Source organism: Reyranella sp., assembly GCF_030651995.1.
Taxonomy (GTDB): Bacteria; Pseudomonadota; Alphaproteobacteria; order Reyranellales; family Reyranellaceae; genus Reyranella.
The window spans coordinates 1-111,344 of the sequence record NZ_JAUSBN010000052.1 but is presented as its reverse complement, the minus strand read 5'-3'; the positions used below and the strand labels follow the sequence as shown (position 1 = coordinate 111,344).

110 protein-coding genes and 1 pseudogene (1 of these 111 running past the window's edge) are annotated in these 111,344 nt (G+C 66.6%); 49 read left to right on the top strand and 62 right to left on the bottom strand.

Translation table 11 applies throughout. The annotated features are described in order from the left end of the window. Positions 1-902, bottom strand: partial view of a hypothetical protein gene (locus Q7V45_RS15910; protein ID WP_304853798.1) — the 5' portion only. The gene continues 343 nt to the left of window position 1, outside the view; only the first 902 of its 1,245 coding nucleotides appear in the window; it begins with the start codon at positions 900-902; the stop codon falls past the left edge of the window. A 226-nt stretch (positions 903-1,128) separates the two neighbouring features. On the opposite strand from Q7V45_RS15910, the gene Q7V45_RS15905 reads away from it, so the two are divergent. Then, positions 1,129-2,712, top strand: a complete 1,584-nt coding sequence (locus tag Q7V45_RS15905) for a peptide chain release factor 3 (protein WP_370692610.1) — start codon at positions 1,129-1,131, stop codon at positions 2,710-2,712. A 116-nt stretch (positions 2,713-2,828) separates the two neighbouring features. On the opposite strand, the gene Q7V45_RS15900 is transcribed toward Q7V45_RS15905, so the two are convergent. After that, on the bottom strand, positions 2,829-3,665 hold the full coding sequence (locus Q7V45_RS15900) for an amidohydrolase (protein WP_304853796.1): 837 nt from the start codon (positions 3,663-3,665) through the stop codon (positions 2,829-2,831). Positions 3,666-3,981: 316 nt separating this feature from the next. After that, on the bottom strand, positions 3,982-5,217 hold the full coding sequence (locus tag Q7V45_RS15895) for a CaiB/BaiF CoA-transferase family protein (RefSeq protein WP_304853794.1): 1,236 nt from the start codon (positions 5,215-5,217) through the stop codon (positions 3,982-3,984). A gap of 113 nt (positions 5,218-5,330) precedes the next feature. Here Q7V45_RS15895 and Q7V45_RS15890 point away from each other — a divergent pair, with 113 nt between their 5' ends. Then, the gene (locus Q7V45_RS15890; protein ID WP_304853793.1) at positions 5,331-5,681 is read left to right on the top strand and encodes a RidA family protein; all 351 of its coding nucleotides are present in this window, start codon (positions 5,331-5,333) and stop codon (positions 5,679-5,681) included. A gap of 50 nt (positions 5,682-5,731) precedes the next feature. After that, positions 5,732-6,079 carry a RidA family protein gene (locus Q7V45_RS15885; protein WP_304853791.1) on the top strand — a complete coding sequence of 116 codons (348 nt, stop codon included), beginning with the start codon at positions 5,732-5,734 and terminating at the stop codon, positions 6,077-6,079. 145 nt (positions 6,080-6,224) lie between these two features. Here the strand turns inward: Q7V45_RS15885 and Q7V45_RS15880 are convergent, their stop codons facing one another. Then, positions 6,225-6,521: a GIY-YIG nuclease family protein gene (locus tag Q7V45_RS15880; protein ID WP_304853790.1), complete on the bottom strand. Its 297-nt coding sequence runs from the start codon at positions 6,519-6,521 to the stop codon at positions 6,225-6,227. Between the two features lie 115 nt (positions 6,522-6,636). Next, positions 6,637-8,040, bottom strand: a complete 1,404-nt coding sequence (locus tag Q7V45_RS15875) for an FAD-binding oxidoreductase (protein ID WP_304853789.1) — start codon at positions 8,038-8,040, stop codon at positions 6,637-6,639. Between the two features lie 70 nt (positions 8,041-8,110). Here Q7V45_RS15875 and Q7V45_RS15870 point away from each other — a divergent pair, with 70 nt between their 5' ends. From Q7V45_RS15870 to Q7V45_RS15850, 5 genes are all read left to right on the top strand, one after another. Next, complete coding sequence (locus Q7V45_RS15870; protein ID WP_304853787.1) at positions 8,111-9,361, top strand: thiolase family protein; 1,251 nt, start codon at positions 8,111-8,113, stop codon at positions 9,359-9,361. Positions 9,362-9,407: 46 nt separating this feature from the next. Beyond that, positions 9,408-9,704 (top strand): type II toxin-antitoxin system HigB family toxin, encoded by a 297-nt coding sequence (locus Q7V45_RS15865; RefSeq protein WP_304853786.1) that lies wholly within the window; start codon positions 9,408-9,410, stop codon positions 9,702-9,704. 9 nt (positions 9,705-9,713) lie between these two features. Continuing rightward, positions 9,714-10,106 (top strand): type II toxin-antitoxin system HigA family antitoxin, encoded by a 393-nt coding sequence (locus tag Q7V45_RS15860; protein ID WP_304853785.1) that lies wholly within the window; start codon positions 9,714-9,716, stop codon positions 10,104-10,106. Positions 10,107-10,142: 36 nt separating this feature from the next. Continuing rightward, positions 10,143-11,039, top strand: a complete 897-nt coding sequence (locus Q7V45_RS15855; protein WP_216960009.1) for an SDR family NAD(P)-dependent oxidoreductase — start codon at positions 10,143-10,145, stop codon at positions 11,037-11,039. 116 nt (positions 11,040-11,155) lie between these two features. Next, positions 11,156-12,238 (top strand): adenylate/guanylate cyclase domain-containing protein, encoded by a 1,083-nt coding sequence (locus Q7V45_RS15850; protein WP_304853784.1) that lies wholly within the window; start codon positions 11,156-11,158, stop codon positions 12,236-12,238. A 104-nt stretch (positions 12,239-12,342) separates the two neighbouring features. On the opposite strand, the gene Q7V45_RS15845 is transcribed toward Q7V45_RS15850, so the two are convergent. Then, a complete protein-coding gene (locus Q7V45_RS15845) occupies positions 12,343-12,789 on the bottom strand; it encodes a flavodoxin domain-containing protein (RefSeq protein ID WP_304853783.1) in 447 nt (148 codons plus the stop codon). Positions 12,790-12,870: 81 nt separating this feature from the next. Here Q7V45_RS15845 and paaG (Q7V45_RS15840) point away from each other — a divergent pair, with 81 nt between their 5' ends. Genes paaG (Q7V45_RS15840) through Q7V45_RS15830 form a run of 3 tightly spaced genes read left to right on the top strand, consistent with a single transcriptional unit; the run spans position 12,871 to position 15,443 of the window. Continuing rightward, positions 12,871-13,677, top strand: a complete 807-nt coding sequence (gene paaG / locus Q7V45_RS15840) for a 2-(1,2-epoxy-1,2-dihydrophenyl)acetyl-CoA isomerase PaaG (protein ID WP_304853782.1) — start codon at positions 12,871-12,873, stop codon at positions 13,675-13,677. Positions 13,678-13,688: 11 nt separating this feature from the next. After that, positions 13,689-14,477, top strand: coding sequence for a 2-(1,2-epoxy-1,2-dihydrophenyl)acetyl-CoA isomerase PaaG (paaG, locus tag Q7V45_RS15835; protein ID WP_304853781.1), 789 nt, complete (start codon positions 13,689-13,691; stop codon positions 14,475-14,477). 33 nt (positions 14,478-14,510) lie between these two features. Continuing rightward, complete coding sequence (locus tag Q7V45_RS15830) at positions 14,511-15,443, top strand: SMP-30/gluconolactonase/LRE family protein (RefSeq protein ID WP_304853779.1); 933 nt, start codon at positions 14,511-14,513, stop codon at positions 15,441-15,443. A 5-nt stretch (positions 15,444-15,448) separates the two neighbouring features. Here the strand turns inward: Q7V45_RS15830 and Q7V45_RS15825 are convergent, their stop codons facing one another. The 4 genes from Q7V45_RS15825 to Q7V45_RS15810 form a co-directional block, all read right to left on the bottom strand. Further along, a complete protein-coding gene (locus tag Q7V45_RS15825; protein WP_304853777.1) occupies positions 15,449-16,846 on the bottom strand; it encodes a DUF2235 domain-containing protein in 1,398 nt (465 codons plus the stop codon). Positions 16,847-16,960: 114 nt separating this feature from the next. Next, complete coding sequence (locus Q7V45_RS15820; RefSeq protein ID WP_304853776.1) at positions 16,961-18,352, bottom strand: malonyl-CoA decarboxylase domain-containing protein; 1,392 nt, start codon at positions 18,350-18,352, stop codon at positions 16,961-16,963. A 72-nt stretch (positions 18,353-18,424) separates the two neighbouring features. Then, positions 18,425-19,063, bottom strand: coding sequence for a DNA-3-methyladenine glycosylase (locus tag Q7V45_RS15815; RefSeq protein WP_304853775.1), 639 nt, complete (start codon positions 19,061-19,063; stop codon positions 18,425-18,427). Continuing rightward, on the bottom strand, positions 19,060-19,611 hold the full coding sequence (locus tag Q7V45_RS15810) for a methylated-DNA--[protein]-cysteine S-methyltransferase (RefSeq protein WP_304853773.1): 552 nt from the start codon (positions 19,609-19,611) through the stop codon (positions 19,060-19,062). The genes Q7V45_RS15815 and Q7V45_RS15810 overlap by 4 nt, the downstream gene beginning before the upstream one ends. A 70-nt stretch (positions 19,612-19,681) precedes the next feature. Between Q7V45_RS15810 and Q7V45_RS15805 the strand changes: the two genes are divergently transcribed. The 5 genes from Q7V45_RS15805 (at position 19,682) to pcaF (ending at position 23,674) form a co-directional block, all read left to right on the top strand. Next, the gene (locus tag Q7V45_RS15805; RefSeq protein ID WP_304853772.1) at positions 19,682-19,999 is read left to right on the top strand and encodes a type II toxin-antitoxin system Phd/YefM family antitoxin; all 318 of its coding nucleotides are present in this window, start codon (positions 19,682-19,684) and stop codon (positions 19,997-19,999) included. Beyond that, entirely contained in the window at positions 19,996-20,382 is a 387-nt protein-coding gene (locus tag Q7V45_RS15800; protein ID WP_304853771.1) for a PIN domain-containing protein, read from the top strand. The genes Q7V45_RS15805 and Q7V45_RS15800 overlap by 4 nt, the downstream gene beginning before the upstream one ends. A 79-nt stretch (positions 20,383-20,461) precedes the next feature. Further along, on the top strand, positions 20,462-21,691 hold the full coding sequence (locus tag Q7V45_RS15795; RefSeq protein ID WP_304853835.1) for a DUF3419 family protein: 1,230 nt from the start codon (positions 20,462-20,464) through the stop codon (positions 21,689-21,691). Beyond that, positions 21,688-22,344, top strand: coding sequence for a class I SAM-dependent methyltransferase (locus Q7V45_RS15790; RefSeq protein ID WP_370692609.1), 657 nt, complete (start codon positions 21,688-21,690; stop codon positions 22,342-22,344). Before Q7V45_RS15795 ends, Q7V45_RS15790 begins: the two co-directional genes overlap by 4 nt. Before the next feature lie 127 nt (positions 22,345-22,471). Next, positions 22,472-23,674, top strand: coding sequence for a 3-oxoadipyl-CoA thiolase (pcaF, locus tag Q7V45_RS15785; RefSeq protein ID WP_304853770.1), 1,203 nt, complete (start codon positions 22,472-22,474; stop codon positions 23,672-23,674). 135 nt (positions 23,675-23,809) lie between these two features. On the opposite strand, the gene pncA is transcribed toward pcaF, so the two are convergent. From pncA to Q7V45_RS15760, 5 genes are read right to left on the bottom strand one after another with little or no spacing between them, the layout of a single operon-like run. Beyond that, complete coding sequence (gene pncA, locus Q7V45_RS15780; RefSeq protein WP_304853768.1) at positions 23,810-24,418, bottom strand: bifunctional nicotinamidase/pyrazinamidase; 609 nt, start codon at positions 24,416-24,418, stop codon at positions 23,810-23,812. 12 nt (positions 24,419-24,430) lie between these two features. Then, entirely contained in the window at positions 24,431-25,555 is a 1,125-nt protein-coding gene (gene tgt / locus Q7V45_RS15775) for a tRNA guanosine(34) transglycosylase Tgt (RefSeq protein ID WP_304853767.1), read from the bottom strand. Then, the gene (gene queA / locus Q7V45_RS15770; RefSeq protein ID WP_304853766.1) at positions 25,552-26,595 is read right to left on the bottom strand and encodes a tRNA preQ1(34) S-adenosylmethionine ribosyltransferase-isomerase QueA; all 1,044 of its coding nucleotides are present in this window, start codon (positions 26,593-26,595) and stop codon (positions 25,552-25,554) included. The genes tgt and queA overlap by 4 nt, the downstream gene beginning before the upstream one ends. Positions 26,596-26,616: 21 nt before the next feature. Then, the gene (locus Q7V45_RS15765; protein ID WP_304853764.1) at positions 26,617-27,744 is read right to left on the bottom strand and encodes an MBL fold metallo-hydrolase; all 1,128 of its coding nucleotides are present in this window, start codon (positions 27,742-27,744) and stop codon (positions 26,617-26,619) included. A gap of 51 nt (positions 27,745-27,795) precedes the next feature. Next, positions 27,796-27,996 (bottom strand): phosphoribosylglycinamide synthetase C domain-containing protein, encoded by a 201-nt coding sequence (locus tag Q7V45_RS15760; RefSeq protein ID WP_304853842.1) that lies wholly within the window; start codon positions 27,994-27,996, stop codon positions 27,796-27,798. Between the two features lie 412 nt (positions 27,997-28,408). Here Q7V45_RS15760 and Q7V45_RS15755 point away from each other — a divergent pair, with 412 nt between their 5' ends. After that, entirely contained in the window at positions 28,409-28,573 is a 165-nt protein-coding gene (locus Q7V45_RS15755) for a hypothetical protein (protein ID WP_304853762.1), read from the top strand. A gap of 113 nt (positions 28,574-28,686) precedes the next feature. Here the strand turns inward: Q7V45_RS15755 and purD are convergent, their stop codons facing one another. Continuing rightward, entirely contained in the window at positions 28,687-29,961 is a 1,275-nt protein-coding gene (purD, locus tag Q7V45_RS15750; RefSeq protein ID WP_304853760.1) for a phosphoribosylamine--glycine ligase, read from the bottom strand. Positions 29,962-30,017: 56 nt separating this feature from the next. Here purD and xseA point away from each other — a divergent pair, with 56 nt between their 5' ends. Then, positions 30,018-31,541, top strand: coding sequence for an exodeoxyribonuclease VII large subunit (xseA, locus tag Q7V45_RS15745; protein ID WP_304853759.1), 1,524 nt, complete (start codon positions 30,018-30,020; stop codon positions 31,539-31,541). Positions 31,542-31,666: 125 nt separating this feature from the next. Continuing rightward, the gene (locus Q7V45_RS15740; protein WP_304853757.1) at positions 31,667-32,398 is read left to right on the top strand and encodes a ribonuclease activity regulator RraA; all 732 of its coding nucleotides are present in this window, start codon (positions 31,667-31,669) and stop codon (positions 32,396-32,398) included. Positions 32,399-32,546: 148 nt separating this feature from the next. Here Q7V45_RS15740 and Q7V45_RS15735 read toward each other — a convergent pair whose 3' ends face one another. The 3 genes from Q7V45_RS15735 to Q7V45_RS15725 all read right to left on the bottom strand — a co-directional run bounded on the left by Q7V45_RS15735 (position 32,547) and on the right by Q7V45_RS15725 (position 34,764). Continuing rightward, a complete protein-coding gene (locus Q7V45_RS15735) occupies positions 32,547-32,807 on the bottom strand; it encodes a hypothetical protein (RefSeq protein ID WP_304853755.1) in 261 nt (86 codons plus the stop codon). Positions 32,808-32,895: 88 nt separating this feature from the next. Then, entirely contained in the window at positions 32,896-33,948 is a 1,053-nt protein-coding gene (locus Q7V45_RS15730) for a glycosyltransferase family 1 protein (protein WP_304853754.1), read from the bottom strand. Between the two features lie 3 nt (positions 33,949-33,951). Continuing rightward, positions 33,952-34,764: a UDP-2,3-diacylglucosamine diphosphatase gene (locus Q7V45_RS15725; RefSeq protein WP_304853753.1), complete on the bottom strand. Its 813-nt coding sequence runs from the start codon at positions 34,762-34,764 to the stop codon at positions 33,952-33,954. A gap of 124 nt (positions 34,765-34,888) precedes the next feature. Between Q7V45_RS15725 and Q7V45_RS15720 the strand changes: the two genes are divergently transcribed. Next, positions 34,889-35,824 carry a diacylglycerol kinase family protein gene (locus tag Q7V45_RS15720; protein ID WP_304853752.1) on the top strand — a complete coding sequence of 312 codons (936 nt, stop codon included), beginning with the start codon at positions 34,889-34,891 and terminating at the stop codon, positions 35,822-35,824. A gap of 13 nt (positions 35,825-35,837) precedes the next feature. Here the strand turns inward: Q7V45_RS15720 and Q7V45_RS15715 are convergent, their stop codons facing one another. The 7 genes from Q7V45_RS15715 to Q7V45_RS15685 all read right to left on the bottom strand — a co-directional run bounded on the left by Q7V45_RS15715 (position 35,838) and on the right by Q7V45_RS15685 (position 42,326). Continuing rightward, entirely contained in the window at positions 35,838-36,122 is a 285-nt protein-coding gene (locus Q7V45_RS15715; RefSeq protein ID WP_304853751.1) for a hypothetical protein, read from the bottom strand. Beyond that, positions 36,119-36,832 (bottom strand): hypothetical protein, encoded by a 714-nt coding sequence (locus tag Q7V45_RS15710; RefSeq protein ID WP_304853750.1) that lies wholly within the window; start codon positions 36,830-36,832, stop codon positions 36,119-36,121. The genes Q7V45_RS15715 and Q7V45_RS15710 overlap by 4 nt, the downstream gene beginning before the upstream one ends. Before the next feature lie 12 nt (positions 36,833-36,844). Beyond that, positions 36,845-38,056, bottom strand: coding sequence for a lytic murein transglycosylase (locus tag Q7V45_RS15705; protein ID WP_304853749.1), 1,212 nt, complete (start codon positions 38,054-38,056; stop codon positions 36,845-36,847). A 22-nt stretch (positions 38,057-38,078) separates the two neighbouring features. Then, positions 38,079-39,671: a TldD/PmbA family protein gene (locus Q7V45_RS15700; RefSeq protein WP_304853748.1), complete on the bottom strand. Its 1,593-nt coding sequence runs from the start codon at positions 39,669-39,671 to the stop codon at positions 38,079-38,081. Between the two features lie 16 nt (positions 39,672-39,687). Beyond that, positions 39,688-39,906, bottom strand: coding sequence for a hypothetical protein (locus tag Q7V45_RS15695; RefSeq protein ID WP_304853747.1), 219 nt, complete (start codon positions 39,904-39,906; stop codon positions 39,688-39,690). A 136-nt stretch (positions 39,907-40,042) separates the two neighbouring features. Further along, positions 40,043-41,761, bottom strand: coding sequence for a 2-isopropylmalate synthase (gene leuA / locus Q7V45_RS15690; RefSeq protein ID WP_304853746.1), 1,719 nt, complete (start codon positions 41,759-41,761; stop codon positions 40,043-40,045). Between the two features lie 256 nt (positions 41,762-42,017). Next, on the bottom strand, positions 42,018-42,326 hold the full coding sequence (locus Q7V45_RS15685) for a hypothetical protein (RefSeq protein ID WP_304853745.1): 309 nt from the start codon (positions 42,324-42,326) through the stop codon (positions 42,018-42,020). A 122-nt stretch (positions 42,327-42,448) separates the two neighbouring features. On the opposite strand from Q7V45_RS15685, the gene Q7V45_RS15680 reads away from it, so the two are divergent. From Q7V45_RS15680 to Q7V45_RS15670, 3 genes are all read left to right on the top strand, one after another. Continuing rightward, positions 42,449-43,642 carry a CaiB/BaiF CoA-transferase family protein gene (locus tag Q7V45_RS15680; RefSeq protein WP_304853744.1) on the top strand — a complete coding sequence of 398 codons (1,194 nt, stop codon included), beginning with the start codon at positions 42,449-42,451 and terminating at the stop codon, positions 43,640-43,642. A gap of 155 nt (positions 43,643-43,797) precedes the next feature. Continuing rightward, the gene (locus tag Q7V45_RS15675) at positions 43,798-44,790 is read left to right on the top strand and encodes a tripartite tricarboxylate transporter substrate binding protein (RefSeq protein ID WP_304853742.1); all 993 of its coding nucleotides are present in this window, start codon (positions 43,798-43,800) and stop codon (positions 44,788-44,790) included. Positions 44,791-44,975: 185 nt separating this feature from the next. Continuing rightward, the gene (locus Q7V45_RS15670) at positions 44,976-45,677 is read left to right on the top strand and encodes a hypothetical protein (RefSeq protein ID WP_304853740.1); all 702 of its coding nucleotides are present in this window, start codon (positions 44,976-44,978) and stop codon (positions 45,675-45,677) included. Between the two features lie 60 nt (positions 45,678-45,737). Here Q7V45_RS15670 and Q7V45_RS15665 read toward each other — a convergent pair whose 3' ends face one another. Together Q7V45_RS15665 and Q7V45_RS15660 are read right to left on the bottom strand one after the other, a co-directional pair. Continuing rightward, positions 45,738-46,160, bottom strand: a complete 423-nt coding sequence (locus Q7V45_RS15665; protein ID WP_304853738.1) for a DUF2852 domain-containing protein — start codon at positions 46,158-46,160, stop codon at positions 45,738-45,740. A gap of 96 nt (positions 46,161-46,256) precedes the next feature. Next, positions 46,257-46,895 (bottom strand): TetR/AcrR family transcriptional regulator, encoded by a 639-nt coding sequence (locus Q7V45_RS15660; protein ID WP_304853737.1) that lies wholly within the window; start codon positions 46,893-46,895, stop codon positions 46,257-46,259. 123 nt (positions 46,896-47,018) lie between these two features. Between Q7V45_RS15660 and Q7V45_RS15655 the strand changes: the two genes are divergently transcribed. After that, entirely contained in the window at positions 47,019-48,005 is a 987-nt protein-coding gene (locus tag Q7V45_RS15655) for an endonuclease/exonuclease/phosphatase family protein (RefSeq protein WP_304853736.1), read from the top strand. Positions 48,006-48,008: 3 nt separating this feature from the next. Here the strand turns inward: Q7V45_RS15655 and Q7V45_RS15650 are convergent, their stop codons facing one another. Both Q7V45_RS15650 and Q7V45_RS15645 read right to left on the bottom strand, forming a co-directional pair. Continuing rightward, positions 48,009-49,430 (bottom strand): MATE family efflux transporter, encoded by a 1,422-nt coding sequence (locus tag Q7V45_RS15650; protein ID WP_304853735.1) that lies wholly within the window; start codon positions 49,428-49,430, stop codon positions 48,009-48,011. A 225-nt stretch (positions 49,431-49,655) separates the two neighbouring features. Continuing rightward, the gene (locus Q7V45_RS15645) at positions 49,656-51,173 is read right to left on the bottom strand and encodes a UbiD family decarboxylase (RefSeq protein ID WP_304853733.1); all 1,518 of its coding nucleotides are present in this window, start codon (positions 51,171-51,173) and stop codon (positions 49,656-49,658) included. Between the two features lie 30 nt (positions 51,174-51,203). Here Q7V45_RS15645 and Q7V45_RS15640 point away from each other — a divergent pair, with 30 nt between their 5' ends. Continuing rightward, positions 51,204-51,926, top strand: a complete 723-nt coding sequence (locus Q7V45_RS15640) for a hypothetical protein (protein WP_304853731.1) — start codon at positions 51,204-51,206, stop codon at positions 51,924-51,926. Positions 51,927-52,042: 116 nt separating this feature from the next. Here the strand turns inward: Q7V45_RS15640 and Q7V45_RS15635 are convergent, their stop codons facing one another. The 5 genes from Q7V45_RS15635 to Q7V45_RS15615 are packed head-to-tail and all read right to left on the bottom strand — an operon-like array spanning position 52,043 to position 55,918. Then, entirely contained in the window at positions 52,043-52,702 is a 660-nt protein-coding gene (locus Q7V45_RS15635; protein WP_304853730.1) for a glutathione S-transferase family protein, read from the bottom strand. A 16-nt stretch (positions 52,703-52,718) separates the two neighbouring features. Continuing rightward, positions 52,719-53,603: a CoA ester lyase gene (locus Q7V45_RS15630; RefSeq protein ID WP_304853728.1), complete on the bottom strand. Its 885-nt coding sequence runs from the start codon at positions 53,601-53,603 to the stop codon at positions 52,719-52,721. 20 nt (positions 53,604-53,623) lie between these two features. Beyond that, entirely contained in the window at positions 53,624-54,079 is a 456-nt protein-coding gene (locus tag Q7V45_RS15625) for a CreA family protein (protein ID WP_304853726.1), read from the bottom strand. Between the two features lies 1 nt (position 54,080). Then, positions 54,081-54,986, bottom strand: coding sequence for a DMT family transporter (locus Q7V45_RS15620; RefSeq protein ID WP_304853724.1), 906 nt, complete (start codon positions 54,984-54,986; stop codon positions 54,081-54,083). 41 nt (positions 54,987-55,027) lie between these two features. Beyond that, entirely contained in the window at positions 55,028-55,918 is an 891-nt protein-coding gene (locus Q7V45_RS15615; RefSeq protein ID WP_304853831.1) for a LysR family transcriptional regulator, read from the bottom strand. 95 nt (positions 55,919-56,013) lie between these two features. Here Q7V45_RS15615 and Q7V45_RS15610 point away from each other — a divergent pair, with 95 nt between their 5' ends. Both Q7V45_RS15610 and wrbA read left to right on the top strand, forming a co-directional pair. Next, positions 56,014-56,898, top strand: coding sequence for a pirin family protein (locus tag Q7V45_RS15610; RefSeq protein ID WP_304853723.1), 885 nt, complete (start codon positions 56,014-56,016; stop codon positions 56,896-56,898). 44 nt (positions 56,899-56,942) lie between these two features. Beyond that, positions 56,943-57,542 (top strand): NAD(P)H:quinone oxidoreductase, encoded by a 600-nt coding sequence (gene wrbA, locus Q7V45_RS15605; protein WP_304853722.1) that lies wholly within the window; start codon positions 56,943-56,945, stop codon positions 57,540-57,542. Here the strand turns inward: wrbA and Q7V45_RS15600 are convergent, their stop codons facing one another. Further along, a complete protein-coding gene (locus tag Q7V45_RS15600; RefSeq protein WP_304853829.1) occupies positions 57,543-59,192 on the bottom strand; it encodes an MFS transporter in 1,650 nt (549 codons plus the stop codon). Between Q7V45_RS15600 and Q7V45_RS15595 the strand changes: the two genes are divergently transcribed. After that, positions 59,191-59,919, top strand: coding sequence for a haloacid dehalogenase type II (locus Q7V45_RS15595; RefSeq protein WP_304853721.1), 729 nt, complete (start codon positions 59,191-59,193; stop codon positions 59,917-59,919). The genes Q7V45_RS15600 and Q7V45_RS15595 overlap by 2 nt on opposite strands. A gap of 4 nt (positions 59,920-59,923) precedes the next feature. Here the strand turns inward: Q7V45_RS15595 and Q7V45_RS15590 are convergent, their stop codons facing one another. The 5 genes from Q7V45_RS15590 to Q7V45_RS15570 form a co-directional block, all read right to left on the bottom strand. Beyond that, the gene (locus tag Q7V45_RS15590; protein ID WP_304853719.1) at positions 59,924-60,970 is read right to left on the bottom strand and encodes an MBL fold metallo-hydrolase; all 1,047 of its coding nucleotides are present in this window, start codon (positions 60,968-60,970) and stop codon (positions 59,924-59,926) included. 18 nt (positions 60,971-60,988) lie between these two features. Further along, on the bottom strand, positions 60,989-61,480 hold the full coding sequence (locus Q7V45_RS15585; protein ID WP_304853827.1) for a GNAT family N-acetyltransferase: 492 nt from the start codon (positions 61,478-61,480) through the stop codon (positions 60,989-60,991). Then, positions 61,477-62,619, bottom strand: coding sequence for an alpha/beta fold hydrolase (locus Q7V45_RS15580; RefSeq protein WP_304853718.1), 1,143 nt, complete (start codon positions 62,617-62,619; stop codon positions 61,477-61,479). The genes Q7V45_RS15585 and Q7V45_RS15580 overlap by 4 nt, the downstream gene beginning before the upstream one ends. Positions 62,620-62,707: 88 nt before the next feature. Continuing rightward, the gene (locus tag Q7V45_RS15575; RefSeq protein WP_304853716.1) at positions 62,708-62,977 is read right to left on the bottom strand and encodes a hypothetical protein; all 270 of its coding nucleotides are present in this window, start codon (positions 62,975-62,977) and stop codon (positions 62,708-62,710) included. A gap of 62 nt (positions 62,978-63,039) precedes the next feature. Then, entirely contained in the window at positions 63,040-63,423 is a 384-nt protein-coding gene (locus Q7V45_RS15570) for a hypothetical protein (RefSeq protein ID WP_304853715.1), read from the bottom strand. Positions 63,424-63,701: 278 nt separating this feature from the next. On the opposite strand from Q7V45_RS15570, the gene Q7V45_RS15565 reads away from it, so the two are divergent. Beyond that, entirely contained in the window at positions 63,702-64,031 is a 330-nt protein-coding gene (locus tag Q7V45_RS15565; protein WP_304853714.1) for a hypothetical protein, read from the top strand. Here Q7V45_RS15565 and Q7V45_RS15560 read toward each other — a convergent pair. Further along, entirely contained in the window at positions 64,018-64,800 is a 783-nt protein-coding gene (locus Q7V45_RS15560) for a Crp/Fnr family transcriptional regulator (protein WP_304853713.1), read from the bottom strand. The genes Q7V45_RS15565 and Q7V45_RS15560 overlap by 14 nt on opposite strands. A 108-nt stretch (positions 64,801-64,908) precedes the next feature. Between Q7V45_RS15560 and Q7V45_RS15555 the strand changes: the two genes are divergently transcribed. Together Q7V45_RS15555 and Q7V45_RS15550 are read left to right on the top strand one after the other, a co-directional pair. Then, positions 64,909-65,988, top strand: coding sequence for a linear amide C-N hydrolase (locus tag Q7V45_RS15555; protein ID WP_304853712.1), 1,080 nt, complete (start codon positions 64,909-64,911; stop codon positions 65,986-65,988). Between the two features lie 235 nt (positions 65,989-66,223). After that, complete coding sequence (locus Q7V45_RS15550) at positions 66,224-66,358, top strand: hypothetical protein (RefSeq protein WP_304853711.1); 135 nt, start codon at positions 66,224-66,226, stop codon at positions 66,356-66,358. Here the strand turns inward: Q7V45_RS15550 and Q7V45_RS15545 are convergent. The 4 genes from Q7V45_RS15545 to Q7V45_RS15530 all read right to left on the bottom strand — a co-directional run bounded on the left by Q7V45_RS15545 (position 66,352) and on the right by Q7V45_RS15530 (position 70,150). Further along, the gene (locus Q7V45_RS15545; protein WP_304853710.1) at positions 66,352-67,518 is read right to left on the bottom strand and encodes an acyl-CoA dehydrogenase family protein; all 1,167 of its coding nucleotides are present in this window, start codon (positions 67,516-67,518) and stop codon (positions 66,352-66,354) included. The two genes, Q7V45_RS15550 and Q7V45_RS15545, sit on opposite strands and share 7 nt — an antisense overlap. Positions 67,519-67,532: 14 nt before the next feature. After that, positions 67,533-68,327 (bottom strand): 3-oxoadipate enol-lactonase, encoded by a 795-nt coding sequence (gene pcaD / locus Q7V45_RS15540; RefSeq protein WP_304853709.1) that lies wholly within the window; start codon positions 68,325-68,327, stop codon positions 67,533-67,535. A gap of 129 nt (positions 68,328-68,456) precedes the next feature. Then, positions 68,457-69,227, bottom strand: coding sequence for an SDR family oxidoreductase (locus Q7V45_RS15535; protein ID WP_304853707.1), 771 nt, complete (start codon positions 69,225-69,227; stop codon positions 68,457-68,459). After that, positions 69,224-70,150: a DMT family transporter gene (locus Q7V45_RS15530; protein WP_304853706.1), complete on the bottom strand. Its 927-nt coding sequence runs from the start codon at positions 70,148-70,150 to the stop codon at positions 69,224-69,226. Before Q7V45_RS15530 ends, Q7V45_RS15535 begins: the two co-directional genes overlap by 4 nt. 173 nt (positions 70,151-70,323) lie before the next feature. Between Q7V45_RS15530 and Q7V45_RS15525 the strand changes: the two genes are divergently transcribed. Both Q7V45_RS15525 and Q7V45_RS15520 read left to right on the top strand, forming a co-directional pair. Continuing rightward, entirely contained in the window at positions 70,324-72,261 is a 1,938-nt protein-coding gene (locus Q7V45_RS15525) for a primary-amine oxidase (protein WP_304853705.1), read from the top strand. Between the two features lie 25 nt (positions 72,262-72,286). Beyond that, positions 72,287-72,895, top strand: a complete 609-nt coding sequence (locus Q7V45_RS15520) for a VOC family protein (protein WP_304853704.1) — start codon at positions 72,287-72,289, stop codon at positions 72,893-72,895. A 12-nt stretch (positions 72,896-72,907) separates the two neighbouring features. Here the strand turns inward: Q7V45_RS15520 and Q7V45_RS15515 are convergent, their stop codons facing one another. The 3 genes from Q7V45_RS15515 to oxlT form a co-directional block, all read right to left on the bottom strand. Further along, complete coding sequence (locus Q7V45_RS15515; protein WP_304853703.1) at positions 72,908-73,276, bottom strand: YidH family protein; 369 nt, start codon at positions 73,274-73,276, stop codon at positions 72,908-72,910. A 202-nt stretch (positions 73,277-73,478) separates the two neighbouring features. Beyond that, a complete protein-coding gene (locus Q7V45_RS15510; RefSeq protein WP_304853702.1) occupies positions 73,479-74,702 on the bottom strand; it encodes an acyl-CoA dehydrogenase family protein in 1,224 nt (407 codons plus the stop codon). Positions 74,703-74,806: 104 nt separating this feature from the next. Next, positions 74,807-76,075 carry an oxalate/formate MFS antiporter gene (gene oxlT / locus Q7V45_RS15505; RefSeq protein ID WP_304853701.1) on the bottom strand — a complete coding sequence of 423 codons (1,269 nt, stop codon included), beginning with the start codon at positions 76,073-76,075 and terminating at the stop codon, positions 74,807-74,809. A gap of 42 nt (positions 76,076-76,117) precedes the next feature. On the opposite strand from oxlT, the gene Q7V45_RS15500 reads away from it, so the two are divergent. Next, the gene (locus Q7V45_RS15500; protein WP_370692612.1) at positions 76,118-78,022 is read left to right on the top strand and encodes an AMP-binding protein; all 1,905 of its coding nucleotides are present in this window, start codon (positions 76,118-76,120) and stop codon (positions 78,020-78,022) included. A gap of 55 nt (positions 78,023-78,077) precedes the next feature. Here Q7V45_RS15500 and Q7V45_RS15495 read toward each other — a convergent pair whose 3' ends face one another. Next, entirely contained in the window at positions 78,078-79,595 is a 1,518-nt protein-coding gene (locus Q7V45_RS15495; RefSeq protein ID WP_304853697.1) for a hypothetical protein, read from the bottom strand. Between the two features lie 60 nt (positions 79,596-79,655). Here Q7V45_RS15495 and ppc point away from each other — a divergent pair, with 60 nt between their 5' ends. The 3 genes from ppc (at position 79,656) to Q7V45_RS15480 (ending at position 84,518) form a co-directional block, all read left to right on the top strand. Further along, positions 79,656-82,430 carry a phosphoenolpyruvate carboxylase gene (gene ppc, locus Q7V45_RS15490; RefSeq protein ID WP_304853695.1) on the top strand — a complete coding sequence of 925 codons (2,775 nt, stop codon included), beginning with the start codon at positions 79,656-79,658 and terminating at the stop codon, positions 82,428-82,430. A 64-nt stretch (positions 82,431-82,494) separates the two neighbouring features. Beyond that, a complete protein-coding gene (locus Q7V45_RS15485) occupies positions 82,495-83,373 on the top strand; it encodes an SDR family NAD(P)-dependent oxidoreductase (protein ID WP_304853693.1) in 879 nt (292 codons plus the stop codon). Then, on the top strand, positions 83,370-84,518 hold the full coding sequence (locus Q7V45_RS15480) for a DSD1 family PLP-dependent enzyme (RefSeq protein WP_304853692.1): 1,149 nt from the start codon (positions 83,370-83,372) through the stop codon (positions 84,516-84,518). Before Q7V45_RS15485 ends, Q7V45_RS15480 begins: the two co-directional genes overlap by 4 nt. 49 nt (positions 84,519-84,567) lie before the next feature. On the opposite strand, the gene Q7V45_RS15475 is transcribed toward Q7V45_RS15480, so the two are convergent. Next, positions 84,568-85,773, bottom strand: a complete 1,206-nt coding sequence (locus tag Q7V45_RS15475) for an MFS transporter (RefSeq protein ID WP_304853691.1) — start codon at positions 85,771-85,773, stop codon at positions 84,568-84,570. After that, the gene (locus Q7V45_RS15470; RefSeq protein WP_304853689.1) at positions 85,773-86,900 is read right to left on the bottom strand and encodes a CaiB/BaiF CoA-transferase family protein; all 1,128 of its coding nucleotides are present in this window, start codon (positions 86,898-86,900) and stop codon (positions 85,773-85,775) included. The genes Q7V45_RS15475 and Q7V45_RS15470 overlap by 1 nt, the downstream gene beginning before the upstream one ends. Before the next feature lie 143 nt (positions 86,901-87,043). Between Q7V45_RS15470 and Q7V45_RS15465 the strand changes: the two genes are divergently transcribed. Next, positions 87,044-88,255 carry a CaiB/BaiF CoA-transferase family protein gene (locus tag Q7V45_RS15465; RefSeq protein WP_304853688.1) on the top strand — a complete coding sequence of 404 codons (1,212 nt, stop codon included), beginning with the start codon at positions 87,044-87,046 and terminating at the stop codon, positions 88,253-88,255. Here Q7V45_RS15465 and Q7V45_RS15460 read toward each other — a convergent pair. Then, positions 88,252-88,722, bottom strand: coding sequence for a DUF2867 domain-containing protein (locus tag Q7V45_RS15460; protein WP_304853687.1), 471 nt, complete (start codon positions 88,720-88,722; stop codon positions 88,252-88,254). The two genes, Q7V45_RS15465 and Q7V45_RS15460, sit on opposite strands and share 4 nt — an antisense overlap. Positions 88,723-88,843: 121 nt before the next feature. Further along, positions 88,844-89,530 carry an OmpW family protein gene (locus tag Q7V45_RS15455; RefSeq protein ID WP_370692608.1) on the bottom strand — a complete coding sequence of 229 codons (687 nt, stop codon included), beginning with the start codon at positions 89,528-89,530 and terminating at the stop codon, positions 88,844-88,846. Between the two features lie 224 nt (positions 89,531-89,754). On the opposite strand from Q7V45_RS15455, the gene Q7V45_RS15450 reads away from it, so the two are divergent. The 5 genes from Q7V45_RS15450 to Q7V45_RS15430 all read left to right on the top strand — a co-directional run bounded on the left by Q7V45_RS15450 (position 89,755) and on the right by Q7V45_RS15430 (position 95,440). After that, positions 89,755-90,951, top strand: coding sequence for an acyl-CoA dehydrogenase family protein (locus Q7V45_RS15450; RefSeq protein ID WP_304853683.1), 1,197 nt, complete (start codon positions 89,755-89,757; stop codon positions 90,949-90,951). 112 nt (positions 90,952-91,063) lie between these two features. Then, the gene (locus Q7V45_RS15445) at positions 91,064-92,260 is read left to right on the top strand and encodes an acyl-CoA dehydrogenase family protein (RefSeq protein WP_304853681.1); all 1,197 of its coding nucleotides are present in this window, start codon (positions 91,064-91,066) and stop codon (positions 92,258-92,260) included. Positions 92,261-92,300: 40 nt separating this feature from the next. After that, positions 92,301-93,443, top strand: coding sequence for an acyl-CoA dehydrogenase family protein (locus Q7V45_RS15440; RefSeq protein ID WP_304853679.1), 1,143 nt, complete (start codon positions 92,301-92,303; stop codon positions 93,441-93,443). 148 nt (positions 93,444-93,591) lie between these two features. Then, a complete protein-coding gene (locus tag Q7V45_RS15435) occupies positions 93,592-94,551 on the top strand; it encodes an AEC family transporter (RefSeq protein ID WP_304853678.1) in 960 nt (319 codons plus the stop codon). A gap of 22 nt (positions 94,552-94,573) precedes the next feature. Further along, complete coding sequence (locus Q7V45_RS15430) at positions 94,574-95,440, top strand: TauD/TfdA family dioxygenase (protein ID WP_304853676.1); 867 nt, start codon at positions 94,574-94,576, stop codon at positions 95,438-95,440. Positions 95,441-95,447: 7 nt separating this feature from the next. Here the strand turns inward: Q7V45_RS15430 and Q7V45_RS15425 are convergent, their stop codons facing one another. The 7 genes and pseudogenes from Q7V45_RS15425 to Q7V45_RS15395 form a co-directional block, all read right to left on the bottom strand. Continuing rightward, a complete protein-coding gene (locus Q7V45_RS15425) occupies positions 95,448-95,960 on the bottom strand; it encodes a DUF992 domain-containing protein (RefSeq protein ID WP_304853674.1) in 513 nt (170 codons plus the stop codon). A gap of 66 nt (positions 95,961-96,026) precedes the next feature. Further along, complete coding sequence (locus Q7V45_RS15420) at positions 96,027-96,893, bottom strand: phytanoyl-CoA dioxygenase family protein (RefSeq protein ID WP_304853672.1); 867 nt, start codon at positions 96,891-96,893, stop codon at positions 96,027-96,029. Between the two features lie 104 nt (positions 96,894-96,997). Continuing rightward, complete coding sequence (locus Q7V45_RS15415; RefSeq protein ID WP_304853670.1) at positions 96,998-97,519, bottom strand: hypothetical protein; 522 nt, start codon at positions 97,517-97,519, stop codon at positions 96,998-97,000. Positions 97,520-97,570: 51 nt separating this feature from the next. After that, complete coding sequence (locus tag Q7V45_RS15410) at positions 97,571-98,293, bottom strand: sulfite exporter TauE/SafE family protein (RefSeq protein ID WP_304853826.1); 723 nt, start codon at positions 98,291-98,293, stop codon at positions 97,571-97,573. 72 nt (positions 98,294-98,365) lie between these two features. Next, a pseudogene (gene metH / locus Q7V45_RS15405) lies at positions 98,366-102,072 on the bottom strand (methionine synthase). After that, a complete protein-coding gene (gene metF, locus Q7V45_RS15400; RefSeq protein WP_304853825.1) occupies positions 102,069-102,956 on the bottom strand; it encodes a methylenetetrahydrofolate reductase [NAD(P)H] in 888 nt (295 codons plus the stop codon). The pseudogene metH and the gene metF overlap by 4 nt, the downstream one beginning before the upstream one ends. A 29-nt stretch (positions 102,957-102,985) precedes the next feature. Continuing rightward, positions 102,986-103,966 (bottom strand): metalloregulator ArsR/SmtB family transcription factor, encoded by a 981-nt coding sequence (locus Q7V45_RS15395; RefSeq protein WP_304853668.1) that lies wholly within the window; start codon positions 103,964-103,966, stop codon positions 102,986-102,988. A gap of 242 nt (positions 103,967-104,208) precedes the next feature. On the opposite strand from Q7V45_RS15395, the gene Q7V45_RS15390 reads away from it, so the two are divergent. The 5 genes from Q7V45_RS15390 to Q7V45_RS15370 all read left to right on the top strand — a co-directional run bounded on the left by Q7V45_RS15390 (position 104,209) and on the right by Q7V45_RS15370 (position 108,245). Then, positions 104,209-105,003 carry a VacJ family lipoprotein gene (locus Q7V45_RS15390; RefSeq protein ID WP_304853666.1) on the top strand — a complete coding sequence of 265 codons (795 nt, stop codon included), beginning with the start codon at positions 104,209-104,211 and terminating at the stop codon, positions 105,001-105,003. An 81-nt stretch (positions 105,004-105,084) separates the two neighbouring features. Beyond that, the gene (locus tag Q7V45_RS15385; RefSeq protein WP_304853665.1) at positions 105,085-105,675 is read left to right on the top strand and encodes a phospholipid-binding protein MlaC; all 591 of its coding nucleotides are present in this window, start codon (positions 105,085-105,087) and stop codon (positions 105,673-105,675) included. Between the two features lie 111 nt (positions 105,676-105,786). Then, on the top strand, positions 105,787-106,596 hold the full coding sequence (cysE, locus tag Q7V45_RS15380; protein WP_304853663.1) for a serine O-acetyltransferase: 810 nt from the start codon (positions 105,787-105,789) through the stop codon (positions 106,594-106,596). 75 nt (positions 106,597-106,671) lie between these two features. Continuing rightward, positions 106,672-107,496: a sugar phosphate isomerase/epimerase gene (locus tag Q7V45_RS15375; RefSeq protein ID WP_304853661.1), complete on the top strand. Its 825-nt coding sequence runs from the start codon at positions 106,672-106,674 to the stop codon at positions 107,494-107,496. Positions 107,497-107,555: 59 nt separating this feature from the next. Then, positions 107,556-108,245 (top strand): hypothetical protein, encoded by a 690-nt coding sequence (locus Q7V45_RS15370; protein WP_304853659.1) that lies wholly within the window; start codon positions 107,556-107,558, stop codon positions 108,243-108,245. A gap of 79 nt (positions 108,246-108,324) precedes the next feature. On the opposite strand, the gene Q7V45_RS15365 is transcribed toward Q7V45_RS15370, so the two are convergent. After that, the gene (locus Q7V45_RS15365; protein WP_304853657.1) at positions 108,325-109,437 is read right to left on the bottom strand and encodes an FAD-binding oxidoreductase; all 1,113 of its coding nucleotides are present in this window, start codon (positions 109,435-109,437) and stop codon (positions 108,325-108,327) included. Between the two features lie 71 nt (positions 109,438-109,508). On the opposite strand from Q7V45_RS15365, the gene Q7V45_RS15360 reads away from it, so the two are divergent. Beyond that, positions 109,509-111,161, top strand: a complete 1,653-nt coding sequence (locus Q7V45_RS15360) for a tetratricopeptide repeat protein (protein ID WP_304853656.1) — start codon at positions 109,509-109,511, stop codon at positions 111,159-111,161. The last annotated feature ends 183 nt before the right edge of the window (positions 111,162-111,344 follow it).

Here is a 111,344-nt window from a genome sequence, read left to right as displayed (position 1 = left end):
GCCTTCGCAGGCTCCGGCGGCTTGACATCGGCGGGGTCGAACCATGTCGCGGCGCGGTCGAAGGCGGCGACGAGGGCGGCGGCCTCGGTCGGGTCGACGAGAGTCTCGAAGCCGTGGAGGATGTTGTTGCGGATGCGGCGCAGCGTATCGAGCTGGCGCAGGCGGTCCTTCGAGAGGTTGAAGCGCGGTTCCTCGAACAGGCTTTCGAGCGGGACGGTCCGGTCGCCTTCCATGTCGGCGTGGCGCTTGACCTCGCGTTCGAAGTTCACGGCGGCGTTCAGCACGGCCTGGTAGGGCATCTTGAGGTCGAGCAGCTGCTTCGGCGCCAGCGCTTCCACGGGGGTCCGCTTGGTGGGGGCGTGGGCGAGGTTGCGGAAGAGCGGGCGCTGGCCGTCTTCCGGCTTTTCCGGCTCGGGTTCGGGCAGCGCGCCTTGCTCCTTCAGCTCCTCGATGCCGACCCGGATGCTGACGAAGTCGTTGGCGGGCTTCGGGGCGGGCTTCGCCGCAGGCTCAGGGACGAGCGCTGGGACGGGAACAGGAGGAGCCGGCTCCTCGACCGGCTTGGCGACGGGCTCGACGACGGGCTCGACGACGGGCTCGACGAGGGGCTCGACCGTCGGCGCGGCGATGAGCGCGGGCGCGGGCTCCGGTTCCTTCTCGGGCGCTTTCTCAGGCGGACGCAGCTTGAGCGGCTCCGGCGCCGGGGCGCTGACCGCCGCCGGCGCGGGCTGATCGCTCCGGGCGGTCCGCGCGGCGCGCAGCACCAGGCCCTGCGCGGCCAGGATGCAGAAGAACGCCACGCCGCCCGCCGTCACCCCGTCGAGCGGCATCTGCTTGGCCTGGGCCACGAGCGTCCCGTAGGCCGCGCCGCCGGCCAGCGGCAGCACCAGCTCTTTCAGCACGCGTAGCGCGATTGGCGTCCTGCCAGCCTTACTCTTGTCCATCGACCCCAATCCATTCGCTCCGGCCCACGCGCGGCCGGTAAAAGCCGGCGCCCTACTAACAAACCTCGGCAGTGCGACCAAGCGCCAGGGCAAGCGGAGGGCGGGGGAGAAGCGTCCCCCGCCCGAGTTGACGCCAACGGACCTGTCCGCTACCCCCACGCCACCCCCGAAGGACCCCCAAAAAGTGCCCGATTCCGCCGCTCTTCCCGCTTCCGACGCCCGTCTGGCCGGCCATCCCGCCGGGCTCAGGCGCACGTTTGCGATCATCTCGCATCCCGACGCCGGCAAGACGACGCTGACGGAGAAGCTGCTGCTGTTCGGCGGCGCCATCCATGTCGCCGGTGCCGTAAAGGCGCGCGGCGAGGCGCGGCGGGCGCGTTCGGACTGGATGAAGATCGAGCAGCAGCGCGGCATCTCGGTCACCACCTCGGTGATGCATTTCGAGTATGGCGGCGCCGTCTTCAACCTGCTCGACACGCCTGGCCATGAAGACTTCAGCGAGGACACCTACCGCACGCTGACCGCCGTCGATTCGGCGGTGATGGTGATCGACGCCGCCAAGGGCATCGAGGCGCGCACCCGCAAGCTGTTCGAGATCTGCCGCCTGCGCGACGTGCCGATCATCACCTTCATCAACAAGATGGATCGCGAGTCCAAGGACCCGATCGAGCTGCTGGACGAGGTCGCCTCGACCCTGGCGCTCGACGTCTCGCCGATGACCTGGCCGACCGGCTCGGGCCAGAACTTCAAGGGCACCTACGATCTCAACAACAACCGCATGCTGGTGTTCGACAACACCGACAGGAGCCGCATCGGCGAGGTGATCGAGAACTACACGATCGCCGATCCCAACTTCGCCGAAGAGGTCGAGCTGGTGCGCGCGGGCTATCCCGCCTTCGATCTCGAAAGCTATCGCGCCGGCCACCTGTCGCCGGTGTTCTTCGGCTCGGCCTACAACAATTTCGGCGTGAAGGAACTGCTCGACGCGATCGCCGCCTGGGCGCCGCCGCCGCGGCCGCAGCCCGCCGAGCCGCGGCCGATCGAGCCGACCGAGCCCAAGGTCTCGGGCTTCGTGTTCAAGGTCCAGGCCAACATGGATCCCAACCACCGCGACCGCATCGCCTTCCTGCGCCTGTGCAGCGGCAAGTTCCGCCGCGGCATGAAGCTCACGCAGATGGGCACGGGCAAGATCCTGTCGGTCAACTCGCCGATCCTGTTCTTCGCCCGCGAGCGCGAGATCGTCGACGAGGCGTGGCCCGGCGACATCATCGGCATTCCCAACCACGGGGTGCTGCGGGTCGGCGACACGCTGACCGAGGGCGAGACGCTGAAGATCGTCGGCATCCCCAACTTCGCGCCGGAAATCCTGCGCCGCGTGCGGCTGGAAGATCCGATGAAGTCCAAGCAGCTGCGGCGCGCACTGGAGGATCTGGCGGAAGAGGGCGTGACGCAGGTGTTCCGCCGGGTCATCGGCGGCGACCATATCGTGGGCGTCGTCGGCGAGCTGCAGCTCGACGTGCTCAAGACCCGCGTCGAGGCCGAGTACAACGTCCTTATCGATCTCGAGCCCGCGCCCTTCGAGACCGCGCGCTGGATCTCGGCCGAGACCAAGGCCGACCTGGAAGAGTTCATGTCCGCCAATCGCGGCGGCATGTCCGAGGACCGCGACGGCTCCCCGGTGTTCCTCGCGCGCAACGCCTGGGAGCTGGGCTACATCGCCGAGAAGAGCCCCAAGGTGAAGTTCTCGGATATCAGGGAGCGATCCTGATCTCTTCTCATGTTCCTCTCCACCGCTAGGGGGAGAGGCTAGGTGAGGGGGTTACAGGTGGTGCGCGACCCCCTCACCCAACCTCTTCCCCGATCGGGGGAGAGGAGTCCGAGTGTCTAGGAAGGCGACCAGCCGTAGGCCTTGGCGCAGGCGCCGCCCATCAGCATGGCGCGTTCGCTGTCGCTGAGCGTCTTGGTCTCCAGGAACGGCTTCACCGCGTTCTCGTAGTTCACGACGGCAAACGCGCGGGTCCAGTCGGTGCCCCAGAGGCAGCGCTCGAAGCCCCAGGCATCGAAGATGCGCTTCAGCGGATCCCAGATGTCGGGGAACGGATAGGGCTGCTTCGAGAGCGTGCAGGCGCCGCTGATCTTGATCACGGCGTTGGGGCGCTTCGCGAGGTCGAGGATCTTCGGCAGGTCGGCCCACGGCTCGGCGGGGGCGGGCGGGACGCGCGGCTGCAGCAGGCCGAGATGGTCGACGATGAAGCGCGTCTCGGGATGGCGGTCGATGATCTGCATGCCCTCGTCGACCCTGCCCCAGAACAGGAAGTTGAGCGGCAGATCGTATCGGACCGCGGCCCGGCAGATGCGGTCGAGGCCGGGATGGTCGGCGGCGCGCTTCTCCTCCTCGCGCAGGAAGATGCGGATGCCGACCGCGCCCGGCGTCTCCTTCCACTTGGCGATCACGTCGGCCACGTTCTCGTCATCGGGATCGACGGGCTTCACGATGGCTATGCGGGTGGGATGCCGGCGGGCCACGTCCTCGGCGTAGCTGGCGTCATAGCGGTACGTCGCGAAGGGCGAGATCATGATCGCGCCGTCGACGCCGACCGCGTCCATCGCCTCGACCATCTCGTCCCCGGTCACGTGCGCGGGCCAGTTCGGCACGGTGGCCCACGGCCGCTGCGGCGTGTTGGCCTCGTAGGCGTGGACCTGGGAATCGATGATCGGCATGGGTGTTTCCTCTTTCTCTTTTCATGTTCCTCTCCCCCGCTAGGGCTATCGTATTCACACATCTCGACGGATGCCTCGCGCGAGTGAAAGAGGCGGTCACAAAATCTGAATCTTTTCAATGCTTCTGGCGCTAGTGATGGCCCCAGTTGTGTCGGCGAGGCCGACACGCAAGTCATTGATACAGAATCATTTTTTGAGATGTGTGAATCCGATAGCCCGCTAGGGGGAGAGGCTAGGTGAGGGGGCGAGTCGAGGCGTTCATGCGCGACCCCCTCACCCAACCTCTCCCCCTAGCGGGGGAGAGGAGTCTGAAATCCTACTTCTTCTTCCGTTCTGTCACAGGCACGGTGACTTCGTTGGCGCGCAGCTGCAGCAGCTCGTCCGCCTTCAATCCAAGCAATTCGCCCAGCACCGCATCGGTATGCTGCCCCAGGGTCGGCGCCGGGCGCTTGATCTCCGACTTGCCGCCGGTATGCAGCCGGATGGGCGAGATCGGCACGCGGGTCTTGCCGCGGCGCGGGTGCTCGACATCGACCCAGAAGCCGCGGGCCTCGAGATGCGGGTCGTAGGCGACCTCGCGCGCGGTCTTCACCGGGGCGCACGGGACCCGCGCTTCGTTGAGCGCGGCCAGCACTTCTTCCTTGGTCTTGGGCAGGGTCCAGGCACCGACCATGTCGTCGATCGTTGCCATGTTCTTCGCGCGGCCCGGCGTCGTCATGAACTCGGGATTGGTCAGCAGGTCCTCGCGGCCCAGCATCTCGCACATCGACGTCCAGTGCCGGTCCGCCGAGGTGAAGATCGCGACATAGCCGTCGCGGCAGCGATAGGTGTTGTAGGGCGCCATGGCGAGCGCCGGGTGCCGGTTGCCGGTGCGGTCGGGCACGTTCTTGTCGCCGTCCATCACCGCGCCCAGCGCCGAGGCGATCGAGATCGCGCCGGCCTCGTGCATGGCGACTTCGACGCGCTGGCCTTTCCCGGTGCGTTCACGTTGCACCAGCGCGCCCAAAATGCCGGCGCAGAGATGGATGCCGGCCAGGAAGTCGCACACCGCGGCGCCGGCCTTGGTCGGCGGCCCGTCGGCGTCGCCCGTCGCATTGGTGATGCCGCTCATCGCCTGGATGGTGACGTCCATCGCGGCGAGGTCGCGATAGGGCCCGTCGAGGCCGAAGCCCGAACTGCCGCCATAGACGAGGCGCGGGTTGAGCTTGCTCAGCACGTCGTAGCCCAGACCCAGCCGGTCCATGACGCCGGCGGCGAAGTTCTCGATCAGCACGTCGGCCTTGGCGACCAGCTCGAGGAAGATCTCCTTGCCGCGCGGCTGCTTGAAATCGAGGACCACCGACTCCTTGTTGGAGTTCAGCATGACCAGCGGATAGGGCTCGACCTCGCGCTTGCGGCGGCGCACCACGTCGCCCTCCGGCGGCTCGATCTTGAGCACGCGCGCGCCCATGAAGGCGAGCTGCAGGCCGCAATAGGGGCCGTTGTAGATCTGCCCCAGATCGAGGACGAGCATCCCGTCGAGCGGCCGTCGAATCTGGGGTTGGATGGTCATGGCGTTTTCTCCGATAGGCGTACCGGACTGTAACGCGAACCGGCGGCGCGGGCAGGGCCGAGTGCAGGCCCGGTCCGTTGTGCGAGCGGAAAAGGCGCTTTAGGGTCGCCGCCATGAGCACCATCACGCGAATCGACGTCGGCCCGCGCATGAGCGAGGCCGTCATCCTGGGCAACCGCATCCATTGCTCGGGCATGATCCCCGAGGATACGAGCCTCGACATCACCGGCCAGGTCCGGCAGGCGCTGGCCGAGATCGACTCCCTGCTGGCCAGGGGCGGCAGCGACAAGTCGAAGATCCTGACGGCCACGATCTGGCTGAGCGATATCTCCGATTTTGCCGCCATGAATGAAGTTTGGGACGCCTGGGTCGCGCCCGGCCACGCGCCCGCCCGGGCCACCGTCGAGGCGCGGCTGAACGACCCGGACATGAAGGTCGAAATCATGGTCGTCGCGGCGATCTAGCCTCTGCTAAGGTCCCGCCCGCTTTTGAAGTTTCTTCGAGGAGAGAGAATATGAGCATCAAGCGCATCAACGCCGGCGCCCGCATGAGCAGCGCCGTGGTCCATGGCGACACCGTCTATCTCGCCGGCCTCACCGCCGACGACGCCAAGGCCGACGTCAAGGGCCAGACCAAGCAGATCCTCGACAAGGTCGACAAGTTCCTGGCCGAGGCCGGCACCGACAAGTCGAAGGTCCTCTCGGCCAACATCTGGCTGACCGACATTTCGACCTGGAGCCAGATGAACGAGGTGTGGGACGCCTGGGTCTCCCCCGGCAACACCCCGGCCCGCGCGACCGTCGAAGCCAAGCTCGCCGCTCCCGGCCTCAAGGTCGAGATCATGATCCAGGCCGCCAAGTAGGGCGTGTCTGCTGCACTGAAAAGGGCCGGCCTCGCCGGCCCTTTTTTTGTTTGCGCAGCCTTCTGACCTACAGTGGGTCCAACAAAATCCTCATCCTGAGGAGGCCGCGCAGCGGCCGTCTCGAAGGATGGGCAACAGGCGTGATTTAGGTGCGCCTCTTGGCCAGCATCTGGATCGAGCCGAAGTCACCCCGGATGAGCGCCTCCTTCTTGGCGCGGGGCCAGCCTTTCACTTGGCGCTCGACCGCAATGGCATCAGTGATCTTCTGGAAATGCTCGGACCAGACGGGCGTCACCGGCAAACGCTTTGCGGTGTAAACGCCACAGATACCATTGTTGTGTTCAGAAAGGCGACGTTCCAGACCTAGGCGTGCTGACCCGACATAGTAGCTGTCATCGGCACATCTCACCATGTAGACGCCGGCGCCGGACTCCTCGGACATTCAGGCGTTCTGTCCTGTTGCCCATCCTTCGAGACGGCCGCTGCGCGGCCTCCTCAGGATGAGGTCGTGTGGGTTGGAGGCACCCGTCCGAAAGTGCGCGTTGCGCCCCTGAACTCTAGTTGATCGGACCCATGATCTTGCCCGGGTTCATGATGTTGTCCGGGTCGATCGCCTTCTTGATGGCGCGCATCAGCGACATCGCCTCGCCGTGCTCCTGGTAGAGGTACTTGATCTTGCCGATGCCGACGCCGTGCTCGCCGGTGCAGGTGCCGCCGAGGTTCTGGGCGCGGGCGATCATGCGGTCGTTGAGACCCTCGGCCCGCGGCAGGTAGGTCGGGTCGTTCGGATCGACCATCATGGTGAGATGGAAGTTGCCGTCGCCGACATGGCCGACGATCGGGGCGTAGAGGCCGTTGGCCTGGATGTCCTTCTGGGTCTCCAGGATGCATTCGGCGAGCTTGCTGATCGGCACGCAGACATCGGTCGCCCACATTCCCCAGCCCGGCTTGTAGGCCTTGGCGGCCCACGCCGCGTCGTGGCGGGCCTGCCACATCTTGCTGCGTTCCTCGGCCTGGTTGGTCCAGGCGAAGTCGCCGCCGCCATGCTCGGCGGCGATGGCCTGCACCATCTCGGCCTGTTCTTTGGTGCCGGCCTCGGTGCCGTGGAACTCCAGCAGCAGCAGGTTCTTCTGCGGCAGCGTGAGCTTGGAATACTGGTTCACCGTGTCGACGGTGTAGGTGTCCATCAGCTCGATGCGCGCCACCGGGATGCCGGACTGGATGGTCTGGATCACCGTGTTGACCGCGCCCTCGAGGTCGTCGAAGGCGCAGGTCGCGGCGACCATGGATTCGGGCGTGCCGTAGAGACGGAGCGTGATCTCGGTGATGACGCCCAGGGTGCCCTCGGAGCCCACGAACAGCTTCACCAGGTCGTAGCCTGCGCTCGACTTCCGCGAGCGGCGGCCGAGCTGCATGATCCGGCCGTCGGGCGTCACGACCTGCAGCGAGAGCACGTTCTCGCGCATCGTGCCGTAGCGCACCGCGTTGGTGCCGGAGGCGCGGGTGCTGGTCATGCCGCCGATCGAGGCGTCGGCGCCGGGATCGATCGGGAAGAACAGGCCGGTCGCGCGCAGGTATTCGTTGAGCTGCTTGCGGGTGACGCCGGGCTGCACGACCACGTCGAGGTCGGCCTCGTTGACCTGCAGGATCTTGTTCATCCGGCTGACGTCGAGCGAGATGCCGCCGTTGGGGGCGCTGATATGGCCCTCCAGCGAGGTGCCGGTGCCGAACGGGATGATCGGGGTCTTGTGGCGGGCACAGAGCTGGACGATCTGCTGCACTTCCTCGGTCGATTCGGCAAAGACCACGGCGTCGGGCAGGTGCGCTTCGTGATACGAAATGTCCTTGCCGTGCTGCTCGCGCACGGCGTGCGCGGTGCTGACCCGGTCGCCGAACAGCGCCTTCAGCTCGGCGATCGTGGCATCGACGTTGAGGGGGCGCGCCTGGGCCGCTGCAGCCATGTTCGTTCTCCTAGCGTAAGCCGTTTGGATACGCTCAAATGGGGGCAAAGCCAACCTGAGGAACCGCCCCATGCGCGACGTCTATGTGATCGGCGCCTACACCACCGTCTTCAAGAAGCACCCCGGCCTGAGCTTCGGCGACCTGGCCCGGGAGGCCTATCTGGGCACCCTGGCCGATGCCGGCATGGACAAGGGCACGGACATCGAAACCGGCTGGCTGGGCAATTGCGGCATGGGCTTCTGGGGCCAGAACTCGATCCGCGGCCAGGCGCTGTTCCAGCCGCTGGTCGAGGAGGGGCTGTTTCCCGAGCGGGTGCCGATGTTCAACGTCGAGAATGCCTGCGCCACCGCCTCGACCGCCTTCATGGGCGCCTGGAAGGACGTGCTGGCCGGCACCCACGAACTCACCTTCTGCCTGGGCGTCGAGAAGCTGTTCAGCCCGGAGGCACCCGAGCGCACGGCCGGCCTGTTCAACCAGGGCTACATCACCAGCCAGCACGACCGGCTGGTCGAGGAGATGAACCGGGTGGGCAAGATGGTCGGCTCCGAGTTCAAGCCGGGCGATGACCGCACCATCTTCATGGATACCTACGCCATGCAGGCCAAGTGGCACATGTGGAAGTACGGCACGACCCAGGCCCAGATCGCGGCCGGTGCTGCCAAGAACCATAATTACGGCGCGCTCAACGAGAAGGCGCAGTACCGCTTCCAGATGACGCCACAGTCGGTGCTGGAGGACCGGCCGGTGTCCTTCCCGCTGACCCGCGCCATGTGCGCGCCGATCGGCGACGGCGCGGCCGCCGCCTTGTTGTGCTCGGCGGAGTATCTCGCGAAGCAGCCCAGGCACGTGCAGGACCGCGCCGTGAAGATCGCCGGCGTCGGCTTCTCGGGCGGCATGTACCGCAACCTCGACGCGCCCGGCCTGACGCGCGCGGCCGCCGACAAGGCCTACCGGATGGCCGGGCTGGGGCCGGAGGACATCGACGTCGCCGAGGTCCATGACGCCACCAGCTTCTGCGAGATCTACCAGTGCGAGATGCTGCGCTTCTGCCCCGAGGGCGAGGGCGGCAAGTTCGTCGAATCGGGCGCCACCGGCCCCGGCGGCAAGCTGCCGGTCAACACGTCGGGCGGCCTGGTCTCCAAGGGCCATCCGGTGGGCGCCACCGGCCTGTCGATGCTGGCCGAACTCGCCACGCAGCTGCGCGGCGAGGCCGGCGCCCGCCAGGTGGAAGGTGCCAAGGTCGCGCTCGCCGAGAATGGCGGCGGCGTGATCGGCATGGAAGAGGCCGTGGCCTCGGTGGTGATTCTGCAGAAGGCCTAAGCCGTTCTCTGTTGTTCACAATATGAGAACATGTTAGCGTCATGTCGTGCAGGTGATTGCCAAGCGCGTCTTGCGTGAATTCTGGTTGCGACACCCTGCTGCGGAGGTGCCGCTCAAGCTGTGGTATGCACGTGCGATAAGAGCGAGATGGAAGCGGCCGAGTGATCTGCGTGACCAGTTCGGCGCCACTGTGGATTTCGTCGCGGGCAACCGGGCAATTTTTGACATTGGAGGCAACAAGTACCGCTTGGTTGTGAAGATCGACTACCAGGTTCAATTGGTACTGGTCCGTTTCGTTGGTCTGCATGCCGCCTATGATCGCATTGACGCAAGGACTGTTTGAGGACGTCTCATGCTCGTAAAGCCTGTTCGCACGAGGGCCGATCACCAGCGCGCACTGGCTGAGATCGAACGCCTCATCGGCGCCCGGCGCGGCTCGGCGCAAGCCGATCGCCTCGAAGTATTGGTTGCTCTGGTCTCGATGTACGAGGCCACTCATGATGCTATCGATCTGCCTGATCCAATCGAGGCCATCGAGACGCATATGAGTGAGCGCGGTCTGGGCCAGGCCGATTTCGCGAGATTGGTGGGTTCACGGTCGCTCGCTTCGGCGATTCTCAATCGTAAGCGAGCGATGTCGCTGGCCGTGATCAGGAAGCTGGCGAGCGAATGGGACATTCCCACGGACATTCTGGTCCAGCCGTATCGGCTCGATGGCGAACGCGGGCGACGGGCAGCCGCTTAGCACTCTGGCAAGAACGACCTTAGGAGAGACACTGAAATGACAATCCGCTTCGACAATCGAGTCGCCATCGTCACCGGCGCGGGCAACGGGCTCGGCCGCGCGCACGCGCTCCTGCTGGCCAGCCGCGGCGCCAAGGTGGTCGTTAACGATCCGGGCGGCGCGGTCGACGGCAAGGGTGGCGGTCACGCCGCGGCCGACAAGGTCGTCGACGAGATCAAGGCGGCGGGCGGCCAGGCCGTCGCCAACTACGATTCCGTCGCCGAGGCCGCGACCGCCGCCAACATCGTGAAGACCGCCGTCGATGCCTTTGGCACGGTCGACATCGTGGTCAACAATGCCGGCGTCCTGCGCGACAAGACCTTCCACAACATGACGACCGAGGATTTCGAGTTCGTGGTGAAGGTCCACTTCCTCGGCACCGCCTATGTGACCCATGCCGCCTGGCCGATCCTGCGCGCCAAGGCCTATGGCCGCATCGTCGTGACCTCCTCGAACTCGGGCATCTACGGCACCTTCGGCCAGTCCAACTATGGCGGCGCCAAGCTCGCCGTCGTGGGCTTCATGAACGCGCTCAGGCTCGAGGGCCAGAAGTACAACATCATGATGAACGCGCTGGCGCCGATCGCCGCCACGCGCATGACCGAAAGCCTGATGACGCCCGAGGCGCTGGCCAAGCTCAGGCCCGAGTTCGTCTCGCCGATGGTCGCCTTCCTGTGCAGCGAGCAGTGCCAGCGTACCGGCGACATCTGGAGCGCCGGCGCCGGCACCTTCGCGCGCATCGAGTATCGCGAGGCCGAGGGGCTCAGGATCGACGGTCGCGCGCCGACCATCGAGGACGTGGCCGACAATATCGAGAAGATCGCCGACGTCTCGGCCAGCCGGGTCTTCCGCACCTCGGGCGAGGAAGTCGCCGCCGTCGTGAGCGGCTCCTGAGCAGCGAGGCGTCTCCTTTTACCGCGCCGGCAGCGGATCGGCTGCTGCCGGTCGAGAAATGGTTGATCCGGGAAGGCCGGCTGGTCCGGAGACCGGACGCCTTCCTCGAGCAGCTCATGAATCGCGTGCTCGAGGCCGGCATCCCGGTCTGGCGCACGTATATCGGCCTGCAACTCGTCCACCCGCAGCTCCAGGCGATGGGCTTCCTGTGGCGGCGCGGCGAGCGGGCCGAGACGATCACCCGGGCCTACGGCGTTCAGTTCACCCCGGCCTATATCGGCAGCCCCCTGCAGGAGGTGCGGGAAGGGGGCACCCCGGTCCGCTACCGGCTCGACGGCCTGACCGAGCGGCACCATCACGTTCTGCACGAGGTCAAGGACGGCGGCGGCGCCGATTACTTCTCGCTGCCGATGCGCGTACGCCGCGACGGGCCGCTGCCGGTCGTGGCCTTCGCGACCGATCGTAAGGACGGCTTCAGCGACGCCGACATCGACGACCTGACGCGCCTGGTCGACATGATGGGCGCGGTGACCGAGATGTACATCGAGGAGAGCGTCGCCCAGACCGTCGCCCAGACCTATCTCGGCCGCCAGGTCGGCGAGCGCATCCTGCGCGGCATGATCCGCCGCGGCGACGGCGAGGAGATCCGGGCGGTGCTCTGGTTCTCGGACCTGCGCGACTTCACTGGCCTCAACGAGCGCCTGCCTCCCGACCAGGTGCTCGAACTGCTGAACAACTACTTCCAGTTGGTGGGCGATGCGCTCGCCAAACATGGCGGCGAGATCCTGAAGTTCATCGGCGACGGCGTGATGGCCTATTTTCCGGCCGAGGATGCGCTGTTCATGCCGATGGTGACAGCGGCCGCGCTCGACGCCGCGCGCAAGTTGATCGCCGATGCCGAAGCCGCCAACGAGGCGCGCGCCACGGCCGGCGCCGAGCCGATCAAGTTCGGCATCGGGCTCCACGTCGGGACGGTCACCTTCGGCAATATCGGCACCGAGGACCGGCTCGACTTCACCGTCATCGGCTCCGCGGTCAACCGCGCCTCGCGGCTCCAGGGCCTCACCAAGGCCCTCGGCGTCCGCGTCTGCGCCTCCGCCGAATTCAACCAGGACTGCCCGCGCCCGATGAAATCCCTGGGCAAGCACCGCCTGCGCGGTGTCCGCGAGCCGGTCGAGATCTTCACGCTGCCGGACTGAGCCAAAGGTCCTTCGCTGCGCTCAGGATGACAACATTTTCGGAGTTGGCGCACCGCGTCGACCCAACAACATTGTCATCCTGAGCGCAGCGAAGGACCTTTCCTTCAGACCTTCGTCTTCCAGCCCTCGATCCAGGTCAGCGCTTCCTCGTCGGGCAGGGGCTGCTCGGAGGCGTCGATTTCGAGCCGGTCGCCGACCTTCCGGGCGCCGCACCGCTCCAGCGCCTGGTCGACCTTCTTGCCGCCGCCGCAGAACGTGTCCTGGTAGGTCATGTCGCCCAGCGCGATGACGCCGTAGCGATGGCCCGACAGGTCGGGCTTGTCGCGCTCCAGTGTCTCCACCAGCGGCAGGATGTTGGTCGGGATGTCGCCCGAGCCGTGGGTCGCGCAGACCGCGAGGAGCACGTCGTGCGCCTCCAGGTCGGCGGCGGTCGCGGCCTTGTCGGTGACGTCGACGGCGTGTCCGGCACTCGCCAGCACGGGTTGCAGCGCGTCGGCCACCATCTGGGCATTGCCCGACTCGGTGCCGACAAGAATGAGGATTGAGGCCATACTCCCGGATAAGGGACCGAGTGCCGCGATGCGACGCGACCGGATGGCGCGGCCGATTCGGCCATGCCAGTCTTGCGGCCCATGACTGAAACACGAGAAACGCCCGTTCTGTCCGCCCTCGAGGGCGGCGTGCTGACCCTGACGCTCAACCGCCCGCAGCGGCTGAACGCCATGAGCCATCAACTGATCGAAACCATGAACGCCGAGCTGAAGCGCGCCCGCGACGACGATGCCGTGCGCGCCGTGCTGCTGACCGGCACCGGCCGCGGCTTCTGCGCCGGCGCCGACCTCGCCGGCGGCGGTCCCGGCGATGCGGGGGCCTCGGGCCCGCGCGACGTCGGCGCGGCCATGGACCGAATCTTCAATCCGATGATCCGGGCCATGCGCGATCTCCCGAAGCCCATCGTGGCGGCCGTGAACGGTGTGGCGGCCGGCGGTGGCGCCAACTTGGCGCTGGCCTGCGATATCGTGATCGCCGCGCGCTCGGCCCGTTTCGACCAGGCCTTCGTGCGCATCTCGCTGATCCCCGACCTGGGCGGCACCTGGTTCCTGCCGCACACGGTGGGCGATGCCCGGGCCCGCGCGCTCGCGATGCTCGGCACCTCCGTCCCGGCCGAGGAGGCCGCGCGCATGGGCATGGTCTGGCAGGTCGTCGACGATGCCGCCCTGATGGACGAGGCCGGCAAGATCGCCAGGAAGCTCGCCACCGGCCCGACCCGCTCCTATGCGGCGATCAAGGGCGCGATCAACGCGGCCGCCACCAACACGCTTGACCAGCAGCTCGACCTCGAACGCGACCACCAGCGCGAGCTCGGCAAGAGCGAGGATTTCAAGGAGGGCGTTGCGGCCTTCCTCGCCAAGCGCGCCCCCCATTTCACCGGACGTTGAGAGACGAAAGAATGACCTACGAGAAGATCCAGATCGCCAAGGAAGACGGCCTCGCCACCCTGACCCTGAACGCGCCGGACCGGCTGAATGCCGTGTCGCGCAAGATGATCGGCGAGCTGAAGCAGTGCTGGGAGGAGCTCGCGGCCGACGCCTCTGTGCGCGCCGTGCTGCTGACCGGCGCGGGTCGCGGCTTCTGCGCCGGCGCCGACCTCGCCGATCCCGACCGCGCAAAGGGCAACACCTCGGACTCGGGCGAGGCGCTCGACAAGTTCTTCAATCCCGTGATCCGCCTGATGCGCAGCGTCCCCAAGCCGATCGTGGCGGCGGTGAACGGCCCGGCGGCCGGCGTCGGCATGAGCTTCGCGCTCGCCTCCGACATCGCCGTGGCGGGCAAGTCGGCGTCCTTCCTGCAGGCCTTCGCCCGCATCGGCCTGCTGCCCGACGGCGGCAGCACCTGGTTCCTGCCGCGTCTGGTGGGCGAGCAGCGGGCGCGGGCGCTGGCGATGCTGGCGCCGCAGATCAGCGCCCAGCAGGCCAAGGACTGGGGCCTGATCTGGGACGTGGTCGAGGATGCCGATCTCATGAAGACGGCAGGCGACCTCGCGCGCCGCCTCGCGGACGGGCCGACGATGTCGCTCGCCCGCATCAAGGAGGCGATGAACCGCGCCAGCGGCAACACGCTGTCGCAGCAGCTCGACGTCGAGCGCGACTTCCAGCGCGAGCTGGGCAAGAGCGAGGACTTCAAGGAGGGCGTCGCGGCCTTCCTCGCCAAGCGCAAGCCCGCCTTCAAGGGCAAGTAGGACTACAAGAATACGATCACGGGAGAGACCACCATGACGACGCCGTTCAAGGAGATCACTTCGGGCCTCAGGTTCCCCGAGGGTCCGGTGGCCATGCCGGACGGTTCGGTCATCCTGGTCGAGATCGCGCGCGAGACGCTCACCCGCGTCACGCCCGACGGCAAGCAGCACATCATTGCCAAGCTTGGCGGCGGCCCCAACGGCGCGGCGATGGGCCCTGGCGGCAAGATCTACGTGACCAACAATGGCGGCTTCAACTGGGTCGAGCGGTCCGACGGCCGCCTCTTCCCGGGCACGGCGCCGGCCTCGTACAAAGGCGGCTCGATCCAGGTGGTCGACCCGGAGACCGGCAAGTTCGAGACGCTGTACGACAGCTGCGACGGCCGCAAGCTGAACGGCCCGAACGATCTCGTGTTCGACGATGCCGGCGGCTTCTGGTTCACCGACCTCGGCAAGACGCGCGAGTACGACAGCGATCGTGGCGCCGTCTACTACGCCAGGGCCGACGGCTCGAAGATCGAGCAAAAAGTGTTCCCGCTGGAGCGCCCCAACGGCTGCGGCCTCTCGCCTGACGGCAAGACGCTTTATGTCGTGGAGACCCCGACCGCGCGCCTCTGGGCCTTCGATCTGTCGTCGCCCGGCACGATCAAGGACGCCAACGGCCCCTATCGCGGCGAAAAGGGCCGGGTGGTGGCGGGCCTCGGCGGCTACCAGATGTTCGATTCGCTGGCCGTCGATTCGGCCGGCCACATCTGCGTCGCGACCCTGATCACCGGCGCCGTCTCCGACATCTCGCCCGACGGAAAGTCGGTGACGCAGCACAAGTTCCCCGACCCGATGGTCACCAACGTCTGCTTCGGCGGACCGGACCTGCGCACCGCCTACGCCACGCTGTCGATGACCGGCAAGCTGGTCAGCTTCGAATGGCCGCGTCCGGGGCTGAAGCTCGAGTATCTGAACAAGTAGGGCCGCTACTTCATTCGGTCCACGGCCGCCTGGACGATCGTCCGGGCGGCGGTCCGGTGCTCCGGATCCGTTGGCAGGAATTCCTCGCCGTCCCAGTTCACGATTCGGATCTGGTAGTGCATGTCGTCCGGTGCTTCTTCGACAGGCTCGCGGTAGGTGGCCCGTATGACGGGAAGCGCCGAGATCAGGTTCCGGGGCAGGTAACGAGCACGGGAAACCTGCTTGCCCGTGCGGGTCTCGATGGTCTCGCCAAGGCGCTGGAGGGACGAAATATGAACCTTCTCCCACATGGGAACGGCGTGGCGATCATAGCAGCCGTTGTAGTGGAAACGGGGCAGATCGCGGATCGGGTAGTTGCCGATCGACCGTAATGTGAGAGGCATGAGGCGGTAGAAGCGGAGACGGCTTTCGTGCTGCGCCGCCGTCGCCCAGCCTGGTTCGATGAGTTTCCATTTCTTTGGATCCGCCGGAAATCTGGGAAACTTCTTCGTCACCCGCTTCAGCATCCAGTCGAGCGTCACGTCGTCGAGGGATCGGGGATTGTCGCGCCGCCGATCGGCTTCGGGAATGTAGCTTCCGCCGACATCGGCATGGACGCCGGGAAACCATACCTGCTCCGTACGGCTGAGGTAGCGCTTGAATTTCGGGCGCCGCCAGACGGTCGCCTCGAAAGGCTGCCGGTGCTCATCGATCGCAACGGCGTGAAGATTGAGCTCCGTGATCGATGACAGGTCGACATCGTGGAACTGATACTTGTCGCGATTGAAGAGTTTGAACCTGTGAAGCGGGACGCCGAGGGCTCCCACGGTATCGAAGACGCCGACGCACGAGATGCGGAACTTATCGCGATCATGGACGTAGGGGGTAAGTGCCGCATGCACGCCCGGCAGGCGTTCATTTGGTGGTGTTCGATAGTAGGCCCAGGCCAACGCTTCGTTGGTCTTCGTACAGTCCTGGCAGCGCAGCAACCCGGCGGCGCCGATGAATCCCACGAGGGACCTGGCCGTGTAGGCGCCGCGCGAAAACCCGAATACGAAAACTTCGCAGCCGGGCTCGTAGTGGAAGGACAGGAAACGGTAGGCATTCCTGATTTTCTGCGGCATGCCCGACCCGAAGATGCCGCCCTTCAGCCGGTCCTGCCACGACGTGCCGATGCCGCGCTCGTAGAACACGATATTGATGGTGCCGTCGACATCGTCGATCGAGCTGGTGATCTTCGTTGGATCCTGAGGACGGACGTCGCCAGTGTCCTTCCTGTCGCGCAAGGTTTCGGCGATTATCCGCTGCAGCCTGACGACGTTCGTGTCCGAGTTGCCGAAATCCCGGTCGTTCCACGTGCCATCGAGCAGCAGGATGATGCGCTTTTTCCCGGACGCGGGCGCGCCTGCAGGCATGTCCGTCATCGACATTCGCCGTCCCCCTACGGTGAAGAGGGAACTAAACCATCAATTGCATGGTGTGGCCATGTCGCGCGCTCATGCACGGCCGCATATCACCGCGGAAGCTGGCTCACGGGCTCAACTTTTCGCCTGCCCCCGCACCTCGCGGCTGGCGACGACCTTGCCGGCGGCATAGGCCTCGTGGTTGGCGTCGACGTCGGAGAGCTTGTAGCGGTAATTCACCATCATGCCGTAGGACTGCTTGAACCCATTGGCGCTGGTGTCGCCCAGCCAGTTGAGCCGCTCGACGACGGCGCCGTTGCCGAGGTGAAAATGCGCCACCCGGTCGAGCGCGCGGCCCTTGTCGGTGGCGGTGAGATAGACGGCGGCGAGCCGCGTCAGGATCGGGCGCAGCGCCTTGTCGATGGCGGGCACCTCCCACCAGATCGGGCGCGCCAGGAGCTTGAGGACGGCCGCCGCGCCGTGTGCGTCGTCGATGACCGGCCCCAGCGAGGCGATCTCGTTCTGGGTCAGCGCGCCGTCGCCCTCGGTCTTGAACCGGTGCTCGACATGCTGGCGCAGGCCGGGAATCGGCGACAGGGTCGCGAAGTCCTTGATGTTGGGCAGGTCGCGCGACAGCTGGTCGGCGACGCGCTTGATCAGGAAGTTGCCGAAGCTGATGCCCGCCAGCCCCTGCTGGCAGTTCGAGATCGAATAGAAAATCGCGGTGTTGGCGTGCTTGGGATCGTGCGTCTCGTCGCGCGCGTCGAGCAGGCGTTGCACGTTGCCCGCCATGCCGTCGACCAGCGCCACCTCGACGAAGATCAGCGGCTCGTCGGGCATGCGCGGATGGAAGAAGGCGAAGCAGCGGCGGTCCGAATCGAGCCGGTTCTTGAGGTCGCGCCAGGAACGGATGGCGTGCACGGCCTCGTAGGTCACCAGTTTTTCCAGCAGCGAGGCGGGCGAGGCCCAGTCGATGCGCACCAGATCGAGGAAGGCCACGTCGAACCAGGCCCCCAGCAGCGAGCGCAAATCCTCGCTCAGCGCCTTGGCCGCGGCGTCGCTGCGACCCAACGCCAGCAACTCGGCGCGCAGGTCGACCACGAACTTCACACCCTGCGGCACGCCGACGAACTCGCGCAGCAGCCGCACAGCCGGCGGCTCCAGTTCGCGACGCAACGCCCGGGCGGGCTCCTTGCCGGCGCGCCAATGGTCGACCGTCTTCATCGCGGCCTCGCGCGGCAGGCCGTAGTCGCGCGCCAGGGTCATCAGGAACTTCTTGCGACCCGCGGGCGAGAGCGACAGGTAGGCCTGCCCCAGTTCGGCGGCCCGGCCGCGACGCGCCGTCTCGCCGCCCTTGCCTTCGAGGCAGGCGTCGATTCGGCTTTTCAGGCGCGGGATGTCGTCGTCGGGAAGATCGGGCCGGAGCGGCGCGCCCACCGCCTCGCGGGCGCCGCGGGCGGTGTCGACGAAAGCAGTGCGAAGTCGTTCGAGGGTACGGTCGACGGTATTGGAGAACAGCAGGGCCATGTGCCGATTATGTCATAGCAAACGTGTCACTCCAGTGGCGTCAGATGAACGAGGCTTCACCTCGCCGCGCTGTTATGAAGAAGGCAGGTCCAGCACGCGCCACAGATACCAGCTCGCCACCGTGCGATAGGGCCGCCATTTCTCACCGGCTTTCTCCAGCGCTTGCGGTGAGGGCAACGCGCGCTTCCTGAACGCCTTGGCGTAGGCCTTGCGCAGACTGTAGTCGTCGAGCGGCAGCACGTCGGGGCGGCCGAGGCGGAACATCAGGAACATCTCGGCGCTCCAGCGGCCGATGCCGCGGACCGTCACCAGGCGCTCGATCAGTTCGGCGTCGGGGATCGCCAGCGCCTCGTCGAGCGTCGGCAGTTCGCCGCCCTCGACACGGCGTGCCAGGTCCTGCACCGCCAGCACCTTGGCGTGCGACAGACCGCAGCCGCGCAAGGCGTCGTCCGGTGTCTTCAGGATGTGACGCGGCGTGAAGCCATCGGGCGCGTCGGGATAGAGCGCCTCCACCCTGCCGTAGATGGTGGCGGCCGCCTTGTTCGAGAGCTGCTGGTAGACGATGGCCTCGGCCAGCGAGCCGAACAGACTGCGCGAGACCTTGAGCTGCATGCGGAAGGGGCCGACCGTGTCGATGATCGCGGCCAGCGTAGGATCGGCGGCCCTGAGATGCGCGATGGCTTTCGCCGGCTTGAACGTGAAACGGTTCATCGAGCTGCAAAGAGAGGCCCCGCGCCGACCTCGGCCGCGCCCTCGATTTCCAGCATGCGCCGCTTGGTCGAGACGCCGCCATTGGCCGAGAAGCCGCCCATCCTCCCGTCGGCACCCAGCACGCGATGGCAGGGCACGATGATGGCCACCGGGTTCTTGCCCAGCGCCTGGCCGACCTCGCGCGATTCGTGCGGCACGCCGAGACGCCGCGCGATCTCGCCATAGGTCATGGTGCGGCCGGGCGGAATGGTGCGCGCCACCTCGTAAACCCTGCGGTGGAACTCGGGCGCGGCTTCGAGGTCGAGCGGGATGTCGGCGAGATCGACGGCATCGCCTGCCAGGAGTGACTGCACGCGATCGAGCGCGCGCTGCACGCCGGCCGGCACCGAGCTCGCTTCGACGGCATCGGGCCAGCGACGTTTGACGCGGGCGCGCGTCGCCGCCGGGTTCGCCTCGGGAAGCTGAAGCCCGGCGATGCCGCGACCGCTCCAGGCGACGGCGCAGGTGCCGATCGGCGTGTCGAACAGGGCGAAATCGCGGGCGCTCATGGGCTCGACCTTTCCCTCTAACCGGTCAACCCGTCAAGTTAGCGGTTCGGCCCAGCGGTGGATTGAATGGGTGGCTACGAGTAGCTACCTTGTTGGCATGCGCATCGTCGGCATCAAGGACCTGAAGAACCAGCTCAGCGAATATGTGCGGGCGGCGGCGGCCGGCGAGACCGTTCTCGTCACCGACCGCAACCGGGTCGTTGCCGAACTCGTACCGCCGGCCTCCGGGCGAAGTGCGTCTCCGGGCGATGCCTTGCTGGCGGACGCCGTGCGGCAAGGCTGGATCGCACCGCCACCGCTCGCCGCAAGCGGCGTGCCACCCCGTCGTCCCGTGGCGCCCTTCGACGATATCCTGGCCGAGCTGCGCGAGGATCGCGACGCCCGTTGATCTATCTCGATACATCGGTCGCCCTGGCCCACATGCTCGCGGAAGATCGTGCGCCGCCGGAGGCCCTTTGGCGGCAGTCGCTCGTGTCGAGCCGGTTGCTGGAACACGAGATGTGGACCCGCTTGCATGCGCGCGGTCTTGGTCTCTCCCATGGCGAGGAAGCGCGGGCGCTGCTCGGGCGCGTTACCCTGATCGAGCTTGCACCTCCGATCCTGGCGCGCGCGCTCGACCCCTTTCCCGTTCCCGTCCGTACGCTCGATGCGCTTCATCTCGCGTCGATCGAGTTTCTGCGGTCGCGCGGTCAGACCGTCGACCTGGCGACGTACGATGACCGCCTTGCTCTGGCGGCGCGCGCCTTGGGTGTCTCTCTCCTTCCTCTGTAAGCTTCGGCGACCGTCATCAAACTGGCACCGACCGCGTCTAGCGTCAGGGACTCGATTTAGAGCCGGAGTTGTTGGGTTGATCCATCCGCGGGCAGAAAGCCATTCGCTCCTGAAGCAGGCGGTGCGCCGCCACAAGGTTCTGTCCCGTGAAGGGATGCTGGAGAAGCTGTTCGAGCGGCTGTTCCGCGGTCTGGTCTACGCCCAGATCTGGGAAGATCCGGAGATCGACCTGGAGGCGATGGCGCTGACGCCGGACTGCCACGTCGTGGCGATCGCGTCGGGCGGCTGCAACATCCTGTCCTATCTCACCGCCGATCCCGCGCGCATCACCGCCGTCGACCTCAGCCGCGCGCATGTTGCGCTCAACCGGCTGAAGCTCACGGCGGCGCAGAGACTGCCCTCCTGGTCGGATTACTATCGCTTCTTCGGCGCCGCCGACTCGGGTGCCAATCCGCGCGTCTACGACCGCGAGATCGCGCCTCATCTCGATACCGAGAGCCGCGCCTACTGGGAAGGCCGCAGCCTGCACCGGGGCGGCCGGCGCCGTATCTCGATCTTCGCCCAGAACGCCTATCGCCACGGCGTGCTCGGCCGCTTCATCGGCGCGGCGCACATTGCCGCGCGGGCCTACGGCGTCGACTTCCGCAAGCTCCTCGCGGCGCGGACGATCGAGGAGCAGCAGCGCTTCTTCGATACGGTGCTGGCGCCGCTGTTCGACAAGCCGGCCGTGCGCTGGGCGACGTCGAACCGCCTGTCGCTCTACGGCCTCGGCATCCCCCCGGCGCAGTACGAGGCGCTGGCCGGCGGCCGCGACATGGGCTCGGTGCTGCGCGACCGCGTCGAGCGGCTGGCCTGCGGTTTCAGCCTCGAAGACAATTACTTCGCCTGGCAGGCCTTCGGCCGCGGCTATGCGCGTAACGCCAGTGGGCCCTTGCCGCCCTATCTCAGGCAGGAGAATTTCCCCGCGGTGAAGCACGGCGCCGGGAAGGTCGAGGTGATGAACCGCTCGGTGACGGATTATCTTGCGGCCTGTCCCGCCGGCTCGCGCGACCGCTACGTGCTGCTCGACGCCCAGGACTGGATGACCGACGCGCAGCTCAATGCGCTGTGGGCCGAGATCACGCGCACGGCGCGGCCGGGCGCCCGCGTGATCTTCCGCACCGCCGCCGAGCCCTCGCTGCTGCCCGGTCGCGTCGCGTCCGCGCTGCTCGACCAGTGGCACTATGAGGCAGAGGCGTCGCGCGCCTTCACCGCACGCGACCGGTCGGCCATCTATGGCGGCTTCCATCTCTATGTGCTGAAGCCGTGAGCACGACACTCGCCAATGCCGGTCTGATGGACCGGATCTATCGCCGTCAGCGCCACGTTTACGATCTCAGCCGCAAATACTACCTGCTGGGCCGTGACCGGTTGATCGACGGCCTCGCGCCGCCGCCCGGCGGTCGCGTGCTGGAGATCGGATGTGGCACGGCGCGCAACCTGATCGCGGTTGCCCATCGTCATTCCGACACACCGCTGTTCGGCATCGACCTGTCGCTGGAAATGCTCGACACGGCGCGCCGCCGCGTCGACCGGGAAGGGCTGGGTGGCCGCATTCGCCTCGCCCATGCCGATGCCACGCGCTTCGACCCGGCCCTGTTGTTCGGTGTGCCGGGATTCTCGCGCATCTTCTTCTCCTACACGCTGTCGATGATCCCCGAGTGGGAGGAGGCGCTGGCCCAGTCGGTCGTGTGGCTGCAGCCCGGCGGTGAGCTGCATCTCGTCGACTTTGGCGGCCAGGAGCGGCTGCCGCGCTGGTTCCGCGGCGGCCTGCGCCAGTGGCTGGCGCTGTTCCACGTGATCCCGCGCGACGCGCTGGAGGCCGCCCTGACGCGGCTGCCCGGCGACATCGAGGTCCGGCGCTTCGAACGGCCGCATCTCGGCTACGCCCAATACGCCGTCTGTCGTCGCTCTGCCCGCTAAGGAAGGCCGCGCTCGCTCTTCCAGGGCATGGCGCCCCTGTCCCAGGGGCATCGCGGGGGCCATTGGCAACCGCACGCGTCGGGTGCTAACCCCTCAGCAACGATTGCCTTAGTCGGGAGTACCCAAGATGACCGAAGCCTTCATTTGCGATGCGATTCGCACCCCTGTCGGCCGCTACAATGGCGGCCTCGGCGGCATGCGCGTCGATGACCTTGCGGCCCATCCGATCAAGGCGCTGATGCAGCGCAACGCCAGCGTCGACTGGGGCTCGGTCGACGACGTCATCTATGGCTGCGTGAACCAGGCCGGCGAGGACAATCGCAACGTCGCCCGCATGGCCGGGCTGCTCGCGGGCCTGCCGGTCGAGGTGGCCGGCGCCACCGTCAACCGCCTCTGCGGTTCCGGCCTCGAAGCCGCGGGCCATGCCGCCCGTGCCGTGAAGCTCGGCGAGGCCGACCTGATGATCGCCGGCGGCGTCGAAGGCATGACCCGCTCGCCCTACGTGATGGGCAAGCCCGAAAGCGCCTTCGACCGCTCGATGAAGCTCGAGGACACGGTGCTGGGCTGGCGGTTCGTCAATCCGCGCATGAAGGCGGCCTATGGCGTCGACCCGATGGGCCAGACCGCCGAGAACGTCGCCACCGAGCACCAGATCAGCCGCACCGACCAGGACGCCTTCGCCTATCGCAGCCAGCGCCGCTGCAGGGCCGCGCAGGAGCGCGGCTTCTTCGAGAAGGAGATCGTCAAGGTCTGCGTGAAGAGGGGCAAGACCGAGGTGATCGTGGAGAAGGACGAGCACCCGCGCGGCGACACCACGATGGAGACCCTGTCCAAGCTCGCCGCCGCGTTCCGCGACGGCGGCTCGGTGACGGCCGGCAACTCCTCGGGCCTGAACGACGGCGCCTGCGCCATGATCATCGCCTCGGAAGCCGCCGCCCGCGCCAACGGCCTGACACCGCGGGCCCGTATCCTGGGCACGGTCTCGGCCGGCGTGCCGCCGCGGGTCATGGGCATCGGCCCGGTGCCGGCGACGCAGAAGCTGCTGGCCAAGCTCGGCATGACCATCGCCGATTTCGACACGATCGAGCTCAACGAGGCCTTCGCCGCCCAGGCGCTGGCCGTGCTGCGCCAGCTGGGCCTCGCCGACGATGCCGAGCACGTGAACCCGAACGGCGGCGCGATCGCGCTCGGCCATCCGCTGGGCGCCTCGGGCGGCCGCCTGATGATCACCGCGCTCAACCAGCTCGAGGCCACCGGCGGCAAGCGCGCCCTCGCCACCATGTGCATCGGCGTCGGCCAGGGCATCGCGCTCGCGCTGGAGCGTGTTTAGGTCGAGCTGTACCCACGTCTCATTCAGACTCCTCTCCCCCGATAGGGGGAGAGGCTGGGTGAGGGGGCGACGCACCGCCCGTAACCCCCTCACCTAACCTCTCCCCCTACCGGGGGAGAGGAATATGAAAAAGCGCTACGCAGTAGCGTTCAGATTGATCCCGGCGCGGCGCATGTCGCTCATCATGCGCTTGCGGCTGTCGTCGAGGTCGATGGCGGCCGTCGCCTCGACCACCACGGCCACGTCGAAGCCCGCCTGACGCGCGTCGATGGCCGACCAGGCGACGCAGTAGTCGAGCGCCAGGCCGCAGAAGATCAGCTTCGTGAAACCGCGCGCCTTCAGGTAGCCGTCGAGGCCGGTGCGCGTCATGCGGTCGTTCTCGCGGAACGCGGAATAGGAATCGATGCCGGTGTGGAAGCCCTTGCGCACGATCATCTGCGCCTTGGTGACCTCCAGGTCGGGATGGAACGCGGCCCCCGGCGTGCCCTGCACGCAATGGTCCGGCCACAGGACCTGCGGCCCGTAGGGGAACTGCACCGTGGTGAACGGCTCCGCGTCCTGCCACGCGCTCGCGAACGAGGCATGGCCCGGCGGATGCCAGTCCTGAGTCAGCACGACATGGTCGTGGCGCGCGATCAGGCGATTGACCAGCGGGACGATGGCGTGGGCGCCGGCCACGGCCAATGCACCGGCCTCGCAGAAATCGTTCTGCACGTCGACGACGATCAGGGCCTCGTTCGGCATCGGTGCGCTCCGCTACATGGGTGGGATGTCGCCCAGCGCCTGGTCGCGCTCGAACGAGGCGATCCAGGAGTCCAGGCTCTTGCTCTCGATGGCGCCGCGCAGCCCGCGCATCACGTCCTGATAGTAGTGGAGATTGTGCCAGGTGAGCAGCATCGCGCCCAGGATCTCGTCGGCGCGGATCAGGTGATGCAGATAGGCGCGGCTGTGATGCCGGCAGGCAGGGCAGCCGCAGTGCTCGTCGATCGGACGCGGATCGTCGCGATGGCGGGCGTTGCGCATGTTGAGCTCACCGCGGCGCGTGAAGGCCTGCGCCGTGCGGCCTGCGCGCGTCGGCATCACGCAGTCGAACATGTCGATGCCGCGCTTCACCGCGCCGACGATGTCGCCGGGACGGCCGACGCCCATCAGGTAGCGCGGCCGGTCGGCGGGCAGCATCGGCACCGTGTAGTCGAGCGTGCCGAACATGAGTTCCTGGCCTTCGCCCACGGCGAGGCCGCCGACCGCGTAGCCGTCAAAGCCGATGTCGATCAGCGCCTTCGCACTCTCCTCGCGCAACGCCGGGAAGGTGCTGCCCTGGACGATGCCGAACAGGCCGTAGCCCGGGCGATCGACGAAGGCCCTGCGGCCGCGCTCGGCCCACTTCATGGAGAGCCGCATCGAGAAGGCGGCTTCCGGCTCCTCGACCGGCCAGCTGGTGCATTCGTCGAACGACATGGTGATGTCGGCGTCGAGCAGGCGCTGGATGCCGATCGAGCTTTCGGGCGTCAGGCGATGCTGCGAACCGTCTTTGGGCGAGCGGAAGGTGACGCCGTCGGGGTCGAGCTTGCGCAGCTCCTTGAGCGACATCACCTGGAAGCCGCCCGAATCGGTCAGGATCGGGCCCGGCCAGTTCATGAACTTGTGCAGGCCGCCAAGTGCTGCGACGCGTTCGGCGCCCGGCCGCAGCATCAGGTGGAAGGTGTTGCCCAGCACGATCTCCGCGCCGGTCTCGGCGACGGATTGCGGCAGCATCGCCTTCACCGTACCCGCGGTGCCGACCGGCATGAAGGCCGGCGTCTCGATGGTTCCGTGCGCGGTCGATATCCGGCCGCGGCGGGCGGCGCCGTCGCTGCCCAGCAGCTCGTAGGAAAGGCTCATCGGCGCAACAGACAACAATCGCCGTAGGAATAGAAGCGGTATCGCTCGCGCACGGCGTGCTCGTAGGCCTGTTTCATGCGCTCCAGCCCGGCGAAGGCGGAGACCAGCATGAACAGGGTCGAGCGGGGCAGGTGGAAGTTGGTCAGCAGCAGGTCGACCGCGCGGAACTTGAAGCCCGGCGTGATGAAGATGTCGGTCTCGCCGCTCCACGGCTTGAGGGCGCCGTCATGCTCGCGTGCCACGGTTTCGAGCAGGCGCAGCGAGGTCGTGCCGATCGAGACGATGCGGCCGCCCAGGATGCGCGTCGCCTCGACGGCGCGCGCCGTCGCCTCCGAAACCTCGCCCCATTCGGCGTGCATCGTATGCGCGTCGGTGTCGTCCACCCGTACCGGCTGGAAGGTGCCCGCGCCGACATGCAGGGTGACGCCCGCCGTGGTGATGCCGCTGTCGGCGAGGGCGGCCATCAGCTCGGGCGTGAAATGCAGCCCGGCGGTGGGGGCGGCGACGGAGCCGTCGTGCCTGGCAAACAGCGTCTGGTAATCCTTGCGGTCCTGCGCGTCGGCGGTGCCGCCGCGAATGTAGGGTGGCAGAGGTACCGTACCTTCCTGCTCGAGGGCCGTGAGAAAGGCGTGACCCTCCTGGTCGAAGGCCAGCACCAGCGAGCCGTCCTCTTCCTTGGACTCGACGCGGGCGCGAAGCCCCGGGAAGGCCAGCGCATCGCCCGGCCGCAGCCGCTTTCCCGGGCGGGCGAAGGCGCGCCAGCGCCGGTTACCGAGATCGCGGATCAGCAGCGCCTCGACCGCCACGTCCTGGCGGATGCCCTGGCCCGGCCGCACGCCCTTCAGGCGCGCGGGGATGACCCTGGTGTCGTTGAAGACGAGCAGGTCGCCGCGCCGCAGCAGGCCGGGCAGCGACCGCACGGTGCGGTCGTGCAGGGTCTCGCCCGTGACGTCGAGCAGGCGCGCGGAGTCGCGCGGGGAGACAGGCCGCTGGGCGATCAGTTCGTCCGGCAGCGCGAAATCGAAAAGGTCGACGCGCATCGTTTGGGAATCTGGCCTTGGTCAGGTCTGGCCGATGTCCATGACCACGCCGTCCGAATCGTCGGCCGGGGGCAGGGTATTCAGATCGGCCAGCGCCACGAAGCGGTGCACGCCGTCGACCACGACGCGCTTCACCCGCGCGCGTGTCTCCAGGCAATGGAGGTGCGCCAGCGTCTCACCGAAGGCGAAGACGATCTGGTTGTTGTCGAGATGGCGGGGGAAGAGGACCGGCACCATGTCCCAGCCGGTCGCGCCCTCTGGACCCCGGGCGGCGATCGCCCGCTCCATGTCGTTCAGCCGGGCGTCGTGATGGGCGACGAGCTGGTCGAGCCGGGTATGCAGGCCGATGAAGGGGAAGCCGTGGCTCGGCAGGACCAGCGCGTCGGCCGGCAGGCGGCGGAAGCGCGAGAAGCCATCGAGGAACCAGGTCAGCGCGTCTGCCAGCGGCTCGTTGGGCCACACGCCGACATTGGTGCTGATCTTGGGCAGCACCTGGTCGCCCGCGATCATCACGTTGAGTTCGGGACACCAGAGCGAGGCATGTTCGGGCGCATGCCCGCGGCCCACGATGACGTCCCAGCGATGACCGCCGATGGTGATGGGATGCGCATGGATCATGCGCCGGTAGGCGGTCGGCAGCGGCACCACGCCCTTGGCGTAGCCGCCCTTGTGGCGATGGAAGTTGGCGATGCGATCGGCCGGCACGCCGTTGCGCGTGACGTGCTCCGCGCGCGTCTCCTCATTCTCGACGAAGTCGTTGCGCGCGGCCTGTGCGCTCATGTACTCGCCCAGCGTCATGTAGAGCGGCGCGTTCCACCGCTCGCACAGCCAGCCCGCGAGGCCGATATGGTCTGGGTGGAGGTGCGTGCCGATCACGCGCACGACTGGTTTGCCCCCCAGCTTCTCGGCGAAGATCTTCTCCCAGAGCGTTCGCGTGTCCTGCGAATTGATGCCGGTGTCGACGATCGTCCAGCCATCCTTCTCCTCGATCAGCCACAGGTTGATGTGGTTGAGCTGGAACGGCAGCGGCATGCGCAGCCAGTGGATGCCGGGGGCGACGTTCTTGATGTCGCCGGGTTCCGGCACGTCACCGCAGGGAAAGCGAAGCTGGGCCAGCAGGCGCTGGGACTCGGAGAGGGCGTCAGGCATGGCGGGAAACTAGAGGATTCTCCGGCCCCCGTCTCCGGGGGAGGGCGCATGTCAGCTTTTCAGGCTCATGCTCCCTTCCGGCCAGACGATCGGGTCGATCGCGCGGTAGGCGCGGGCTCGGGGTTCCTTGACGGTGGACGCCATGGCGCTGACATCCAGGACCCGGCCGCCATTGGCGAGGATGGTGCCCTCCGGGCCGGCGTTGGTGCCGGTGTGACGCGTCAGGCTGTCATGAGCTCCGGCAAGAAACACGGGAGAGGTGTGCCTTGATGACGAGAATCGGCGCAATCACCAGCCGTGGAATTCTCGGCTCAGTGAGATCAGCAGCCAATCCGGGCAATTACCCTTCCGCACGGCACTCAGAACTGCCCTCGGTGGTCGCGAAGCCTCCCATGCCGCCAGGAATCGGGGTTCTTCCGGGGAATGTCGGATCAAAGGTCGACTTCGGTGTCGTGTCGATCGGCGACAAGCAGCGGAAGCCATATCCGCGATCATCCTTCCCGCTGACACGGCAGAATGATAGCTTTGACCTTATGGGTTCATCCAGAAAATGCCGGTTCTGGAAGGCTTCGTGGCCTGCCGGTCGACCAGCACGGCGCGCGCCGCCGCGAGCCCGACATCCAGCCCAACATCCAGCCCAAGGGGGCAAGCGGGGTAGCAGAGCATGAAGGCAGCGTTTCCTATCATCGTGCTCGTGCTCGCCGCCTTGGCCGGTTCGACCGGCTGCGACGGCATTCCCAAGGACAGCCGATACCAAGGCTATGGTCGTGGCAGTGGCGAAATGCAGACCGGGCTGCCGGCAACGCCTTACGATCCCAACGCCCGCTGAAATCCCCTGGCGCAAGGGGGTGCCGCCCCCTCGGCGGGTCCCATTCGCCCGTCGCCGGCATGGCCGCGACCAGGGCCTGCAGCAGCTTCAGCCGGTCGATCTTGCATGAAAGGTCAGCCTTTGAGCGCCCGCCAGGCAATGTCCTTGCGGTAGAAGCCCTCGGGCCAGTCGATCAGGTCGACGGCGCGGTAGGCGCGGGCGCGGGCTTCCTCGACGGTGGGGGCCATGGCGCTGACGTTCAGGACGCGGCCGCCATTGGCCAGGATTTTCCCGTCCGGGCCGGCCTTGGTGCCGGCGTGGAAGATCTGCACACCCTCGACCCTGGCGGCCTCGGCCAGGCCACGGATCTCGCTGCCCTTTGGGTAGGAGTCGGGATAGCCCTTGGTCGCCATGATCACTGTGACGGCGGCGTCGGGCGACCAGCGCAGGTCGAGATGCTTCAGCCCGCCTTCGGCGCTGGCCAGCAGCGCCGGCACGAGGTCGGATTTCAGCCGCATCATCAGGACCTGGGTCTCGGGATCGCCGAAGCGGCAATTGTACTCGACCAGCCGCGGGCCCTTGGCGTCGATCATCAGGCCGGCATAGAGCACGCCCCTGAACGGCGTGCCGGCCCGGGCGAGCGCGCGCACGGTCGGCAGCACGATCTCGTCCATCGTGCGCTGCTGCATGGCGGCGTCGAAGATCGGGGCGGGTGAGTAGGCGCCCATGCCGCCGGTGTTGGGGCCCGTGTCGCCGTCGAAGGCGCGCTTGTGGTCCTGCGCGCCGACCAGCGGCAGCACATGCTCGCCGTCTGTGAGGGCGAAGAAGCTCGCTTCCTCGCCCTGCATGAACTCCTCGATCACCACCGAGGCGCCGGCGGCGCCGAAGCGGTTGCCCGAGAGCATGTCGCGCACCGCCTCGATCGCCTGCTCGACCGTCTCGGCGATGATCACGCCCTTGCCGGCGGCAAGACCGTCGGCCTTGATTACGATGGGCAGGCCCTGGGCCCGGAGATAGGCCTCGGCCGGCCCGACCTCGGTGAAGCGCTCATAGGCGGCGGTCGGGATGTTGTTGGCGCGGCAGAGTTCCTTGGTGAAGCTCTTCGAGCCCTCGATGCGGGCGGCGGCCTTCGACGGGCCCCAGGCCTTGATGCCGGCCTCGGCGAAGGCGTCGGCCATGCCGGCCACCAGCGGCGCGTCGGGGGCGATCACCACGAAATCGATCTTCAGCCGCTGCGCCAGCGCCACCTGGCCGGGAATGTCCTCGGCTCCGACATCGACGCATTCGGCGACCTGCGCGATGCCGGCATTGCCCGGCGCGCAGTAGAGCTTCGTGCACAGCGGAGAGGCCGAAATCGCCCAGCACAGGGCATGTTCGCGGCCGCCGCCGCCCACCACGAGGATTCGCATGGCGAGGCTTTGACCACAGTTTGCGCCGTCGGCACAAGCGGCTAGGTTCGGCCGGCATGGATGACCTCGACGCCCCCGCCGCTCCCAGTAACGTCCCGGAATTCTCGGTTTCCGAGCTGTCGTTCGCGCTGAAGCGCGAGATCGAGACGGCCTTCCCCCGCGTGCGTGTGCGCGGCGAGATCAGCCAGCCCTCGTTCCCGCGCTCGGGTCACTGCTACTTCCGCCTCAAGGACGAGAACGCCGTGATCGACGGCGTCTGCTGGAAGGGCACGATCCCGCGGCTCGGGATCAAGATCGAGGAGGGGCTGGAGGTCATCGCCACCGGCAAGCTCACCACCTATGCCGGCTCCTCGCGCTACCAGATCATCGTCGACCGGCTGGAACTGGCCGGCGAAGGCGCGCTGCTGAAGCTGCTGGAGGACCGTCGCAAGAAGCTGCAGGCCGAGGGCCTGTTCGATGCGGACCGCAAGCGCCCGCTGCCCTACCTGCCGCAGGTGGTGGGCGTCGTGACCTCGCCGTCGGGCGCCGTCATCCGCGACATCCTGCATCGCCTCAGCGACCGTTTCCCCTGTCACGTGCTGGTCTGGCCGGTCGCGGTCCAGGGCGAGAAGGCGGCGGGCGAGGTGGCCCGTGCCATCGCCGGCTTCAACCAGCTCCCGGAGGACGGACCGGTGCCGCGTCCCGACGTGCTGATCGTGGCGCGCGGCGGCGGCTCGCTGGAGGACCTGTGGGCCTTCAACGAGGAGATCGTGGTGCGTGCCGCTGCGGACTCGGCAATCCCGCTGATCTCCGCCGTCGGCCACGAGACCGACACGACCCTGATCGACTTCGCCTCGGACCGCCGCGCGCCCACGCCGACCGCCGCCGCCGAGATGGCGGTGCCGGTGCGCGCCGACCTGATGACCGAGACGCTCGACTACGCCAAGCGGCTGGTCGGCGGCATGACGCGCCTGCTGCGCGAGCGGTCGATGGAACTGGCCGGCCTCGCGCGCGGCCTCGGCGATCCGCGCCGCCTGATCGAGGAGCGCCAGCAGCGGATCGACGTGAGCGGCGAGCGGCTGGCGCTCGCCGCGCGCCAGCTCGTCGAACGTCGAGTGCATCAGCTCTCGGCCGCGCGCCTGGTGAGCCCGCAGGCGGTGATCGCCGCCAAGGAACAGGCGCTGGTCGCCGAGGGCCGCGCGCTGACCCGCGCCGTCGACCGCTTCAAGAGCGATGCGTTGCAGAAATACGCCCGCGCCTTCGACCGGCTCGACCAGCTGGGCGAGCGTCTAAAGCGCCACGGCAACGACCTGTTGCTGAACGGCCATCGCCAGGTCGACCAGGCCGCCAAGCTGCTGGAGAGCTACTCCTTCCACTCCGTCCTCAATCGCGGCTTCGCCCTTGTGCGAGACCAGGACGGCCAGCCCGTCCTCGCCGCCGCCGGCACCAGCACCGGCCAGACGATCAGCATCGAATTCAACGACGGCCGCGTCGGCGCGAGAATCACCGATGGCTCGGGCGTCGCGAAGCCGGTTGCGCCGCCGCCCGTCTCACCGCGTCGTCGCGACGACGGCACCGGCAATCAAGGGTCGTTGCTCTGACGCACGAGCCTTGATGAAATGAAAATTGTCATCCCGAGCGTAGCGAGGGACCCTTAAGGTCAAAGCAAAGGTCCCTCGGCTTCGCCTCGGGATGACAATAATGGTGTTGCGAGGAGATAGCGCCAATGACCAGCGAACCGTTGTCGGCCGAGACGATCCGGAACTTCCTGTATGCGAGCACGGCGACCGTCTCGATGCAGATGCTGAAGCGGGGCTTCCGCAATGTCGCGGTGAACGGGGTGAAGCCGCTCAATCCGGTGGCGGCGCGGATCGTGGGACCGGCCTACACGCTGCGCTACATTCCGAGCCGCGAGGACATCGACAAGGCGCCCAGTCCCAGCGATCCGCCGAACGCGCAGCGCACCGCGATCGAGGAATCGCCCGCGGGCTCGGTGCTGGTGATCGGCACCGAGGGCAATACGCGCTCCGGCACCCTGGGCGACATCCTGGCGCTGCGCCTCAAGGTGCGCGGCCTCGCGGGTGTGCTGAGCGACGGGGCGATGCGCGATTCGCCGGTGATCGGCAAGTTCGACTTCCCCGTCTACTGCTCGGCCGCCGCCGCGCCGCCCAGCATGGCCAACCTGCGGCCCGTCGAGGTGCAGGTGCCGCTGGGGATCTGCGGCGTCCCTGTCTATCCCGGCGACGTCATCGTGGCCGACGAGGACGGCGCCATCGTCGTGCCCCGGCATCTCGCCGATGAGGTCGCCCGCGATTCATTCGAGCAGGAGCGGCTGGAGAAGTTCGTCGCGATCCGGGTGGGGCAGGGCCATCCGATCGCCGGCACCTATCCGCCGAACGACGAGACGAAGAAGCTCTATCAGGCGTGGATCAAGGCCGGTGAACCCGCAGGCGGGTGAGGCGGTGAACGACGGAATCCGCACATGGCGATCGTCGCTTTCACCCCTTGGGAAGTTCGACGATTCCTGACCCTGCTCTCCGGGATGGGCCGTCGTAGAAGTGGTTGATGTCGCTCGGCCCGCTCTCTTTCGGATGGGCGCAATAGGATCAGCCGCCACCCTTCTCGCAGACGAAAGCCTTGAAGGTGATGATGTCGCTGGGGACACCCCTCTTCTTGCAGTAGTCCTCGAACTCCTGCGGCGTCACCGGCACCATCTTGATGGTGTGACGACGGCTCCGCCAATCGGACATGCGACTCATCTCCTTCAGATGCCAGTCGGCATAGGAGCTGAGCGGATAGTGCTTCACGGTGCGCTGCAGCACCTCGTGGTCGGATGCGGTCACCTTGGCGAAGTACTGGATAGCCATGCCGGTCTGCCTTCAGGAATACGGACGCCGCATCTACTCTCCATCCGGGGTGGGCCGCAACCCACAATGAGAGAGGCCGGACCGTCGCTCAGGGCGCGGCGGCGTCAGGCAGAACGCGATTGCGAAGCGGCTGCCAGTGGCTGCGCGGAATGACCTGCAGCGCCTCCACGAACTGCCGCGCACAGCGTTCCCAGGTGAAGGTTTCCGCATGCCGACGGCAATCCTCGGGATCACGCGACACCGCGGCGAGGCAGGCCTTGCGAAGGTCGTCGTCGAGGGCTCCAACTTTCGGATCGGTCACGACGTCGAGCGGTCCGGGCACGGGATATCCCGCAACCGGCACGCCGGACGCGAGTGCCTCGACCATCACCAGACCGAACGTGTCGGTGACGCTCGGGAAGACGAAGCAGTCTGCCTGTGCATAGCGATACGAGAGCTCGCCGGGGTCGACCGAGCCGAAGAAGTGCGCGTTGGTGTAGCGGCGCTGCAGCGACTTCAGTTGTGGACCACCACCCACGACCCACTTGGTGCCGGGGAGGTCGAGGTCGAGGAAGGCCTTGATGTTCTTCTCGATGGCGACGCGCCCTGTATAGAGCCAGATCGGTCGCGGTTCCTTGAACTGCTCGCGCGGCTGGGGCTTGAACGCGGCGATGTCGACGCCGCGCGACCACGGCACGAGATTCCTGAAGCCGCGCTCGCTGAGTTCGTCGCGGATCGCCGGAGACACGACCAGCACTGCGGCCGACGGAGCGTGGAAGCGGCGCACCAAGGCGTAGCTCCATGAGAGCGGCACCCGGATGCGGGCTCGGACATATTCGGGGAAGCGCGTGTGGTAGGCGGTGGTGAAGGGAATGCCGCGGCGCCGGCAGAAGCCACGGGCCGCCCAGCCGAGCGGACCCTCGGTGACGAGATGGATGGCATCGGGCGCGAACAGGTTCAGCATGTGGCTGAGCCGCGAGGACGGGAACAGCGACAGCCTGATCTCGGGATAGGTCGGGCAGGGCAGGGTACGGAACCGGTCGGGACCGAAAACCTCGACCTCGTGGCCTTCGGCGCGAAGGAGGCGCGCGACCGTCTCGAGCGTGCGGACGACACCGTTGATCTGGGGCCGCCAGGCGTCGGTAACGATGGCAATGCGCAAGGGCTACTCCGCCGCCAGTTGAACGTGAGACAAGGGAAGCCGTGACGTGCGACGGGCCACCTCGTCCGCCCAGTGGATGATGCGCAGGCGGCCGTCGAAATCCTCGACGAGCGCCGTGCAGCTTTCGACCCAGTCGCCGTCGTTGCAGTAGAGGACGCCGTCGATCATGCGCATCTCGGCATGATGGATGTGGCCGCACACGACGCCATCGACGCCGCGCTGGCGGGCCTCGCTGGCCACCGCATTCTCGTAGTCGTTGATGAACTGCACGGCGTTCTTGACCCGGTGCTTCAGGTAGGCCGAGAGCGACCAGTAGGGCAGGCCGAGCTTGCGGCGGCCCCAGTTGAAGGTGGTGTTGAGGCGCAGCGCCGCGGCATAGGCCCAGTCGCCGAGGATGGCGAGCCAGCGGGCATAGCGCACGATGCCGTCGAACTGGTCACCGTGAATCACCAGCAGCTTCTTGCCGTCCGGTGTTTCGTGGATGACCTCGTCCTCGACTCGCACGTCGCCGAAGGTAAGCTGGCAGTACTGCCGCGCCGCCTCGTCGTGGTTGCCGGGGATGTAGACGACGTTGGTGCCCTTGCGGGCCTTGCGCATGATCTTCTGCACGACGTCGTTGTGAGCCTGGGGCCAGTACCACCACCGCTTCAGCCGCCAGCCGTCGACGATGTCGCCCACCAGATAGAGATGCTCGCTCTCGTTGCGCCTCAGGAAGTCGAGCAGCAACTCGGCCTGGCAGCCGCGCGTGCCGAGATGGATGTCGGACAGGAAGATCGCCCTGTGGCGGGCCGGCTTGTTGCGGTCGTGAAGTGTCATGGGAAAGGCACGGTCATGTGGATAATGGTCGACCGACACAAAATATGTTGTGCACGATTGCAGGGTACGCATGGGATTGTGTATGGGAGCCGTTGCGTGGAGGTGTATCGGTTGTGACTGTTCGATGACATTCGCCTCGACCGCCGGACCGGCGAAATCGGTTCTCCTCATTTTCAATCCGACGGCCGGCCGGCGACGGCGTGGCCTGGTCGATGCCGTCGTGCGCGGTGTGCGCGCCCAGGGCTGGACGGTCGATCTCGTGGAGACGGCGGCGGCGGGCGATGCCCGCCGCCATGCCGAAGAGTGCGATGCCGGACGCTACGGCGTGATTGCGGTTGCCGGCGGTGACGGCACGATCAACGAGGTGGTGAACGGCCTCGCTGCCCGCGCCGCCACGGCACCGCCGCTCGCTCTCGTGCCGCTGGGGACCGCCAACGTGCTGGCGCACGAGCTGGGGCTGGGTTTGACGGCCGCGGCGCTCGCCGAGGCGATCACTGCCGGACGCGAAGTGCTGATGCGTCCGGGCCAGGCCAGTGGAGCCGGGCGTCCGCGCTGCTTCTCCCTGATGGCCGGCGCCGGCTTCGACGCCAAGGTGGTGGCGGGCGTGAGCTCAGGCCTGAAGCGCCGCTGGGGCAAGATCGCCTATGTCTGGCGCTCGCTGGTCGAGGCAAGGCGCTACCGGCCGGTGCGCTATGGCGTGGAGATCGACGGCGTGGACTACGAGGCCGCGTCGGTGATCGTGACGCACGCCCGTCACTATGCCGGCCCCTATGTCGTGGCGCCGGAAGCCTCGCTCGACGCACCGCTGCTGCATGTCTGCCTGTTCGAGCGCTGGGGCTGGATGCACGCGCTGCGCTTCGGCGCGGCCCTCGTGCTGGGCGCGCTGCCGCGGACGCCTGGCTACCGCGTCGTTGCCGGGGGCGAGGTCAGGATCTCCGTCCTGAACGATGCCGGCGAACGGCGACGCCAGCCGGTCCAGATCGATGGCGACGATGCCCTTACGTTGCCCGTATCGATCGGCCTCTCGACCGCGGCCGTGCGCCTGCTGCGGCCGCAATAGGCTCCGGGCCCGCCTATATCCGGGGGGCGTAAAGGGCGGCGACATCCTCGGATGACAGGCCGAAGATCTGGGCAATCCGCTCGATCTCTTCTGTCGGCAGGCTCACGAAGTTCGAGTTTGCCTCGAGATCGGAGAGCATCAGCTCTTCCATGGGAATGAACTTGATCGGACGTCTTGCCCGAGGAGACTTGGGTCTGCTGCGGTCGGCAGGCGCGATCTCCGTCGCCCGGGCGCGTTTAGGGGCGACGTAAGCTGCCGTCACAAAGTCGCCAACAGTGGGAGCAGACTTCTTCGTCATGGAACCACCCCTATTCGCTTCAGGTATATAAGCACCGATGGGCCGTCGGAAAAGTCGAGTTCTCCTTTCCATTCGGTTCCCATCAACAGGTGCTTGCCGAGTGTCGTGTCGCGGACGGGGATGGCGCTGCCCGCGAGGGCCCGCAGCGCCAGCCGATCCGGCGAGGCAACCAGCTTCTGGACGGCGTCGAGTTCCGCGGGCTTCAGCTCGGACGCTATGGCGAGCAGCTTCCGTCGAAGCACCCCCGCCAAACGCGCCCATTGGCCAGCGGTTTCGGGCACGAAGCCATAGATGGCCCAGACATAGCCGCCATGGCTCAGGCTGGCGACGAGGCTGATCCGCGTGATGCCGCAGTCGCGCAGCACGAGCAGAAGGTTCTGCAGGATATGCTTGAAGGCGCCGGTGCGCTGCGTCGCCGGCGTCAACACCGTCCAACTCAGAAACGCCCGCTGCTGCTGCGGGTCGATGCGGAATGCGATGCTGGCGATCCTGGTGCCCGCCTGGAAGATCTGCATGCGGACCAGCAGCCGGTCCTCCGAGATCAACCGGAGGACCATGTTTGCGCCGTTGAAGCGCATGGTCAGCGCCTGCGAGAAATGGATCAGGTCTCGCTTGAACCAGGTCGTGCACCATCGGTTGACCTGGGCGAACTGAGTGCCGCCGAAGCTGCGCAGGCCTCCCCGGCTGCCGATGCCGATGAAGGCGGTCACGGGGACGCGTCTTTACCGCACCGCCTGCAGGCGGCGCACCGATTCCTGGGTCGGATGACCGTCGGCCGGCAGGGCCTGTTGCTGCTGGAAGAGGCGCAGGGCGGAGCGTGTCTTGGGGCCCAACAGCCCGTCGGCTTCGTCCTTGTACAGGCCGAGCCGCGCCAGGCGCATCTGCATGTCGATGACGGTGTTGCGCGAGATCGGCGCATCGTCGGCGGGGGCCTGCTGCTGCACCGGCGGGCCGCCGGCGATCTGGCGGGCGAGGATGCCGACCGACAGCGCGTACAGCGTCGAGCGGTTCCAGTTCATCACCGCCTTGAAATTCGGATAGATGATGAAGGCCGGGCCGCGGAAGCCGGCGGGCAGCAGGATCGAGGCGGTATCGTCCACGGCGGGCAATGCGCCGCCGCTCATCTTCTTGACGCCCATCGCGGCCCAGGCCTTCACTGGCTTCTCGACCGTCGTGTCGGCCTGTTCCAGCGGGAAGCCCGCCGGCAGCATCACCTCTTCGCTGGACGGCAGGCCGGGCTTGAAGCCGACGCCGCGCAGGTAGTTGGACGCGGAGGCGAAGGCGTCGGGCAGGCTGTTCCAGATGTCGATCCTGCCGTTGCCGTCGCGATCGACCGCCCATCGGGTGAAGGTCGAGGGCATGAACTGCATGTTGCCCATGGCGCCGGCCCACGAGCCCCGCATCTGGTCGCTGGTCATGTGGTTGCTGTTGAGGATGCGCAGCGCCTGGACCGTCTCGTTGCTGAAGAACTCCTTGCGCTTGGTCATGCAGGCGAGCGTCGCGACGGAGCGCACGACGCGGAAGTCGCCCATGAACGTTCCGTAATTCGTCTCGATGCCCCAGAAGGCCATGAGGTATTGCGGCGGGATGCCGTACTCGGCCTGCAACTGGTCGAGCAGGGCGCGATGCTGCGCCATCTTCTGCTGGCCCTTCTGGATTCGATCGAGCGACACGGTGCCGCCGACGTACTTCGCATAGGTCAGCGAGAATTCGGGCTGGCGGTTGTCGAGATCGACGACCTTCTGGTCGGGCGTCAGCCCCTGGAAGGTGCGATCGATGACCGATGCCGGCACGCCCTGCTTCAGCGCATCGGCCTTGATGCCGGCCAGGCAGTCGCGGAATCCGCCATCCTGGGCGTACGCGGGCGCAGCCCCGAGGAAGGCGGGGCTGCAGATCAGGGCCGTCGTTGCGGCGAGAATTCGTGCATTGGGCATGAAGGTCATGCCCGCCAGTTTATCACGAGCCGGCGACGGTCAGCCCTTCAATTCTCAGGGTTGGGGCGTTGGTCGAGCTCTTGAATTCGAGATCGTTGGCGGCCGTCATGTTGAGGAACATGTCCTTCAGGTTGCCCGCGACGGTGATGCCGCTCACCGGCCAGGCGAGCTCTCCGTTCTCGATCCAGAAGCCGGAGGCGCCGCGGCTGTAATCGCCGGTCACGCCGTTGACGCCGAAGCCGATCATGTCGGTGATGTAGAGGCCGCTCTTGATGTCGCCGATCAGCTCCTTCACCGAAAGCTTGCCCTTCTCGAGATAGAAATTCGAGGTCGTGGGCGAGGGCGGACCGGAGACGCCGCGCGAGGCGTGGCCGGTCGGCTTCAAGTTGAGCTGTCGCGCCGCCGCGAGGTCGAGCAGCCAGGTGGTCAGCACGCCGTCGTCGATGACTGCGCGGCGCGAGGTCGCCAGGCCCTCGGCGTCGAAGGGGCGGCTGCCCAGCCCGCGCTTGCGCAGCGGGTTGTCGAGGATGCGGATGCCTTCGGCGAAGACGCGCTCGCCCATCTTGTCTTTCAGGAACGAGGTGCCGCGCGCCACGGCGCGTCCGTTGATGGCGCCGGCGAGATGGCCGATCAGGCCGCCCGAGACGCGGCGGTCGTAGATCACCGGCACGCGCGCGCTCTGCGCCTTGCGCGGGTTGAGGCGGCGCACCACGAACTTGCCGGCGTTGCGGCCGACCTTTGAGGCCGGCATCAGGTCTTCCAGATGGACCGCGCTGGTCCACTCATAGTCGCGTTCCATGCCGGTGCCTTCGCCACCCAGCACCGAGCAGGACAGCGAGAAGCCGCTGCGCCGATAGCCGCCCGTGAAGCCGTTGCTGGCCGCCAGCATCACCGAGGTGCGGCCCCAGCCGGCCTCGGCGCCTTCGGAATTGGTGACGCCCTTGACGGCGCGCGCTGCATCCTCGGCCTCGGAGGCCATGGCGATCAGCTTCTTGGCCGTGGGGCGCGTCTTGTCGTCGAGGTCGAGGTCGGGCCACGACCGGGCCAGCAATTCCTCCGGCGCGAGGCCGCAGACCGGGTCTTCCGGCACGGCGCGCGCCATGTCGACGGCGCGGCTCGCCAGTTCCCGCAGCGAGGTGGGTGCGAAGTCGGTGGAGGAGACGAAGGCCTGGCGCTTGCCCACGAAGACGCGCAGGCCGAGGTCGCGGCCCTCGCTGCTTTCGAGCTTCTCGCGCTTGCCCAGCCGCTGCGCGACCGAGATCGACTCGCCGTTGACGTAGAGCGCGTCGGCCGCATCGGCGCCGAATTCCTTCGCCCACTTCAGCAGGTCGGACAGGAGATTGGGGTCAAGTGCGCCGGCGGGGTGCGTGTTCCGCGCGATCTTCGCGGCGGCCTGGGCGACGGGCTTCGGCGCAGGCTTGCGCGCGGGCGTCCGTGCGGGCCTGGAGACCGGCTTCGCCACCCTCTTCGGAGCAGCCTTCCTGGGTGCGGCTTTCTTCGGCGCTGCCTTCTTGGGCGCGGCCTTCTTCACCACCTTCCTGGTGGCGGGCTTTGCCGACTTGCGCGACGGCTTCTTCGGGGAGGACTTGGGGGCAGTCTTTTTCGCTTTGGCCATGAGGCCGTTCTACGCGCTATCGGCCCGTGTCGTCGAGATAGTAGGAGAAGAACAACACGCCGGTCGCGGCGATGCCCAGTGTCCAGAATGTGGCACGGACGACATCGGCGATCATCGCCTGCTCGGGCCACAGCCGTCCGACGGCATCGGCCACGAACTGGTGGCCGATTATGCCGATCATCGCGCCCAGCATGAGGGAAATCGCGGCGTTCCAGACGTGACGGGCGCCGCGCATGAGGGGCCCTTCCGCCCGCCGGCGTGTCGCAACAGGATCGGGAAGCGCCACTTCTTCAGTCCATGGCCATTGCGGGGCGCGCGGAAGGTCTCCCGCGCGCCCGGATGCTAACGCCCGCCCGAAACGGGCGGTACCGCTATTTGAGCGCCGCGGCGCGGTTGGCGGCGCAGGTCACGGCCTTGAGCGAGGCGGCCACGATGTTCGAGTCCATGCCGACGCCCCACAGGACCTTGCCGCCCGGGGTCTCGGCCTCGATGAAGCTGACGGCCTGGGCGTCGGAGCCGGCGCCGGTGGCGTGCTGGTGGTAGTCGCGCACCCGGATCTGGATGCCGCAATTCTTGCCCAGCGCGTCGACATAGCCCGCGATCGGGCCGTTGCCGCGGCCCGAGACGGTGGCGGGCTTGCCGTTGAACTTCACCTTGGCATCGAGAAGACGCACGTCCGGATGATCGGGGTCCGGCACCGTGGTGTGGCTGTCGAATTCCACAGGCGAGGTGTTCTCGAGATACTCCTTGCGGAACGTGTCCCAGATCAGCGCCGGCTGGATTTCCTTGCCGGTCTCGTCGGCGATCTGCTGGATCACCTTGGAGAACTCGACCTGCAGCAGCCGCGGCATGTCGATGCCGTAGTCGCTCTTCAGGATGTAGGCGATGCCGCCCTTGCCCGATTGGCTGTTGATGCGGATGATCGCCTCGTAGCTGCGGCCGAGATCGGCCGGGTCGATCGGCAGGTAGGGGACTTCCCAGACCTTGCTGTTCGAAGAGTCGAGCGCCTTGAAGCCCTTGTTGATCGCATCCTGGTGCGAGCCCGAGAAGGCGGTGAAGACCAGGTCGCCGCCATAGGGATGGCGCGGATGGACGGGCAGCTGGTTGCAGTATTCGACCGTCTGGCGGATCTCGTTGATGTTCGAGAAGTCGATCTCGGGATCGACGCCCTGCGTGAACATGTTGAGGCCCAGGGTCACCAGGTCGACGTTGCCGGTGCGCTCGCCGTTGCCGAACAGGCAGCCCTCGATGCGGTCGGCGCCAGCCATGTAGCCCAGCTCGGCCGCCGCCACGCCGGTGCCGCGGTCGTTGTGCGGATGCAGGCTGAGGATCATCGAATCGCGGTACTTGAAGTTGCGATGGCACCACTCGATCTGGTCGGCGTAGACGTTGGCCGAGGACATCTCGACCGTGGCCGGCAGGTTGATGATCATCTTCTTCTCGGGCGTCGGCTTGTAGACGTCGCCGACGGCGGCGCAGATGTCGCGCGCGAATTCGAGTTCGGTGCCGGTGAAGCTCTCGGGCGAGTACTCGAACACCCATTCGGTCTTCGGATCGGCGTCAGCCAGCTGCTTGACCAGCTTCGCGCCCGAGACCGCGATGTCGATGATGCCCGAATAGTCGAGGCCGAACACGACCCGTCGCTGCAGGGTCGAGGTCGAGTTGTAGAGATGGACGATGACGCGCTTGGCGCCGCGGCACGCCTCGAAGGTGCGCTCGATCAACTCCGGGCGGCTCTGCGTCAGCACCTGGATGGTGACGTCGTCCGGGATCATCTTCTTCTCGATGAGCTCGCGCACGAACTCGAAGTCGGTCTCCGAGGCGGCGGGGAAGCCGACCTCGATCTCCTTGAAGCCCATCTCGCAGAGCAGCTTGAACATGCGCGTCTTGCGGTCGGAGTCCATCGGCTCGATCAGCGCCTGGTTGCCGTCGCGCAGGTCGACCGCGCACCAGATCGGCGGCTTGGTGATCACGGCATTCGGCCACTTGCGGTCGGGCAGGGGCACCGGCTTGAAGGGCGCGTACTTCTCGGCCGCGATCGGCATCATGGGCTTCTGGGGATTGGTGACGTGAGAGTTTTGGGATGACATGACGTAGCTCCTCGCGCCGCGCACGGCCGTATGGCTCAAACGAACACTGCGATGGATGGAATGGAGGCGGCGACTGGTTGGGTAAACAGGGACGAACGACAAGCGATCCGCAGGGCCCTTCCGGTGGTTCCGGTCGGGCGGCGGATCAGCCAATAAGTCGTAGCGTCGTCAGTCGCAGCATGTTGGGCGCGACAATCGTCGATTTGGCCGCGCCCGTCAACCCGGCTTCAGTCGAATGAGGGAGCCATTGCCGATGTCACCGCAGCGGAACGTCGATTCCGATGCTGAGATTTCCGCCGCGCGAATAGGCGGGTCCATAGATCGGCGCGTAGGCGACCGGTGGCGCGTAGACCGGGGCCGGGTAAACGACGACAGGGCGGGGGGCGTAGTAGACGCGGCCGGGCGGCTGAACGACCACGACTTCGCGGTCGTAGTAGTGGTGATGATGGTGCTTGTGATGCCCACGGCCCTTCTTCCAGTCGCCGGCCATCGCGGCCGACGCGGTGAGCAGGACGGCACCCGCCACGGCGAGCGAACCAGCCAGACGCAGGACCTCGATCTTCATTTTGCGGTCTCCTTTGCTGCAGGATGAAACGCCCTGCGCGCGGAGGATGTTGCCCGTGAATTCGCCCTGGGATGGTGACCAACTTGTGGTAAGCGGGAAGGAAGAACGGGAGGAATCATCAGATGGCAGGTCCGTTGGACGGCGTTCGCATTCTCGACTGCACGACCGTCGTGCTGGGTCCGTGGGCGGCGCAGCAATTGGGCGATCTCGGGGCGGATGTGATCAAGATCGAGCCGCCGGAAGGCGACACGACGCGCCAGCTCGGGCCCGCCCGCAATCCCGGCATGTCGGCCTTTTATCTCGGCTGCAACCGTTCCAAGCGCTCGATCGTGCTCGACCTCAAGCAGGACGCCGGTCGCGCCGCCCTTTTCAAGCTCGCCGAGACCGCCGACGTCATCATGCACAACTACCGGCCCGAGCCGGCGAAGCGCCTCGGTGTCGAGTACGAGAAGTTCGAGAAGATCAATCCGCGCCTGGTCTATCTCGCGACCTACGGCTATCGCTCCGCCGGTCCGATGGGCGCCAAGGCGGCGTATGACGACATCATCCAGGCCGGTTCCGGCCTTGCCGCGCTCCAGAGCGTCGTGGCCGGCCAGCCGCGCTTCCTGCCGACGATCGTGGCCGACAAGACGAGCTCCAACGGCGTGGTCTCCGCCCTGCTGGCCGCCCTGTTCGCGCGTGAGCGCACCGGCAAGGGCCAGTCGGTCGAGGTGCCGATGTACGAGACGCTGGTCTCGTTCGTGATGGTCGAGCACCTCTACGGCGAAACCTTCAAGCCGGCGCTCGATACGGCGGGCTACAAGCGCGTGCTCAACAAGGAGCGCCGTCCCTACCCGTCGAAGGACGGCTACTTCGCGCTGCTGCCCTATACCGACAGCCACTGGCGGGAGTTCTGCACCCTGGTCGGCCGCGAGGACCTCGCCCGGGACGCGCGCTTCCAGGGCCTGGCCAACCGCCTGAAGAACGTCGAGCAATATTACTCGACGCTCGCGGGCCTGTGCGCCGAGCGCACCAATGCCGAATGGGTGGCGTTGCTGAAGGATTCCAACGTGCCGCACGGGCCGGTGAACACGCTCGACGACCTGTTCGTCGACCCGCAGCTCGAGGCGACCGGCTTCTGGAAGGAAGTCGACCACCCGACCGAGGGCAGGCTGCGCATGACCGACATCCCGCCACGCTTCAGCAAGACCAAGCCCGAGGTCACCCGCCTGCAGCCGCGTCTGGGGGAGCACAGTGTCGAGGTCCTGCAGGAGGCCGGGTTTACGCAGGGCGAGATCGAGGCGATGCTCAAGTCGGGCGCGACCAGGACGGCCTAAGGCCGCCTCGACACCCAGTAGCTTCCGGCCGCTTTGGGAGCGGCCGTGCTGCCGGCATGGCCTTTACGCAATGCGAAATCGCGGCCATGCTCTCCCCAGGCGCGTCCCAGACGGCCCCGACCGTCGAAAAAAATCGCGCCACAGGGAGGCTATCGATGATCGTGCGTGCGTCGCGGCGTGATGTGCTGCGTTATGGTTCTGCCGCTGCCGTTGCGGCGGCCCTGCCGGCTCCTGCCATTGGGCAGGGAGCCTGGCCCAACAAACCCATCCGGATCATCTGCGGTTATCCGGCGGGCGGTCTCACCGACACCTTCGCCCGTGTTTACGGCGAATACATCTCGCAGAAGACCGGTCAGCCGGTGACGGTCGAGAACAAGGCCGGCGCCAGCGGCGCCATTGCCGCCGAGCAGGTAAAAGGGGCGGCGCCCGACGGCTACACGCTGATGTGGACGATCTCCACGACCTTGATCATGAACAAGGTGCTGTTCAAGAAACTGCCCTACGATCCGGACAAGGATTTCGTCCTGATCTCATGGATGGATGCGGGCCATCTGCCGCTGATCGTCAACAGCAAGTTGCCGGTGAAGAATCTGGCGGAACTCGCCGACTATGCCCGCGCCAACAAGACCAGCCTCGGCACCTACGGCGCCGGCTCCTACAGTCACGTCGCCGTCGAGGCGCTGAACCGCCATTACAAGCTCGGCATGGAAGCGGTGCATTATCGTGGCGAGGCGCCGATGTGGCAGGACGTTGCCTCGGGCGCGGTCCAGGGCGGCAGCGGCAGCGTGGCCGCCGCCACCGGCGTGCTGCAGTCGGGCAACGGCCGGCCGATCGCCGTGCCGACCAAGGAGCGCATGAAGAAGCTTCCCGACGTCCCCACCTTCTACGAGCAGGGCGTGACCGACAAGGCGTTCCAGGTCCAGGGCTGGATTGGCCTGGTCGGTCCCGCGGGCATGCCCAAGGAGATCGTGCAGAAGCTCTCGGATCTGATGGTCGAGGGCGGCAAGAGCGAGCGCGTCCAGAAGATCCTCGCAACCTTCGGCATCGACAATGCCGCCCGCGATCACGTCTTCTTCGAAAAGATCGTGGCCGAGCAGGGACCGATCTGGATCGACCTGGTGAAGGGCCTGAACATCGAGCCACAGTAGCCGCGTTCCCCAGCGACAAAGGCACTCGGGCGGGGCTTGTTCCCGCCCGACTCATGTCGACAACCGAAATTGAGAGGAATCTTGCCGTTTTGCGATTGCGTCCCTGCACGCGGAAATTGTACTTGTAGGACAACTGCAAATGTCGGATTGCGTCAGCGACCGTACGGAAAGGAATTCATCTCTTCATGGCTCTCGACGTCTATGTCGGGTCGCTTACGCGGTATTATACCGGTGCTTGGGAAAATCTCGTCGAGAAGGCAGCACGTGAGCGGGGCGCGCCGCCTTCCCTTCGGTCGGCCAAGCCGACCGAGGCCAAGAGCCAGGATCGTATCCGACTGAGGGTGTTCGCCTGGCGCGCCGCGCTTGCGAAGGCGCTGGGCGATCGCCTCGTCGCGCCGCTCGAATGGGACGAGACGGAGGCGGCTCCCTGGTTCACCCGTCGTCCCGGCTGGGACGGATTCGGGTCGCTCGTCCTGTGGGCGGCCTATGCCGAGAACCCGACATTGCGGTTGCCTGACACCCTGCCGGAGGAATGGGACCATGATGTCGCGCTGATGCGGTCGACCACGGAAGGCTTCCGCTCGCGCTATTCCCATCTTGTCCGCAACGTGGAGATGTGGCTGCCGGTCGCCTTCGAAATCACCTTCGAGGGCGAGGATGTCGAGGGCCGGCGGGTCGTCATGGGCTCCGTGACGACGCTGCGTCGCCAGCTCGCCGACCTGAATGCCGCAACCTGGAAGGCATCGGCTGCCGATGTGGCGGCTTGGGGAAGTGTGCCGACCGAGGACGGACCTGTGGAGGCGCGCGCGCGTTATGCCTTTGCGGTCCTGACGGAGCTGGCGCAGCGGGCGCAGAGCGAGCGTCTGCCGATGAAGCTCGACCACTAAGGAAAACGCCCGCGGTGTGAGCCGCGGGCGTCGTCCTTGGACGGGTCTCGTCCGAATGTCTCAGGCTGCGCTGGGCGCCGGCGGCGTCTCGGGGGCCGGGCGGTTGCGACGGTCGGCCATGAACTGGTCGAACTCGGCGCGGTCCTTGGCGGCGCGCAGCTTGTCGAGGAAGTCGCGGAATTCGCGCTGCTCCTGATCGAGGCGGTTGATCGTCTCCTCGCGATACTCGTCGAAGGCGACATTGCCGCTGCTGCTGCTGCGGCCCCAGCCGGAGCGGCGCTTCCAGCCTTGGAATCCCTCACGGCACGAGCGGCCATCCGGCATGTTCCAGTGACCGTAGCGCTTCGAGCAAAACATGCGTCCACTCCCTTTGAGATAGATGAGAAGGGCCAGGCCGACGGGCCAGAACAGGATGAAGCTCAGCACCAGGAGCGCAATCCACGCCGGCTTGCCGAGGTCGTCTATTTTTTCGATCAGGCCCATGTGGGAGCCCCCTTTTGCTGATGTTAACGATGTGAATGTTAACGACATTTACATTGGGGTCGGCGACCCGGGGAGTCAAGGCCCCGGCGAAAACTTTCAGCGCGACGTGGGAAAGCCCAGTCCCTGCAGGTAGATGAGCACTTCCGACTCGAGCAGTTCCTCGGCCGACATGGGCAGCGCGCGCCGGCCGGAATCGCCGCGCCCGAACAGGGAGGCAATGCCGTGCGCCATCGACCAGATGTGCAGGCTCATCATCAGCGCGGGCGGGCGCACGGCGGCCGGCAGCAGCACGACGAGCTGATCGGCGGCGGCGCGCAGCACGGCAAAGGCCCGTTCCGACGCGGCCCGCAGGTCGGGATTCGTATCGGGGGAGATGCCCGATTCGAACATCGCCGCGTAATAGGCCGGTTCGGAGCGCGCGAACGTGAGATAGGCCTTGCCGATGTTGTGGAAGGCGGTGACGGGATCGGGTTTGCCGTTGGCCCAGCCCGCGGCCAGCATTGCCGCAAAGCGCTCGAAACCCTCGCGCGCCACGTCGGCCATCAGCGCGTCGCGGTCGCGGAAATGGCGGTAGGGCGCGGCCGGGCTCACGCCGGCGGACCGTGCCGCATCGGCGAAGGTGAAGCCCGCCGGGCCCTTTTCCTTGATGAGCTCGCGGGCGGCCTTGATCAGCGCCTCGCGCAGACTGCCGTGGTGGTACTTCCGCTCCTCACGGTCGTTGCGCTTCCAGCTCATGTTAAGAAACTTTACATCAAAGCTCTCCGCCGCAACAGACGGCGGGATATGCGGAGATGGGCCGTGTTGCGGTCGGCCGGATGTTTCTACGCTCTGTCTGCACGAAGACGAGAGCGGGGCTCCATGCACCATGGCGATGTGTCACCGGAGATTGCGGCGGGCCTGCTGGCCCTGAAGAAGCGCATCGACGCGGCGAAGATTCCACCCTCGAAGCTCGACGAGACGATCAACGTCGCAGTCTGGAACATCCGTGAGTTCGGCAAGAAGCGTCGCACGGTGGCGGCGCTGCACTACATCGCCGAGATCCTGGGCCAGTTCGACCTGATCGCGCTGGTGGAGTTGCGCGACAATCTCGAGGACTTCGGCAGGGTCTGCCGGTTCCTGGGACCGAGCTGGGACCTCGTCTATTCCGACTGGATGTCCGATGCCGGCGGTAACCGCGAGCGCACCGGCTTTCTCTACGATCGCCGGGCCGTCACGTTCAACGGGCTGGCCGCGGAGATCGACGCGCCGCGCGCAAAGAAGGACACGGAATATCTGGCGGCCCTGTCGTTCTGGCGCGCGCCCTATATGTGCTCGTTCCGCGCGGGCAATTTCGACTTCATCGCCGTCGCCACGCATACGAGATGGGGCGACAGCCTTCCCGGCCGGGAAGCCGAGCTCGGCATGCTGGCCGACTGGATCGACGCGCGGCAGAAGGACAAGTCGGTCGAGGATCACGACCTGATCGTGATGGGCGACTTCAACACGCCCTCGCTCGACGACAAGACCTTCAAGGCGCTGACGCGGCGCGGCCTGCAGGTGCCCGACTCGCTGCTCGAACTCAAGGTGGGCGACGTCGCGGTGAAGGGCTCGAACCTCGGCAAGGACGCGCGCTACGACCACATCCTGCATCTGCCGACGGCCAGGAAACGCTTCACCAACTTCGGTGGCATCCTCGACTTCCATGTCTCCGACGCGTCGATCGAGCAGCTCTTCCCGGGGCAGGACATGACGCGCACCCAGTTCACCTACCAGCTCTCCGACCACTTCCCGGTCTGGGTGCAGATCAAGACCGACATCGACGGCGAGCGGCTGTCGCAGATCGTGCAGAACGCGAAGAAGGATTGATCTTCAGCGCGAAACCTCGCCGACCAGGATGTCTTCCGTCACCTTGCCGGCAAGTTCGTCTTCCGGTTCGATCAGGCGCTTCTTCTTCCAGTCGCCCTTGGCGTAAAGGCACAGGGTGATCAGCGCCGTGACGATGTTGGCGATCGGCAAGGCCCACCAGATTCCCTGCTCGTGCAGGTCCGTGTGCTTGGAGAGGACATAGGCGAGCGGAAACTGCACGACCCACTGCGACACCAGCGTGAGCACCATGGTCAGCACCATGTTGCCCGAGGCGCGGAACACGCCGGTCAGCGCGAACTGCAGGCCGAGGAAGCCCCAGGCGAGCGACATGATGCGCAGGAAGCCTGCGCCGGCTTCGATGACGGCGGCATCCCCCGGCACGAAGACGGCAACGAGCTGGGGCGCGAACAGGAAGACGATGATGCCGAAGACGGAGAGGCTCGCGAATCCGAGCAGCCCGCCCAGGCGCCCGATCTGCGCTGCGCGCTCGATATTGCCGGCGCCGATGTTCTGGCCGACCAGGGTCGAGACCGCCATCGACAGGCCCATGGCCGGTACCATGACGACCTGCAGGATGTTCGACCCGACGCCGTAGGCCGCCAGCGTCAGCGTGCCGAAGCTCGCGATCAGGAACGTCAGCACCATCAGACCCAACGCCCGCGCCGAGAGTTCGATGGAGGCGGGGAGCCCAAGGAAGAACGCGCGCTTCACGTAAGTGAAGTCGGGAATGAAGTCGCGCCGCCGCACATGGATGCCGTGCAGGCCCATGCGCAGGACGGCGATGCCGATGATGGCCGCGATCGCCTGGGTGATCAGCGTGGCGATGGCGGCGCCCATCACGCCGTAGCCCGGCACCGGCCCCCAGCCGAAGATCAGCAGCGGGGCGAGCACGAAGTTCAGGAACACCGTGCCCAGCACGATGTAGACCGGCAGGGCCGGCCTGCCGATGCCGCGCATGATCGCCTGGAAGACGAAGAAGGTGAAATTGAAGACGATGCCCACGAACGACACGCGCATGAAGCCCAGCGCGCCAGGATAGACGTCGGGCCCGACGCCCATCAGCCGCAGCAGCGCCGGCGAGCAGAAATAGCCGATCGTCCCCAGCACCAGCGAGGCCAGGATCACCATCAGCAGCGTCTGGCCCGCGACATGCGCGACCATCTTGTCGTTACGCGCGCCGACATACTGCGCGATCAGGGTCGAGCCGGCGAGCGACAGGCCCGAGCCGATGGCGAAGGTGAGGAACAGCACCGGAAAGCTGATCGACACCGCAGCCACCGCAGCCCCGCCCAGCCGCCCGACCCAGAAGGCATCGATGATCTGATAGGCGGATTGCAGGATGTTCGCCGTCACGATCGGCACGGCGAGCGTCAGCAGCGAGCGGAGGATCGGACCTTCGAGGAGTTTGTTGGGAGCGGGGGGCACGCGGGTCCCTTGGATGCGCAATGAGACTTTTCTGCGGGTCTCAACGCCTGAAGGGCAGCTTGGCTCCTGTTACGACGAGTGCGAGAGAGACAGCCCGTCGTCTCGACCGGAGCCGCGCGTAGCGCGGCGGAGTGGAGAGACCTTCTCTCTACGATTTGTCGGCTTTTTGTCGATAAAAGGTCTCTCCGCTGCGCGCCTTCGGCGCTTCGGTCGAGACGACGGATGCTACTTCCAGATCTTCTTGCCCGATCCCGGTAATCCCAGCCCGCTCCACATCGCGTCGACCTTCTCGATCACCGCGTCGTCCATGCGGATCTGCCGGCCCCATTCGCGGTTGCTCTCGCCGGGGAATTTGTCGGTCGCGTCGAGGCCGATCTTGGAGCCGAGGCCCGATACGGGACTGGCGAAGTCGAGATAGTCGATCGGCGTGTTCTCGATCACGGTGATGTCGCGCGCCGGGTCCATGCGGGTCGACAACGCCCACATCACGTCCTTCCAGTTGCGCGCGTCGATGTCGGCGTCCACCACGATCACCCACTTGGTGTACATGAACTGCCGCAGATAGCTCCAGACGCCCATCATCACGCGCTTGGCATGGCCCGCGTAGGCCTTCTTCATCGAAACGACGGCGATGCGATAGGAGCAGCCCTCGGGCGGCAGCCAGAAGTCGACGATCTCGGGAAACTGCTGCTGGAAGAGGGGAATGAACACCTCGTTCAGCGCCTCGCCCAGCACCGAGGGTTCGTCGGGCGGCCGGCCGGTGAAGGTCGAGAGGTAGATCGGCTTGCGCCGCATGGTGATGGCGCTGATCGTGAAGACCGGGAACTGCTCGACGCTGTTGTAGTAGCCGGTATGGTCGCCGTAGGGGCCCTCGTCGCCATAGTCGTCGAGGCTGACATGGCCCTCCAGCACGATCTCGGCCTCGGCCGGCACCTTGAGCGGCACCGTCTTGCACGCGACCAGCTCGACCTTCTTGCCGCGCAGCAGGCCCGCAAACTGGTATTCCGACAGCGTGTCGGGCACCGGCGTCACCGCCGCGAGAATGGTGCCGGGATCGGCGCCGATCACCACCGCGGCCGGCAACGGCTCACGCTTGCCAGACTTCTGCCAGCGCTGGTGATGCTGCGCGCCGCCGCGATGCTTCAGCCAGCGCATCAGGGTCGTGTTCCGGCCCGTCACCTGCAGGCGATAGATGCCGAGGTTGAAACTGTCCTGCTTGTCGCCCTTCGGATTGGGACCCTGCGTCACCACCAGCGGCCAGGTGATCAGCGGCGCGGGCTCGCCCGGCCAGCAGGTCTGGATCGGCAGTGCGCTGAGGTCGATGTCGTCGCCGGTGAGGACGATCTCCTGGCAGGGTGCGGAACTCACCGTCTTCGGCTTCATCGCCATGACGGTGCGCACCATCGGAAGCATCTCGAGCGCCTCGCGCCAGCCGCCCGGCGGCTCGGGCTGGCGCAGGAAAGCCAGCGTCTCGCCCACGGCACGCAACTGGCCGGGCTCGCGGTCCATGCCCCAGGCGACCCTCTCGACCGTGCCGAACAGGTTGACCAGCACCGGGATGTCGGAGCGCGTCCCGTCGGGCCGCACGACGTTCTCGAACAGCACGGCCGGGCCTTTCTCGGCCAGCAGGCGGGTCTGGATCTCGGTCATCTCGAGATGCGGCGAGACCGGCGCGGTGACGCGCACGAGGCGGCCGCTCTTCTCCAGCCGGTCGATGAAGTCGCGAAGCGAGGCGTAAGGCATGCTAGGCAAGTCGTTTAGAGGGGCGGACCGATGAGATCAAACGGCATTCCCGTGGAGTTCGAGGACCTGCTGAGCCGCGCCGGCCGACGCGTGCTGGCGGGCACGCATCCTTTGTGCGGGGCGCTGGCCAACCCGCGCACGCGGTTCCTGGCGGCGGAAGACCTGCTCGATCGCGCCAAGGTGGCGCGCGTGCGGCGCACGCTGGAGGCCGAGCTGCCGGACGTGCTGGAACCGATCGAGAAGCCGATCCCGCCCGACACGATCTTCGAGATGAAGCAGGATTATGCCGAGCTGCTGCCCAAGAGCAGCCGCGCCCGTACCATCTATTTCGAGAGCCGCCGCGAACCGGGCGTGAAGGCCGCCGAGCGGATCGGTCTCGCCCGCATGATGCGATCACAAAGTTTTCGCGCCTTCGCCGAGGCGCTGGCGGGACGCAAGCTCAGATCGGGCTGGGGTCTGCAGGTGCTGCGCTATGGGCCCGGCGACTATGCCGGGCCGCACAACGACCACCACCCCGAGAACGACAAGGCGAAGGGCGGTTACATCGACCTGCATCTCAGCCTGTGCACCCCCGGCGTCGAACACCAGTGGCTGGTCTACAGCCGCGCCGGCCATTTCAGCGAGATCGTGTCGGTGGCCGGTCCCTCGACCGTGACGGCCTATCGCCTGCCGTTCTGGCACTACACGACGCCGCTGGTCGGCACCCCGAAGGCCGGCCGCTGGGTGCTGCTGGGGACGTTCCTGTATCGGTGAACGCCCCGATCAGTGGATTGACGAGAAGGGTCCCTCGCTGCGCTCGGGATGACAAGAGGTGGTTTGATCAACACCCTTTGTCATCCCGAGCGCAGCGAGGGACCTTTGTTGCCCGATCAATCCCGGTCCGGGGCGCCCAGCGGGAAGAGGGGACGGAACGGCCGCGCGTCGTCGACGCAGCGGGCGAAGGACGGTCTTGCGAGCAGGCGTGTGCGGTAGGCGCGCAGTACCGGATAGGATTCGGGAATCCGGTGCACCCAGTCGGCGTAGAAGAGCGACGGCGCGGCGGCGCAGTCGGCCATCGTGAACTCCGCGCCGATGGCCCAGGGGCGGCCGGCCAGCTCGGCATCGAGCCAGGCGTAGGAGCGATCGAGCTTCCCGATGGCCGCGTCGTGACCGTCCTTGCGCTTGATCGGATCGCCTGTGAGGGCTCCATCGACCGCGAGCTGCATCATGTTCATCACGTGCAGGTCGAAGAAGCGGTCGAGGAAGCGCACGTCGAGGGCCGCCATCGGGTCGGCGGGGATCAGGCGCACCGGGCCGGGATGCGCGAGCTGCAGATACTCGATGATGATGCTGGTCTCGACGACGGTGCGATCGCCGTCGACCAGAACCGGGAACTTCCGGAGCGGCCAGCGCTTCAGCCACTCGCCGACATGCCCGGGCGTGTCCTGCCCCAGCGCGCGGAACTCGAACGGCGTGCCGTTCTCGTAGAGCGCCATCAACACCTTCTGGGTGTAGGAGGAAAAGAGGTGGCCGTAGATCGCAAGCGACATTGCCGGGGGCTCCCGTTCAGCCGGTCTTCTTCCAGGAAGCGGCCCGCGCGAGCAAACGTTCCGCCCGGATGACGATCGGCAGGTCGACCATGCTGCCCTCGAAGGCCACCGCGCCCTCGCCGTTGGCCTTGGCGACCTCGAAGGCCGCCAGCAGGCGCCGGGCGCGGTCGAGCTCGGTTTCGGAGGCGCCGTATTCCTCGTTGATGATTGGCACGTGCGCGGGATGGATGCACGAGGCCGTGGTGAAGCCCAGTTCGCGGCCGCGCTTCAGACCGGCGCGATAGGACTCGAGATCGTCGATCTTGGCGAGCTGCCCCATCGAGCCCATCGGCAGGATGCCGGCGGCGCGGCAGGCGGCCAGTCCCTGCATGGCGAAGACGTACATGCTGTCGGCCGACGGGATCGCGCCCATGTCGGTGGCAAAATCCTCACCGCCGACCGACATGCCGGCCATGCGCGGCTCGGCGGCGATGGCGAAGAGATGCGGCAGGGCGGCCACCGTCTCGATCAGCACCAGGAAGCGCGTGTGGCCGATCTCCATGCCGAGCTGCCGCTCGCGCTCGGTCACCAGCTCGGCCAGCAGCCGCACGTGCTCGGGGCCCATCACCTTGGGCAGCATCAGTGCCGAGACGCCCGGCATCACGGCCGCCTCGATGTCGGGTACCGCCAGTTCGAGCGGCCGGTTGATGCGCACGACCACGTCGGCGCCGTCCTGCGCTACCCGCGGCACGGCGGCGGCGATCGCGGCACGCGCTTCGGCCTTCTTGGCCGGGATGATCGAATCCTCGAGATCGAGGATCAGCGCGTCGGCACCGCGGGTATGGGCCTTGGCGATGAAGCGTTCGGCCAGCACCGGCACGAACATCAGCGAACGCCAGTTGGGCGTGGGATGACTTGTCATTTCATGGCTCTCCGAAAAAATCAGCGCAGGCCGACGGGCACGACGCTGATCGAGTTCTGCGGGCTGCCCTCGATCACGCGGTCGGTATAGGTGAGATAGATGAGCGCGCGGCGCTTGGGATCGTAGAAGCGCACGACCTGGGTGGTCTTGAAGACCAGCGAGGCGCGCTCGCTGAACACTTCGTGCGGACTCTTGAGCTTCTCGGCCTTGTTGCCGTCGACCGGACCGACCTGGTGACAGGAGATCGAGGCATAGGGCGGATCTTCCGCGAGGCCAACCATGCCCTTCAGGCCGCCGGTGCGGGCGCGTGCGAGATAGCAGGTGATGCCCGCGAGGTCGGGATCGTCGAACGCCTCGACCACGATCTTGTCGTTGGGGCCCAGCCACTTGAAGCGATAGCCGACCGAGCCGATTTCCTCGGCCGCGGCGGGGAGCGCGACGAGGAGAGCGAGGACGGTGAGGATCGCGCGGAACATGTCAGACTCCTTTGGGGGCGGAACGGGTCGCGAGGAACAGGCCGGGCAGCACGAGGGCCGTTCCAATCAGATGGTACCATTGCGGCGCTTCGCCAAGGACGATCCAGGCGAGAATGCCGACATAGAGCGGACCGAGATACATCGACACGCTGCTGACCGAGGGGCCGAGTTCGCGCACGCAATAGGCGAAGGCGCCATATGCGCCGACGCCGGGAATGACGGCGAGCACCAGGAACGATGCCCAGGTGCGCCAGTCGGTGAGGTCTGGTGGTTGCCAGAGCAGCGCCTCGCCGATCGTGAAGGGCAACAGGACGAGCGAACCCGCAAAGGAGATGGCGCAAAGGCGCGTCAGCGGATCGAGCGCGCTCGGACGCGCCTTGAGCAGCACGGAGTAGAGGGCCCAGCAGGCCGAGGCGGCGGCAATCCAGAGATCGCCCTCGGTGAACTGCACCGAGAGAAGGTTCTCGATCCGGCCCTTGGCGAATACCGCGGCGACGCCGGCGAGGCAGAGAACGATGCCCGCGAGGCGGCCCGTCGTCAGCCGCTCGCGATAGAGCAGGCGACCGAGCGCCACGACCAGGATCGGCGAGGCGGCGTAGATGAGCCCGATGTTGAGCGCCGGCACGGACCGGGCGCCGATATAGACCCAGGCGCCGCAGATCCACATGCCGAGCGCGCCCAGCACCAGCAGGTCGCGCCATTCGCGCGTAAGCGCGTGGCGATGGCGCACCAGGCGCGGCCAGGCAAAGGGCAAGAGCAGCAGGGCCACGAAGAGCCAGCGTCCCAGCGCCAGTGCGTTCGGCGGCACGAACGTGGCATAGCGCGCCATCAGCATGTTGACGGCGAACATCGCGGGCGTGAGCAGCAGCAGTGTCCAGGCGATGCGACGACGGGTGAGAAACGACACGGTGGGGTTCTAGCACGGCAAGGTCTGGAAGCAGTCCATCGTCACATCTGGCTCCTGAAGCGCTCGATCAGCCAGTGCGCGGCGGGACCGGGCGGGCTGTCGATGCGGTGCAGGACGCGCAGCGGATAGGTCGCCGCCCACCAGTCGGAGAGATCCAGTTCGACGAGGCGCCCGGCCTCGATGTCGCCCGTGACCATCGGCGCCGGCATGCTGCCCCAGCCCACGCCGGCCAGCAGCAGCGCGTGCTTGGCGCCGAGATCGGCCAGCCGCCAGGTCTTGGGGCCGACCACGCCGAAATCCTGGCCCTCGGTCAGCTTCGAGCGATCGCTGAGGACGAGCTGGATGTGCTCGCGCGCCGCCCCTCGCGCCTGCCCGCCGAGGCGCGCCAGCGGGTGGAAGGGCGCGGCCACCGGCACCAGGCGGACGCCGCCGATGGCGATGCTCTCGGTGCCGTCGGCCGCCACGTTCGGGCCGCTGACCCCGATGGTCGCCGTGCCGTCGAGCACGAGCTGGGTGACGGCGCCCAGCGTCTCGACATGGAGCCGCAACGGCACGGTCGGAAACGTCGTCTGGAAGGCCTGCAGGGCGTCGACGAGGCGGGCGGTCGGCAGCATGACGTCGACCGCGAGCGAGACTTCGGCTTCCAGCCCTTCGAGCAGCCCCTTCACCTTGGCGCGCAGCATGTCGACGCCGTGCGTCACGGCGCGGGCCTCGGCCAGCACCGCCCGACCCGCCTGGGTGAGCTGGGGCTTGCGGGTGGCGACCCGGTCGAACAGCGGCAGGCCAAGCTGGGCCTCGAGATTGTCGATGGCGTAGGTGATCGCCGAGGTCGCGCGGTTGAGGCGGCGGGCGGCCGCGGCAAAGCTGCCGGCGTCGACCACGGCGAGCAGGACCTGAAGCTGGGCGAAGGAGGGCGTGCCGGGAGTCGTCATCATTTCTAAAATACTGAAAAGATCATTCAGTATTATACGGATTTTCATGAATAGAAGCCGCCCCTACATGTGCCCTGTCACCAAGGAGGGCGGCCATGACGGCTTCAAGCATCAGCACCAGCAGGCGCCAGCTCGTTTCCATCCATGAGGCGTTCCGGACCCTCGAAGGCGACGGGTTCGAAGTGCGCCGCGCCATTCCCTCGGACGCCTACGAGGCGATCGGCCCGTTCATCTTCCTCGACCAGTTCGGCCCGATCGACGTGCGGCCGGGCGAGGCCAAGGGCGCGTCGGCGCACCCGCATGCCGGCATCGAGACGCTCACCCTGCTGCTGGAAGGCAGCCAGACCCACAAGGACAGTCTCGGCAACACGAGCAGCATGCGGCCGGGCGAGGTCCAGTGGATGCGCGCCGGTCGCGGTGTGGTCCATGACGAGAGCCCCGACGATCGGCTGCGGCGCGAGGGCGGTCATGTCCATGGCGTTCAGCTCTGGATCAACATGCCCAAGGGATCGAAGCATGAGGAGCCGGCCTATCGGCATGTGACGGCGTCGGAAATTCCGACCTTCACGGGCGACGACGGGCGCGGGCTGGTGCGGGTCGTGGCCGGCGCTGTCGGCGACCTCACCGGGCCGATCGCGACCTCGGGCAATCCCTTCGTCGTGCACGCGTCGCTGAAGGCCGGCGCCAGGGTGGATCTACCGGTGGGTGGCGCGGCTGAACTCGGAGTCTACGTGATGGTGGGCGCCGCACGTGTCGGCGGCGACGACCGGCGGATCGAGGCCGGGCAACTCGCGCGGCTGACGGCGGGTGTCTCCCTCGAGATCGAGGCCGCATCGGACAGCGAGATCCTGCTGATCGGCGGTGATCCCCTCGATGCGCCCATCCTGCGCCACGGACCGTTCGTGATGAACTCGATCGACGAACTCGAACGAGCGGTGCGCGACTACCACGCCGGCCGGATGGGCCGGATCGCGGCCTGACGTTTCTCTTACCCTTCAATCTCAACCGATAACTGGAGACAGACATGACCAAGGTTCTCGTTCTTTACTATTCGAGCTACGGCCATATCGAGACGATGGCGGAGGCGGTCGCCGCCGGCGCGCGTGAGGCCGGTGCACAGGTCGACATCAAGCGCGTTCCCGAGACCGTGCCGGAAGCGGTGGCCAAGGCCGCGCACTTCAAGCTCGACCAGAAGGCTCCGGTCGCCAAGGTCGAGGATCTCGCCGGCTACGACGCGGTGATCGTCGGCACCGGCACGCGCTTCGGCCGCATGTCCTCGCAGATGGCGAGCTTCCTCGACCAGGCCGGTGGCCTGTGGGCCAAGGGTGCCCTGAACGGCAAGGTCGGCGGCGCCTTCACCTCGACGGCGACCCAGCATGGCGGCCAGGAGACGACGCTCTTCTCCATCATCACCAACCTGCTGCACTTCGGCATGGTGGTCGTCGGTCTCGACTATGGCTATGCCGGCCAGATGACGCTCGACGAGATCACCGGCGGCAGCCCCTATGGCGCCACCACGATCGCCGGCGGCACCGGTCAGCGCCAGCCGTCTGAGAACGAGCTGGCTGGCGCACGCTACCAGGGCCGCCGGGTCGCGGAGACGGCGAAGAAGCTCGCCGCCTGATCACTCGACGATCGGATCTCGAACACCGGCGTCGCGTCCCGCGACGCCGGGGGGCCGGATCAGCGAGATCAGGCCCGCCAGCGCAGCCAGACCGCCAAGCAGCAGGATCACGCCGCGGCAGGACGCCACGAGGGACGATGTCGGAACGTTGAGCGTGCTGCCTCCGCTATCTCCCAGCCCCAGCGCGAAGAGCGTCGAGGCGCCGGCGATCCCGGCGCTCATGCCGATCAGGCGCACCAGGTTCAGCACGCTACCCGCCTGGCCCGTCTGTTCGGGCGGCGCCGTCGCCATGATCGCGCTGGTGTTCGGGGAGATGAACAGGCCCTGTCCAACGCCGAACAGCGCCAGGGCCAGCGTCACCAGCGGCAGGTTCGCTGGCGACCCGTCAAGGAAGACATGGATCGTCGCGAGGCTCGCGATGCAGATCAGCATGCCGCAGAAGGTTGGCGCCCGGGCACCGAAGCGGTCGTAGAGGGCGCCCCCGACCGGCGCCAGCAGTCCCAGCATCACGGGCAGGATCGACAGCCGCAGGCCGGCCGCCAGGGCGGAATCGTCATAGATGCGCACGAGCGCAAACGGGATGAGGAAGAAAACCCCGAACAGCACGGCGTAGGACAGGAAGTTCGCGGCGTTGCCCAGCAGGAAGGCGCGCCTGGCCAGAAGATGCAGGTCGAGCAGCGGCGTCTGGGCACGGCGCTCGGCGCGGACGAAGAGGGCGAGGAAGACGATCCCGAACGCCACGCAGCCGATCAGGGCCGGTGACGTAAATCCCCAGGTATGGCCCTCGTTCAGGGCCGCCACGACCGCCGTCAGGGCCGGTGCGATCAGGAGCGCGCCATACCAGTCGAAGCGACCGGTTGCCGGCAACGCCTTGGTCTGGGGAAGAAGGAGCCAGCCCAGGATCACGCCGGCCAGGCCCATCGGCACGTTGATCCAGAAGGCCCACTGCCAGCCCAGCGTGTCGAGGATCAGGCCGCCGACGGCCGGCCCGGCGCCGAGGCCGATCGCCTGTGCCGCCGATTGCAGGCCGAGGCCACGCCCGCGTTCCTTCTCACCGGTGGCCATGACGATGATGGCAATGCTGTTCGACGTCAGCAGCGCGGCGCCGATGCTCTGCAGGATGCGGAAGAAGATCAGCATCGGAAGATCGGTCGCGAAACCGCACAGGCCCGAGCCGACGATGAAGAGGAAGAAGCCGCCGAGGTACAGCAGCTTGCGGCCGACCATGTCGGCCAGCCGCCCGAAGATCGGCGTGAACGATGCCATTGCCAGCAGATAGGCGACCGCGACCCAGCTCACGCTGCTGAGGCGCGCGCCGAATTCGACTTCGAGCCGCGGCAGCAGCACCTGCGTCATGCTGGCATCGATCTGGCCCATGCACGCGCCGATGCAGACCGTTGCGACGACGAACCAGCGGTACGAGGGCAGGCGGGCGATCGCCTGCAGCGGCGGCGGCTCGCGCCCCTGGGTCAGGGCCGCGCGAAACGTCCTGATCGAGAGCGGACCCGGTGAAGCATCGGTCAGGACTGACTCCGTTCGTGAGCGAGCCGCCCGCGCGGTGTGGCGGCACGGGACACGGTATCGCGCGGCGATCGTTTGACGCCAGTCGAATTCATGCGCGATGCTCCGGCGGAGGGGGCATTGAACCATGGCGCAGGCGGCATCACTGGCGAAGGTCCGGGCGCTCACCTTCGACGTCCAGGGCACCTGCGCCGATTTCTGCGGGCCGCTGCTGCGCAGGGGGGCCGAGGTCAACCGCGCCAAGCGACTCGAGATCGACTGGGGCGTCCTGTCCGCCGATTGGCGCCAGCTCTATCGCGCGGTCCTGGACCAGATCATCGCCGGGAAGCGGCCATGGCTCAGGGTAGATCGCATCTATCGCGAGACGCTGGATGACCTGCTCCAGCACCATGGCCTGTCGGCGACCTTCACCCCGGCTGAGCGCGACGCGCTGAACGAGGTCTGGGCCCGTCTCGATCCCTGGCCCGACAGTGTGGACGGGCTCGCGCGGCTGCGCCGGCGGTTCGTCATCTCGACGCTCTCCAATGCCGGCATGAGGACCATGGTCGCCGTGGTCAAGCATGCGGGGCTTCCCTTCGATGCCGTCCTGACGGCCGAACTGGCGCGGACCTACAAGCCTTCCCCTTCCGTCTACCAGCTCGCGGTCGATCTTCTCGGCTACCAGCCCGAGGAGATCATGATGGTGGCGTGCCACAAATACGATCTGAAGGCCGCGCGCGACTTCGGCATGCGCACGGCTTTCGTGGCGCGCCCGCTGGAATTCGGCCCGGACGTCCGGCCCGATGTCTCTCCCGAACCCTGGTTCGACGTCTTTGCGACCGACTTCGTCGCGCTCGCGGAGGCGCTGGGCGCCTAGCGCCTCACCAGGTCGGCTTCGTTTCGAACGTAGCCGGCGCCCTGGTCTCGCGCGCCGGCGGCGGCACTGTGGCGTCGAACGTATAGGTCGTGCCAACGGCCGACTGGCTGACGCGATCGCCATAGGCGTTGGCCAGCGCATGCAATGCCCGCCAACCGGTGCAGTGGCCGGTGATGAAGTAGCCGATGTCGAAGGGTTCGAGGGCTTCGACCGTCTGCGGAATGAGGCGCTCCATCACGCCACCGAGATGGAGGCCGCCCATGACGGCGTGGATCGGGAGGTCGGGGAACAATCGCTTCGCCTCGGTGCAGACGTTGACGATGCCGGCATGCGAGCAGGCGCTGAACACGACGAGGCCGAGTTCGCGCACGTTCACGATCAGCATGCGCTCGTCCATCAGGAACGGGTCGGGCCGCCACTCCTCGGAATTGTCCTTGCGGCAGAGATGGTCCTCGCGGCCCTTCTCGAAGGCGCTGACCCGGGGAATCTCGCCGCTGTAGTAGAAGTGGCCGTCAAGCAGGGTGCGCGCCCGGCCGTCGTTGGCAACTCGCGCGCCCTGGGCCTCCATCTGGGCGGGCGTGGGGACGCGGGCGGCCGGGAAGATCGTGCCGTCCTGCAGCAGCACGCCGCGCTCGTTGAACATGTCGGGATTGACGTTGACCGTCACGCTGCCCCGGGCGCGGCGCCTGGCGATGGCGTCGAGCGCCGCGGGGAGGGCGCCCATGTGATCCCAGTGGCCGTGGGTGACGGCAATCTCCTCGACCTCGCCCAGATCGATCGCCATGTTGCGGCAGTTGCGAATGAAGGCCGCTCCCTCGGTGCCGGTGTCGAACAGCAACGTGTGCTGCCTGGCGCCGATCCTCGTCCTGAGGCGCAGGCCGTAGCCGAGATTGGCCACCAGCAGCGTCTCACCGGAAATCTCCCCGGCACCCGCCCTCAGGATGTTCGCCATCTCCGACACGGCGAACGCGGGCTTGCTCGCATAGGTGTCGCTCATATTGTCGGTGATGACATCGACGATCAGCGAATCGACGGCGGCAAGGTCGGACATGAGGGGAAGTCTCCTGTGTCAGAGTGCCGAAACGAGGGGACGGGCGAGATAGCGGACGGTCTTGGTGCCGTCATGGATGGACGCCTGTCCGACCTCGACGAAGCCGAGGGCCGCATGAAACGCATCCGAGGCCGGATTGGGCGGGTTGGAATTGACTTCGCAGACGACGCGCTCATGGCCGGCGTCGATGGCGGCTTCAAACAGGTCTTCGTACAGACGGTTCGCCAGGCCGCGTTTGCGCATGGCCGGAGCGACGACGATGCGATCGACATAGACGAAGCGTGGATAGCGTTCGCGGAACCAGAGGTAGTTCGGACTGTCGTAGTCGGCGTCCTGGTCGAAGGCCAAGAGGAAGGCGGCGACGTTGCCGGCGCGGCGGGCGTGGAAGGCCTGCCCCAGGAGATGCCGCAGCCGCGCGGCGTCGAGCCAGGAAAGCTCGACGGCATGTTGATTGTTGAGGGCGAGGAGGTCAGCCTCGTCGCCCGCGGAAACGCTGGCCAGGTCGGTCAGGCGTTCGTCTCCTTCAGGAACTTGATCAGCAGGCGACTCACTTCGGCAGCCTGCTCCTGCTGCACCCAGTGGCCTGCGCCTTCGACCATGTGGATTTCCTTCATGTTGGTGCAGGCGCTCTTCTGCATCTTCTCCAGCGCGCCCGGCGACTGGTAGTTGCCCCAGTCGCTCTTGCCGGAGATGAAGGTCGAGGGCTGGTCGACGGTGCGGCCGGTGAAGATCTCGAGTTCGGGCGTCACGCGCCCACTGGTGCGGGCGCGATACCAGTTGAGGCCGCCCTGGAAGCCGGTGCGCTCATACTCGCCGGCATAGACCGCGAGTTCGTCGTCGGTGAGCCACCTGGCGGCGGCGATCTCCTCGGCCGTCGGCATCTCCTTGGCGACGGTCTCGGCCATGCCTTCGGCAAGATCCATGATGTAATAGGTCGGCATCTTCGCCAGTTCCTCGGCGGTCCAGCCCTTCAGTTCGTAGGGCTTGTTCGCCTTCCAGTCGGCGCTCTTGTAGTGATAGTAGGCGCGCAGGAAATTGTGCAGCCCCTGCCTGGCGTGCCACTGCTCCTCGTTGGCTTCGCGCGTCGACTGGTACCACTGGTAATGCTTGCGCGGGCGCGGCAGCGCTGCCAGCGCGGCATGGACGTCCGGCGCCTTGGGCGAAGCAGGCTTGCCAGCCGTGTCGAAGGGAACGGCCGAGGGGCCCGAAAAGGGCGCGCTCATCAGCACCATGCGCTTGAAGATGTCGGGCCGCACCAGCGAGGCGTAGGAGGCGACCGAGGAGCCGAAATCGTGCCCGACTGCGGCCTCGGCGGTGCGATGACCCAGCGCATAAAGCACGCCGATCGCATCGCGCAGCAGGTTGGTGAAGCGGAAGCCGATCTGGTCGGCATCGAAGTCGGCGCTCCAGCCCGTGGTGCGGCCATAGCCGCGCAGATCGGGCGCGATGGCGTGATAGCCCGCATCGGCCAGCGCCGGCAGGACCTTGCGCCAGCTGTAGGCGATCTCGGGGAAGCCGTGGAACAGCATCACGGCCGGTGCCTTCCGGTCGAAGCCGGCTTCGAGCACGTGGATGTCGAGGCCGTTGATGCCGGGCAGGATGCGGGCGCGAACGCCGGCGGGGAGGACGGAAGCGGGGAGCGGTTGCATCCGGCGAGCCTACGCCGACCGCGACAGGAATGGCAGATCAGTCGTGAGGCCAGCGCCGTGAACGGTCCGCCCTGCGGTTATCCGACGGTCAGGCCGGGGCAATCGCGTCGAATGCCGCCCGGCCAATCGACGCCGTGGGCCAAGTCACCTTCGGCATCTGGCCGGTGCGGTCATAGGCATCGGCGACGCGCTCGACACACTTCTCGAAGGCGGTTGACTGGGGCTTGACGCCCTGGTCCAGGCAAGCCTTCTCGGCGATGGCGAGCGTGTGGGCGGACCGGGCCTGCGCCTCGGACGCAAAGGCCGCTATCGCCAGTGCGGCACCAACGGCGACGAAAATCGTGCGGACGCGATTCATGACACCCTCCGTTGTTCACTGGGAAAACGTCATCCGACAAGGCGCAGTTGCCGCAAACCGGATCAGTGCTCGGCAATATTCCGGTCGTACTGGGGCTCGTCGGTGAACATGAGCAGGCGACGGGCGTGGGTTTCTCGCTCCATGCAGGCCTTGTAGCCGGAGGTTGGCGGCGACAAGCCATACTCAAGGCATGAGTCACGCGCATCGGCGGTCACCCGCGCCATCGTGTAGGCGAGCTCGGGCTTTCCCCACTCGAGGGCGCGTGTCGCCTGTGACACGCAGTATTCGTAGCCCTCCGTCTTCGGGGTGATGCCCTGCTCCCGGCAGATTCGTTCGGCCTGGCTCTGGGCGGATGCCGGCGGAACGGGCGGGGCGAAGACCACGATGCCTGCCATGAGGAACACGCTTCCCAGCGCAAGACCGGCATTCAGCTGGTTGCGAGTCATTTGGACGGCTCCGGTGAATTGGTTGCGATCAGGTCCTGAAGGAACGCCCTGAATCGCCAAGGGGTTGCGGATACAAACGATACAATCGTCTCGGCTGCCCGGGTTTCGCCCGAATTTCCGGCCCGGCGCGCCGAAGCGCAGAATTGGCCGACGTCCTAGGTTGCACGAGTCCAAGAGTTTTGCGACCGAAGGGGGCTGGTTTGGCAATGCTGGAGACGCAGATGTGCGGATTTTGAGGCCTGGTCGGATGTTTGATGGTGGCGGCCTGTGCGTTGCCGATGGCCGATCCGCAAAGCGATGCCGCCGGCAAGCGGTTCGAGACGCCGCCCGCAGGGCTCGGCGCGCTCTATATCTACCGCACGAGCGACAGCCCGCTGGACCGTACGTCGCGATTCCGAGTGATGCTGGTGAACGACAAGGGCGAGACCCGGAAGCTCGGCATCCTCGATGACGATACCTGGTACCTGCTGAACCTGCCGCCGGGCAACTACAGTTCGCTGCGAGGGAGGGGACGCCAAAAGCCGCCGGCGGAGTCAAATAGAGAGAACCACGCTACTCCTCTATCCGCATCTCGTTCTGTAGCGTTTCTGTTGCTTACGCTGCCGTAGCGGCGAAGGCCCTCAGCGCCGGGGCATCGAGCACGCGCAAGCGCTGGTACCGCTTGGAAATCCATCCCTTCTTCAGGAAGTCCGCTAGAACCCGGTTCACGTTGGCTCGCGAGACATTGGACATCTCGCCGAGTTCGGCCTGCGTCATCTGGAACCCGTCCGGATGGAGTGGCTCGACGCCGTGCTCCGCGGCCGTAACGCGGAGCAGCACCGCGGCAATGCGCTGTGGCGCTTTCGGGATCAACAGGTCGGAGATCACCCGCGTGCCCAGGATGGAGAAGCCATTGGCCAAGGTGCCGATGCATCGTGCTGCCGTGGGATTGCTTTCCACCAGTACCCGGAGCTGGGGTAACGGGACGTAGAGCAGGACGCTGTCCTCCATGGCTCGCATTCCCTGAACGCGCCGACGGCCGCCCGTCAGTATGGGGTGATAGCCGAACCAGCTGCCGGTCCGGAGAACGTGCCCCAGGCGCAGCGTGTGGAAGGGGCCGGCACCCTCTATGCCGATTCCGCCCGAGATCACGCCGTAGATGCCGCCGGGCGGGTCATCGATCGCGAAGACCCACTGGTAGCGCACTACCTTGAGGGGGCGGGAAAGCCGAAGGATTTCGCGCCTAAAGGCTGCGGGTTGCTCTGCGAGCCACCCGTGACGTTCGAATAAGCCATCGAACCGCGAGCCGTCCTCCTGACGATAGCTCGAATCCAGCTTTCGTCGCATCGCTGCGGGTCTCGGGTTCGGCTTCCACAGGGGGATGCTGAACTTTGTCACGTCCAGCACATTTTCACACGTGGTGCTCAATTACAATTCAGCCGTCCGACATCGGGGTGCTTGTCGGGAAAGACGTCCCCGGCACCCCTGCACGAAGGAGATCGATTCATGGCAAGACTTTCCGGCTCTCGGTATGCGGTGGCGGCCCTGGTTTCGTTCACGCTGGCCAGCGCTCCCATGACGTCGTCGCTTGCCTGCACGCGGGCGATGTATGTCGGCCCCGGCGACATGGTCATCACGACCCGCTCGAATGACTGGTTGGGCTCGCAGAAATCGAACCTTTGGCTCTACCCCCGCGGCATGAACCGGGTAGGCGACAAGGCGCCGGATGCGATGAGTTGGACCTCGAAGTACGGCAGCATCACCGTCGCCGGGTGGGACATGGCGACGATCGACGGGATGAACGAGAAAGGATTGTCCGCAAATGGCCTGTACCTGGCGGAAGCCGACTACGGCAAGCCCACGCCTGGTGATCGTCGCAAGCCGATGTCGTTGACCGCGTGGGTGCAGTATGCGCTCGACAACTTCGCGACCGTTGCCGAGGCCGTCGAAGCGTTGCGCCAGGAGCCCTTCTACATCATAGCGCTGTCGCTACCGGGAGGTCTGGCGGGCGTCGCGCATCTTTCCATTTCCGATCCGAGCGGTGACTCGGCGATCTTCGAGTATGTCGGTGGCAAGCTCGTCATACACCAGGGCAAGCAGTATATTGTGATGACGAATTCGCCGACTTTCGACAAGCAACTCGGGCTCAATGGCTACTGGGAAGAGGTCGGTGGCCAGACTTTCCTGCCCGGCACCAATCGCGCGTCCGACAGGTTCGTGCGGGCTAGCTACTACATGCAGACCGTCAAGAAGCCGGACGATACGAACGAGGCCTTGGCGACGGCGCTCAGCGTCATCCGCAGCGTCTCGGTGCCCGTCGGCATCACGACGCCGGGCCAACCGAACATCGCATCGACCCAGTGGAGGACGATGTCCGATCAACGTAACAAGGTCTATTTCTTCGAATCGGCGTTCAGCCCCTACCTGATTTGGGTGGACCTCAACAAGCTGGACTTCTCCGCTGGCAGCGCCGTCCGCAAGATCGGCCTGACCGATCAGTCGGTCCTGCTTGTCGATGGCAAATTCGTGTCCGGCGAGGTGTCCGGGTACTTCCGGCCGGCGACGCCCTTCGCGTTCGGACACTGAGGCCGCCCACTTGGCCCTTGTGGAGCCGCGATCGGTTCACCCCTCGATTGTCGAAGAGGCTGCCCGGCTATCCGGGCGCCTCGGTGCCTCAGGGGCGGGGTGCTCGTCGGTGGTTCGTGGACCGTAACCACCGCCGCCAGCTTCGGAATAGTTGCCTTCCAGTTCTCTCCTTTGGCCACGCCGGCACGCCGAACACAGCTCGAACGTGCCTGTCGCCGCTGCGGGCGGTGGACAGGTGTTTGCGCAGATTCGTGCCGTGCCCGGCCGGTGGGTGCGCAACTGTGCGGCCTTCTCCAAGCGCGACGTGGAGGGTCGCGCCTGCGTCATGCGCGGCAAGAAGGTGCAGGAGTTGCCGCCCGGCGCTCAGTAGCTCTTCGGCAGTCCCAGCACGCGTTCGGCGACGTAGCAGAGGATGAGCTGCTCGCTGACGGGCGCGATGCGGGCGATCATGACCTCGCGCAGGAAGCGCTCGACATGGAACTCCTTGGCGTAGCCATAGCCGCCATGGGTCAGGATCGCGCGCTCGCAGGCCTCGTAGGCGGAGCGGGCGCCGAGATACTTGGCCGAATTGGCCTCGGCGCCGCAGTCCTTGCCGTTGTCGTACAGCCAGGCGGCCTTGAAGGTCAGCAGGTTGGCCGCCTCGAGCTGCATCCAGCTCTCGGCCAGCGGGTGCTGGATCGCCTGGTTCTTGCCGATCGGCCGGCCGAACACGACCCGCTCCTTGGCGTACTGCGTCGCCTTGGCCAGCGCCACCTTGCCGATGCCGATCGCCTCGGCCGCGATCAGGATGCGCTCGGGGTTGAGCCCGTGCAGCAGATAGTGGAAGCCCTTGCCTTCCTCGCCGATGCGGTCCTCGAGTGGCACCTTCAGCCCGTCGATGAACACCTGGTTGGTGTCGATCGCCTTGCGGCCCATCTTCTCGATTTCGCGCACCTCGATCCTGCTGCGGTCGAAATCGGTGTAGAAGAGCGAGAGCCCGTCGGTCGGGCGCTTGCACTTCTCCTTCGGCGTCGTGCGGGCGATCAGCAGCATCTTGTCGGCGACCTGCGCCGTGGTGGTCCAGGTCTTCTTGCCATGGACGACATAGCCGTTGCCGTCGCGCTCGGCCTTGGTCTCGAGTGCCGTGGTGTTGAGGCCGGCATCGGGCTCGGTGACGGCGAAGCAGCCCTTCACCTTGCCCTTGATGATGTCGGGCAGGATCCGCTTCTTCTGCTCCTCGGTGCCGAACACCACGATGGGATTGGGCCCGAACACGTTGAGATGGATCGCCGACGCGCCCTGCAGGGCGGCGCCCGACTCGGCCACCGCCTGCATCATGATCGAGGCCTCGGTGATGCCGAGACCCGAGCCGCCATATTCCTCCGGCATGGCGATACCCAGCCATCCGGCGTCGGCCATCGTGCGGTAGAAGTCCTCCGGGAAGCCGCCGTCCTTGTCCTTCTTCAGCCAGTATTTGTCGTCGAAGCCGGCGCAGAGTTTGGCGACGCTGTCCTTGATGGCGAGCTGGTCTTCGGAGAAGGCGAAATCCATTTACATAACTCCTGTCAGCGGTTGAGGCCGAGGAAGCTCATCATGAGCCGGTTGAACGGCTCGGGCCGCTCGACGTTGGGCAGATGGCGGGCCTTGGCGATATCCTCATAGCGCGCGCCGGGAATCTTCGAGGCTATGAGCTTGTTGCGGTCCGGCGGCGTCGCCGGATCGTCGTCGCCGCAGATCACCAGGGTCGGGATCTTGATGGTGGGCAGCCGATCGAGATAGTCGAAGTCCTGGATGGCCGCGGCGCAGCCCAGGAAGCCGGCGTCCGACGTGCCGCAGATGGTCGAATGGATCTCCTTCCACCGCGTCGGATTGGCGTCCTTGAATTCCGGCGTGAACCACCGCTCCATGTTGCCGTCGGCCAGCGCCTTGACGCCGCCGGCACGGACCGCCGCCTTGCGCTGGTCCCACAGGCCCGCCGAATCGTCGGGCGAGGAGGGGTGCGTGTCGCACAGGGTCAGCGAGTGCAGCCGCTCGGGGTAGGCAAGTGCGAAGCCCTGGCCGATCATGCCGCCGATCGACAGACCGATGTAATGGACCTTCCAGATGCCCAGCACGTCGAGCGCGCCTTTCACGTCGCCCGCCAGCTCGTCCATCGTGTAGTCGCCCTCGACCGGCTGGCTGCCGCCATGCCCGCGCATGTCGAGCCGCAGCACGCGATAACCGGCGGCCAGCAGCGGCACCAGCTGCTCGGTCCACATGCCGCCATCGGCGGCCAGCGAATGCGTGAAGCAGACCGCCGGCGCGTTCTGCGGCCCGGCCAAGTCGAAGTAGATTTTACGTCCGTCGAGATTGAGCAGCATGTAGAGCCCTCATGTCATCCTGAGCAGAGCGAAGGATCTCGCGCTGACTGAAGGTGTCGTCTGACCGCAATGCGAGGTCCTTCGCTGCGGTCCAGGGCGGGGCGATCCCGCCCGAGACGACGGGTATAATCACATCGCCGAGATGCCGCCGTCGATGATCACTTCCGAGCCGGTCATGAAGCTCGATTCATCGGAGGCGAGGAAGACGATCGCCCAGCCCACTTCCTCGGGCCGGCCGAGGCGGCCGATCGGGACCTGCTTGCCGAGCTTCTGCTGCATCAGGTCCTGGCCGAAGCGGTCGCGATACTTGTCGAGGATCGGCGTGTCGATGAAGGTCGGGTGCACCGAATTGCAGCGGATGTTGTAGCCCGACTTGGCGCAGTGCAGCGCCACCGACTTGCTGAGCAGGCGAACACCGGCCTTGGCCGAATTGTAGGCCGCCATGTTGGCGCCGGCGATGATGCCGGAAATCGACGAGATGTTGATCACCGAGCCGCCGAGACGGGCCGTATGCTTCTTGATCTCGGCGACGCCGTGCTTGCAGCCCAGGAACACGCCGTCCAGGTCGATCGCGTGGACCTTGCGCCATTCCTCGAGCGTGATCTCCTCGACGGTCTTGCTGAGGCCGATGCCCGCGGAGTTCAGCAGCACGTGGATCGCGCCGAACTTGTCGACCGTCTCCTGGATCGCGGCCTTCCAGTTGTCCTCGCTGGTGACGTCGAGCTTGACGAAATGGCCGGCCGAGCCCAGCCGGTCGGCCACCGCCTTGCCGCGATCGACGGCGACGTCGGCGACCACGACGCGGGCGCCTTCTTTCGCCATGAGTTCGGCGGCATTGGCGCCGAGACCCGAGGCACCCCCGGTGATGAGCGCAACCTTGCCGGCCAGACGATCCGTCATTTCTTCTTTCCTCCCGCGGCCGCCCCCGCTCTTGCCTCGCGGTGGGCGATGTATGTCGTGGACGCCACGATGATCGCCGCGCCCACGAACGTCCAGATGTCCGAGGTCTTGCCCCAGACCGCCACGTCCATCAAGGCGGCCCAGACGATGCCGAGGAAGGTGATGGACTGCAGGGCGGAAATATCAAGCAGCCGGTAGGCCCAGGTGATGAAGAAGTAGCCCATCGTCCCGAAGAACCCGGCCGACAGGAACAGCAGCAGTTGGTCGGTGGTCGGTGTCTGCCAGAACCACAGGCCGAGCGGCGTGAAGCAGATCGCGCCGATCACGCTCTGCCACAGCACGACGACGGCGGGCTTGTCGCGGCCCGACACGACCTTGGCCACGAGGTTGGAGCCCGCGATCAGCGGCACGGCGCAGAGCATCATGATGATGCCGGGGTTCACCGTGACAAGGCCGGGCCGGACGATGATCAGCATGCCAACGAAGCCGATGCCGACCGCCAGCCAGCGCCGCCAGTGCACCGTCTCGCGCAGGAAGATCACGGCGCCCAGGGTGACGAAGATCGGCCCGGTGAAGCCCAGCGCCGCCATGGTGGCGAGCGGCAGCCAGACCACGGCCTCGTACCACAGCGCATAGCCCGACGTATGGAAGAGGCCGCGGAAGCAGTGGAGCTTCAGGTCCTGCGTCTTCATGCCGGCGATGCCGGCGCGCCAGAAGAGATAGGGCGCGATCAGCGCGACACCGCCCATCCAGCGGCCCCAGGCGACATAGAGCGGCGGCATCTCGCTCGCCAGCTCCTTCACCGAGGCGTTCAGGAAGTTGAAGAAGAGGCCCGACAGCACGGCCAGGAAGAAGCCGCGCGCGGTGCGCGACGGAATCAGGCGCGACAGTGTGTCGGGCTGGTCGATGGCGGGGGCGGACATACGCCGGCAGAGGAAGCCGATATGGGATTGGGGTCAAGGCACTGCTTTCGCAGGTCAGCCCCTCGGAGAGGCAATCGCGGGGCAGCGTCGTCGTCTGGGCAGGCTCAAACTCGGAACGCTGGCTTCTTGCGCTCTGCGATCGGCGACGTGACAATACCGTCGAGAGGAAAACCATGCCCGATGCCATCGCCGAGACTCTGACGCACATGGCCCCCGGCCATCCGCTCGATCCATTGACCCCCGACGAGATACGCCAGGCGTCGGCGGCCGTGCGAGCGGCACACGATCTCGGGCCGGGAATGATGTTCGAGACGGTGAGTCTGCACGAACCCGACAAGAGCGTCGTGAAGGACTTCCGGGCGGGTGAGTCGTTCCCGCGCGAGGCGTTCGTCTGCGCGTTCGACCGCACCAACGGCAAGGTCTGGGAGGCCCGGGTGGACCTCGTCGCCGACAAGGTCGTCGAGTGGCGGCACGTTCCCGGCGTCCGGCCGCGCATCCTGATCGACGACATAACGCTGGTCGGAGAGGTGGCGCGGGCCGATCCCCGCTTCCGCGAGGCCCTTGCCCGGCGCGGCATAACCGACATCGAAAACGTCCAGGTCGACCCCTGGTCGGCCGGCAACTACGGGCTGCCGGACGAAGAGGGCCGGCGGCTCTCGCATACTTTCTGCTGGTATCGGAGCGAGAAGAACGACAACGGCTATGCCCACCCCATCGAGGGGCTATGTGCCGTCGTCGATCTCGACCGTGCCGAGGTGCTGCGTGTCGACGATTACGGCGTGGCCGACGTCCCGAGGCTCGATCGCAACTATGCCGCCCGCTATCGCAGCGTCTTTCGGGACGACGTGAAGCCGCTGGAAATCGTCCAGCCGGCCGGCCCGAGCTTCGTCGTCGAGGGCAACGAGGTACGCTGGCAGAAATGGCGCTTCCGCGTCGGCTTCAATGCCCGCGAAGGGCTGGTGCTGCATGCGATCGGCTACGAGGACGATGGACGGCTGCGGTCGGTGCTGCACCGGGCCGCGTTGTCCGAGATGGTCGTGCCCTACGGACACCCCGGCGGCGGGCATTTTCGCAAGAATGCCTTCGATGTCGGCGAGTACGGCATCGGCGTGCTGGCCAATTCCCTGACGCTGGGCTGCGACTGTCTCGGCGCCATCCGCTACTTCGATGCCTGGCTGGCCGACAGCAAGGGCGATCCCTACTGCATCGAGAGCGCGGTCTGCCTGCACGAGGAGGATTTCGGCATCCTGTGGAAGCATACCGACCTGTTCACGGGCGAGGTCGACGTGAGGCGCGCCCGGCGGCTGGTCGTATCGTCGATCTCGACCATCGGCAACTACGAGTACGGCTCGTTCTGGTACTTTCACCAGGACGGCTCGATCCACTTCGAGATGAAGGCGACCGGTATCATGAACACCGCCGGCCTGCGGCCCGGCGAAGCGCCGGACTATGGCACGATCGTGTCGCCGGGCGTCTATGCCCACTACCATCAGCACGTCTTCAACATGCGCCTCGACGTGGCGATCGACGGCGAGAGCAACCGCGTCGTCGAGGTCGACACGGTGGCCTTGCCCATGGGTCCCGACAATCCGTACGGCAATGCCTTCACCACGCGCCAGACGGTCCTCGAAACCGAGCAGGGCGCCCAGCGCAACGTCGACTTCAACGCCGCCCGCTTCTGGAAGATCGAGAGTGCGGAGGCCTGCAACCGGCTGGGGCAGCCCACCGCCTACAAGTTGCTGCCGTTGAGCCCGATCCCCACCTTCTCACATCCCCAGTCGATGGTCTCCCGGCGCGCGGCCTTCATGACCCGGCAACTCTGGGTCACCGCCTACCATCCCGACGAGATTCACGCGGCCGGACGATACCCCAACCAGAGCTCCGGCGGCGACGGATTGCCGGCCTGGACTGCCTCAGACCGCCGGCTGGTCGATACCGATGTCGTGATCTGGCACAGCTTCGGGCTGCACCATATTCCGCGCCCCGAGGATTTCCCGGTCCAGCCCGTGATCACCGCCGGGTTCGCCCTTCATCCCGCCGGATTCTTCACGGAAAATCCGGCTCTCGATGTTCCACCCTCCGCCAGCAGCATGAGTTGCTGCGTCGACTGACGCGGTCTGGACCGAGGAGATTGCCATGGACACCCTGATCGACACCGCATCGCGCCGCCGAACCCTGTCGGACAAGCCGGCCACGCCCATCCTGTTCGCCCACTTCGTCCTGCGCTCGTCGAACGTGCAGCCGATGATCGACTGGTATTCTGCGGTGCTGAACATGCGCGTGGTCCAGCGCACCGAGTACATCTGCTTCCTGACCTATGACGACGAGCATCATCGCCTGGGCATCGTGAACCTGGCGGGGCTGAAGGCGCCCGATGCCACGACCTCCGGCCTGGCCCATGTGGCCTATACGTTCAGCGACATCGGCGCGCTGCTCTCGACATATCGCCGCGTGAAGGCGCTGGGCATCGAGCCGTCGCGCTGCATCCATCACGGGCCGACCGTGTCGATCTACTATCGCGACCCCGACGGAAACGGCGTCGAGCTGCAGGTCGACCGTTACGAGACCAAGGAGGCGACCGCGGCCTATTTTCAGACCGAGGCGTTCCGGAAGAACCCGATCGGCGTCGCCTTCGATCCCGAGGCGCTGGTGAAAGCCTACGAGGCCGGCGCTCCGGAGAGCGAACTGCTCGACATGCCTGACGGTCCGCCGGCCGCGCCGCAATCGGCGCCGGGCAAGGGCTGACCCAGAAGACGCCTAAAAGAGCCAGATCAGCGTCGCGCCGCCCATCAGGCCGATCGCGATGGCGGTGCCGACCATGATCCCGGCAGACGGGCGATAGGTCTCGTCGTCGATCGTCTTGCCGACATGGAGATAGTGCCAGGTCGAGCCGACCAGCAGCACGACTCCCAGCATCACCAGGCCGATGCCGAGCTTCTCGACGTGGCGGTTCGCGAGATTGCGCACCTCCGGCACGACCTGGTGCATCTCCACCAGGAAGAGGGCGAAGCGGTTGATGGCAACGCCGAGCGTCATCACTGCGATCGCCGTCCGGATCCAGGCGAGGAACGTGCGCTCGTTGGCCAGATGATCTGTGACGTGCAGGTTCTTCTTCGGACTGTCCACGGCGTGAATCTCCTGCATCTGGCGTCGGCTTAAGGGTCCTTCGCTGCGCTCAGGATGACACTATTGTTGTGATTGACGTAGTGCGCCGATCCAAAAACCACTGTCATCCCGAGCGTAGCGAGGGACCTTTCGTCTTCGCTCTGCCCCAAAGAAAAAGGCGCGACCCGGGGGATCGCGCCTCGTTCCGTCCCGGGAACGGGACTCAGTTGTACTTGGCGATCTCGAGACGGCCAACCTGGTCGCGATGGACCTCGTCCGGACCGTCGGCCAGGCGCAGCGTGCGCTGGTGGGCGTACATGCTGGCCAGCTTGAACACCTGGCTGACGCCACCGGCGCCATGCAGCTGCAGGCAGCGGTCGACGACCTTCGAGGTGATGTTCGGCACCGCCACCTTGATCATCGCGATCTGCTGACGGGCTTCCTTGTTGCCGAACTTGTCCATCGCCCAGGCGGCCTTGAGGACCAGCAGGCGGGCCATGTCGATCTCCATGCGCATGTCGGCGACATGGGCCTTGGTGACGCCCATCTCGGAGATACGCTGGCCGAAGGCGACGCGGCTCTTGGCGCGCTTGATCGCCATCTCGAGCGCCCGCTCGGCAACGCCGATGGCGCGCATGCAGTGATGGATGCGGCCCGGTCCGAGGCGGCCCTGGGCGATCTCGAAGCCGCGGCCCTCGCCGAGGAGGATGGCCGACTTCGGCACGCGCACGTTGTCGTAGACCACTTCGGCATGGCCGTGCGGGGCATCGTCATAGCCGAACACGTGCAGCATCTTCACGATCTTGATGCCCGCGGTATCGCGCGGCACGACGATCATCGACTGCTGTCGGTAGGCCGGCGCGTTGGGATCGCTCTTGCCCATCAGGATGATGACCTTGCAGCGCGGGTCGCCCATGCCGGACGACCACCACTTGCGGCCGTTGATGACATAGTCGTTGCCGTCGGACTCGATGCGGCACTCGACGTTGCGCGCGTCGGACGAGGCGACCGCCGGCTCGGTCATGGCGAAGCAGGAGCGGATATCGCCGTTCAGCAGCGGCTTCAGCCACTTCTCCTTGTGCTCCGCCGTGCCGTAGCGGGCGAACACTTCCATGTTGCCGGTGTCCGGCGCCGAGCAGTTGACCGCCTCGGAGGCGATCGACGAGCGGCCCAGCACTTCGCAGATCGGGGCGTATTCGAGGTTGCTGAGACCCATCGTGCCGTGCGTGTCGCCGGTCTCGCGGTCGGCCGGCAGGAACATGTTCCACAGGCCGCGCTTCTTGGCCTCGGCCTTGCACTCCTCGATGATCGGCGGAAGCTGCCAGCGATCCTTGGCCTTCTCCATCTGCTCTTCGTAGATGGGCTCGGCCGGATAGATGACCTCGTCCATGAATTTGTTGAGCTTCTCGAGCAGCGCCTTGCTGCGATCCGAGTATTCGAAATCCATCGCTCTCTCCCTTGTGCTGCGGCGGACTCTGGCCGAAAACCGCCACGATGTGAACGGGCATTCAGGTCGCACGCCGGTTTCGACTTGCGGTCGAAGCGGCGGCGTCAGGCTTCCCCGGCATGGGCCCGCGCCGACCGCCGCAACGGCTTGAGGACGGCCAGGGCGAGGAAGGCGGCGAGCAGGTTGAACAGGGCGGCCGCCAGGAAGACGTCGTGCCAGCTTCCGGTCTCCACGACCCAGAAGCTCGCCAGCGGGATCAGCAGCGAGGCCATCCCCTTGGCAGTATAGAGCAGGGCGGCGTTGGTGGTGGCGTGTTTCGTGCCGAACACGTCGGTGCAGATGGTGGGAAACAGGCTCGCGGTCTCGCCCCAGGCGAAGAAGGCGATGCCGCCCAGGATCACGAACAGCAGCGGGTCCTGGCCGTAGACCCAGAGCGCCCAGATGCCCACGCCCTCCAGGAGGAAGGCGATGAACAGGGTGTTCTCGCGGCCGATATGATCGGAAATCCAGCCGCACAGCGGCCGGGTCACGCCGTTCATGACGCGGTCGAGGGTGATGGCGAAGGTGAGTGCGGGCAGCGTCAGCCCGAGCAGACTGACCGGCACGTCGGCCACCTTGAAATCGCGCGCGATGGGGGCGATCTGCGCCGTCGCCATGAGACCGCCCGAATAGACCAGGATGAACATGAAGTAGAGCAGCCAGAAGATCCGGGATTTCAGCATCTCCGTCGGGGCGAAGTCGCGCGCGGTCTGGAGGAGGTGCGGGGCCGGCGCGACCGAGGCGCCGTGGGGCGGGGCCCGCAGCGCCCAGGCCGCGACGACGACGATCACGCCCTGGACGAGGCCGAACCACAGGAAGGCCGCCTCGTAGCCGCGCGTGGCGATCACGTCCTGGATCGGGATGATGCTGAGCGCCGAGCCCGCGCCGAACCCTGCGACGGTGACGCCGACCGCCAGGCCGCGGCGGTCGGGAAACCACCGGACGGCATTGCCGACGCAGGTCCCGTAGACCGCCCCGGCGCCAATGCCGCCCAGCGCCGCGGCGACGTAGAGCAGGAACAGCGAATCGGCCACGGAGTTGAGGGACCAGGCCGCGCCCACCAGCACGCCACCCGCGGAGACGACGTATTTCGGGCCGAACCGGTCGACGACCCAGCCCTCGAACGGCACCAGCCAGGTCTCGGCGATGATGAAGATCGCAAAAGCGGCCTGGATGCTGGAGAGGCTCCAGCCGTACTTGTCGTGGAGCGGATGGACGAACAGCGTCCAGCCATATTGCAGGTTGGCGACCGCGACCATGCAGAGAAGACCGGCGCACAATTGCAGCCAGCGGCGTGCTGGCGGTGCCGTCACGAACGAACTGCTGAGCGACACGCTGAAAACGCTCCCTTGCCCCGCGATGTTTCCCGTCCCTAAATCGCGTCGACAAAACAGGCGCCGGGGAGAACGTCGTTGGACAGTGTAATGCAGGTTCCGTTCAAGCCCATCGAATTCCTCAGTCGCGACATCAAGGTCGAGCGCCGTCCCGACGGGACGGTGGTGCTGCAGTCGAATCACGCCCTGCAACCCTATGCCCGCCACGTGCCGGCGTTGCTTGCCAAGTGGGCGGCCGAGGTGCCGGATCGTCTGTGGCTGGCGCAGCGCCGCGGGCCCGAGCGCGACTGGCTGAAGCTCACCTATGGCGAGGCCAAGAAGCAGGTCGATTCGGCGACGCAGGCGCTGCTCGACCGCGGTTTCGGTCCCGACAGGCCGGTGATGATCCTGTCCTCGAACTCGATTGAATTCGCGCTGCTCACCATGGCCGCCATGCAGGCGCGCGCGCCGGTCGCGCCGGTGTCGCCGGCCTATTCGGTGATGAGCCAGGACCATGCCAAGCTGAAATACGTCTTCGACCTCGTCAGGCCCGGACTGGTCTTTGTGCAGAACGGCGAGATCTACGCGCGCGCCCTGGCGGCACTCGATCTCGAGGGCGTGCTGCTGGTCCATGTCGACAAGCCGCCGCCCGGGATGCAGTCGCTGCCGTGGACCGAACTGGTCGCGACGAAGGCGACTGACGCGGTGGCGAAATCCATCGATTCGATCGGGCCCAAGACAGTTGGCAAATTCCTGTTCACCTCCGGCAGCACCGGCATGCCGAAGGCCGTGATCAACACCCAGGAAATGATGTGCGCCAACGTCGCCATGATGAGCATGGCGCGCGTGCGCAAGGCCAGCGACGCCGCGCCCGTCATGCTCGACTGGCTGCCGTGGAACCATACGATGGGCGGCAACGCCACCTTCCAGGGCAACCTGAACGAGGGCGGCACGACCTATATCGACGACGGTAAGCCGCTGCCCGGCCTGTTCGAGGAGACGCTGCGCAACCTGCGCGAGGTCTCGCCGACGTCGTTCTCCAACGTGCCGGCGGGCTACGCGATGCTCGCCACGGCGCTGGAGAAGGACGAGGCCCTGGCCCGGCGTTTCTTCGCCAACATCAACGTGCTGTCCTATGGAGGCGCGACCTTGCCGGGCGATCTCTACGAGCGCATGGAGGCGCTGGCGGTGAAGCACACCGGCTATCGCATTCCCTTCGTCACCGGTTGGGGCTCGACCGAGACCGCCCCGACCGCGACCAGCGTGCACTGGGCGTCGGAGCGCGTCGGCCTGGTCGGACTTCCCTATCCCGGCGTGCAGCTGAAGATGGTGCCGACCGGCGCGGCGGGGCGCTACGAGCTGCGGCTGAAGAGCGTGATCGTGACGCCCGGCTACTACAAGCAGCCCGACCTCACGGCCCAGATGTTCGACGAGGAGGGCTTCTACAAGATCGGTGACGCCGGCCGCTTCGTCGATCCGGAAGATGCCAGCCAGGGCATCATCTTCGACGGACGCGTCGTCGAGGATTTCAAGCTGACCAGCGGCACCTTCGTGCTGGTCGGCACCCTGCGGACGACCGCCATCGCCGCCGCCACTCCCGTGCTGCAGGACGCCGTAGTCTGCGGCCAGGACCGCGAGTATGTCGGCCTGCTGGGCTTCCCCAACGTCGCGGCCTGCCGCCAGCTTGCCGGCGACGGCGGCGCGCAGCTGTCGCTCCCTGAGCTTCTGGCCCATCCCGCCGTCGTCGGCACGCTGAGGGAGGGCCTCGCGAAGATGAACGCCGAGGGCGGCCGCGGCTCGTCGATGCGGGTGAAGCGCGTCCTGCTCATGACCGAGCCGCCGCAGGTCGACGGCCAGGAGATCACCGACAAGGGCTACATCAACCAGCGCGCCACGCTCGAACGCCGCAAGGCGCTGGTGGAGAAACTCTATGCCGGCGGCGAGGGCGTCATCTTGATTTCAGATTGACCCGCGTTGAGCATCCTCGCGCGGAACCTGTCCACGTTCAGCGCCTGACCGGTATCTATTGGCATTTTCCGCTTGAGCGGTTCGTGACGACATACAGCCCGGCCGCATTTACGAACATGAGCTCGTTTCGAAGCGCGATCACCCTCTCAGGATTGGTCGGCCTGGCGCGCTCGATCTGCTCGCCGCCTCGCACCAATGCAAATCCCCGGTTTGCGTCGACGGCGAATACACCGCGTTCAGCGAGAAAAATGCCCACTCGAATCCCTGGTAGATCGACCATGTGAACCCAAGAGCCAGGCTCGAGTTGGCCAGGAAGAGGGATGCGTCGCAGCTGCCTGTCCGGGGTGAATTCGAACACCGACTGCAGGCTGGTCATGAAGGTGCGCTTGATCGACGGCAGGTCCCACACGGTGCGATAGTCGCCAACTTCCTTTTCGGTTGGGAAGGGCGTGACCCGTTGTCCATCGTAAATGAACTTTCCCTCGCGCGCCTGAATGAGGACAGCTCCGATCGCCGAGACGTCCGACATTGTGCTACTGGAGAAAGTCGCGCCGGGCACATCCTCGAGACCGTTGACGCCCAAGCGCCGCAACGGTCCAGAATTGGGTGGCGTCGGGGAGACAAGATATTGGCTAAGAAGCTTGCTCACCCAACCGCGGTCCTCGGGCCATGGCGTTGGATGGATCATGGAAAGGCGTCGGTTCCCAGGCGTGCCCTGCACGGGTAGCACGGTCGTCAGCTTGTCGAACTGGAGGATGAGCAAGGCCGGGTCGGAGAGTTCCTGTATGCCTCGCAGGTAGAGGAACGGCTGTGGTGCCTTGACCTCCTCGAGAAGGCCACTGTCCCACCGAATCTGGACGTTGCCTTGCGCGGAGCCCCACGCGATCGCACCGAGTATTGGAAGGTCGGTCAGGTTACTGATGACCCAGGGCGGCACGGTCGTGGTGACCGGCAGAGCGCGGAGCTCGTCGTCGGCAACGACAAACAGGCCTTCGGATCCGCCGACGATCGTTGCCTTCATGCGATCGACGCGTACGACACCGTTGTAGGATTTCTGTTCACCGCGTTTGTAAGCCGAGATCTGTCGGAACTCGGTGTTTCCCGGATCGAGCCGGTACACACCGAGGCCGCCCGTACCGATGACGCTGCCTGCGGTATCGCTGAGGGCGAATCGAATGTTGAGAGAGCCGACACCCTGCGGCCATCCGCCGGTCATGCGCGCCAGTTTGTATTCGTCATCCATCCGAAAAGGCGAGAGCGACCGAAAGACGATGGGCCAGGCGACACCCGGCAACGTATGAACGTTTCGTCCAAGATAGTAGCCGGAATCGCTTTCGCTGGGTCCGGGGTCGGCATTGCCGACACGGACCACACAGAGATCTTCGATGCCTTGAGCGGCAGTCGGAGTCTGGACGGCGAGGCAGCAAATCAGCCCTAGCGCAACTCCGGAGGCGACCCGTTCGGCGATTCTGTTTATCAGGCCAACCTTCACGCCCGAAGCTCCTGTGGCGATGTCGAACTTGTTTCGCCACACCAAGACTACCACCATGGCAACGGCAGACGAAACCGACATCAAGCGATCGTGGCCCGGACCGTGCATCGGTCTCGGAGGGATAGCAGTGCGAGGCAGCCGATGAGCCCGATAGAGACGCCCAACAGGGAAGCGGCCAAGAAGGACGTGCCGCTGCGCTACGACACTCGGCTTCTCGGGCGCATCCTGGGTGAGACGGTGCGCGACCAGGAAGGCGACGCGGTCTTCGACCTGGTCGAGCATATCCGCCGCACCGGGGTGCTGTTCCACCGCGAGGCCGACGAGGCGGCGCGACAGGAACTGCAGGCCACCATGAGCAGCCTGCCGATGGACCGGGCGGTTCGCATCATCCGCGCCTTCGGACACTTCTCGCATCTGGCCAACATCGCCGAGGACCAGCACCACATCCGCCGCACGCGAGCCCTGGCCATCGCCAAGGCGCCGCCGCAGCCGGGCACGATGGCCTATGCGCTGGGCCGCGCCGCGAAGGCCGGAGTTCCCCGCGAGCGCTTGGAGGGCTTTTTCGCCCGCGCGCTGTGCAGCGCCGTCCTGACGGCGCACCCGACCGAGATCCGCCGCAAGAGTTCGATCGACCGCGAGATGGAGATCGCGCGGCTGCTGGACGAGCGCGACCGGGTCGAGTTCACGCCGGAGGAGCTGCGGGCCAATCGCCAGGCGCTGCGACGCGCCGTGCTCACTCTGTGGCAGACCAGCATCCTGCGCGACACGCGGCTGCGGGTGATCGACGAGGTCGCCAACGGGCTCGCCTACTACGATCACACGTTCCTGCGCGGGCTGCCGATCTTCTACGCCGATCTCGAGGACCGGCTCGGGAGCATCGACGCGGCTTGGCAGGACATCGACGTGCCGTCCTTCCTGCGTATGGGCAGCTGGATCGGCGGCGACCGCGACGGCAATCCCTACGTCACCGCGGATGTCACGCGCCAGACGCTCACCCTGCAAAGCCAGCGGGCGCTGCGCTTCCATCTCGAGGAACTGCACCGGCTGGGCAGCGAGCTGTCGCTCGACGGCCGCATCGTGCACGTTTCGGAAGGACTGAGCCGGCTCGTCGAAAGCTCGGCTGATCGCGCACCGGAGCGCAAGGACGAGCCCTACCGGCGGGCCATCGTCGGTATCTATGCGCGGCTGGCGGCAACCGCGTGGTCGCTCGACAGGCTGGAGCCGCCGCAGCCGCCGGTCGGTCCGGCGCCGCCGTACGAGAAGGCGGAAGACCTGCGCGCAGACCTCGACACGCTCTACCGGTCGCTCGCAGAGAACGGCTCGGCGGACCTGGCGCGCGGGCGCCTGCGGTCGCTGCGCCGCGCCGTCGATGTCTTCGGCTTCCATCTGGCGTCGCTCGACCTGCGGCAGAACTCCGACGTGCATGCGCGCGTCCTGGCCGAGCTCGTGGCGGCGACCGGGACCGGCATCGACTATGCCGCGCTCGACGAGGAGGCGCGCGTGGCGTTTCTGACCGCCGAACTCGGCAACATGCGGCCACTCGCATCGCCCTATCATTCCTATGGCGACGAAACGGCCGCCGAGCTGGACCTCGTGCGCGTGGCGGCCGATGCGCATCGACGCTACGGCCCCGCTGCCCTTCCGAACTACGTGATCTCCAAGGCCGACAGCGTCTCCGACATCCTCGAAGTGGCCGTGCTGCTCAAGGAGGGTGGATTGCTCGATCCGCGCGAGGGCCGGCTGGACGTCGACATCGTGCCGTTGTTCGAGACCATCGGCGACCTGCAGCGTTGCGGGCGGATCATGGACGACCTCCTCGCCTTGCCGGCCTATCGCCGCCTGCTGGCGTCGCGCGGCGACACGCAGGAAGTGATGCTGGGCTACTCCGACAGCAACAAGGACGGCGGATACCTCACCTCGACCTGGGAGCTGTACAAGGCGGAGCTGGTGCTGATCGAGACCTTCAAGCGCCACCAGGTCGGGCTGCGCCTGTTCCATGGTCGCGGCGGCTCGGTGGGCCGCGGTGGAGGGCCGAGCTACGAGGCGATCCTGGCGCAGCCGCCGGGCGCCGTGCAGGGCGCCATCCGCATCACCGAACAGGGCGAAGTGATCGCCGGCAAGTACTCCAATGCCGAGGTGGGCCGGCGCAATCTCGAAACCCTGGCCGCCGCCACCCTGGAGGCCTCGCTCCTCGACGCGGACCGGCCGCCGCCGCCCGCCGATTATCTCGCCGTCATGGAGGAGCTGTCGGCGCACGCCTTCCGCGCCTATCGCGACCTGGTCTACGAGACCGAGGGCTTCGACCGGTACTTCCGCGAATCGACCGTGCTGGACGAGATCGCTTCGCTCAACATCGGCAGCCGCCCGGCCTCGCGCTCGAAGAAGCAGGGTATCGAGGATCTGCGTGCGATTCCGTGGGTCTTCAGCTGGGCGCAATGCCGCCTGATGCTGCCGGGCTGGTACGGCTTCGGCGCCGCGATCGAGGCGTGGACCGCCGCGCGGTCGGGCGACGGCATGGCGATGCTGCAGGAGATGCACGACAACTGGCCGTTCTTCCGCACCATCCTGTCGAACATGGACATGGTGCTGGCCAAGAGCGACATCGCCATCGCCTCGCGCTATTCCGAGCTGGTGACCGATGCGGCGCTGCGCGAGCAGGTTTTCGCCCGCGTGAAGCGGGAGTGGCAGGCGTCGATCGACGCGGTCTGCGCCATCACGCGGCAAACCACGCTGCTGGAGCTCAACCCTCTGCTGGCGCGCTCGATCCGCAACCGCTTCCCCTATATCGACCCGCTGAACCATGTGCAGATCGAACTGCTGCGGCGTCATCGCGCCGGCGATCCCGATCCAGCCGTCGTGCAGGGCATCCACCTCAGCATCAACGGCATCGCCGCTGGACTGCGCAACAGCGGCTAGGGAAATGCTAGACTTGCCTCGCGATGCCGGTGACACCACCATGGCATCGGAGGAGCGGCACAGCATGAATCGACTGGCGGGCAAGGTGGCCATCGTCACGGGAGGCGCGAGCGGCATGGGCCGCGCGACCGTCATGCGCTTCCTTGCCGAGGGCGCGAAGGTGCTGGTGGCCGACCTGAACGAGGCCAATGGTGCGGAGACGCTGGCGGTGGCCAGGGCGCAGGGCCATGGCGACGCTGTAGGCTTCGTGCGCTGCGACGTTTCGAAGGAGACGGATGTCGCTTCCATGGTTGCCGAGGCCAGGAGCCATTTCGGCCGACTCGACATCGCCTATCTCAATGCGGGCGTCGGTGGCGCCTTCGGGCCGATCGCCGAGACCAGCGTCGAGGACTGGGACTATACGTTCGCGGTGCTGACGCGGTCGGTGTTCCTCGGCATGAAGCACGCCTCGCAGGCGATGAAGGAACAGGGTGACGGCGGCGTGATCCTGGTCACGGCCTCGATCGCCGGCATGGTGGGCGGCGGCGGCAGCCATGCCTATTCCGCCGCCAAGGCGGCCTGCATCAGCCTGATCGAGAACGTGGCGGCCGAGCTGGGTCCCGATCGCATCCGCGTGGTCGGCATCGCGCCGGGCGTCATCTCGACGCCTCTGGTCCATCGCGGCCGGCCCGACAAGTACGAGAAGCAGTTCGGCCAGCAGCCCTGGCCGGACCGCGGCGAGCCCGAGCATATCGCCGATGTGGCGACCTTCCTCGCCTCCGACGAGGCGCGTTTCATCACCGGCGAGACGGTGAAGGTGGACGGCGGCCTGCTGGCCCAGGGCGTGGCGCTCTGGGGTACCGGCGCCGACAACACCTTCATGAAGAGCGCCGGCGTCAACCGCGGCACGACCGGCGAAGCCATGGTCGTCCGCACACTTCAATCCGGAGATCAGAAGAAATGACCAGCGAAGCAGAGCGCCTGCACGGGCACCTCATCGGACAGCAGGGCTCACGCGGCTCGCTCAACACACCGGCCCTGGTGCTCGACCTCGACATGCTCGACCGCAACATCGCGGAGATGGCGTCATTTGCGAAGGCGCATAACGTGAAACTGCGGCCGCATTCCAAGACCCACAAGTCGGCCGACATCGCGCGCCGCCAGATGGAAGCGGGGGCGCTCGGCGTGTGCTGCGCCAAACTGGGTGAAGCCGAGGCGCTGGGCGAGGCCGGCATCCAGAGCCTGCACATCACCTCGCCGGTGGTGACGCCGCAGGCGATCCAGCGGCTGGTGGACCTCAACGCCAAGGTCTCCGACCTGATGCTGGTGGTCGACCATCCCGCCAATGCCGAGGCGCTGGCGGCCGCGGCCGCAAAGGCCGGCAAGCCGCTCACCGTGATCGTCGACATCGATCCCGGCATCCACCGTACCGGCACAGCTTCGCCCGAGGCCACGGTCGAGCTGGTGCAGAAGATCTCCAATTTCCGGTCGCTGACCTATGCCGGCGTCCAGTTCTACTGCGGCCGCCACCAGCACATCGTCGACTTCAAGCAGCGCACCGCCGAGATCAAGGAGCGCACGGAATATCTCCAGGGCATCCTGGCGAAGCTCGCAGAGGCGGGCCTGAAGCCCGGCATCGTCACCGGCTCGGGCACCGGCACGCATTACATCGACGCCAAGCTCGGCGTCTTCACCGAGCTTCAGGTCGGGTCCTACGTGTTCATGGACCACGACTACAACGTCTGCGACCTGCGCGGCCTCGACAAGCCGACCTTCGAGCAGGCGCTGCAGATCGACGCGCGTGTGGTCAGCGCCAACAAGCCGGGCATGGTGACGGTCGATGCCGGCCTGAAGGCCATGGCCACGGAGAAGGGTCCGCCGATGATCCTGAAGGGCGCCGTGGAAGGCTCGACGACGCGCTTCATGGGCGACGAGCATCTCGCGGTGATCGCGCCGGAGGGCGGCGAGGCGCCCAAGCTCGGCGACCAGGTCGTGCTGTTCCCGCCGCACTGCGACCCGACCGTGAACCTCTACGAGAGCTTTCACGTGGTGAAGGGCGACACCCTGGTCGAGATCTGGCCGGTCACGGCGCGCGGCCGGTCGCGGTGAGAGACAAAGGTCCCTCGCTGCGCTCGGGATGACACCTGTTTCTCAATTGTCATCCCGAGCGCAGCGAGGGACCTTTCGCTTCGGAGTGCCCCACCAGCAGCCCGCCGTTCCAGGTGCGCGCGAGCAGAAGCAGGGCGCACAGGCCGAGGGCGCTGACGACGGTCATGGCGAGAAACGCGTGCTGGCCGTACTGGGAATAAAGGATGCCGGAGAACTGGTAGACCACCGCCTGCGTCGCGCCGGTGCCCAGCGCGTAATAGAGGCTCTGGCCGATCGCGGCGCCGTGCGCCGGCAGGGCGCGCTGCAGAAAGGCCATGGCGCCGAGATGGCAGGCGGCGAAGGTGCAGGAGTGCAGCGCCTGCAGCAGGACCAGCGCCCACAGTTCGGTCGTGAAGGCCATGGCTGTCCAGCGCACCAGGCCGGCGGTGAGGCCGAGCGCGATCAGGCCGCAGACGCCGAGCTTTGCCAGCAGCCAGCCGCCGAATAGCATCAGCACGATCTCGATGGCGACGCTCTCGGCCCAGAGCGCGCTGATGGTGACGTCGTCGATGCCGGCGCCGCGCCAGGTCAGGGTGCCGAAACTGTAGAGCACGGAGTGGCTGGCCTGGCAGAGGCCGCAGGCCAGCAGGAACAGGAGAAAGGGCGGCTGGCGCAGCAGCTCGGACACGCGGAACGGGGCGTGGTCGTGGCCGGTGGCGGCGGCGCGCGGTGGCGTGGCCGGCAGCAGCAGTGCGAAGGGCGCCAGCAGCACGATGCTCGCCATCCCGACATAGAGCACCCAGGGCGGGCCGTAGCGGTCGACGGCGATGCCGGCGAGGAAGGTGCCGAAGATGAAGGCGACCGAGCTCCACATGCGCACCCGTGCATAGTCGAGCCCGTGCTTCTTGGTCTCCGTCACCAGCACGCCGTCGTAGAGCGGCATGGGCGGCGACCACAGGAAGCCCCAGATCATCGTCACGACGAAAATGGCCAGGAAGGAATAGGAGAACTGGTAAGCGACCATCATCACGATGGCGCCGATCCCCAGCGCCACGATGACGCCGCGCGGTCCGCCCAGGCGGTGGACGATCCAGCCCACGGAGAGGGTGGCGATGACGGCGATGATCTGGCGCGACATGAACAGCGTGCCGATCTCGGTGTCGGTAATGCCGCGGTCGCGCAGCCAGACCGGCCAGTAGCTCATGAAGGCGCCGGCAGCGAAGAAGTAGGCGCCGCCATAGGCCGCGAGCTTAAGGCCCGTCAGCCATTTGGGCATCAGGCGGCGAACTCCTTGCGGATCGCCTCGCTGTGCTGGCCGAGCGTCGGCACGTCGCCCAGTCGCTCGGGCTCGCCGGTGTAGGAGGCGGCCAGGGCGGGGATCGAGACGTCCTCGCCGCCGATCGAGTTGAAGCCGGTGCGGCGGAGCTGCGGATGGGTCGTCAGGTCCTTCACGCTGCTCACCCGCGCCCAGGCGATCTGCGCGGCTTCGAGGCGGGCCGAGAGATCGGCGAAGGTCTGCGCGGCGAGGCTCCTGGCCACGATGGCGTTGGTCTCGTCGCGCCGCGCGTTGCGCGCCTTGCCGGTCGCGTAGTCCGGGTCCTTCTCGAGGCCGGGCCGGTCGATGACGCCGTGGCACAGACGCTCGAACTCGCGATCGTTCTGGATCGAGATCAGCACCGGCACCTTGTCGGATGTCGGGTAGACCCCGTAGGGCGCGATGAACGGGTGCGTGAGGCCGAGGCGCGGCCATTCGTAGTTGGAATATTCCATGCCGAGCAGCGGCACGGTCATCCATTCGGCCATCGAGGAGAAGAGCGAGACCGAGATGGCGCGGCCCTCGCCCGTCCGGCCGCGCGCGATCAGCGCCTCCAGTACGGCGGCGTGGGCATACATGCCGGTGCCGATGTCGGTGGCGGAGATGCCGACCCGGCCCGGCGCATGTTCGGTGCCGGTGATCGAGGCGAGGCCGCTTTCGGCCTGGACCAGCAGGTCGTAGGCCCGTCGGTTCCTGTAGGGGCCGTGGTCGCCATAGCCCGAGATGTCGACGGTGATCAGCTTCTTGTGCGCCGCCCGCATGGCGGCGGAGCCGAAGCCCGCGCGTTCGGCGGCACCCGGCGCCAGGTTCTGGATCAACACGTCGGCCTTGCCGATCAGCCGGTGCAGCAAAGCGAGGTCGTCCTTGGCCTTGAAGTCGAGGGTGAGGGACTGCTTGCCGCGGTTCAGCCAGACGAAATAGCTCGACTGGCCGTGCACATAGCCATCGTAGCCGCGGGCGAAATCACCCTCGGGCCGCTCGATCTTGATGACCCGGGCGCCGGCATCCGCCAGCCGGGCGGCGCAATAGGGAGCGGCCACCGCCTGCTCGACACTCACCACCAGCAGACCGTCCAGCGCTCCAGCCATCACATGACCCCAATTTCCAGAACTGCCCCAGCGCATCGCACCGCGAAGTGCCTCGGGACGAGGTGTTACTGTAGGACTACCATTTCGCAAAGGCCGATGGCACGGTCACGGCAAGATCAAAACGTCATAGCGGGGACGAGGAAATGCCGGGACCATTGCAGGGCGTGCGTGTGATCGATCTGACGGCCGTTCTTCTGGGGCCGTTCGCCACGCAGCATCTGGCCGACATGGGCGCCGACGTGATCAAGGTCGAGCCGCCGGAGGGCGACCTGCTGCGCGCCTCGGGCGGCAGCCTCGGCAACGCCCCGGCCATGGGACCGATCTACATGGCGGCCAACCGCAACAAGCGCTCGATCTGCCTCGACCTCAAGAAGCCCGCCGCCTGCGCTGTGCTGAAGGACATGATCAAGGACGCCGACCTCTTCATCCACAACAGCCGGCCGCAGGCGATCGAGCGGCTGGGCCTGGGCTACGAGGATCTGAAGAAGATCAACCCGTCGATCATCTATGCCTATTCGCTGGGCTATGCGCGCAAGGGGCCCTACGGGCACAAGCCGGCTTTCGACGACCTGGTGCAGGGCGTGTCGGGCGCGGCCTCGCTGCAGAGCCGGGTCGATGGGCTGCCGCCGCGCTTCATGCCGAGCCTGATCGCCGACAAGACGACCGGGCTGCATCTCTGCATCGCGGTGCTGGGCGCGCTCTACCATCGCAAGTGCACGGGCGAGGGGCAGATGATCGAGGTGCCCATGCTCGAGACCCTGGCCTCGTTCTGGCTGACCGAGCATCTGTTCGGCGCCACCTGGAACCCTGAGCGCGCGCCGATGGGCTACGACCGTATCATCAACAAGTTCCGCCATCCCTTCCCGACGAAGGACGGCTACATCTGCGCGCTGCCCTATACCGACGCGCACTGGGTCAAGTTCTTCGAACTGGCGGAGCGGCCCGATCTCGCCAGGGAGAAGAGGTTCGTCGACCGCATGGAGCGCGCCAAGAATTTCAGCGAGCTCTACCAGGTGCTGGGCGAGCTGCTGAAGCATCGCCCGACGCAGGAATGGCTCGACATGTTCGATGAGGCCGACATCCCCGCCATGCCGGTGCGTACGCTGGAAGAGCTGAAGGACGATCCGCACCTCAAGGCCACCGGCTTCTTCACCGAGCGGGAGCACCCGACCGAGGGCCCGATCACCACCTTCGCCAGCCCCCTCGACTTCGAGAAGACCAAGGTCGAATTCCGCCGCCACGCCCCGCAGATCGGCGGTGATGGCGTCGAGGTCCTGCGCGAAGCCGGCCTGAGCGACGAAACGATCGAGAAGCTCAAGGCGGACAAGGTGCTGATCGTGCCGGCGGAGCGCTAGAAGCGGCGGCGCAGGCGGCGCAGCGCGTCGGTCACGACCAGGATGTGGAAGGGCAGGATCGCCGCGAGATAGAGGCGGCCCAGCAGGTTGTGGCAACGCACGACCGTCGTCGCGACGAGCGTCCTGTCGGCGCGGCGCAAGAGCACCGAAGCGCGGAAGTCGAGGTGGCGGTCGTCGGCGCCCAGGACGATCTCGTCGGCCGAGCGCGACAGGACGGGGAAGAAGGCGATGTGTTCGCCGGCGCTCAAGGCGTGGGAAGCCTTGACTCCAAACAGCGTCATCACCCGATCGCGGATGGCCAGCAGGATCGTGAACCATACGGGCGAATCGGCGAAGAGCAGGGTGGCCAGGGCGTCGATGTCGGCGGGCGCACCCGGCGGCAGGTCGGTGGGGAAGCTGTCGGTCAGGCTGGCCCCGGCATACCAGTCACTGAGGCGGCTCTCGGCGGGCGGGGCGATACGGCTCATGGGACGCAATATGGGACCGCGTCCCGGAGAGCACCCCGGGACCCGCTGACGCGGGACGATCCGTCCTGCGCGAAACCGGCCTGAGCGACGCCGGTATCGATCGAGCCTTCGGCCGGTGGACCTAGAACCTGTAGGTCACGCCGGCGCCGATGATCCACGGATCGATGGTCGCCGTCCCGCTCACCGGGATGGTACCGTTGACCGTGGCGTTGTAGGTCGGGCGCAGGATGAACTTCTTGACGTCGACGTTCACGCCCCAGTGCTTGTCGATCATGTAGTCGAAACCGATCTGGGCGGCGCCGCCGACGGTATTGTTGAGGCTGAGATTCGTCACCCCGAGTCCGTTGGTCGGCGTGTAGCCGGCGCTCTGACCGAAGAAGATCGTATAGTTCACGCCAATGCCGATGTAGGGCTTGAAGGCACCGAAATCGGTGAAGTGATATTGCGCGAGCAAGGTCGGCGGCAGGAGCCACGCCCTGCCGATGTTGAGGTTCGCAAGGGCGCCGCTGCCGGTGATGTTGTGAGGCGTGACGCCCAGAATGAGTTCGGCCGCGACGTTGCGCGTGATGAAGTAGCTGATGTCGAGTTCGGGGACGATCGAATTGCCGATGGACAGGCTGGAATTCGGCGTCGAAAGCGCCGGAACACCCTGGACATTCACCGTGCTCCCTGATGAGGCCGGAAGGACGGCCAGCGCGCGGACGCGTACCTGCCACGGGCTCTGGGTATCGTCAGCTTTGGCCGTCTGTAGCGGGCAAGCGATCACGGCCGCCGCAACCATTGCTCCAACAACTGAAACTCTCTGCATCCTACTCTCCCACTCCAACGGGAAAAGTGAACGCCATTACGCGGAGTAGGGACTTGACCTGGATCAATGGTTGCAAGGCCGCCGGCGGTGACGTGGGATTTTCTTACGGAAATCCGTTCCGCATCTCGGCGCGGACACTCGCCAGTCGATTTATCGGCGCTTGTCCCCGTCGGCCTCGTGGCTAAACTCCGGCCAATTCGAAAATGCCTCCTCGGGAGGGGAACATGGACCTCGCTTTCACGCCTGAAGAACAGAAATTTGCCGACGAGGTGCGGGCCTTCGTGCGCGCCAACCTGCCGGCCGACGTGCGCGACAAGGTGAAGAACGGCAAGCACCTGATCCGCGACGACTACATGCGCTGGCAGCAGGCGCTCGGGAAGAAGGGCTGGCTGGTCTACACTTGGCCGAAGAAGCATGGCGGCCCGGGCTTCACGCCGGCCCAGCGCTACATCTTCGAGAACATCTGCGCCGAGGAATATGCGCCGGGCATCATCCCGTTCGGCACCAAGATGGTCGGGCCGGTGATCTACACCTTCGGCACCGAGGCGCAGAAGGAGAAGTATCTCCCGGCGATCCGCGAAAGCACCGTGTGGTGGTGCCAGGGCTATTCCGAGCCGGGCTCGGGCTCCGACCTCGCCTCGCTGCGCACCAAGGCCGAGAAGGACGGCGACCACTACATCGTGAACGGGTCGAAGACCTGGAACACGATGGGCCACTGGGCCGACTGGATCTTCTGCCTGGTTCGCACCGATTCGAAATCCAAGCCGCAGGAAGGCATTTCGTTCCTGCTGATCGACATGAAGACGCCCGGCATCACCGTGAAGCCGATCATCATGGCCGATGGCGGCCACGAGGTGAACGAGGTCTTCTTCGACAACGTCAAGGTTCCGGTCGAGAACCTGGTCGGCAAGGAGAACGAGGGCTGGACCTGCGCCAAGTTCCTGCTGGCCAACGAACGGCTGGGCATCGCCGCGGTGCCGCAATCCAAGCGCGGCGTCGAGGCGCTGAAGGACATCGCCCGCGTCGAGCAGGACAATGGCCGCCCGCTGATCGAGAACCAGAGTTTCGCCGAGAAGATCGCCGATCTCGAAATCCAGGTGACGGCGCTCGAGTTCACCGAGCTGCGCGTGCTGTCGCAGATGGCGCAGGGCGGCCAGCCCGGGGCCGAAGTGTCCGGCCTCAAGATCCGCGGCTCGGAAATCCAGCAGCGCATCACCGAACTCACGATGGAAGCGGTCGGTGAATATTCCGCGCCGTATCTGCCGGGCCTGCTGTGGCAGGGCACCAACGAGGAGCCGGTCGGTCCCGACTACGCCCACCTCGCCGCGCCGCGCTACTTCAACACGCGCAAGACCACGATCTACGGCGGCAGCAACGAGATCCAGAAAGGCATCATCAGCAAGATGGTGTTGGGGCTTTGAGCAGCCCCGTCGTCCCGACCGGAGCCGCGCGCAGCGCGGCGCAGTGGAGGGACCTCTCTTGGGATCGACACATAAAAGGCCCCTCGGCTTCGCTCGGGGCGACGGAGCGTTAATGGATCTTTCACTCAAGCCGGAACACAAGGCGTTCGCTGACGAGGTGCGGGCGTTCGCACGCGAGAACCTGTCGCCCGCGACCCGCGAGAAGACCTTCTCCGGCAAGCACTACGACCGCGGCGACCACATCGTGTGGCAGAAGGCGCTCGGGAAGAAGGGCTGGCTCGCCTACACCTGGCCGAAGAAGTACGGCGGTCCGGGCTGGGACGTGACGCAGCGCTTCCTGTTCGAGAACGTGCTGGCGGAGGAGGGCGCGCCGCGCATCCTGCCGTTCGGCCCGAAGATGGTCGGACCGGTGATCTACACGTTCGGCACCGAAGAGCAGAAGGAGCGCTTCCTGCCGGGCATCCGCAGCTCCGAGGTCTCGTGGTGCCAGGGCTATTCCGAGCCGGGCGCCGGCTCCGACCTCGCCAACCTGCGCACGCGCGCGGTGAGGGAAGGGGACCACTACATCGTGAACGGCCAGAAGACCTGGACCTCGTTCGCGCATTGGGGCGACTGGATCTTCTGCCTGGTGCGGACCAACACCGAGGTGAAGCCGCAGGAGGGCATCTCCTTCCTGCTGATCGACATGAAGACGCCGGGCGTCACCGTGCGGCCGATCATCATGACCGACGGCGCCCATCACGTGAACGACGTGTTCCTCGACAATGTGAAGGTCCCGGTCGAGAACCTGATCGGCAAGGAGAACGAGGGCTGGACCTGCGCCAAGTTCCTGCTGGCCAACGAGCGGCTGGGCATCGCCGAGGTCCCGTCCTCCAAGCGCGGCGTCTCGATGCTGCGCCAGATCGCCCGCATCGAGCCGCTGGACGGCGGCACCCTGGCCGACGATCCGGCCTTTACGGCGCAGATCGCCGACATCGACCTGCAGGTCCAGGCGCTCGAGATGAGCGAGCTGCGCGTGCTCTCGACCATGGCCCAGGGCGGCGCGCCGGGACCGGAGGTCTCGACGCTCAAGGTGCGCGGCTCGGAAATCCAGCAGCGCATCGCCGAACTCACGATGGAGGCGGTGGGCGAGTATGCCCAGCCCTACCAGCCCGGCATGCTGTTCCACGACACGAACGAGACCCCGATCGGACCCGACCACGCCCCGCCGGCTGCACCGCGCTATTTCAACATGCGCAAGACCAGCATCTACGGCGGTAGCACGGAGATTCAGAAGAACATCGTCTCGAAGATGGTGCTGGGCCTCTGACGGGGGCTATAACCGCGATCAAGAATTCCGGAGGAGAAACATGGATCTGTCCCTTTCCGACGAACAGAAGCAGCTGCAGGAATCGGCCGAGCGCTTCGCCCGCGAGAAGTACACGTTCGACAACCGCCGCAAGATCGTGGCGACCGAGCGCGGCTGGCTGCCGGAGAACTGGGCGCAGTTCGCCGAACTGGGCTGGCTCGGCATGGCCTTCTCCGAAGAGGATGGCGGCTACGGCGGCGGCCCGATCGAGACGATGATCGTCATGGAACAGTTCGGTAAGGGCCTGGTCCTCGAGCCGTTCCTGCCGACGGTGGTTCTGGGCGGCGGCATGATCGCCCGCGCCGGTTCGGCCGACCAGAAGGCCGCCCTGCTGGCGCCGATGATCGAGGGCAAGAAGCAGTTCGCCTTCGCCTGGCTGGAGCGCCAGAGCCGCTACAACCTGGCCGACGTGTCGCTCAAGGCGACCAAGGAAGGCAACGGCTGGTCGCTCTCGGGCCACAAGGGCGTGGTCTACAACGCCGCCTCGGCCGACGAGATCATCGTACTGGCCCGCACCGCCGGCTCGGCGCGCGAGCCCAAGGGCCTGACGCTGTTCGTCGTCGATGCCAAGGCCAAGGGCCTGTCGCGTCGCGACTATCCGACCCAGGATGCGCTGCGCGCCTCCGAGCTCACCTTCGACAAGGTCTCGGTCGGTGCCGACGCGGTGCTGGGCAAGGTCGACGACGCCTTCCCGACCGTCGAAGAGGCGGTCGACCGCGCCATCGTCGCGCTCTGCGCCGAGGCCACCGGCTGCATGGACGCGATCAACGCGGCCACGCTCGAGTACATCAAGACCCGCAAGCAGTTCGGCGTGGCGATCGGCAAGTTCCAGGTGCTGCAGCACCGCATGGTCGACTGCTTCACCAACGCGCAGGAAGCGCGCTCGATGACCCTGATGGCCTCGCTCAAGATCGACGACAAGGACCCGACGGTGCGCGCCAAGGCCGCCTCGGGCGCCAAGGTCCAGATCGGCAAGTCGGGCAAGTTCTGCGGCCAGAGCGCGGTGCAGATGCACGGCGGCATGGGCGTCACGGACGAGATGGCGGTCAGCCACTACTTCAAGCGGCTGACGATGATCGACCTGATGTTCGGCAACCAGCAGCATCACCTGACGCGCTACAGCAACCTGGCGATGGCGGCTTAGTCAGACCGTTGAACACCAAAGTCCTCACCCTGAGGAGGCCCGCAGGGCCGTCTCGAAGGGTGGGGAACCCGCACCTCGTCTGCGGTCCATGCTTCGAGACGGTCGCTTCGCGACCTCCTCAGCATGAGGTTTATCTGGTTGTCCGAGCATGAGCGCAATCGTCGACATCATCGTGCCGGTGTTCGGCATGGTGATGGTCGGCTGGATGATCGGCCGCAGCAAGCTCCTCAGTCCGGAGGGCTTGCGCGGCTTCACCGCCGTTACCTTCTACGTGCTGTTCCCCGCGTTGCTTTTCCGCTCCATGGCCAAGGTGCGGCTGGAGTCGCTCGAGCCGCAAATCCTGCTCGCCTTCTTCAGCGGCGTGGCGGTGCTCTACGGCGCGCTGATGGTGCTCGGCCGGATGCAGGGGCTGCGGCTGGGCGACCGCGCCATGTTTGCGCTCAGCGGTTCCTTCTCCAACGGCGTCGGCATCGGCATCCCGTTCATCAGTTACGGTTTTGGGGAGCAGGGGCTGGTGCCGCTGCTGATGATCATCAGCGTGCACTCGCTGATCCTGCTCACCTTCACCTGCTTCCTGATGGAGATCGACGGGCCGGGCGGGCGGCGCAGCAATCTGCTGAGGCGCCTGGGCGGTGCGGCGCTGTCCATGCTGAAGCACCCGGTGATCCCGGCGATCTTCGCGGGCCTCCTGTGGGGCGAGATCACGACGCACGTTCCGGGAATCGCGACGCCGGCGGTGATCGACCGCATCCTGCAGGCCCTTGCGGCGGCGGCACCGCCCTGCGGCCTGATCATGGTCGGCGCCTCGCTCGCTCATGTCGGCCTGAAGGGCCATTGGCAGTCGGCGGCGGTAGCCTCGTTCTTCAAGCTGGCCCTGCTGCCGGTGCTGGTCTGGACGATCGGCCGCTACGTCTTCCCGCTCGATCCGCTGTGGCTCACCGTGGCGACCCTGAACGCGGCCATGCCGGCCGGCGCCAACGTCTACCTGATCGCCCAGATGTACGGGATCGGGGTCGCCCGCGCGACCAACGCCGTGGTGATCTCGACCGCCGCCAGCGTCTTCACGCTGTCGATCGCGCTGCTGTTGCTCGGCGTGCAGGCACGCTAGGATGCAACTAGGGGGAAATGCGATGTCGTACGAAACGGTTCAGGTGAAGAAGGTGACCGGCGGCTGCGGCGCCGAGGTGCTGGGCGTTGATCTCAAGTCGATGAGCAACCGCCAATGGGACGAGGTTCAGCAAGCCTTCGTCGAGCACGGCGTCATCTTCTTCCGGGACCAGAACCTCACACCCGAGCAGCATCTCGAGTTCGCGCGGCGCTGGGCGCCGATCGACGTGAACCGCTTCTTCAAGGCGGTTCAGGGCTATCCCGAGATCGCCGAGGTGCGCAAGGAGCCCGAACAGAAGACCAACATCGGCGGCGGTTGGCACACCGACCACAGCTACGACGTGGAGCCGGCCATGGGCTCGATCCTGCTGGCCCGCGAACTGCCGGAAGAGGGGGGCGACACGCTGTTCGCCAACATGTACCGGGCCTTCGAGACGCTGTCGCCCGGCCTGCAGCGCACGCTCGAGGGGATGCGCGCTGTCCATGGCTCCGCCCACATCTTCGGCAGGGGCGGCGTCAACGACCAGAATCCGGAGGGCGCCAGTCGCTACGAGAACCACGACAAGGTCGACGCCGACGTCCTGCATCCGGTCGTCATCCGTCACCCGCTGAGCGGGCGCAAGGCGCTCTACGTCAATCCGGCGTTCACGCTGCGGTTCGAGAACTGGTCCGCCGAAGACAGCAGGCCGCTGCTCGAGCACCTCTACAGGCATGCCGCGCGGCCCGAATTCACCTGCCGCTTTCGCTGGCAGGAGGGCTCGATCGCCCTGTGGGACAACCGCGCGACCTGGCACTACGCCGCCAACGACTATCAGGGCGAGCGGCGCCTGATGCACCGCATCACCGTCGCCGGCTGCGCGTTGCAGGCGGCGACGGGAGCGGCGTCTTAGCGCGAAGCTACTGCTTCAGGCGGATCGTCATCGCGGCGATGCCGGTCGCCAGATTGTAGCCGGCATCCTTCACGACGCCCGAGGCCAGCATGCCGATCTCGGCGTTCGGACCGCCATAGATCCAGTTGCCGCCGGCCTGGTTGCCGGCCGCGACCGTGCCCTGCTCGCCGACATAGGTGCCGCCGATCTGCGTCGGGCCGCGATCCGAGCCCAGCGAATAGACGCGCCAGATCGTGTGCACGGCCTTGGTGTAGCCGATGTCGATGCCGACCTTGTCGATCGTGCCGGTGTAGTGCGCCGTCGAGACGCCGTCCTTGCCAAGGAACACGCAGTCGAGCGGCTTGGCCGAGCCCAGGATATAGCCCGTGCTACCGCCGACATTGCAGGTCAGCGAGCCGATGTAGATGCGGGAATTTGCGTTGGTCGTGTTGAGCTGCTGCGCGGTCGACTGCTGCATGCTGCAGGCACCGGTCGAGAGGGCGAGGGCGGCCAGTGCGGCCGTCATGACGACGTTCTTCATAGACACTCCTTCAGGGGGAGGGCCGCCCACAGGGGCGCCCGTCCGGGAGACAGCCACTAGCACGACTCAGGCCGACGTGCCCGTCATCACGGCTTCCTGGTCCTCGGGGGCGTAGAAGAAATCGCCTGGCCTGAAATCGTGGCCGAGGTCGCCCAGCAGGCGGCGCTGGCGCGGCGTGCAGCGGTCGAGGATCGCCGTGTACGGGCCGCTGAAATCGTAGGCCCGCATGAACATCTGGCAGTAGTTGTAGAGCAGCGTCTTGCGCGCCTTGCCGGAATGGTTGGGCGAGGGCCCGTGCCACAGAGCGTGCGGAAAGACATAGGCGTCGCCGGCCTTGCCGAGCAGCGGCACGGCGCCCGGCATGCCGGGATGAGGGATGCGCTCGGCGCGCTCGGGAAAGGGCCGGAGATGGCTGCCGGGGAACACCGTGAAGTTGCCGCTGTCCGTCGCGGTCACGTCGGTCAGCAGGTACATCACCTTCACCGCCAGCGGCCGGCTGGTCTCGCTGACGCGGATCGCCTTCTGCGCCTGCCCGCCGTCGGTGTGGGTGTAGCCCGGGAACAGGTCAGTCGAGGCGCGCACGATCGCCTGGCTCATCGAGAACTGGATGTAGGGGCCCATCAGGTCGAGGATCAGGTCGAAGATTCCCGGCCGGTCGATCAGGTCGATGAAGGCCTGATGATAGGGCAGCAGGTCGCGCCGATCCATGAACGCGTCCTTGTTCTGGTCGGGCAGCTTCCACGCATAGTGACCCCGCGGCAGCGCACCGGGCGCAGGCTCGTAGCCCGGCTCGGTGCGTACCGTGTCGTCCAGCAATTTTGAAAAGAAATCGACCTCGGCGGGCGACAGCGCGCCCTCGAGCTGCAAGTAACCGTCGACGGCCCACTGCTCTCGTTGTGCCTCGGTGAGCGTGCGCGTGGTGTTGGCCAGCATGCGTTCCTCCCTGGAAGCCTGCTGCCAGCCTAGCGCGATCCGCCGCCCGTGTCGGCGGCGGCCTCTCGCAGGGCGGCCGGGCGAGATCGTGCCCGGAAAGGATCTTACCGGGAGTCGCGCTTCGCCTGCGCCCTGGCCACCTGGCTGCGGACGCTCCCCCGCACCGATCGCGGCACATGGTTCTCGACTTCCACGCGCGCCTTGCCGCGAACGACCTTGGCGGGCCCCCGCGCCTTCGCCGCGGGCGTGGCCGGCTTGGCCTTCTGCTTCAGCGCCAGTGCCTTCTTCGCGCTGGCGACCAGCTCGGCCTTGGCCTTGATCTCGCCGCGGCGCGCCGTCTCCGTGTCGAGGCGGGCGAGCGCCGCCGTCAGGACCTCGAGCTTCACCTGCGAACCCTCGTCGGCCTTCGGCGGCGTTGCGCCGCGCGGCCGCGCCTTGCCCCGCATCTCGCGCCGTTGCCGCTCGGCCACCGTCCTTGCCCGGTCGCGGCGCGTGCGCAGGCGCTTCACCAACCGGTTGAGTTCGGCGTCGGTCATCGCCCGCGCGGCGCGGACGCCTGACATTTCCACCAACTCGCGCTCGCTCTCGCTGAGAGCGCGCAGTTCCTGCTTCTTCGTGATTGCCATCATTGGTCTCCTTGAAGGGGATCCCTCCTTGCCAAGCTATTCCGCGCGCGTCTACCTCAGGGCCTGCCAAAGCAGCGCGACTCCCGACACGGCCATGACGATGTCGAGCACGTACTGGAAAGCGGTGACGCTCAGACGTTCGACGATCAGGCGCGCGAGATACGTGCCGGTCATCACCGAGGATCCGGTGATCAATCCCTTCACCACGATGTCGGTCGGGAGCGCGCCGAACGCCTGGAACGTGACGGCCTTGCTGATGTAGAGGGCGAGCGAGCCCGCGGCTTCGGTGGCGATGAACGCCCCCTTGACGAGTCCGTGGGCGGCGAAGGCCGGCACGCTGAGCGGTCCGGTGGAGACCACGATGCCCGTCAGGAAGCCGATCACGATGCCGGCCAAGAGCATGCCGCCATAGCCCAGCACGATATTACGCCGGGCGAGCCAGCGGCGGCCCGGGATCATTGCGAGGAAGAAGACGCCAAGCGCCGTTTCGACGGCGTTCTCGGGTAGCGCCAGCAGGGTGCGGGCACCCAGGGCCGCCGCGGGAATGCCGCCGGCGGCATAGGCCCCAGCGGCGCGCCAGTCGATGTGACGCCACCAGGCGGTGATCTTGGCGAAGTTCGACATCAGCGCGACGACTGCCATGATCGGCACCGCCTCGCGCGGCCCGAAGACCATGACCAGAACCGGCAACAGGATGACCGTCGCGCCGGTCCCGACGACGCCGCTCACCGTTCCGGCGATCAGCCCGACGAACAGGACGAGGGCGTAGCTCAGCATTTCGCTCATCTCGTCATCCGCCCCCGTTCAGCGAGGGCGGAATGCCGCGAGTGCAAAGCGAGGTCCGCCTCAGTACCCGATGTTCGGCCGCAGCCACTTCTCCGCCTGCTCGATCGAGACGCCACGGCGCCTGGCATAGTCTTCGACCTGGTCCTTGCCGATGCGGGCGACGCCGAAATACTGCGCGTCGGGATGGGCGAAGTAGTAGCCCGAGACCGCCGAGGTCGGCATCATCGCGAAGCTCTCGGTGAGCTGGATGCCGGCGTTCTGGCCGGCGTTCAGCAGCCGGAACAGTTCGGGCTTCTGGCTGTGGTCGGGGCAGGCGGGATAGCCCGGTGCCGGGCGGATGCCGCGATACTTCTCGCGCACCAGATCCTCGTTGGCGAGCGCCTCCTCGGGGGCGTAGCCCCACAGGGTCTTGCGGGCGCGCTCGTGCAGACGCTCGGCGAAGGCCTCGGCCAGGCGGTCGGCCAGCGCCTTCAGCAGGATGTCGGAATAGTCGTCATGGTCGGCCTTGAAGCGCGCGAGATGCTCCTCGATGCCATGGCCGGCGGTGACGGCGAAGCCGCCGATCCAGTCGGCCTCGGGCGAGATGAAGTCGGCCAGGCACATGTTGGCCCGCGGCGCGCGCTTCTCGATCTGCTGGCGCAGGAAGAAGAGGCGCGAGATCTCCTTGGTGCGCGTCTCGTCGCTGTAGATCACGACGTCGTCACCCTCTCGGCGGCACGGCCAGAAGGCGACCACGCCCTTCGCCGTCAGCCACTTCTCCCGCACGATCAGGTCGAGCATCTTGCGCGCGTCGGCATAGAGCTTCTTGGCGCTGTCGCCGACCACGGGATCCTCGAGGATGGCCGGATAGTTGCCGGCCAGCTCCCAGGCGCGGAAGAACGGCGTCCAGTCGATGCGTTCGACCAGCTCGTGCAGCGGATACTCGGCAAACACGCGCGTGCCGGTGATGGCGGGCTTGGGCGCCGTGTAGGCCTGCCAGTCGATCTTGAAGTCGTTGGCGCGGGCCGCCGCGAGCGGGATCACCTTCTCCTTGGTGCCGCCCGCGCGTTCGACCCGGATCGCCTCGTATTCGGCCGCGACCTTGATGGCGAAATCCTCGGCCTGAGAGCCCGATTCCGAGACGAGCGCCGAGCAGACGCCGACGGCGCGCGAGGCGTCGAGCACGTGCACGGTGGTGCCGTTATAGCGCGGCGCGATGCGCAGAGCGGTGTGCACCTTGGAGGTCGTGGCGCCGCCGATCAGCAGCGGCAGGTTCATGCCCTGTCGCGTCATCTCCTCGGCCACCGTCACCATCTCGTCGAGCGACGGCGTGATCAGGCCGGACAGGCCGATGATGTCGGCCTTGTTGTCGTTGGCGCTCTTCAGGATGTCCTGGAACGGCACCATGACGCCGAGATCGATGACCTCGAAGTTGTTGCACTGCAGGACCACGCCCACGATGTTCTTGCCGATGTCGTGGACGTCGCCCTTGACCGTCGCCATGACGATCTTGCCCTTGGGCCGCGAGCCCGCCGTCTTCTGCGCCTCGATGTAGGGCAGGAGATGCGCCACCGCCTTCTTCATGACGCGCGCGCTCTTCACCACCTGCGGCAGGAACATCTTGCCGGCGCCGAACAGGTCGCCGACCACGTTCATGCCGGCCATCAGCGGGCCCTCGATGACCTCGATCGGCCGCGCGATCTGCAGCCGCGCCTCCTCGGTGTCGGCCACGACGAACTGGTCCATGCCCTTGACCAGCGCATGCTCCAGCCGCTTCTCGACCGGCCAGCTGCGCCACTCCGCGTCCTGCGTCTCGGCGACCTCGCCGGTGCCCTTGTACTTGGGCGCCAGCTCAAGCAGCCGCTCGGTGGCGTCGGGATTGCGGTTGAGGATCACGTCCTCGCAGGCGTCGCGGAGTTCCCGGGGGATCTGGTCGTAGACCTCGAGCTGGCCGGCATTGACGATGCCCATGTCCATGCCCGCCTGGATGGCGTGGTAGAGGAACACCGAATGCATCGCCTTGCGCACCGGCTCGTTGCCGCGGAAGGCGAAGGAGAGGTTGGAGACGCCGCCGGAAATCTTGGCGGCGGGACAGCGCTTCTTGATTTCGCGCGTCGCCTCGATGAAGTCGACGCCGTAATTGTTGTGCTCCTCGATGCCGGTCGCCACCGCGAAGACGTTGGGATCGAAGATGATGTCCTCGGCCGGGAAGCCGACCTGGTTCACCAGGATGTCATAGGCGCGGGCGCAGATCTCGACCTTGCGCTCCTTGGTGTCGGCCTGGCCTTTTTCGTCGAAGGCCATCACCACCACGGCGGCGCCGTAGCGGCGGACCTTGCGGGCCTGCGCGATGAAGGGCTCGATGCCTTCCTTCATGGAGATCGAGTTCACGATCGGCTTGCCAGCGACGCACTTCAGGCCGGCCTCGATCACGCTCCATTTGGAGCTGTCGATCATGATCGGCACGCGGGCGATGTCGGGCTCGGCGGCGATCAGCTTCAGGAACGTGTCCATCGCCAGCTCGGCATCGAGCAGGCCCTCGTCCATGTTGATGTCGATGATCTGCGCGCCGCTCTCGACCTGCTGGCGCGCGACCTCGACGGCGGCGGTGTAGTCGCCTTCCAGGATCAGCTTCTTGAAGCGGGCCGAGCCGGTGACGTTGGTGCGCTCGCCGATGTTGATGAACATCGCCCGCGGCGCCGGCTTGCTTTCGTTGTCGATATCCTGAGCCATTAGAAGAAACTCGCCGGTTCCATGCCACTGAGACGCAGCGCGGGTGGCAGGACATGCCAAGTGCGCGGCGTGATGCCTTTGACCGCCTCGGCGATCGCCTTGATGTGGGCGGGCGTCGTGCCGCAGCAGCCGCCGACCACGTTGATCCAGCCGTTCTCGGCCCAGCCCTTGACCAGCTTGCCGGTCATCTCCGGCGGCTCGTCATAGGCGCCAAGCTCGTTGGGCAGGCCGGCATTGGGATAGATGCAGAGCATGCTGTCGACCTGCGGGTTCAGCGCCTGCACATAGGGATGGAGCTCGGTCGCGCCGAAGCTGCAGTTCAGCCCCATGGTGATCGGCTTGGCATGCCGCACCGAATGCCAGAAGGCCTCGACCGTCTGGCCCGAGAGGTTGCGGCCGGCCAGGTCGGTGAGCGTCATCGACACCATCACCGGAAGGACCTCGCCGCGCGCCTCGCCCGCCTCGTCGACGGCGACCAAGGCGGCCTTGGCGTTCAGCGTGTCGAACACCGTCTCGACCAGGATGAAGTCGACGCCGCCGTCGAGCAGCCCGTCGATCTGCTCGCGGTACATGTCCTTCACCTCGTCGAAGGTGACGGCGCGGAAGCCCGGATCGCTGACCTTGGGCGACACCGACAGAGTCTTGTTGGTCGGCCCCAGCGCGCCCGCGACGAACCGCGGCTTGGCGGGATCGCGCGCCGTGGCGGCATCGGCGCAGGCGCGCGTCAGCTTTGCCGCGGCGACGTTGATCTCGCGCGCCATGCCGGTGATGCCGTAGTCGGACAGGCTGATCGAATTCGAGTTGAAGGTGTTGGTCGCCACGATGTCGGCGCCGGCGTCGAGATAGGCGTTGCAGATCTCGCCCACCACGTCGGGACGCGTCAGGTTCAGGAGGTCGTTGTTGCCCTTCTGGTCGTGGTTGAAGGTACGGCCGCCGCGGAACCCTTCCTCGTCGAGCTTGTAGCTCTGGATCATCGAGCCATAGGGCCCGTCCTTGATCAGGATGCGCTGCGAGCCGATCTCGCGCAGCTGCTCGGCCTTTTCCTCGCGGGTCACTTGGGGCGCACTCCCAGCAGGTGGCAGATCGCAAAGGTGAGATCGGCCCGGTTCAGCGTATAGAAATGGAACTGCTCCACGCCCTCGTCGCGCAGGCGGCGGCAGAGGTCGCCGGCAACGGTCGCGGCGATCATGCGGCGCGTCTCGAGATCGTCGTCGAGCCCGTCGAACATGTTGCAGAACCACGGCGGCACCTTCGAACCGCAGAGACCGGCGATGCGGTTGACGGCCTGGAAGTTCGACACCGGCATGATGCCCGGCACGAGCGGCACGTTGATGCCTGCCGCCGCCGCGCGGTCGCGGAAGCGCAGGAAATCGTCGGCCTCGAAAAAGAACTGGGTGATGCAGCGGTCGGCGCCGGCATCGACCTTGGCCTTCAGGTTCTCAAGATCCGCCTTCTCGTCGGCCGAGGCGGGATGCTTCTCGGGATAGCCTGCGACGCTGATCTGGAAGTTGCCGATCTTCTTCAGGCCGGTGACCAGCGCCGCCGCATTGGCATAGCCGCCCGGATGCGGCGTGTACTGGCCGCCCATGCCGCCCGGCGGGTCGCCGCGCAACGCCACGATATGACGGATGCCGGCATCCCAGTAGGCGCGCGCGATGTCGTCGATCTCGCCCTGGGTGGCGGCGACGCAGGTGAGGTGCGCGGCGGCATCGATGCCGGTCTCGCTCTTGAGTCGCGCCACCGTGTCGTGGGTGCGCTGGCGCGTCGAGCCGCCGGCGCCGTAGGTCACGGAGAAGAAGGCGGGATGGAGCGGCGTCAGGCGCTTCACCGTCTCCCACAGCGTCTGCTCGGCGGCATCGGTCCGGGGCGGCGAGAACTCGAAGGACACGGCGAGCCGCTGCGGCGCGCGCGCGGGAAATTCGGTCGCGGTCGTACTCATCGGATTGCCGATCGGACCGGTATCGGGACTCATCGTGATTCTCCATGGACGGAAACGGCGGCAGGCCGCGGGGCGGCGCGGGCCGGCAGCTCGCGCTCGCCGCGCCAGATGCCCGTCATCAGGCGGCGGCCGGGAAAGTGGATCGGTTCGAGCGGACTGAGGCCGGCGCTGCGCAGCCAGCCCTGCACCTGGTTGTCGGCGAAGCCCAGATGCACATGGGCGTGCTCGCGCTTCAGCTCGACCAGGTCGTGTGGCGCGAAGTCGACCACGAGGACCGAGCCGCCGGGCTTCACGACCCGCGCGGCCTCGGCCAGTGCCGCGGCGGGATCGTCCGCATAGTGCAGCACGTGGTGGATCGTCACGACGTCGAAACTGTCGGACTCGAAGGGCAGGGCGTACATGTCGCCCTGGCGGATATCGGCATTGTCGATGCCGGCGCGGGCGAGGTTGGCGCGGGCCAGCGCCAGCATCTCGCGGCTCTGGTCGACGCCGATCGCCTGTTCGACCTTGGGCGCCAGCACCTCGAGCAGGCGGCCCGTGCCGGTGCCGACATCGAGCAGCCGGCGGGCGCCGAGCGGCAGGTGATGGCTAAGCGCCCGCTCGATCTCGCGGTCGGCAACGTGCAGGGCGCGGAGTTCATCCCAGCGCTGGGCATTGTCGCGGAAGAAGCGGGCGGCCGCCGTCTGGCGGCGCTGCTGGACGGCATCCAGCCGGGCGCGGTCAGTCGCGATCCGGGGATGCTTGGGATCGAGCCGGCGCACGAACTCGCGCACCAGGGCGGCATCCTCGCCGCCATTGGTCAGGCGGAAGCGGGTGAACTGGGCCTCGCGGAAACGCTCCAACAGGCCCGCCTCGACCAGCAGTTTCAGGTGCCGGGAGACGCGCGGCTGGCTCTGTCCCAGCACATTCACATAGTCGCTGACAGTCAGGTCCTCACGAGCGGCCAAGGCCAAAATCCGCAGCCTGGTGTCTTCGGCGGCGGCTCGCAGCAGGGTGAGGAGGTGTTCCATGGAAAGAATGATATAAGCATATCTTTATGTATGCAAGGCTCGTTTTGGGGGTGATCTGTGGCCGCGGAAACACAAGAAACAAAGGATACTGGGCCGGGGGAAATGCCGGCCCCGGAATTGCTTTAAGAACACGGTGCCGGTATGCAACACTCCGAACGATGCGACGGATGAACGTCGCGTCACGCTTTTTGGCCCGGCGTCCCGGGCCAGCGGATGATCCGGGGTCGGCGTTGATGATCGGTGTGACGAGAGCCTTTGCTGCCAGCATTCGCCGCTCGATGGTCGCGGTCGCCCTCGCCGGAACGGTCTTGGGAGGCTGTGCTTCCGGCGATACCGGCGCCGCCGAAGTGTGGGATCCGCTGGAAACCCCGAATCGTTTCATCTTCTCGATCAACCGCGCCGTCGACGTCATGGCGCTGCGACCGCTGGCGGTCATGTATCGCGACCTGGTGCCTGAGCGGGCGCAGACCGGCGTGCGCAACGTCCTCGACAATCTCGGCGAGCCGGTGACGGCCATCAACGAGGTCTTCCAGGGCGATCCGAATCGCGCCGCGACGACCATGGCGCGCTTTCTGGTGAATTCGACGATCGGCGTGGCCGGCATCTTCGACGTGGCCTCGAGCTTCGGACTGGAACGCACCAAGGAGGATTTCGGCAAGACGATCGGCCTGTGGGCGGGCGTCGAGCCGGAGAATGGCGGCTTCTATCTCATGCTGCCGGCCTATGGTCCGTCCAACGCGCGCGACGGCACCGGCCTGATGATGGACTATCTGGTCGATCCGTTCCGCATCCTGACCTTCAATCTCGCCGTCGACTGGGATGTCTGGCAGATCGGGCGCTACGGCATGAATGCCGTCGACTACCGTTCCCGCACCATCTTCGCGCTCGACGACCTGGAGAAGAACAGCGTCGACTACTACGCGGCGCTGCGTTCGGCCTACACCCAGAACCGTGCCGACCAGATTCGCGAGAAGCGCGAGAAGACCAACGCCCGCAGCGAACTCGAGCGTCGCGACAACCTGGCACTGGTTCGCTAGCGCAACGGGTCCGGCCGAGGGTGCGTTGATCGGGCGTCCGCGCTAGAACGCTTCCCCCAAATTTCGTCAAAGGAGTGCACGGTGCCGAAGCTCGCCTCTCGTCGTGTCGTGTTGCAGTTCGTGGCCACTGCGGCCGTGTTCACCGCCGTGGTCGGACCGGCCGTTGCCGCCGATCCCGCACAGATCGTGCAGCGCACCGCGCAGCAGGTCATCGAGATCGTGAAGACCAAGACCGGCGCCGATCGCCAGGCGGCGATTCTTGGGGTTCTCCAGGCCAACTTCGACATGCCTGCCATGGCCCGCGTGGCGCTGGGCACGCATTGGAACACGGCGACCGAGCAGGAGCGTGCGCGCTTCCTGAAGGCCGTCGCCACCGCCGAGGCCAAGGCCTACAGCGAGCGGTTCGGCCAGTATGGCGGCCAGACGCTGACCATCGGCAAGGTGACGCCGCGCACCAACGGCGCGATTATCGTCGACAGCCGTCTGAACCAGACGAGCGGCCAGCCGATCAAGCTCGAATGGGAGGTCCGCGGCGACCGCATCACCGACGTGAAGGTCGAGGGCGTCAGCATGGTCATGACTAGACGTTCGGATTTCAATTCCTACATCCAGAACCATGGCGGCAAGGTCGAGCCGCTGGTCAGCGAGCTGGAAGCCCGGGCCGCCCGCTGACGCGGCGAATTGCGCCTGCGGGCCGGTCGGCGTAGTCTTTCCTCCTAGGGAGGCGCGTCGATCGCTTTCGCGGGCGTCGCAGGGGACGAGAGCGGAGCGGAGGAGAGCGCCATGGACAGCGCATTTGCCAAGAACCCGACCGAGTTGCGCTCGGTCGATCCGGTCTGGGACCGGATTCGCGAAGCGGCGCATGCGGCGGCCGCCGCGGAACCCGTGCTGGCCGGAACCCTCCATGCGACGATCCTGAGCCAGCCCCGCTTCGAGAATGCGCTCAGCTATCACCTCGCGCGGCTCGTCGGCACGACCGAGGTGCCGGCCGCGCTGATCCGCCAGACCTTCGACGAGGCCCTCGCGGCCGATCCCGGCATCGGCCTCGCCGCGCGGGCCGACATCATGGCGGTGGCCGACCGCGACCCGGCCTGCACCTCGCATCTCGATCCGCTGCTCTGGTTCAAGGGATATCACGCGCTGCAGACCTACCGGGCATCGCACTGGCTGTGGACGCAGGGCCGGCGCTCGCTCGCGCACTTCCTGCAGAGCCGGTCGAGTTCGCTGTTCGGCCTCGACATCCATCCCGGCGCGGTGATCGGCAAGAGCATCTTCATCGACCACGGGACCGGCGTCGTGATCGGTGAGACCGCCGTCGTCGAGGATGGCGTCTCCATGCTGCACGGCGTCACCCTGGGCGGCACCGGCAAGGAGCGGGGCGACCGCCATCCCAAGGTGCGCCGCGGTGTGCTGCTGGGGGCCGGCGCCAAGGTTCTGGGCAACATCGAGATTGGCGCCTGCGCCAAGATCGCGGCCGGCAGCGTCGTGCTCGACCCCGTGCCGGCCGGCTGCACCGCCGCCGGCGTGCCCGCCCGCATCATCGGCTGCGTCGACGTGCCGGAACCGGCCCTCGACATGGATCACCGTATCTAGAAACCGCCGCCGTGGTCGACGACACGGCCTGAGCGCCTGTCCCGGCCGTCCATGATCGGACGAAGGGATCAAGACATGCGCCACAAGTTCCGCGGTTTCGCACTCCACCTCTGGACGGTCGACACGACACCATTCGAAGAAGCCCTGGCCGCGGCGAAGGCCGGCGGCTTCGACGCGATCGAGTTGCGCCGCGTCGATTTCATGCGGGCGCGGGAGCGTGGCCTGTCGAACACCGAGGTGTTGGGCCGCGTGCGTGCGAACGGACTGCCGGTCAGTGCCGTCGGCTGCGAGTACGGCTGGACCTTTGCCGTGCCCGAAGATCGCGAGCGCCTGTTCGCGTCGCTGGAGGAGGCCTGCGAGAGGGCCGTCACGCTCGATTGCGCAACGGTGATGAGCGGGATCGGTCCGGGCGCCGCGTCGCTCGACGAGGCGGTGGCCAATATCCGTCATGCAGGCGAGATCGTGGCGCGCCACGGCCTTCGGCTGGCGCTCGAATACCAGTTCCAGCATCCGATCGTCAGCCGCCTCGAGATCCTGCGCGAACTGATCGCCAAGGCCGGACAGAAGCATGTGGGGCTGCTGCTCGATGCCTATCATCTGCAGAGGGGCGGTCGCCCCGGCCGCGGCTTCGAGGAAGTGCCCGCCGCCGAGATTTTCTACGTTCAGTACAGCGACGTGCCCAACGCGCCGCCCAACGCCGCGCCGCCGGTCGATCGCCTGCCACCGGGGCAGGGCGTGGTGCGCTGGAACGACATGTTCCAGCTTCTCGCGGCCAAGGGCTACGAAGGCTGGGTGAGCTACGAGGCGCCCAATCCGGTGCACTGGGCGCAGCCCGCCGTCGATGTCGCGCGCGAGGGTGCCAAGGCGACGCGGCGCACGATGGAGATTGCCTTCTCCTGAGCCGCCTGCGACCAGCGGCGGGATGGATGGCGCGGGCCGGAAGCGCTACGAGTTCAACCATGGCGCAGAAGAAGAAGTCCCCGAGCAAGTCGCGGAAGAGCGCCTCTTCCGGCGCCAGGCCGCCTTCGTCCGGCACCAAACCGAGAGCGCGCAAACCCGCACCCCGGACTTCCGCGCCGAGGCCGCTGCCGCCGCCCACCACGACCCTGCAGCAGGAATTGCGCATGATGGCGCACAGCGGCGCGCAGTCGCTGCAGAGCCTGATCGTCTTCCTCGCGGTGCTGGTGGTGATCGCAGGTGTTGGCATCGGTGCCTGGGCGATGCGGCCGGTGCCGGTCTATGCGTCAGAGGAGCAGAAGGCCGGCTCGCCCTTCGACGCGACGTTCACGGCGGAAAATCGGAGTCCGTGGTTTGCGATGAAGGGCCTCAAGTTCGCCTGCGTGCTCGATCACGTGCGCGCCTCGGGCCGCGAGCCGACCCTGATCGAGGCGACCGACGTGCGCTTTCCGGCGGGCTCTGCCGGCGAGCTGAAGCCCGGCGAGCAGGCGACGTTCAGGTGTCCTTTCCGTGCGCTGTTCGGCCTGCCGCCGATGAACGAGGATTACGGCGTGGTGCAGCGCGCGCAGATCTATTTCCACGCCTCCTACGACCTGCCATTCATCGGCACGATCCGCCTCAGCGACAACAGCGTTCCGTTCGTCCTCAACACCCGACTGCTTCCGCCGCGTTGGACGAGCAAGTCGGAATAAACTGTCGTCCTGAGCGCAGCGAAGGACCTCACGTCAGCCAGGCAGTACTCTGGTCGTTCTGCGAGGTCCTTCGCTGCGCTCAGGACGACTGATTGCGGAGCCGCGAGAAAGGCCGCAGCCGGCCCGGTGCGAAGTGCCTCAATTCCACATGCGTCGTTGCACCGTCGAGAATCAGCTCGGCCATCGCCTCGCCGGTCGCGGGCGCGTTGAGCATGCCCCAGACGCTGTGGCCGGTCGCGACCCAGGCATTGGCGACACCCGGCACGGCGCCGATCAACGGCAGGCCGTCCTCGGTGACGGGCCGAAAGCAGGCCTGCCGCGCGACGATGGGCGCGGCCGCGAGGGCAGGCGACACGGCGCGGCACAGCGCCTCCAGCCGTTCGTGTGCACCCTCGTCGCCCACGACATCGCACGGATCGACCGGCAGCGACGCGGTGCTCGAAACCGCGCAGGCCCAGACCGTGCCGTCGGCGCGCGCGAAGATCTCCGGCGTCAGCGTCTCGCCGCTCGCCTCCTCGTATTCGAGGAACAGGGCTTCGGCCGGCACCGCCTCGCCGGTGCGGAAGACGAGACTATGGCCCTTGAAGCCGTACACGGCGGGCAGCGGCAGCCAGCGCGACGCCAGGATGGACCACGGCCCCAGGGCGATCACCACGCCATTGCCCTCCACGGTCTCGCCGCTTTCAAGCGTGACGCCGCCGATTGCGCCGGACGCGCTCCTCAGCATTCCCGTGACGGTCCCGAGACGCAGTTCGGCACCGTTCGCCCGTGCGGCGCTCATCAATCCGGTCGTGAAGGCGCGCGGCTCGACCAGCGCCGTCGTCCGGGGCGAGCCGATCTGGCCCGTCAGGGTCACGTCTGATGAGAGCCAGGGCCGTCCGGCGGTCCCTTGCGCGCGACGCCCCTCCGCAGCATGACCGGCAAAGGTCGTGAGTCTTCTGTAGCCCCACGGATTGCCCAGATCCCCGGCGAGTTCGGCATGCAAGGCGAAGCTGCGGCGGGCCAGCCGGTCGAGCGCCGTGCCGCGGCACCAGTCGAGCGCCAGGAAACCACCCGACTTGCCGGAGGCCGAGCCCCCGACCTCGTGCCGCTCCACCACGACCGGCCGCGCGCCGCGGCGGCTCAGGAAATAGGCGATGGCCGCGCCGATGGCGCCGCCGCCGCAGATGACGATCCGCTTTCCCGTGTCCATGGCCGTTCGAGACTAGCGCAACCGGGCGGACGGCGGCACCATGCCTCCGGATCGCAGCGGGAGCATGGGCCATGGACGACTATTACGATCTCGGCGCCTACAAGCGGACCGTCACCACCTCGTCGCCTCAGACCCAGCTCTGGTTCGATCGCGGACTGAACTGGCTCTACGGCTTCAACCATGCCGAGGCGATCAAGTGCTTCGAGAAGGCGCTGGAGACCGATCCCGGCTGCGCCATGGCACATTGGGGCATCTCCTACGCTGCCGGGCCGAACTACAATCTCCCCTGGCACCGCTACGATCCGGCCGGCAAGAAGCGCGCGCTCGAAGCCTCGTACGACGCCATGCAGCGCGCGCTGGCCGCCGCGCCCAATGCCTCGCCAGTCGAGCAGGCGCTGATCCGCGCCCTGCCGGCGCGCTATCCGCAGCGCGAGGCGATCGAGGATCAGACCACTTGGGACAAGGCGTTCACCGTCGAGATGCGCAAGCTGTTCCGCGCCCATCCGAACGATCTCGACCTGCGCTCGGTGTTCGCCGAGGCGATCATGAACGAGACGCCGTGGCAGATGTGGGACCTCAAGACCGGCCAGCCGACGCCGGGCGCCGGCACGGAGGAGGCGGTCGAGGTGCTGGAAGGCGCGTTCCGCGACATCCCGGCGAGCTGGGACCATCCCGGCCTGCTGCACCTCTACGTCCATCTGATGGAGATGTCGCCGTTCCCGCAGCGCGCGCTGCGCGCCGGCGACCGGCTGCGCGACCTGGTGCCCGACTCCGGCCACCTCGTGCACATGCCGACCCATATCGACGTGCTGTGCGGCAACTATCGCGACGTCGTCGTCTACAACCAGAAGGCCGTCGTGGTCGACCGCAAGTACCTGGCGCGCGAGGGCGCCCTCAACGTCTATTCGATGTATCGCAGCCACGATCATCACTTCATCGTCTACGGCGCCATGTTCCTCGGCCAGTACACGCCGGCCATCACCGCCGCGCAGGAGCTGATCGACACCACGCCCGAAGAGCTGCTGCGCATCCCGTCGCCGCCGATGGCCGATTTCGTCGAGGGCTATCTTTCGATGAAGCAGCACGTGCTGGTGCGCTTCGGCAAGTGGCGCGAGATCATCGCGCAGGAGCTGCCGAAGGACCCCGACCTTTATTGCTCGACCACGGCGATGACGCTCTACGCCAAGGGCGTGGCGCATTCGGTGCTGGGCGAGATCGAGCTGGCAGAGAAGGCGCGCGCCGACTTCCGCGCTGCCTGCGCGCGCGTGCCAGAGAGCCGGCGCCTGCACAACAACACGATGGTCGACCTGCTGGCCATCGCCGAGGAGATGCTGACCGGCGAGCTGGAATATCGCCGCGGCAACTTCGATCTGGCCTTCGCCCACCTGCGCCGCGCCGTCGAGCTCGACGATTCGCTGCCCTACGACGAGCCCTGGGGCTGGATGCAACCGACCCGGCACGCACTGGGCGCGCTGCTGCTGGAGCAGGGCCATCTCGCCGAAGCCGAAGCCGTCTATCGCGCCGACCTCGGCTTCGACGGCAAGACCAACCGCGCCTGCTGGCATCCCGAGAACGTCTGGAGCCTGCACGGCCTGCACGAATGCCTGACGCGGCGTGGCGAGACGGTCGAGGCGCCGCTGATCAAGGCACGCCTCGATCTCGCGGCCGCCCGCACGGAGATGCCGGTGCGGGCGTCGTGTCTGTGCCGACGCGAAGCCGCCTAGAGTCTTTCCGATCAAGATAGATTCGCCACCACCAATCCTCATGCTGAGAGCTTGTGAATCTTTGAGCAGGGCATGGGGATGCTGAACTTTTGAGATGCTTTCGAATCTTGGCCGCCTTCTCGCGATTCCATTTCGTTCGTCACACGTGGATCGCGAGAATCAAAATTGCGCGGTTGTCAGGCA

Excerpts from the sequence above, each read along its gene's own strand:
- Q7V45_RS15900 (WP_304853796.1), bottom strand. The coding sequence starts at position 3,665 with ATGCCGATCATCGATTCCCAGGTCCACGCCTACGAGGCCAACACGCCG.
- Q7V45_RS15895 (WP_304853794.1), bottom strand. The coding sequence starts at position 5,217 with ATGACCATCCAACCCCAGATTCGACGGCCGCTCGACGGGATGCTCGTC.
- Q7V45_RS15890 (WP_304853793.1), top strand. The coding sequence starts at position 5,331 with ATGAGCACCATCACGCGAATCGACGTCGGCCCGCGCATGAGCGAGGCC.
- Q7V45_RS15885 (WP_304853791.1), top strand. The coding sequence starts at position 5,732 with ATGAGCATCAAGCGCATCAACGCCGGCGCCCGCATGAGCAGCGCCGTG.
- Q7V45_RS15880 (WP_304853790.1), bottom strand. The coding sequence starts at position 6,521 with ATGTCCGAGGAGTCCGGCGCCGGCGTCTACATGGTGAGATGTGCCGAT.
- Q7V45_RS15875 (WP_304853789.1), bottom strand. The coding sequence starts at position 8,040 with ATGGCTGCAGCGGCCCAGGCGCGCCCCCTCAACGTCGATGCCACGATC.
- Q7V45_RS15870 (WP_304853787.1), top strand. The coding sequence starts at position 8,111 with ATGCGCGACGTCTATGTGATCGGCGCCTACACCACCGTCTTCAAGAAG.
- Q7V45_RS15860 (WP_304853785.1), top strand. The coding sequence starts at position 9,714 with ATGCTCGTAAAGCCTGTTCGCACGAGGGCCGATCACCAGCGCGCACTG.
- Q7V45_RS15855 (WP_216960009.1), top strand. The coding sequence starts at position 10,143 with ATGACAATCCGCTTCGACAATCGAGTCGCCATCGTCACCGGCGCGGGC.
- Q7V45_RS15850 (WP_304853784.1), top strand. The coding sequence starts at position 11,156 with ATGAATCGCGTGCTCGAGGCCGGCATCCCGGTCTGGCGCACGTATATC.
- Q7V45_RS15845 (WP_304853783.1), bottom strand. The coding sequence starts at position 12,789 with ATGGCCTCAATCCTCATTCTTGTCGGCACCGAGTCGGGCAATGCCCAG.
- paaG (WP_304853782.1), top strand. The coding sequence starts at position 12,871 with ATGACTGAAACACGAGAAACGCCCGTTCTGTCCGCCCTCGAGGGCGGC.
- paaG (WP_304853781.1), top strand. The coding sequence starts at position 13,689 with ATGACCTACGAGAAGATCCAGATCGCCAAGGAAGACGGCCTCGCCACC.
- Q7V45_RS15830 (WP_304853779.1), top strand. The coding sequence starts at position 14,511 with ATGACGACGCCGTTCAAGGAGATCACTTCGGGCCTCAGGTTCCCCGAG.
- Q7V45_RS15825 (WP_304853777.1), bottom strand. The coding sequence starts at position 16,846 with ATGACGGACATGCCTGCAGGCGCGCCCGCGTCCGGGAAAAAGCGCATC.
- Q7V45_RS15820 (WP_304853776.1), bottom strand. The coding sequence starts at position 18,352 with ATGGCCCTGCTGTTCTCCAATACCGTCGACCGTACCCTCGAACGACTT.
- Q7V45_RS15815 (WP_304853775.1), bottom strand. The coding sequence starts at position 19,063 with ATGAACCGTTTCACGTTCAAGCCGGCGAAAGCCATCGCGCATCTCAGG.
- Q7V45_RS15810 (WP_304853773.1), bottom strand. The coding sequence starts at position 19,611 with ATGAGCGCCCGCGATTTCGCCCTGTTCGACACGCCGATCGGCACCTGC.
- pcaF (WP_304853770.1), top strand. The coding sequence starts at position 22,472 with ATGACCGAAGCCTTCATTTGCGATGCGATTCGCACCCCTGTCGGCCGC.
- pncA (WP_304853768.1), bottom strand. The coding sequence starts at position 24,418 with ATGCCGAACGAGGCCCTGATCGTCGTCGACGTGCAGAACGATTTCTGC.
- tgt (WP_304853767.1), bottom strand. The coding sequence starts at position 25,555 with ATGAGCCTTTCCTACGAGCTGCTGGGCAGCGACGGCGCCGCCCGCCGC.
- queA (WP_304853766.1), bottom strand. The coding sequence starts at position 26,595 with ATGCGCGTCGACCTTTTCGATTTCGCGCTGCCGGACGAACTGATCGCC.
- Q7V45_RS15765 (WP_304853764.1), bottom strand. The coding sequence starts at position 27,744 with ATGCCTGACGCCCTCTCCGAGTCCCAGCGCCTGCTGGCCCAGCTTCGC.
- Q7V45_RS15755 (WP_304853762.1), top strand. The coding sequence starts at position 28,409 with ATGAAGGCAGCGTTTCCTATCATCGTGCTCGTGCTCGCCGCCTTGGCC.
- purD (WP_304853760.1), bottom strand. The coding sequence starts at position 29,961 with ATGCGAATCCTCGTGGTGGGCGGCGGCGGCCGCGAACATGCCCTGTGC.
- xseA (WP_304853759.1), top strand. The coding sequence starts at position 30,018 with ATGGATGACCTCGACGCCCCCGCCGCTCCCAGTAACGTCCCGGAATTC.
- Q7V45_RS15740 (WP_304853757.1), top strand. The coding sequence starts at position 31,667 with ATGACCAGCGAACCGTTGTCGGCCGAGACGATCCGGAACTTCCTGTAT.
- Q7V45_RS15735 (WP_304853755.1), bottom strand. The coding sequence starts at position 32,807 with ATGGCTATCCAGTACTTCGCCAAGGTGACCGCATCCGACCACGAGGTG.
- Q7V45_RS15725 (WP_304853753.1), bottom strand. The coding sequence starts at position 34,764 with ATGACACTTCACGACCGCAACAAGCCGGCCCGCCACAGGGCGATCTTC.
- Q7V45_RS15720 (WP_304853752.1), top strand. The coding sequence starts at position 34,889 with ATGACATTCGCCTCGACCGCCGGACCGGCGAAATCGGTTCTCCTCATT.
- Q7V45_RS15715 (WP_304853751.1), bottom strand. The coding sequence starts at position 36,122 with ATGACGAAGAAGTCTGCTCCCACTGTTGGCGACTTTGTGACGGCAGCT.
- Q7V45_RS15705 (WP_304853749.1), bottom strand. The coding sequence starts at position 38,056 with ATGCCCAATGCACGAATTCTCGCCGCAACGACGGCCCTGATCTGCAGC.
- Q7V45_RS15700 (WP_304853748.1), bottom strand. The coding sequence starts at position 39,671 with ATGGCCAAAGCGAAAAAGACTGCCCCCAAGTCCTCCCCGAAGAAGCCG.
- Q7V45_RS15695 (WP_304853747.1), bottom strand. The coding sequence starts at position 39,906 with ATGCGCGGCGCCCGTCACGTCTGGAACGCCGCGATTTCCCTCATGCTG.
- leuA (WP_304853746.1), bottom strand. The coding sequence starts at position 41,761 with ATGTCATCCCAAAACTCTCACGTCACCAATCCCCAGAAGCCCATGATG.
- Q7V45_RS15685 (WP_304853745.1), bottom strand. The coding sequence starts at position 42,326 with ATGAAGATCGAGGTCCTGCGTCTGGCTGGTTCGCTCGCCGTGGCGGGT.
- Q7V45_RS15680 (WP_304853744.1), top strand. The coding sequence starts at position 42,449 with ATGGCAGGTCCGTTGGACGGCGTTCGCATTCTCGACTGCACGACCGTC.
- Q7V45_RS15675 (WP_304853742.1), top strand. The coding sequence starts at position 43,798 with ATGATCGTGCGTGCGTCGCGGCGTGATGTGCTGCGTTATGGTTCTGCC.
- Q7V45_RS15670 (WP_304853740.1), top strand. The coding sequence starts at position 44,976 with ATGGCTCTCGACGTCTATGTCGGGTCGCTTACGCGGTATTATACCGGT.
- Q7V45_RS15665 (WP_304853738.1), bottom strand. The coding sequence starts at position 46,160 with ATGGGCCTGATCGAAAAAATAGACGACCTCGGCAAGCCGGCGTGGATT.
- Q7V45_RS15660 (WP_304853737.1), bottom strand. The coding sequence starts at position 46,895 with ATGAGCTGGAAGCGCAACGACCGTGAGGAGCGGAAGTACCACCACGGC.
- Q7V45_RS15655 (WP_304853736.1), top strand. The coding sequence starts at position 47,019 with ATGCACCATGGCGATGTGTCACCGGAGATTGCGGCGGGCCTGCTGGCC.
- Q7V45_RS15645 (WP_304853733.1), bottom strand. The coding sequence starts at position 51,173 with ATGCCTTACGCCTCGCTTCGCGACTTCATCGACCGGCTGGAGAAGAGC.
- Q7V45_RS15640 (WP_304853731.1), top strand. The coding sequence starts at position 51,204 with ATGAGATCAAACGGCATTCCCGTGGAGTTCGAGGACCTGCTGAGCCGC.
- Q7V45_RS15635 (WP_304853730.1), bottom strand. The coding sequence starts at position 52,702 with ATGTCGCTTGCGATCTACGGCCACCTCTTTTCCTCCTACACCCAGAAG.
- Q7V45_RS15630 (WP_304853728.1), bottom strand. The coding sequence starts at position 53,603 with ATGACAAGTCATCCCACGCCCAACTGGCGTTCGCTGATGTTCGTGCCG.
- Q7V45_RS15625 (WP_304853726.1), bottom strand. The coding sequence starts at position 54,079 with ATGTTCCGCGCGATCCTCACCGTCCTCGCTCTCCTCGTCGCGCTCCCC.
- Q7V45_RS15615 (WP_304853831.1), bottom strand. The coding sequence starts at position 55,918 with ATGACGACTCCCGGCACGCCCTCCTTCGCCCAGCTTCAGGTCCTGCTC.
- Q7V45_RS15610 (WP_304853723.1), top strand. The coding sequence starts at position 56,014 with ATGACGGCTTCAAGCATCAGCACCAGCAGGCGCCAGCTCGTTTCCATC.
- wrbA (WP_304853722.1), top strand. The coding sequence starts at position 56,943 with ATGACCAAGGTTCTCGTTCTTTACTATTCGAGCTACGGCCATATCGAG.
- Q7V45_RS15595 (WP_304853721.1), top strand. The coding sequence starts at position 59,191 with ATGGCGCAGGCGGCATCACTGGCGAAGGTCCGGGCGCTCACCTTCGAC.
- Q7V45_RS15600 (WP_304853829.1), bottom strand. The coding sequence starts at position 59,192 with ATGGTTCAATGCCCCCTCCGCCGGAGCATCGCGCATGAATTCGACTGG.
- Q7V45_RS15590 (WP_304853719.1), bottom strand. The coding sequence starts at position 60,970 with ATGTCCGACCTTGCCGCCGTCGATTCGCTGATCGTCGATGTCATCACC.
- Q7V45_RS15580 (WP_304853718.1), bottom strand. The coding sequence starts at position 62,619 with ATGCAACCGCTCCCCGCTTCCGTCCTCCCCGCCGGCGTTCGCGCCCGC.
- Q7V45_RS15575 (WP_304853716.1), bottom strand. The coding sequence starts at position 62,977 with ATGAATCGCGTCCGCACGATTTTCGTCGCCGTTGGTGCCGCACTGGCG.
- Q7V45_RS15570 (WP_304853715.1), bottom strand. The coding sequence starts at position 63,423 with ATGACTCGCAACCAGCTGAATGCCGGTCTTGCGCTGGGAAGCGTGTTC.
- Q7V45_RS15565 (WP_304853714.1), top strand. The coding sequence starts at position 63,702 with ATGGCCGATCCGCAAAGCGATGCCGCCGGCAAGCGGTTCGAGACGCCG.
- Q7V45_RS15555 (WP_304853712.1), top strand. The coding sequence starts at position 64,909 with ATGGCAAGACTTTCCGGCTCTCGGTATGCGGTGGCGGCCCTGGTTTCG.
- Q7V45_RS15545 (WP_304853710.1), bottom strand. The coding sequence starts at position 67,518 with ATGGATTTCGCCTTCTCCGAAGACCAGCTCGCCATCAAGGACAGCGTC.
- pcaD (WP_304853709.1), bottom strand. The coding sequence starts at position 68,327 with ATGCTGCTCAATCTCGACGGACGTAAAATCTACTTCGACTTGGCCGGG.
- Q7V45_RS15535 (WP_304853707.1), bottom strand. The coding sequence starts at position 69,227 with ATGACGGATCGTCTGGCCGGCAAGGTTGCGCTCATCACCGGGGGTGCC.
- Q7V45_RS15530 (WP_304853706.1), bottom strand. The coding sequence starts at position 70,150 with ATGTCCGCCCCCGCCATCGACCAGCCCGACACACTGTCGCGCCTGATT.
- Q7V45_RS15525 (WP_304853705.1), top strand. The coding sequence starts at position 70,324 with ATGCCCGATGCCATCGCCGAGACTCTGACGCACATGGCCCCCGGCCAT.
- Q7V45_RS15520 (WP_304853704.1), top strand. The coding sequence starts at position 72,287 with ATGGACACCCTGATCGACACCGCATCGCGCCGCCGAACCCTGTCGGAC.
- Q7V45_RS15510 (WP_304853702.1), bottom strand. The coding sequence starts at position 74,702 with ATGGATTTCGAATACTCGGATCGCAGCAAGGCGCTGCTCGAGAAGCTC.
- Q7V45_RS15495 (WP_304853697.1), bottom strand. The coding sequence starts at position 79,595 with ATGTCGGTTTCGTCTGCCGTTGCCATGGTGGTAGTCTTGGTGTGGCGA.
- ppc (WP_304853695.1), top strand. The coding sequence starts at position 79,656 with ATGAGCCCGATAGAGACGCCCAACAGGGAAGCGGCCAAGAAGGACGTG.
- Q7V45_RS15485 (WP_304853693.1), top strand. The coding sequence starts at position 82,495 with ATGAATCGACTGGCGGGCAAGGTGGCCATCGTCACGGGAGGCGCGAGC.
- Q7V45_RS15480 (WP_304853692.1), top strand. The coding sequence starts at position 83,370 with ATGACCAGCGAAGCAGAGCGCCTGCACGGGCACCTCATCGGACAGCAG.
- Q7V45_RS15475 (WP_304853691.1), bottom strand. The coding sequence starts at position 85,773 with ATGCCCAAATGGCTGACGGGCCTTAAGCTCGCGGCCTATGGCGGCGCC.
- Q7V45_RS15470 (WP_304853689.1), bottom strand. The coding sequence starts at position 86,900 with ATGGCTGGAGCGCTGGACGGTCTGCTGGTGGTGAGTGTCGAGCAGGCG.
- Q7V45_RS15465 (WP_304853688.1), top strand. The coding sequence starts at position 87,044 with ATGCCGGGACCATTGCAGGGCGTGCGTGTGATCGATCTGACGGCCGTT.
- Q7V45_RS15460 (WP_304853687.1), bottom strand. The coding sequence starts at position 88,722 with ATGAGCCGTATCGCCCCGCCCGCCGAGAGCCGCCTCAGTGACTGGTAT.
- Q7V45_RS15455 (WP_370692608.1), bottom strand. The coding sequence starts at position 89,530 with ATGCAGAGAGTTTCAGTTGTTGGAGCAATGGTTGCGGCGGCCGTGATC.
- Q7V45_RS15450 (WP_304853683.1), top strand. The coding sequence starts at position 89,755 with ATGGACCTCGCTTTCACGCCTGAAGAACAGAAATTTGCCGACGAGGTG.
- Q7V45_RS15445 (WP_304853681.1), top strand. The coding sequence starts at position 91,064 with ATGGATCTTTCACTCAAGCCGGAACACAAGGCGTTCGCTGACGAGGTG.
- Q7V45_RS15440 (WP_304853679.1), top strand. The coding sequence starts at position 92,301 with ATGGATCTGTCCCTTTCCGACGAACAGAAGCAGCTGCAGGAATCGGCC.
- Q7V45_RS15435 (WP_304853678.1), top strand. The coding sequence starts at position 93,592 with ATGAGCGCAATCGTCGACATCATCGTGCCGGTGTTCGGCATGGTGATG.
- Q7V45_RS15430 (WP_304853676.1), top strand. The coding sequence starts at position 94,574 with ATGTCGTACGAAACGGTTCAGGTGAAGAAGGTGACCGGCGGCTGCGGC.
- Q7V45_RS15425 (WP_304853674.1), bottom strand. The coding sequence starts at position 95,960 with ATGAAGAACGTCGTCATGACGGCCGCACTGGCCGCCCTCGCCCTCTCG.
- Q7V45_RS15420 (WP_304853672.1), bottom strand. The coding sequence starts at position 96,893 with ATGCTGGCCAACACCACGCGCACGCTCACCGAGGCACAACGAGAGCAG.
- Q7V45_RS15415 (WP_304853670.1), bottom strand. The coding sequence starts at position 97,519 with ATGGCAATCACGAAGAAGCAGGAACTGCGCGCTCTCAGCGAGAGCGAG.
- metF (WP_304853825.1), bottom strand. The coding sequence starts at position 102,956 with ATGAGTACGACCGCGACCGAATTTCCCGCGCGCGCGCCGCAGCGGCTC.
- Q7V45_RS15395 (WP_304853668.1), bottom strand. The coding sequence starts at position 103,966 with ATGGAACACCTCCTCACCCTGCTGCGAGCCGCCGCCGAAGACACCAGG.
- cysE (WP_304853663.1), top strand. The coding sequence starts at position 105,787 with ATGGACAGCGCATTTGCCAAGAACCCGACCGAGTTGCGCTCGGTCGAT.
- Q7V45_RS15375 (WP_304853661.1), top strand. The coding sequence starts at position 106,672 with ATGCGCCACAAGTTCCGCGGTTTCGCACTCCACCTCTGGACGGTCGAC.
- Q7V45_RS15370 (WP_304853659.1), top strand. The coding sequence starts at position 107,556 with ATGGCGCAGAAGAAGAAGTCCCCGAGCAAGTCGCGGAAGAGCGCCTCT.
- Q7V45_RS15365 (WP_304853657.1), bottom strand. The coding sequence starts at position 109,437 with ATGGACACGGGAAAGCGGATCGTCATCTGCGGCGGCGGCGCCATCGGC.
- Q7V45_RS15360 (WP_304853656.1), top strand. The coding sequence starts at position 109,509 with ATGGACGACTATTACGATCTCGGCGCCTACAAGCGGACCGTCACCACC.